Consider the following 106761-nt stretch of genomic DNA (forward strand, 5'->3'; position numbering starts at 1 on the left):
ACTTGGATTCGATGAGGTTCGCGCTGGTGGCAGGCACCGAGACTTCGCCGACGGCGACCATGGGCTTGCCTTTGGCATTGAGCCAGGAGAGCTCGTACAGGGTCCAGACGTCGCAGCCCTGGAACGGCAGCTCGCCGCCAAGACCGAGGTCGTCGCGGTTCAGACTGCGGGGCACTGGCTGCAGCAGGGCCGGGGTGTACTGGCTGATGTAGGCCGATTGCTGGCCGAGACTCAGCCCCTGCAGGGCGCTGGCGCCGGCGTATCTATCTTGTTTGCTCATCTGTGTGACTCGAACGTTGAATGGGCGATGGCAGAGGCATGGGCCCCGCTTGGGGTGGCAAGGCGGGGAGTGCCGGCTGGCGATCCGCGCTTCACCTTGTCTGCTCATGGCTTTGATGGTGCAATAGCGGACTTTGGCAGCAATTGTGGGGAATTTCGATGTCGGATCAAGTCTTGTCTGCCCTGGAACACTTTTTTTTGCGCTGGCAGCGCGACGGCGAGGCGAGGCGAGGGTTGCCCCTGTGCGAGTGGGAGGCGGACTGGCGCTCCCCTTGCGAGCTGGATGAACCCAAGGAAGGCCGGGTCGCCTGGCGCCCGCATCGGCGCACCGAGCCCGCCGATTTCACGGCGATGAACGAGGCGCTCGAGCTGACCCTGCACCCGGCCGCGCAGGCCCTGTTTGGTGGCTGGTTCAGTCGCCCTGTGCCCTGTCTCTACAAGGGATTGCGGCTCGAGTTTGTGCTGCCCTGGAACGAGGCGGATCTCGACCTGCTCAAGGAGAACCTCATCGGCCACCTGCTGATGCTGCGCAAGTTGAAGCGCAGCCCCTCCCTGTTCATCGCCACCACCCGCAACGAGATGACGCTGGTATCGCTCGACAACGAGAGTGGTCAGGTGTGGCTGGAGTGGCTCGACTCGGGCCGCCGATTGGTGCTGGCGCCTTCTCTACCCGCGTTCCTCGAGCGGCTGGAGACCCTGCCGCAATAAGCGGCGTCAGCCACAATGAAAAACGCCTTGCCGACCGGCAAGGCGTTTTTGTTTGGTTCACCGCCGGGCTCAGTTCTTGAAATCCCAGGAGAGGTTGGCGACCAGCCGGCAGGGATCGCACTTGAAGTCGAAGATCTCGTGCAAGGGCTCGGCCAGCGCCCACTCGCCGCCGCAGCCCGGACAGGGGCGAGCCTTCTCCTCGGCCGCACTGCGGCCACCCACCCGGTATAGGTAGTAGTAGGTGGGGATGCCGGTCAGGGCTTCCAGCCGCTTGCCGAGATCGCTGCCACGGCGATGGAGCCGGCTGCCCACCTCACCGATTTCGTGCAGCGCCGCATGTTCGGCGATGGAGCCGTTCATCTGCAGCTGATCGCACGCCTCCCAATCCTCCTGCCACTTGATGATCTGCTTGTGGTCGCCGTTGGCGACGGCCGGCAGCCGATAGAGCGGGATGGGGGCGAAGTGATCGCCGCAGCGCAGCGGCGAGCAGGTGTGCAGGAAGCTGGTATAGAGCAGCATCCAGCTGGGGCGCTCGCCATCATGGCCGCAAGGGTCGGTGCTGTCGGAGAGCAAGTCCGCCCCCTGCAGGTGGAGTTTGGGGGCGAGCAGCCCGGCCTGGTGCAGGCCCTGTTCCGCCAGCTTGACCTGCTCGCTCTGGTTGTCGGGGTGCAGGCTGTCCTGCTCCGGGCAGACCACCCGGCTGACGAAGTAGCCCTCGTGCATGCTGGTGGGAAACTCCCGGCCGAGGATCTGGCCCTGATAGCGCAGCATGTCGAGGTAGTTGACGATGGCCCGCTCGGCCTCGCCCAGCGAGGTGTCGCGATAGCACTCAAAGCAGAGTTCGAGGATGTACATGGTTCACGACTTCCCCTGCTGGAGCAGCAGCTCGGTCAACCGATCCACTTTGCGTTCGAGACGTTCGAGCCGTTCGGCAAGCTGCAACAGGGTGGGCTCGGCGGCGGGAGCGGGGGCCTCCTGCGCCGGGCTGGCGACTTCCGGGGCGGCTGCGGGTTGCTGCTTCCACTGGCTCAGCACTTTGAGCAGCTCGGCCATGGGAACGGGCTGGCCGAGGCGGGCCTTGACCATGGCGGTGGTGGGGGCGATGCCCTTGGCCGCCAGTTCATTGGCGATGCGGATGATCTCTTGGGCTGACATGAGTGCTCCTGCACGGCATGGGGATATAGGGGCTGGACGGGGCACAGAGCTTAACCAAAGCGCGGGAGACTGAAAAGCGGGAAGCGGGTCAATCGTGCCGGCGCAGCAGTACGTCCAGCTCGTCGATGGTTTCCGACCAGTCCGAATCGTTCCACAGGGCATCGCGCAGAAAATTGGCCTGGGCACTGGTCCAGAAGGGGGCTTCCGGCAGCAGGGTCTGGTTGTCGAGGCTGTGCTCGTGAATGAAGCGGTGCAGGCTCAGCTCGTCGTTGGCCAGCCCCAGCTGGGCAAACAGGGCGGCCAGATCGTGGGTCAGGAACTCCATTTCATCTCTCCGAAAAGACATTCCAGAACAGTATAGGCTCGCCCCGAGGCGGGAGATTTACAGGCTGGGTACCCGATGTGGCGGGAGGTCAACGCCGACCACCTGCAGCCCCTGCATGCGCAGCTGTCCCAGGTAGTGGCTCTCGCCATCGCTGGAAAATTCGAACTCGTAATAGGTGAGCAGGCGCAGCGGTCGGTGGGCCAGCGCCCGGTGGCTGCGCGCCAGCGACAGCAGTTGCAGGTCATGATGCTGGCAGTAGCGGCGCATGTATTGCCAGGCGAGTTCGGCCTGGCGACGCTGGTGCCAGAAGGCACCTGCAGCCAGGGTCAGCAGCAAGATGGCGAGCACTTCACCCATCGCGGGCTCCTTTTGCGGTGTGTCCGTGTCGGGCGGCGCCCCGCCAGGGTGGCGGGGCGCCGCTATCATCAGGCCGAGGCGAACAGGCGGCCGATGGCCTGGCCCAGGGCGTCGCTGCGCTCGGGGTCGCGCAGTCTGGCCAGCATATCATTGCGCAGGGCCGGCAGGGTCACCAGTTCGGCAAATACCTGATTGAAGAACTGGGTCGGCTGCAGGGCCAGCTGCTCCAGGAACAGGCTGAGCAGGGCGGCATCCTTCAGATCGGGCCAGAGCCGGCCGGCGATGGCCAGCAGCAGGGCCGGGCTCGGCTGGGTTTGCAGCAGGGTCAGCAGCTTGTTGGTACGCATGCTGCTGCCGTTGCAGGAGGCCAGCGCCCGACACAGGTAGGCCAGGGTTTCGGCGTTGGGCTCGGCGCACTCCTGTTCCTTGCCGATGCGCTCGAACAGGGCGCCCTGTACGGCCGGCGGCAGCGGTGCGTTCTCCAGGCTCTGGCAGAGGGCGTAGAGCGGCTCTTGCGGCAGCTTCGGCAGCGCCTTGCACACCAGCGCCAGGTTGCGCTCATCCTGCAGCCGCTCCGCCAGATCGGCAAAGCCCTGTACGCCGAGGGTCTGCCACCCCTCGGGAGAGGGAGCGGACAGGTAGTGGCAGAGCCCGTCGTAATAGGCGGACGGGGCCTGCTCCAGCTGGCGTGCCAGCTTGGCGTGCAGGCTGGCCATCTTGGCTTCGGCCGGGCGGAAGGTGTAGGGATTCTCGGCCAGCCGCTGGGCCTTCTCCTCATCGAGCTCGCCGGTCAGCTTGTAGCCCAGAGTCTCCACCACCTGATCCATGAAGTGCTTGGGGCCGCTCGAGATGAGCAGACCGCGCTCGTCGAGAGCAAACTTGAGGAACCAGAGGTAGTGGCGCGACTCGGCCGGCTGGAAGAAGTGGACGCCGAGCCAGGCGTGCTGCTGCAGGGGCCAGGGGTAGGGCTCCTGCTGCTGCTCGATGCGCACGAAGGTGTCGCTCGCCAGCGGCCGCACCTGGCGGCCCATGTCGAACAGCTGAAACTGGGTATCGGCCTGGGTCAGAAAGTCAGTCAGAGTATTGATGGTGGACATGAGGTGATCCGGCTAAGGGTGATGCGGGCCGATTATAAGGCGCTGGCACAAGATAGCCAGCGGGGAGGCGTGTTGCGACCCGTACGAATGGCCGCCGGGGGCATGGCAGAGAGCGGGGGGGAGGGTGTATAGTAGCGCCCTTTTTTGCAAAGCCCGATTCGCTGTTGACTGAACCGCGAACCGGGGACGTGGTGATGAGGAAGAGAGCGCAATGAATCAATATCTGCTGGTCGCCGGCCTGCTGGGCGAACTGACCGCCGAACTGCAACGTCTGGAACGTTGGCAAGCGACCCATCCGGGGGAAGAGGCCCTGGCCAGCGAGCTGCCGTTTTGCGTCGATACCCTGAGCTTCGATCAGTGGCTGCAGTTCGTGCTGATCCCGCGCATGGAGCAGTTGGTGCTGCTGCAGGCGCCGCTGCCCAGCAGCGTCTCTCTCTATCCTATGGCCAGCGAAGTCTACAAGGAAGATCTGGCCGAGGTTGAAGCCCTGCTGCGCCTGATCGCCCGCTTCGATCTGCTGCTCTCCGGCAAAGTGGTCGAACAATGATGAGCGAGCAGACCCGGGGTCATCAGAAGAAAACGCAGACGGGTGGCAGTTCAGATGCTTGCACCACTCAAGACGACGGCGAGATGAAGCTGACCCTGCTCTACCAGGATGACTGGCTGGTGGCGGTCAACAAGCCCTCCGGTCTGCTGGTGCACCGCAGCTGGCTCGACAAGGCCGAAACCCGTTTTGCCATGCAGATGACCCGAGATCTCATCGGCGGTCGTCACGTCTACCCGGTACATCGGCTGGACAGACCCACCTCGGGGGTGCTGCTGTTTGCCCTCGATCCTGCCGTGGCCCGTACCCTGACCGAGGCCTTTGCCGCCCGTCAGGTGCACAAGGAGTATCTGGCGCTGGTGCGAGGCTGGGCTCCGGAGCAGGGGGTTATCGACTACCCCCTCAAGGAGCAGCTGGACAAGATCGCCGATGCCATGAGCGATCCGGATCGTCCGGCCCAGGAGGCGGTGACCGCGTTTCGTCGCCTGCATCAGGTCGAGTTGCCCCATGCGGTTTCCAAGAAACACCCTACCAGTCGCTACAGCCTGGTTCGGCTGTTCCCCAAGACGGGTCGCAAGCATCAGCTGCGCCGTCACCTCGATCATCTGTTCCACCCTATCGTCGGTGACACCACCCACGGCGATGGCCGCCACAACCGCTTCTTTCGCGAGTACTATGGTTGCGATCGCCTGCTGCTGGTGGCCCGCACCCTCAGCTTCCAGCATCCGGTGCTGAAGGTGCCGATGCGCATCCAGGCGCCGCTGGGGTCGCACGTGCTGCAGCTGTTTGCCGCACTGGGCTGGCCTGCCAGCGAGAGCGACTACTGAGGCGTTCGGGGTGTTGCCTGACTCCGCGCTGTGGCATGCTGGGCATCCATGTTGGTCAAAGGGGGTCGTGATGGTGCAGATAGATATAGTGGTGGGAACCGTGTACGGCGCTGCCATGCTGGTGGCCGAGACGCTGGCCGTGCGGCTGGAACAGGCGGGACACGGCTGTCGGGTGTTCGAGGAGGCCGAGCTGGAAGATCTGGATGCGAGTCGATTCTTGCTGGTCATCACCGCCACCACCGGCCAGGGTGACATTCCGCCCAATCTGCAACCACTGGCTACTGCCCTGACTGATCGGGCCCCCTATATGAAAGGGTGGCGTTATGCCCTGATCGCCATGGGGGACAGCAGCTATGAGCACTTCTGCGGCGCCGGTCGCCACCTCGATGGACTGCTGCAGGAGCTTGGCGCCAGCCCTCTGCTGCCCCGGCTGGAAATAGATGCCACCGTCGACGATGAACCGGAAAAAGTGGCGCTGGCCTGGCTCAATGACTGGCTAAATAAACTCTAGCGACCACTCTTTTTCATCACTTATAGATCCCCGTTCAGTCCGTCTGGCGGGGATATTTATTTTGTGGGGCAGGACAGTCTCAACTGGCCATATTTGCCCGCTATTTCTCCGGTTATTTTTCAAGCCGTTCCTTGTTTGCTCAGTGATTTATTTCGGCGCCAGCTGACATGCCGCAAATTTAAAAGTTCCCCATTGAAAGCGATTTCAGTCATGTTTTTGTCATCAATTTGAATATTTAGCACTTAATCTTCGAAGCGAATTAATTGCTGGTAGCGGTTTCATGGTGGATCTTTTTGCATTTCAACCATAGTGAATAGTGAGTTATTGCATAAATTCACAGTTATCCATCCCATACAACCCTCTGCAGCCAATGCTGGGCGATTTGTCGCCATTTTGTGAATCAGCTCATGTTTGTCCCGAAATTGGCTACCTATAATCGGCCTCGGTTATCACCCAAACGTTTTTACGGTGATAAGAACTTGGATATTCAGGATCACACTCCTCACAGCGGGAATAAGGAAAATGAAAATGAAAGCAAAGTGGCTCCCGATCGCTGCAGCAGTAACCGCAGCCCTGGCTTCCCAAGCCGCCTTCGCCGTTGATTTCCACGGCTACTTCCGTTCAGGTGTCGGCGTTTCCAGTGATGGCGACATGCAGACTTTGAGCAAACAAAAGGTGGGTCGTCTGGGTAACGAAGATGATACCTACGGTGAAGTTCAGCTGGGGCAGGAAGTATTCAACAAGGATGGCAAGACTTTCTACGTTGACTCCATGTTCGCCATGACTTCCAACGGTTCCAATGACTGGGAAGGTACTGGTTCTGTATGTAACTTCGATGAAAAACAGTGCAGCGGTGACTCCGAGTTCGCGCTGCGCCAGTTCAACGTCCAGGCCAAGGGGCTACTGGGCTTTGCGCCGGAAGCCACCCTGTGGGCCGGTAAGCGTTACTACCAACGTCACGACATTCACATCTCCGACTTCTACTACTGGAACATCTCCGGTGCCGGTGCTGGTATCGAAGGTGTCCAGGCCGGTCCTGGTAAAATTTCCTTCGCCTGGGTTCGCAATGACCGTGGTTGGGACGGCAAAGATGGTTGGACCAAGTTTGAGGGGATGGATGTAAATACCCTTGACCTGCGCTATGCAGGTATTCCTTTGTGGCAAGATGCTTCTTTGGAAGTCGGAGTTGACTATGCAATAGCCAATCCAACAGATGCTCAAAAAGACTCTTCCAATGTTCAGTACAAAAACGCCAAAGATGGCGTAATGCTGACCGCTGAATTGACCCAAGGCATCTTTGGGGGATTCAACAAGACTGTGCTGCAGTACGGTACTGAAGGTTACTCCAAGACCATGGCTTTCTATGGTGACGGTTCCTGGTACGGTGCTGAAGCCAAGGATGGTGCTGACGGTTTCCGTATCATCAACCATGGTGTGATCCCGATGGGCAACTCCTGGGAGATGGGCCACCAGCTGGTCTATGGGGTAGGCAATGACATGTGGGATGGCAACGACAAGTGGGAAACCATGTCCGTTGTTGCACGCCCGATGTACAAGTGGGATGACTTCAACAAAACCATCTTTGAAGGCGGTTACTTCAAGGACAAGAACAAGTCTACCAACGGTTCTTCCCTTGAAGATTCTGGTTACAAGTTGACCTTGTCTCAGGCTTGGTCTGCTGGCTCAAGCTTCTGGGCTCGTCCTGAAATCCGAGTCTTTACTTCTTATGTAGCTCTGGATGACAACGACATGGCTGGTACTCCCTATAACAGTAAAACATCTAAAGATACCTGGAACTTTGGTGTTCAAGCAGAAGCTTGGTGGTAAGCCGCTGTTTAAGTTAAGTTAGTCACTGCCCCCGTATGGGGGCAGTTTTGTTTCGCCGGGTAACGGCAACCGGGTTATGGAGATAAGAAGAATGAAACTGGTAAAGATGTCTATCGCAGCCGTGGTTACTGCGCTGTTGGCCGGTTGTTCCGGTAGCATGTTGGTCCCCGTGCAGGATCATGCATCCATCCTGAGTAATGCCGAGCAGGCCAAGCAGGCGCTCTCGCAGGCGACCAGCTGCTGCGCCGCTTTCAGTGATTTCAATTATGTGGCGTTGCCGGAGGGCGACACTCTGCTGGCCCTCGACAGCAAGCAACCCAGTTTTCAGTTTGACGAGGGGATGAGCTATTTCGCTGCTTATCGCCTGCCGGCCAATACCGGCAATCTCGCCATCAGCATCGCATCCCAGGTGAGCAAGACGGTGCTGATCCCGCAGGTCATCATGCTGGATGCCCAGTTCAAGGTGACGCGCGTGCTGGGTGAATCGGTATTCACCTATCAGCCGGCCCATCTGCTCGATAACGACAGGATTGAGGGCAAGTTGTTCGTCGACCGTAGCATGCCGGGCAATCCGGCGGCCGAGACCTATATGATTGTCTATGCTCCGGCCGACAAGCTGGCAGGCAGCACCACCATACTGCACCCCTCCAAGGCGTTTGCCAGAGCCAATGGGACGGTCGAGCCGGATATCAAGGACCCCGTGATCCCACACTCCCCATGGGGTCTGGTACAGATCAAGGTTGCCGACATGGCAAAAGGGCAGGGACTGGAAGCAGTCTTCAAGCCTGAATATGCCGACAAGGTGGCAATGAGCAAGGCTGCACCGGCGGCGACGGCCGTTGCGGCAGGCACTGTGGCGACCGCTGCGGTAGCCGCGCCTGCCAAGTCTGCGCCCGCCATGCTGAGCGAAACCGAGGCCTTCTATCAATCCCAGATCGAGAAAGCGGTGAAAGCCGGTGACATCGACAAGGCGATGAGATTGGTCAGCGAAGCGGAACGGGCAGGTTCGACCAAGGCGAAATCGGTCTTTGTGGATGCGGTCAAGCGTTCCCAGAAAGGTTGAATATTGTCCGGTCTTTAAAAAATAATATTTATTTGAGGCCTCCCTTGTTGGAGGCCTTTTTAATCGGTAGACTAAAATAGAAAAAGCAGCAAATAGTTACATTAAGTTACATTGTGTTTCGTGGTGTATTGTTTTGATTGGCTAAAATACAATGCGAAACAGCACTTTTCATATTTCTGGTTTAGCATGAAGATGCCGAAATATAGCTGTAATTAGCCGAAGATTCCCGCCTAAATTATCTTGTGATCTCCCCTCCAAATTTTTTATTCGCTTACCCCTGATGGAAGATATTTGCGATCTGCTGGGTTATATTCAGCTGGTCAAAATAAACAAACCCGCGTCGAATTCATGCCGATGAGAGATGATGTTCTTGGTCGTCTATAAATTGGACTGAAGCGTCTACGGTAAGACATTCCATTCAGGAGCGCACACATGTTAAAAAATGCTTTCTCTAATCTGCAAAAGGTCGGTAAGGCGCTGATGCTGCCAGTATCGGTCTTGCCCGTTGCAGGTATTCTGCTGGGGGTGGGTGCTGCCCACTTCAGCTGGTTGCCGGAAATTGTCTCCCAGCTGATGGAGCAGGCCGGTGGTTCCGTATTCGGTCAGATGGCCCTGCTGTTCGCCGTGGGCGTGGCACTCGGCTTTACCAATAACGACGGCGTATCCGGCCTGTCTGCCATCGTTGGCTACGGCATCATGAGCGCCACCCTGAAGGTGATGGCTCCCGTGATGGGCGTCGAGACCATCGAGACCGGCGTACTGGGTGGTATCCTCGCCGGTGGCGTGGCCGCCTGGGCGTTCAACCGCTTCTACAAGATTCAGTTGCCCGAGTACCTGGGCTTCTTCGCCGGCAAGCGCGCCGTGCCCATCATCACCGGTTTCGTCTCCATCGGTCTGGGCGTGATCCTGTCCGTGATTTGGCCGCCGGTAGGTGCCGCCATCGGTGCCTTCTCCGACTGGGCTGCCAACCAGAACCCGGTACTGGCCTTCGGTATCTACGGCGTGGTTGAACGTTCACTGATCCCGTTCGGTCTGCACCACATCTGGAACGTGCCGTTCTTCTATCAGGCTGGTACCTGTGTCAACGCCGCTGGCGAAACCGTACACGGCATCATGACCTGCTTCCTGACTGCTGACGACGCCTCCCGCGCTGCCGGCAACGGCTTCGGTCAGCTGGCCGGTGGCTACCTGTTCAAGATGTTCGGTCTGCCTGCCGCCGCGTTTGCCATCGCGCACTCCGCCAAGCCGGAAAACCGCGCCAAGATCGTAGGTATCATGGCCTCTGCCGCCCTGACCTCTTTCCTGACCGGTATCACTGAGCCTATCGAGTTCTCCTTCCTGTTCATCGCCCCGGTACTGTACGCCATCCACGCCGTGCTGGCCGGTCTGGCCTACGTGCTGACCAACTCCCTGGGCGTGGTACACGGCCACACCTTCTCCAACGGCTTCATCGACTTCGTGGTGCAATCCCCGCGTGCCGATCACATGCTGCTGCTGGTGGGTCTGGGTCTGGTTTATGCCGTCATCTACTACGTGGTCTTCACCGTGGTCATCCGTGCCATGAACCTGAAGACCCCGGGCCGTGAAGACGAAACTGCTGAAGAGAGCGTTGGTCAGAGCAAGGACGAGATGTCTGCCGCACTGGTCACTGCCTTCGGTGGCAAGGAGAACATCGCTTCTCTGGACGCTTGCATCACCCGTCTGCGTGTCGGCGTGAAGGATGTGGCCAAGGTTGACCAGGCCGGTCTGAAGAAACTGGGCGCCGCCGGTGTGGTGGTTGCAGGTTCTGGCGTACAAGCCATCTTCGGTACCAAGTCCGACAACCTGAAAACCGACATGGACATCTGGATGAAGAGCAACTAATCCCTGCTTTCATTCCGAGTTCCGAAAAGGGAGGCGCAAGCCTCCCTTTTTGCTGGGCCGCGTTTGGGCGGCGGGGCATGTGCGGGGCTGGCCTGATGGCGCCTGTCTGTTGTGACCCAATGAAAAAGGCGCCCGTGGGCGCCTTTGCTGCATCAGACCGGTTTAGAGCTTTTCCAGATCCCGCTCGATTTCGCTGATCTTGTTCTGCACCACTTTTTCCAGGTGGCGCAGGTCGCGCAAGATCTTCTGCTTGATGTCCGGGTCGGCCTGCACGTGCACGCCCTGGGTCAGGTTGTCGAGCTCGTCCACCACGTATTTCAGATTGGCGTTGATCTCGGTGACATCCTTGTACTCATGGGTGCCCGAATCGACCAGCATGGTCTTGCGCTGGCGCGGGTATTTGAACTTGACGCTCTTGGCGAAAAACTCACCCTTCTGCTTCTTGAAGTAGATCTTGAGGATGTCGTGGTTGGCCTCCTGGCGCAGGGTATAGCTGTCGACGGAGGCGGGATCCTGGATCCCCAGGCTCTTCAGATTCTCGTACATCAGGCTTCCTCGGTTTGAAACGATCCTGTCACGTCTATCTTAACCGAGCCGGTGTGGCTTGCCTGTGACAGGGGCGCCAAAATCAAAAGGGCGCCATCAGGCGCCCTTTTAAATCACAGCAAAACCGCTTACTCGTCGATGGAACGCAGCAGGGCGTTGATGCCGACCTTGGCGCGGGTCTTGGCATCCACCTTCTTGACGATGACGGCTGCGTAGAGGCTGTACTTGCCGCACTTGGAGGGCAGGGAGCCGGAGACGACCACCGAGCCAGCCGGCACGCGGCCGTAGTGGATCTCGCCGGTTTCACGGTCATAGATGCGAGTGGACTGGCCGATGAAGACGCCCATGGAGATGACGGAGCCTTCCTCCACGATCACCCCTTCCACCACTTCGGAGCGGGCACCGATGAAGCAGTTGTCCTCGATGATGGTCGGGTTGGCCTGCAGCGGCTCCAGCACGCCGCCGATGCCGACGCCGCCGGAGAGGTGCACGTTCTTGCCGATCTGGGCGCAGGAGCCCACGGTGGCCCAGGTGTCGACCATGGTGCCTTCATCGACGAAGGCGCCGATGTTGACGTAGGAGGGCATCAGCACGGTATTGGGCGCGATGAAGGAGCCTTTGCGGGCGGTGGCAGGGGGTACCACGCGCACACCGGCGGCCTTGAACTGCTCGGCGCTGTAGTCGGAGAACTTGAGGGGAACCTTGTCGTAGTACTGGGCATCGTCGCCCTTGATGATGCCGTTGTCATTGATGCGGAAGTAGAGCAACACCGCCTTCTTCAACCACTGGTGCACCACCCACTCGCCGGCAATCTTCTCGGCGACGCGGGCCTTGCCGGAATCCAGCAGGTCGATGGCTTGCAGGATGGCGGCCTTGGTGGCGGCATCGACGGAGCCGGGAGTGATGGAATCACGGCGCTCGAAGGCCGCTTCGATGATCTGTTGCAACTCGGTCATGACAGGTTTCCTTTAAAAAATTCCGTTTGTTGTATCACACTTTTCCAACTGTTTTTAAGGGCCCGGGCCGATTTCTTCACAAGAACGGCGATTTATTGTACTCGAGTGGCCCAACCACTTGTTCTGACTGAAAAATCAGGCTGATAAACGGGGTCTTGTGAGGCCGGCCCGGAGTGCCATGGGTCTACCCTCCAGCGCTCTCCACAGGGTTGAGCTGATTGACCAGCCGCTCTTCCAGTGCTTGCTGCTCGGTCTGGGTCAGGGGTTCGCCAGCCAGGGTGGTGAGGCTGAAGAAGTCCTCCACTCGCTCGCCGATGGTGGTGATCTTGGCGGCGTGCAGCGACAGGCCGCACTGCTGGAACACGGCGCCGATGCGGGCCAGCAGGCCCGGGGTGTCGAGTGCGGTCAGCTCCAGCAGGGTGTGGCGGTTTTCCCCCTTGTGGGGCAGAAACACCACCCGGGTCGGTACGCTGAACTGGCGATGGCGGCGCGACAGGGGCTTGCTGCGCAGCACCAGCTTGCCCGGTTCCTGCAGCGCCTTCTCCAGCGCCTTCTTGATGGTGGCGGTGCGGTTGGGGCTGATGGGCTCGCCGTTGGGCTCGAGCACCACGAAGGTATCGAGCACGTAGTCGCTGCGCGAATTCATGATCTGGGCGTCGTGGATGTTGAGGTTCTTCTGATCCAGCGCCGAGGCCACGGTGGCGAACAGATTCGGGGTGTCGCGACAGTAGATGAACACCTCGCTGCCGCCGCGGGTCGGGTGCTTGCCGATGATCACCAGCGGCGCCGGGTTGTCGCCGTGCTCGATGATCTTGCGGCAGTGCCAGGCGATCTGCTCCGGGGTGTGGCGGAGGAAATAATCGGCCTTGAAATCGCTCCAGAGCTGGTTGATGGCCTCTTCCGGCACGTCGCGCTGGGCCAGGAACTGCTTGGCCTGGCGCTGGTTTTCACGGATCCGCAGCCGCATGTCAGGCGGGTTCTCCAGCCCCTGGCGCAGCGCCTTCTGGGTGGCGAAGTAGAGTTCGCGCAGCAGGGTGCCCTTCCAGTCGTTCCAGAGGGTGTCGTTGGTGGCGCAGATATCGGCCACGGTCAGGCAGTAGAGCAGGTCGAGGTGCTGCTCGTCGCGCACCTTCTGGGCAAAGTCGGTGACCACGTCCGGGTCGTAGATGTCGCGGCGCTGGGCGGTGACCGACATCAGCAGATGGTGGCGCACCAGCCAGGCGACCAGCCGGCTCTCGTAGCGATCCAGGCCGTGCAGCTGGCAGAACTCCAGCGCATCGACGGCGCCGAGCTCGGAGTGATCGCCGCGTCGCCCCTTAGCGATGTCGTGAAAGAGGGCGGCAATGCTGAGCAGCTCCGGCTTGCGCAGCCGGGTGAAGACCTCGTGGCAGAGCGGGTGAGTCTGGCGGCTGGCCGGGTTGGGAAACTGGTGGATGTTCTTGAGCAGCCGGTGGGTGTGTTCGTCCACCGTGTAGGCATGGAACATGTCGAACTGCATCTGGCCGACGATAAGGTTCCACTGCGGCAGGTAGGCGGCCAGGATGCCGTATTTGTGCATCAGGCTGAGTGGTTGGCCGATGCCGTTGGGGTGGCGCAGCAGCGCCATGAACAGGCGGCGGCACTCGGGCAGGTCCTGCAGCCAGCAGTTGAGCTTGCGGCGCGCCTCGCGCAGCTGGCGCAGGGTGGCGGAGTGGATGCCGGCAATCTCCGGGTGCTGGGCAATCTGGTAGAAGAGGCGCAGGATGGCGGCGGGATCGCGGCCGAACAGCTCGCTATCCACCGCATCGATGAGGCGCCCGCGCAACTGGAACTCGTCGGAGAGGCGGCGTACGTCCATGGCGGTGTTGCCGAGGATCGCCTCGTCAAACAGCTGCAGCAGCATCTCGTTGAGCTCGGAGACCCGTCGCACCGTCTGATAGAAGCGCTTCATCATCTGCTCGACCGGGGCGTTGCCTTCCCCCTCGAAACCCAGCATCTGGGCCACGGTGCGCTGGCGATCGAACAGCAGCCGGTTGTCGCCCTTGTTGATGGCCATGTGCAGGGCGAAGCGCACCTTCCAGAGGAAATTCTGGCAGTCGAGCAGCTCGCGATACTCGGCCCGGTTGAGAAAACCGTGGCTGGTCATCTCGAACAATGTGGTGGCGCCGAAGTGGCGGCGAGCCACCCAGGCCAGGGTCTGGATGTCGCGCAGTCCCCCCGGATTGCACTTGAGATCCGGTTCGAGCTTGTAGGCGGTGCCGAGAAACTGCTGGTGGCGCTGGGCCTGCTCTTCGCGCTTGGCCTTGAAGAACTGCTCGCTCGGCCAGAAGTGCTGGGGGCCGGTGGCCTCCTTTAGCTGCTGGAAGCCCGCCTCGCGGCCGGTGATGTAACGCGCCTCGATGAGGTTGGTGGCGACCGTGATGTCGCCGCGCCCCTGCTCGATGCACTCGCGCACGTTGCGCACCGCCTGGCCCACCTCCAGCTTGAGATCCCACAACAGGGTGATGAACTCGCCAATGCGCAGCCCCAGCACCTCGTCCAGCTCGTCCCCTTCGTAGAGGATCAGCAGATCGATGTCGGAGTGGGGGTGCAGCTCGCCGCGGCCATAGCCTCCTACCGCGATCAGGGTGAGTTCCGTCTTGTCAAAGCCGAATTTCTGCCACAGCCGGGTCAGCAGCTGGTCCATGTATTCGGAGCGGGTGGCCACCAGTTCGATGATGTTGTCACCGGCGTCGAAGCGGGCGTGCAGCCAGCCGAGAAAACGGCTCAGGTACTCCTTGCAGTTCTCGCGGGTGAGCTGATCGTCGGGCAGCAAATGGGGGGAAAGCAGGCTGGCGTCCATGGCGTCTCACACTCTTGTCGCAGGCCGAAGTGCGGGGCCTGCGGCTGATAAAAACAAAACCCCGGCGAGGGGCCGGGGTTTGATGTTAACCGTGTTTGATGAGACGGTCGATAGTGTCGTCCGGGCGCAGGGTCAGCACCTCGCAGCCATCCTCGGTCACCAGCAGGGTGTGCTCCCACTGGGCGGAGTCGCCGCCATCCTTGGTGGTCACGGTCCAGCCATCCTTCGGGTTGACCTTGCAGTGGTACTTCTTGCTGTTGACCATGGGCTCGATGGTGAAGCACATGCCAGGTTTGAGCTCCAGCTTGCCGCCGTTGCGGTAGTGCAGGATCTGCGGCTCTTCGTGGAACTCGGCCCCGATGCCGTGACCGCAGTAGTCACGTACCACGGAGAAACCGGCCTTCTCGACGATGGGCTGGATCACGGCGCCGATCTCGGTGATGCACATGCCGGGGCGCACCTGCTTGATGGCGGCGTAGAGGCTCTCCTGAGCCACCTTGCAGAGCTGGCGACGCAGCGGGGTGGTCTCGCCCACGATGAACATGGCGGAGGTATCGCCGTGGTAGCCATCCTTGATGACGGTGATGTCGAGGTTGATGATGTCACCCTCGCGCAGCTTCTTGTGGTTCGGAATGCCGTGGCAGATCACATCGTTCACCGAGGTGCAGATGGACTTGGGGAAGCCGTGATAGTTGAGCGGGGCAGGGATGGCCTGCTGCACGTCGACCATGTAGTTGTGGCAGATGGTGTTCAGTTCGTCGGTGGTGACGCCCGCCTTGACGTGGGGGGCGATCATGACCAGCACATCGGCGGCCAGCTGGCCGGCAACGCGCATCTTTTCAATCTCTTCCGGTGTCTTGATTTTAATGGACATGGGATCTCTCTTGGGACCTGACCGCGCACCCTGTGATGTCCGGCAATCAGGTAATGAAAAATAGATGCGTTTGCAATCAGGCCAAAATTTTATCCCCAACCCCCGTTTACTTCCAGTGTGATTGTCATCACAGCGTCAAATCGGTGCCGCAACCTGCTCGGCAGGGATCCATTTTTAGTGGTACGGCTGGTGGTGTCCTGACCAAAGTTATGGTATAAAGCGCGCCGGAATGGGGAACTTGTCTCCCCGTACCATCACCCTTACTTAAACAACACACACACATCGACACATATGCCGGGGTGCCTTAACGGGTCGGTTATATGGGATGTGTGGAGGCCTAACCCCAATACAGAGGTATAAAATGGCTAAAGTTTCTATGCGCGACATGCTGCAAGCCGGCGTTCACTTCGGTCACCAGACTCGTTACTGGAACCCGAAAATGAAATCCTACATCTTCGGTGCCCGCAGCAAGGTTCACATCATCAACCTGGAAAAAACCGTTCCGATGTTTGACGATGCCATGAACTTCATCAGCTCCGTAGCTGCCAAGAAGGGCAAGGTACTGTTCGTAGGTACCAAGCGTGCCGCGTCTGAAGCCGTAAAAGAAGCCGCTGAGCGTTGCGACCAGTTCTATGTTAACCACCGCTGGCTGGGCGGCATGCTGACCAACTGGAAAACCGTTCGTCAGTCCATCAAGCGCCTGAAAGATCTGGAAACCCAGAGCCAAGACGGTACCTTCGACAAGCTGACCAAGAAAGAGGCGCTGATGCGTACTCGCGAAATGGAAAAGCTGGAGAAGAGCCTGGGTGGTATCAAGAACATGGGCGGCCTGCCTGACGTTCTGTTCGTTGTCGATGCCGACCACGAGCACATCGCTATCAAAGAAGCCAACAACCTGGGTATCCCGGTAGTTTCCATCGTTGATACCAACTCCAACCCGGACGGCGTTGACTATGTCATCCCGGGTAACGACGACGCTATCCGTGCCGTTCAGCTGTACCTGAATGCTGCTGCTGACACCGTACTGGAAGCTCGCGCTCAGGACATCGTTGTTCAAGCCGAACAAGATGGCTTCGTTGAAGCTGAGTAATTGATAAGGACTGCAAAGCCCTTATTAACCAAGCTGATGTAATTGGTTAGCAGGGGCCCTTGTGGCCCCTGTTTCTTGTCAATTCAAGACCGAGGATACTGGACATGGCAAACATTTCTGCCGCCCTGGTAAAAGAACTGCGCGAGCGCACCGCCGCTGGCATGATGGATTGCAAAAAAGCACTGGAAGAAGCCAACGGTGATATCGAACTGGCTATCGAAAACATGCGCAAATCCGGTCAGGCCAAAGCCGCCAAGAAAGCTGGCCGTATCGCCGCTGAAGGTGTGATCTTCGCCCGTACCGAAGGCAACGTTGCCGTCATGATCGAGCTGAACTGCGAGACTGACTTCGTTTCCAAGGATGCCGGCTTCCTGGCCATGGGTCAGAAAATCGTTGAGATCGCCGCTACCCAGAAGATTGCTGACGTTGACGCGCTGAAAGCCGCCGACTTCGGCAACGGCGAGTCCGTCGAGCTGACCATCACCAACCTGATCGCCAAGATCGGTGAGAACATGAACCTGCGTCGCGTGATGCTGGTTGAAGGTGACAACCTGGGCACCTACGTTCACGGTTCCCGCATCGGTGTTATCACCAAGCTGGTCGGCGGTACCGACGAGCTGGCCAAAGATCTGGCCATGCACGTTGCTGCCAACAGCCCGCAATTCGTCAAGCCGGAAGATGTGTCTGCCGACGTCGTTGCCAAAGAGCGCGAAATCCAGATCGACATCGCCATCAACTCCGGCAAGCCGAAAGAGATCGCCGAGAAGATGGTTGAAGGCCGCATGAAGAAGTTCACCGGTGAGGTTTCCCTGACTGGTCAGCCGTTCGTGAAGGATCCTTCCATGACCGTTGCCGAGCTGCTGAAGAAAGAAGGCGCTGACGTTGTTTCCTTCACCCGTTTCGAAGTGGGCGAAGGCATCGAGAAGCAAGAGACCGATTTCGCTGCAGAAGTAGCAGCTCAAATCGCGGCCGCTCAAAAGGCCTAATCGAACCGGTTTTTCCGTTTCCCCAGACCGCGACTTATGTCGCGGTCTTTATATGACCAGGAATCAGTGACATGAGTACCAATCCCAAGCCTGCATACAGACGTGTTCTTCTGAAGTTGAGTGGTGAAGCCCTGCAAGGATCCGAGGGTTTTGGCATTGATCCGGCGGTGCTGGATCGGATGGCCCAAGAGATCAAAGAACTGGTTGAGCTGGGTGTTCAGGTTGGTCTGGTCATCGGTGGCGGCAACCTGTTCCGTGGTGCCGGTCTTGCCAAGGCGGGCATGAACCGCGTGGTGGGCGACCACATGGGTATGCTGGCAACCGTGATGAACGGTCTGGCCATGCGTGATGCCCTGCATCGTGCTTATGTGAATGCCCGTCTGATGTCTGCCATCTCCCTGCAAGGCATCTGTGACTCCTATGTCTGGGCTGAAGCCATCAGCCAGCTGCGCGCCGGCAAGGTGGTGATCTTCTCCGCCGGTACCGGAAACCCCTTCTTTACTACCGATTCTGCGGCCTGTCTGCGCGGGATCGAGATCGAAGCTGACGTCGTGCTCAAGGCCACCAAGGTGGATGGCGTGTTCACGGATGATCCGGTCAAGAACCCGGATGCCGTGCTGTACCATGAACTGAGTTATGATGAAGTTCTTGAAAAAGAACTCAAAGTGATGGATCTTGCTGCTTTTACTCTGGCCCGCGACCACGATCTGCCGATCCGCGTGTTCAACATGAACAAGCCGGGTGCGCTGCGTCGGGTGATCATGGGTGAGCCGGAAGGTACCCTGATCCACCATGTCAGCAAGTGAGACAAGCGTGAGCTCCGGCTCGTTTGTCCATGACGCCAGCAAATAAGATAGATACGGGCCGGTAGACGGCTCGTTCGCCAAAAGGAAAACCACTGTGATCAACGAGATTAAAAACGACGCCAAGGACCGCATGGGCAAGAGTGTCGAGTCGCTCAAGACCCAGATGTCCAAGATCCGCACCGGCCGTGCTCACCCGAGCCTGCTCGACGGCATCCAGGTGGAGTATTACGGTGCCGCCACTCCTCTGAAACAGTTGGCCAACGTGGTGGCAGAAGATGCCCGCACCCTCTCCATCTCCATCTTCGATCGCTCCATGATCCAGGCGGTGGAAAAGGCCATCCTGACCTCCGATCTGGGCCTGAACCCGTCCAGCAACGGCCAGACCCTGCGCGTGCCGTTGCCGCCGCTGACCGAAGAGCGCCGTCGTGATCTGACCAAGATCGTGCGTGCCGAAGCGGAAGGTGCCCGGGTTGCCGTTCGCAACATCCGTCGCGATGCCAACGCCGATCTGAAGGCCCTGCTCAAAGACAAAGAGATCTCCGAAGACGACGACCGTCGTGCCCAGGAAGAGATCCAGAAGTTGACCGATTCCTTCATCAAGCTGGTAGACGATGCGCTGGCCGTGAAGGAAAAGGAGCTAATGGAAATCTAAGCCTCTGACAGGTATATTACGAGCGCCGTGTAGTGCCCCTGCACGGCGCTTTTGTCTTTGTGGGAGAAATGAATGTCGCTTTTGGCAGCCGTAGGTGATTGTGCCAATTCGTCCCTGCCTCGTCACGTGGCCATCATCATGGATGGCAACGGACGCTGGGCCCAGAACCGTGGCAAGATGCGGGTCTATGGCCACAAGGCCGGCGTGAAGTCCGTTCGCGAGGCGGTGACCTTTGCTGCGCGTGCCAAGCTGGATGCGCTCACCCTGTTTGCGTTTTCCAGCGAGAACTGGCGCCGTCCGGAAGGGGAGGTCAGTGCCCTGATGGAGCTGTTCATGACGGTGCTGGGCCGCGAGGTGCAGAAGCTGCACAGCAACGGTATTCGGCTCAAGGTGATCGGCGATACCGCCCGCTTCAGCGAACGGCTGCAGGCCAAAATCGCCAAGGCGGAGGCGCTGACTGCCAACAACAGGGGGCTGACCCTCAACATCGCCGCCAATTACGGTGGCCAGTGGGACATCACCCAGGCGGCCCGCAAGCTGGCCACGGCTGTGGCGGCAGGTGAATTGTCGGCCGACCAGATTGATGAAACCCTGCTTGGTCGCGAGATGTGCATGGCCGACCTGCCGCCGGTGGATCTGCTGATCCGTACCGGTGGCGATCATCGCATCAGCAACTTCGTGCTGTGGCAGCTCGCCTATGCCGAGCTCTATTTTACCCCGGTGCTGTGGCCCGACTTCGGCGAAGCCGAGTTCAGCGAGGCCGTGGCCTCCTTCGTCTCCCGTGAGCGCCGTTTTGGCTGCACCGGTGAACAGATCCGGGAATTGATCGCCGAGCAACAGACCGGCTAACCCCCCTCCCAAGAGAGAGGCTTCTTTTGCTAAAACAACGAATTATTACCGCATTGCTACTGGTTCCCCTGGTGTTGGGAGCCCTCTTTTTTCTGCCGTTGAAATTCTTTGCCCTGTTGGCATCCCTGGTATTTCTGTTGGCCAGCCGCGAGTGGAGCGGCTTTGTCTCCGCCAAACCGCAACAGTGGCTGCCGCTGGTCTATTGCCTGCTGCTCGGTGCCAGCCTGTTCTGGCTGCCGGTGGAGCAGTTGTGGACTCCCCATCTGCATCCGCTGGTGATGGGCGTGCTCTGGACCGCCGTCAGCTGGTGGCTGCTGGGGCTGCTGCTGGTGCTGCGCTACCCCCAGAGCGCCAAGCTGTGGAAGGAGTCCATCTGGCTCAAATCCCTGTTCGGTCTGGTGACCCTGGTGCCCTTCTTCTGGTCTCTGGTGGCCATCCGTGGTTACAACTTCTATCACGACCCCATGATGGGAGCCTGGATCCTGCTGTTCGTGATGGGGCTGGTCTGGGCGGCAGATTCTGGCGCGTATTTTTTCGGCAAGGCGTTCGGCAAGCACAAGCTGGCGCCGGCCGTGAGCCCCGGCAAAACCATCGAAGGCATGTGTGGCGGCCTGTTTACCGCCAGCCTGCTGGCGGTCGGGGTAACCTGGTTCATGGGCTTCGTGCCCGCCAAGATGGCCATAGTGCTGTTCTGCTCCCTGCTGGCGGTGCTGGCCTCGGTACTGGGCGATCTCACCGAGAGCATGTTCAAGCGCGAAGCCGGCATCAAGGATTCAGGCACTCTGTTGCCTGGCCACGGTGGCATCCTCGATCGGATCGACAGCCTGACCGCCGCGCTGCCGGTGTTCCTGCTCAGCTATCTGCTGCTCAGCCAGGAGTTTTGATGCTCAGCCTGATGCGTCTGCCTGTAGCGGGCGCCATCCATTCGTCATACAGCGGGAGTTTTGATGCATAACCTGGTGATTCTGGGAGCCTCCGGCTCCATCGGTCAGAGTACGCTCAAGGTACTGCGGCACAATCCTGGGCGCTGGCAGGTGTTGGCGCTGACCGCAGCCCGCAGCGTGGATGCCATGCTGCGCGACTGCCTCGAATTCTCTCCCCGCTTCGCCGTCATGGTGGACGAGGCCGCCGCCAGGGAGCTGGCCGCTCAACTCAAGACCCACGGCAGCGCCACCCGGGTGCTGTCCGGTCCGGCCGCCCTGTGTGACGTGGCCGCTCACCCCGATGCCCACAGCGTGATGGCGGCTATCGTCGGTGCCGCCGGCCTCGCGCCCACCATGGCCGCCGTGCGGGCCGGCAAGCGCATCCTGCTGGCCAACAAGGAGGCGCTGGTGATGTCCGGCGCCTTCTTCATGGAGGCGGTACGCGAGCACGGCGCCGAGCTGCTGCCCATCGACAGCGAACACAACGCCATTTTCCAGTGCCTTCCCGAGGCCATCCAGCGCCAGCCGGGCTTTTGCGACCTGGCGGGGGCGGGGATCAGCAAGATCTTGCTGACCGGCTCCGGTGGCCCGTTCCGCTACACCGACATCGGCGAGCTGGCTCATGTCACCCCGGCCCAGGCCATCGCCCATCCCAACTGGTCCATGGGGGCCAAGATCTCGGTCGACTCCGCCACCATGATCAACAAGGGGCTGGAGTATATCGAGGCGCGCTGGCTGTTCAACGCGGCGCCCGAGCAGATCCAGGTGGTGATCCATCCCCAGTCGGTCATCCACTCCATGGTGCAGTACAAGGACGGCTCCGTGCTGGCTCAGCTCGGCAACCCGGACATGTGCACCCCCATCGCCCACGCCCTGGCCTATCCGGCTCGGGTCGAGTCCGGTGTGGAACCTTTGGACTTCTTCAGTGTCGGAGAGTTCAGCTTTATCCGTCCCGACTATGAGCGCTATCCCTGTCTGCAGCTTGCCATGCATGCCTGTCAGCAGGGTCAGGCCGCGACCACGGCCCTCAATGCCGCCAACGAGGAGGCCGTAGCGGCTTTCCTTGCAGAGCGGATCGGTTTTATGGATATTGCCAGAGTCAATGAGGCCACCATGCTCGCCCTGGGCGGCACGGATGTCGGCTCGCTGGACGATTTGATTGCGCTGGATGGGGCGGCCCGTGCCCGTGCTCACAATTTGATTGAGGAGCTTAGCTGATGAGAAGTATTTCGTGGCATTGTGCTGCCTTCACCCTGATTGTCGGAGACAGGACCATGCATGAATGCGAGGTGATGGGCTGATGGGCGGTGTGTTGTGGAACATTGGTGCCTTTATCGTCGCCCTCGGGCTGCTGGTTGCGGTACATGAATTCGGCCACTTCTGGGTGGCCCGCCGCTGCGGCGTCAAGGTCGAGCGCTTCTCCATCGGCTTTGGCAAGGCCATCTGGCGCCGGCTTGGCAAGGATGGCACCGAGTACGTGCTGGCCCTGATCCCCCTTGGCGGTTACGTCAAGATGCTGGATGGCCGGGTCGACGAACTCAAGCCCGGTGACGAGCAGTACGCCTTCAACCACAAGAGCGTCTGGGCGCGGATGGCCATCGTCGCAGCCGGCCCCATGGCCAACTTCGTGTTTGCCCTGTTCGCCCTCTGGCTGATGTTCATGATCGGCGTGCCCGCCGTCAAACCCGTGGTGGGCGAGGTGCGTCCCGCCTCTATCGTGGCGGCGGCCGGGGTAGAGCCCGGCATGGAGATCGTCGGCGTCGGCGGCGAGGAGACAGGTGACTGGGAGAGCGTGACCTATGCCCTCATCAGCCACCTTGGCGATGACTCGGTCCAGCTCAAGCTCAAGGCGGCCAACACCAGTTATGCGGTGGACAAGACTCTGCAACTGGCCGGCTGGAAGTTTGATCCCGACAAGGAGTCTCCCATCGGGAGCCTCGGGATAGTGCCGCTGGGCGGCAAGGTGCTGCCGGTGGTCGAGGCTGTGGTGGCCGCGAGCGCCAGCGAGAAGGCCGGCCTCCAGGCTGGTGACCGCATCAAGCGGGTAGGGGATGAGGCGATCACCGAGTGGGCCCAGTTTGTCCACCAGGTGCAGCAGTCGCCCAGGCAGCCGCTTGAGGTGACCGTCGAGCGGGCGGGCAGCGAGCTGACCCTGACCCTTACTCCGGATGCCAAGAAGGTGCGGGGCCAGCTGGTCGGTTTCGTCGGCCTGTCGCCGCAACTGGTTCCATTACCGGATGAGTATCGGATTCTGTTACAGTATGGGCCTTTGCAAGCCCTGTGGCAGGGCGCCCAGAAGACCTGGAGCCTGACCACCCTGACCTTCGACATGATCGGCAAGCTGATCGGTGGCATCGTTTCGCTGGACAACCTGAGCGGCCCCATCTCCATTGCCAAGGGGGCGGGCAGCAGTGCCGACTATGGACTGGTCTATTTCCTCGGCTTCTTGGCGCTGATCAGCGTCAACCTGGGGATCATCAACCTGTTCCCCCTGCCGGTGCTGGATGGTGGCCATCTGGTCTACTTCCTCATCGAGGCGGTTACCGGCAAGCCGGTATCGGAAAAAATTCAGGAAGTGGGTTTCCGGATTGGCGCCGCCATTCTGATGTTACTGATGGGTATTGCGCTGTTTAATGATTTCGCTCGCCTCTGAGGCCAGAGCATCAACAAGGACACATAAGAACAAAATGGCTGTTAAAAAAGCATTGGTGTTGAGTTGCCTGCTGGGTGCCAGTTTCCTGGCCCAGGCGGCCCCTGCCTCTTTTGTGGTGCAAGATATTCAGGTTGAAGGTTTGCAGCGGGTGACCCTGGGTGCCGCCCTGTTGAACCTGCCGATCCGGGTTGGCGATTCCGTCGACTCAGTCGCGCTGGCCAACGCCATCAAGAAGCTCTATGCCTCCGGCAACTTCGAGGACGTCAAGGTCTACCGCGACGGCCAGGTACTGCAGGTGATGGTCAAGGAGCGGCCGACCATCTCCAGCATCGAATTCTCCGGCAACAAGGACATCAAGGAGGAGCAACTGACCCAGAGCCTGGAGTCCTCCGGCATCCGGGTGGGTGATCCCCTCGATCGCACCGTGCTGAGCTCCCTCGAGAAGGGGCTGGAAGATTTCTACTACGGCGTGGGCAAGTACTCCGCCAAGGTCAAGGCCATCGTCACCCCGCTGCCGCGCAACCGGGTCGACCTCAAGTTCACCTTCGTGGAAGGGGAAGCGGCCAAGATCCAGCAGATCAACATCGTCGGCAACAACGTCTTCCCGGAAGAGAAGCTGCTGGCCCAGCTCTCCCTCAAGGATGACGTGCCCTGGTGGAACTTCACCGGCGACCAGCGCTACCAGAAACAGAAGCTGGCCGGCGACATCGAAACCCTGCGCTCCTACTACATGGACCGCGGCTACATCCGCTTCCAGCAGGAGTCCACCCAGGTCTCCATGACCCCGGACAAGAAGGGGGTCTACGTCACCCTCAACGTCAAGGAAGGAGATCAGTACAAGGTCTCCGGCATCCAGCTCAAGGGCGATCTGATCGACCGCGGCGGCGAGATGAAGGGGCTCATCCCCATCGAGACCGGCAGCATCTACTCCGCCAGCCAGGTGACCCATACCGAAGAGGTGCTCTCCAAGTTCCTCGGTCGCTACGGCTACGCCTACCCGAAAGTGGTCACCTTCCCGCAGGTCAACGACCAGACCAAGGAAGTGGAGCTCATCGTCAACATCGAGCCGGGCCCGCGCGTCTACGTGCGCAACATCAACTTCAGCGGCAACGTCACCACCAAGGACGAAGTGCTGCGCCGCGAGATGCGTCAGATGGAGGGCACCTGGCTCTCTTCCGACAGCGTCGAGCAGTCCAAGACCCGTCTCAACCGCCTCGGCTTCTTCGAGAGCGCCGAAGTGGACACCAAGCGGGTGCCGGGCAGCGATGACCAGGTCGATCTGGACTTCAAGGTCAAGGAGCAGCCGGCCGGTTCCATCAACGCCGGTGTCGGCTACGGTACCGAGTCGGGCCTGAGCCTGCAGGCGGGCCTGCAGCAGGACAACTTCATGGGGACCGGCAAGAAGATCGGCATCTCCGCCAGTACCAACAAGTACTCCAAGAGCGTCGATCTCAGCTACAACGATCCCTACTTCACCGTGGACGGGGTTAGCCTCGGCGGTCGTCTCTACTACAACCAGTTCAGTGCGGCCGACGCCAACATCGTGGACTACGAGAACACCACCATCGGCTTCCGCCTCTCCAGTGGTTTCCCGGTCAACGAGAACAACCGTCTCGACTTCAGCCTCGGGGTCGAAAACAACAAACTGTCCCAGCCCAACCCCTATCTGCAGGTGGATGAGTTCTGGAAGGTGTACAGCAAGAACAAGGATGGCGACAACCGCATGGTGTTCAACACCGTCGACGTCACCGCCGGCTGGACCCGTTCCACCCTCAACAAGGGCCAGTTCCCGACCGCCGGTGATCGTCAGCGGGTCAACGCCAAGGTCACCGTGCCGGGCATGGATCTGCAGTACTTCAAGCTCAATGCGGAAGACGCGCACTACTTCCCGTTCGATGCGGATCACAAGTGGGTGCTGATGGCCAAGGCGCGAGCCTCCTACGGCAACGGCTACGGCAGCAACGGCAACTATGATCACGTACTGCCGTTCTTCGAGAACTACTTCGCCGGTGGTTTCGACACCCTGCGCGGCTTCAAGAGCAACACCGTGGGTCCGAAGGCGCTCTACTACTACAACCTGAGCGGCAACGACGTCATCCAGGGCACCGACAGCTCGGTGGGCGGCAACGCCCTGGCGGTCGCCTCCCTCGAGATGATAGTGCCGACGCCGTTTGCGTCCGAGACCTATCAGCCGCAGCTGCGGACCAGCTTCTTCATCGATGCCGGCTCCGTGTGGGATACCACCTTCGACTATGACCAGTACCGCAACCGTTGCTTCAGCGGCTGCAACTATCTGGCCGACTATTCGGATCCGACCAACTACCGCGCCTCGGCCGGTCTGTCGCTGCAGTGGCTCTCCCCCATGGGCCCGCTGGTGTTCGCGATTGCCCGTCCGCTCAAGCAGTACGAGGGCGACCGGACCGAGTTCTTCTCATTCAACATCGGCCGTACCTTCTAAGGACGGACCTTGCCCCCACCCAATGGTGGGGGTATTCAATGATGGGACGCGCAGCCTGCGTGCCTCACCAGGTAACAAGTCGGTCCGGGTACCACTTGCATAATCAGGTAAATCAGGTAGCCCTCACATGAGGGAACAAGGAGTAAGTGTGAATAAAGCGTTGAAAGTAGCTGGTTTGAGTTTTGCACTGATGGCTGCCGGCATGGGCTCCGCCTTGGCCGAGACCAAGATCGCCGTGGTCGACATGGGCGAAGTCTTCCAGAAGCTGCCCCAGCGTGAAGCCGTTTCCAAGAAGCTGAAAGGCGAATTCGAGCCGCGCATGCGCGAGCTGCAGAAGCTGGAAGCCGATGGTCAGAAACTGGTCGAGAAGTTCAAGAAGGATGAAGCCTTCATGAGCGCCGACCAGAAAAAACAAAGCCAGGAGAAGCTGGCCAAGCTGCAGATGGAGTTCAACCAGAAGCGTCAGGCGTTTGAACAGGACAACGGTCGCCGTCAGTCCGAAGAGCGCAACAAGATCCTGACCAAGGTGCAGGCTGCCATCGACTCCATCGCCAAGAGCAATGGTTACGATCTGGTGCTGGAGCGCAATGCTGCCCCGTACGCCGCCAGCAAGCTGGACATCTCTGCCCAGGTTATTTCTCAGGTAAGCAAGAGCAACTAATTGATGGCATTCACTCTCGCACAGCTGGCCCAGCAACTGGGGGCCCAGGTCCATGGCGACGGAACCCTGGAAATCCGCAAGGTAGCGACACTGGAAAAGGCCGGGGAGGGGGACATCACCTTCCTGTCCAATAAAAAGTACCGGCATTATCTGGAGCAGAGCAAGGCGACCGCCGTGCTCATCACAGAAGCGGATCTGCCATTTTGTCCCACCAATGCCCTGGTGCTCAAAGACCCCTACGTGGGCTTTGCAAGGGTTGCCCAACTGCTGGACACCACGCCGCAGCCGGCCACGGATATCCATCCGAGCGCGGTGATCGCGGCGGACGTGCAACTGGGCGAGAGAGTGGCCATCGGGGCCAATGCGGTGATCGAATCCGGCGTGGTGCTGGGGGATGATGTGCGCATCGGTCCGGGCTGTTTCGTTGGCAAGAATACCCGACTGGGAGCGCGCTCCCGGTTGTGGGCCAACGTCACCCTCTATCACGACGTCACCATGGGCACCGACTGTCTGGTTCAATCCGGCACAGTGATCGGCGCCGATGGTTTCGGTTATGCCAACGAGCGCGGCGAGTGGATCAAGATCCCCCAGCTCGGCGGCGTGACCATCGGCAACCGGGTCGAGATCGGTGCCTGCACCACCATCGACCGCGGCGCGCTGGAAGATACCCGCATCGCTGACAACGTCATCATCGACAACCAGTGCCAGATCGCCCACAACGTCGAGATCGGCTACGGCACCGCCGTGGCAGGCTCCACCGTGATGGCAGGTAGTCTCAAGGTCGGCAAATACTGTATCATTGGCGGCGCCTCCGTCTTTAACGGGCATATGGAGATCTGCGACCAGGCCACCGTTACCGGCATGGCCATGGTGATGCGACCCATTACCGAGCCCGGTGTCTACTCTTCCGGCATCCCCCTGCAAACCAATAAAGAGTGGCGCAAGACCGCCGCCCGGGTGATGCGTATCGAAGAGATGCACAAGCGGTTGAGCAAGCTTGAGAAGAAGCTGGACCAAGAATAATCACGATTGGTATAGGGTACTGTTTTGACTACTGAAAAGAAGAGCCTGGGTATCCAGGAAATAATGGATCTGCTGCCCCACCGTTATCCGTTCCTGATGGTGGACAAGGTGGAAAACTACGAGATCAGCGATGAGCGCAAGACCCTGCGCGCCATCAAGAACGTCTCCTTCAACGAGCCGATCTTCCAGGGGCACTTCCCGGCCAAGCCGGTGTTCCCCGGTGTGCTGATCCTGGAAGCCATGGCACAGGCCACCGGTATCCTGGCGTTTACCATGGTGGGCAAGCCGTCCCCCAACGAACTCTATTACTTTGCCTCAATCGACAACGCTCGTTTCAAGCGTCCGGTTGGCCCCGGCGATCAGCTGGTGCTCGACGTGGAGTTCCTGAAAGAGCGTCGCGGTATCGCCAAGTTCACCGGTGTGGCCACGGTCAACGGTGAAGTGGTCTGTACCGCCGAGCTGATGTGCGCCAAACGCGAGGTTTAACACACGTGATCGACCAGACTGCCATCATTCACGATACTGCCGTCGTCCATGAGTCTGCCGTCATCGGTAAAGGGGTTGAAATCGGCCCCTTTTCTGTCATCGGTGCCGAGGTGGAAATCGGCGACAACACCTGGGTCAGCTCCCATGTGGTGATCAAGGGCCCGACCAAGATTGGTCGTGGCAACAAGATCTTCCAGCACACCTCCATCGGTGAGGATTGCCAGGACAAGAAGTACGCCGGCGAGCGCACCTTCCTCGAGATCGGCGACAACAACGTCTTTCGCGAGAACTGCACCGTGCACCGCGGCACCATCCAGGATCAGTCCCTGACCCGGATCGGCAGCGGCAACCTGTTCATGGTCAACGTCCACGTTGCCCACGACTGCATCATCGGTGACAACTGCATCTTCGCCAACAACGCGACCCTGGCGGGCCACGTGGTGATCGGCGATTTCGTGATCTTCGGCGGTCTCTCCGCGATCCACCAGTTCGGCCGCGTCGGCTCCCACGCCTTCGTCGGTGGCTGCGCCGCCCTCAACAAGGACGTGCCCCCCTACGTGATGGCCGCCGGCAACTACGCCAAACCGTTCGGGGTCAACTCCGAAGGGCTGCGTCGCCGCGGTTACACGCCTGAGGCCATCTCCGCCGTCAAGCGCGCCTACAAGGAGATCTTCCGCTCCGGCAAGACCGTCGAAGAGGTGCTGCCTGTGCTGATCGAGATGGCGCAAGCCGAGCCGGCCGTCCAGCTCTATGTGGATTTCCTCAAAGACAACGAGCGCGGGATCATCCGTGCCTGATCCGGTTCGCATCGGTATCGTCGCCGGAGAGGTCTCCGGCGACATTCTGGCTGCTGGCCTGGTACGCGAGCTGCAGGCCCGCTACCCGGACGCACAGTTCGAAGGGATCGCCGGGCCGCGCATGCAGGCCCTCGGCGTGAAGGCCCTGTTCGAGATGGAAGAGCTCTCCGTCATGGGGATCACCGAGGTGCTGGGCCGTCTGCCGCGCATCCTCAAGGTCCGCCGCGAACTGCTGCGCCACTTCATCGCCAATCCGCCCGATATCTTCATCGGGGTGGATGCACCGGATTTCAATATCGGGGTGGAGCTGAAACTGCGCCGCGCCGGTATCAAGACGGTTCACTATGTCAGCCCCTCGGTGTGGGCCTGGCGCCAGAACCGCATTCACAAGATCAAGGCCGCCACCGACATGGTGCTCGCCTTCCTGCCGTTCGAGAAAGCCTTCTACGACCGCTTTGACGCCCCTTGCCGCTTCGTCGGCCACACCATGGCGGACGACATTCCGCTGGTGCCGGATCAGGCCGCGGTGCGCAGAACCCTCGGCATCGACGCCAATCGCCGCTGGCTGGCGGTGCTGCCGGGCAGCCGCACGGCGGAAGTGGGCTTCATGTCGCCGCTGTTTCTCGAGGCGTGCAAGCACCTGACGGTGCGCTACCCGGATCTCGGCTTCATCGTGCCGCTGGTCAATCAGAAGCGACGCGAGCAGTTCATGGCCATCAAGGCCGACGTGGCGCCGGATCTCGACATGGTGCTGCTGGAAGGGCAGGGCCGCGAGGCGATGATCGCTGCCGACGTGGTGATGCTGGCCTCCGGCACCGCGGCGCTTGAAGCCATGCTGGTGAAAAAGCCCATGGTGGTGGGCTACAAGCTCAAGCCTTTCAGCTACTGGCTGGCCCAGCGGCTGGTGAAGACCGAATTCGTCTCCCTGCCCAACCTGTTGGCCGGCCGCATGCTGGTGCCCGAACTCATCCAGCACGAGTGCACCCCGGAGAACCTGGTGGTCGAGGTGAGCAAGTATTTCGAGCACGACAATAGCGCGCTGGTGAACACCTTCACCGAGCTCCATCAGCTCATTCGCTGCAATGCCGACCACCAGGCCGCCGAGGCGGTGGCCGAGCTGCTGGGCCGGTAGAGAGCGGGCGGCCAGTGTGGCTGCGCCAACGCGACGCCAGGCCCTGCGGGGCCTGTTTTGATTCAAGGCTACAAGATGATGATCGATATTCCTGACGACAAGCTGGTTGCCGGTGTGGACGAGGTGGGCCGCGGCCCTCTGGTGGGAGACGTGGTGACCGCTGCCGTCATCCTCGACCCGGCCAACCCGATCGAGGGGCTCAACGACTCCAAGAAGCTCTCCGAGAAGAAGCGGTTGGCCCTGTTTGACGAGATCAAAGAGAAGGCGCTGGCCTTCGCCATCGGTCGCGCCAGCCCGGCGGAGATCGACGAGCTCAACATCCTGCACGCCACCATGCTGGCGATGCAGCGCGCCGTGGCGGGGCTCAAGGTCACGCCCGAGCTGGTCTTCATCGATGGCAACCGCTGCCCGGCTCTGCCGATGGAAGCGCGTGCCGTGGTCAAGGGCGACAGCCTGGTGGCCGCCATCAGCGCCGCCTCGATCCTCGCCAAGGTGACCCGGGATGCGGAGATGACCGAGCTGGACAGCCGCCATCCCGAGTACGGCTTTGCCCGCCACAAGGGCTATCCGACTGCGGAGCACCTCGCCATCCTGGCCGAGCGCGGCCCGTTGCCGGAATATCGTCAAAGTTTCAAACCGGTGCGCCGCGCACTGGGAGTGGAATAACCCATGCTGATTTGTCTAAGCGATGGCTGCTTGCGTAATGAGAGGGCATGACGATGGCTGACCCCCGTTTCATTCACCTGCGGGTGCATACCGACTTCTCCATGGTGGATGGTCTGCAGAAGATCAACCCCATCGTCGGGGCCGCAGCGGCCGACAACATGCCGGCGCTGGCCCTGACCGACCAGATGAACATGTGCGGCCTGGTGCGCTTCTATGGCGCCGCCCACGGCAAGGGGATCAAACCCCTGGTCGGTGCCGACTTCTGGGTGCAGAGCAGTGAACTCGGCGACGAGCAGTTTCGTCTCACCCTGCTCGCCATGGACAACGACGGCTACCAGAACATCACCCTGCTCATCTCCCGTGGCTATCAGCGCGGTCATGTGCAGGGACGGCCGGTCATCGACAAGGAGTGGCTGGTCGAGCACGCCAAGGGGGTGATCGTGCTCTCCGGCGGTCGCGAGGGGGACGTGGGCAAGTTCCTGCTCAAGGGCAACCGCCAGATGACCGAGCAGTGCGTCGCCTTCTACCAGACCCACTTCCCTGACGCCTACTACCTGGAGCTGCTGCGTACCGGTCGCCCCGACGAGGAAGTCTACCTGCACATGGCGGTGAACCTCGCGAGCGAGTTCGCGCTGCCGGTGGTGGCCACCAACGAGGTGGTGTTCCTCACCGCCGATGACTTCGACGCCCACGAGATCCGGGTCGCCATCCACGACGGCTACACCCTGATGGACAAGCGTCGCCCGCGCCGCTACAGCCCGCAGCAGTACCTGCGCAGCCAGGATGAGATGTGCGAGCTGTTCGCCGACATCCCGGAGGCGCTGGAGAACACGGTGGAGATCGCCAAGCGCTGCAACGTGACGGTGCGTCTGGGTGAATACTTCCTGCCCAACTTCCCCACCGGCGACATGACCACCGAAGACTTCCTGGTGGCCAAGTCGAAAGAGGGGCTGGAGGAGCGGCTCGAGTTCCTGTTCCCGGATCCGGCGGTGCGCGCCGAGCGTCGTCCCGAGTACGACGAGCGCCTCGACATCGAGCTCAAGGTGATCAACCAGATGGGCTTCCCGGGTTACTTCCTCATCGTGATGGAGTTTATCCAGTGGTCCAAGGACAACGGCATCCCGGTCGGCCCGGGCCGGGGGTCCGGTGCGGGTTCGCTGGTGGCCTACGCCCTCAAGATCACCGACCTCGACCCGCTCGAATTTGACCTGCTGTTCGAACGTTTCCTGAACCCCGAGCGGGTCTCCATGCCCGACTTCGACGTCGACTTCTGCATGGACCGACGGGACGAGGTGATCGAGCACGTCTCCGAGATGTACGGCCGGGATGCTGTGTCCCAGATCATCACCTTCGGCAGCATGGCGGCCAAGGCGGTGGTACGGGACGTGGGCCGGGTGCTGGGCCACGCCTACGGCTTCGTCGATCGCATCTCGAAACTCATTCCGCCGGATCCCGGCATGACCCTGGCCAAGGCGTTCGAGGCCGAGCCCAAGCTGCCCGAGCTCTACGAGCAGGACGAGGAGGTCAAAGACCTCATCGACATGGCGCGCCGGCTCGAAGGGGTGGTGCGCAACGCCGGCAAACACGCCGGTGGCGTGGTGATCGCACCCACCAAGATCACCGACTTTGCGCCGCTCTACTGCGATGACGAGGGCCATCACCCGGTCACCCAGTTCGACAAGAACGACGTGGAGTACGCCGGTCTGGTGAAGTTCGACTTCCTGGGTCTGCGCACGCTCACCATCATCGACTGGGCCCTCGGCATGATAAACCCGCGTCTTGCCAAAGAGGGCAAGCCGCCGGTCGACATCGCCGCCATCCCCATCGACGACAAGCGTTCGTTCGACCTGCTGCAGCGCTACGAGACCACCGCGGTATTCCAGCTCGAATCCCGCGGCATGAAGGATCTCATCAAGCGGCTGCAGCCGGACTGCTTCGAAGACATGATCGCTCTGGTGGCCCTGTTCCGGCCGGGCCCGCTCCAGTCAGGCATGGTGGACAACTTCATCGACCGCAAACACGGCAATGAAGCCATCTCCTATCCGGACGAGAAGTGGCAGCACGAGAGTCTGCAGCCGATCCTGGAGCCCACCTACGGCATCATCCTCTACCAGGAACAGGTGATGCAGATCGCCCAGACTCTGGCGGGCTACACGCTCGGTGGCGCTGACATGCTGCGCCGGGCGATGGGCAAGAAAAAACCCGAGGAGATGGCCAAGCAGCGGGCTGGTTTTGAAGAGGGCGCCATCAAGAACGGCGTCGACGGCGAGCTGGCGATGAAGATCTTCGACCTGGTGGAGAAGTTCGCGGGCTACGGCTTCAACAAGTCGCACTCCGCCGCCTATGCGCTGGTCTCCTACCAGACCCTCTGGCTCAAGACCCACTTCCCGGCCGAGTTCATGGCGGCGGTGATGACCGCCGATATGGACAACACCGACAAGATAGTGACCCTGGTGGACGAGTGTCAGCGGATGGGGCTGACGGTGATCCCGCCGGACGTCAACACTGGTCGCTACCGCTTCAGCGTCAACGAGGACGGCCACATCGTCTACGGCATCGGCGCGGTGAAGGGGGTGGGGGAAGGTCCCATCGATGCGATCCTGGAAGCACGGGATCGGGATGGCCCGTTCCGCGACCTGTTCGACTTCTGCAACCGGGTCGACATCAAGAAGCTCAACAAGCGGGTGATGGAGAAGCTTATCCTCTCCGGCGCTATGGATCGGCTCGGCCCTCACCGCGCCGCCCTGATGGCGACCCTGGAGGAGGCGATGCGCGCCGCCGAGCAGCACGCCAAGGCCCAGGCGGTGGGGCAGGTCGACATGTTCGGCGTGCTCACCGAAGAGATAGACGACGTCAAGAAGGCGTTCGCCAACGTGCCGCACTGGCCCGACAAGGTCTGGCTGGAAGGGGAGCGCGAGACCCTCGGGCTCTACCTCACCGGTCACCCCATCAACCAGTACAGCGGCGAGCTGCGTCGTTACACCTCGGGCCGCCTGTGCGATCTGCATCCCACCTCCCGCGATACCGTGACCACTGCGGCGGGGCTGGTGATCGCGGCGCGCAGCATGGTGACCAAGCGTGGCAACAAGATGGGGATCTTCACCCTGGACGACCGTTCCGGTCGCCTGGATGTGACCCTGTTCAGTGAAGCGCTGGAAAAATATGAAGAGTTGATGCAAAAAGACCGTATTTTGGTGGTTTCTGGACAGGTCAGCTTTGATGACTTCTCCGGTGGCCTTAAAATGTCGGCCCGTGAATTACTGGATATCAACGATGCGAGAGAGCGTTTTGCCAGGGCAATCCGCATCTCTCTCGATGAACAGCGAATCGATGATCGCTTTTTCCCGCGTTTGTGCGAGATTTTGGAGCCCGCCCGTGCCGGAGTCTGTCCGGTTCAGGTAAACTATCGTCGCCCCGGCTCCCGGGTGCGATTGACGCTCGGCACCGAGTGGCGGGTGACGCCCACCGATCAACTGATAGATGACTTGCGCGTCCTGCTGGGACGAGAGCGGGTTGAATTGGTTTTTGATTAGAGGATCTATAGTCCCTATGAGTCTTTTTCTGGATTTTGAACAGCCGATCGCCGAGTTGCAGGCACAGATCGATGAACTGCGCCATGTGAGCGAGCACAACAGTGCCGTGGATCTGAGCGAAGATATTCGTCGGCTGGAGAAGAAAAACGAAGAGCTGACCAAGAAGATCTTCGGCGATCTGGGCGCCTGGCAGGTGTCCCAGATGGCGCGTCATCCACAGCGCCCCTATACCCTCGACTACATCGAGCACATCTTCACCGATTTCGACGAGCTGGCCGGCGATCGCGCCTATGCCGATGACAAGGCCATCGTCGGTGGCATCGCCCGTCTCGACGGCGAGCCTGTGATGGTCATCGGCCACCAGAAGGGGCGCGAGACCAAGGAGAAGATCAAGCGCAACTTCGGCATGCCGCGCCCGGAAGGGTACCGCAAGGCCCTGCGCCTGATGGAGATGGCCGAGCGCTTCAAGATGCCGATCATCACCTTCATCGACACCCCGGGCGCCTACCCGGGCGTGGGTGCCGAGGAGCGTGGCCAGTCCGAAGCGATTGCCCGCAACCTGAAAGTGATGGCCGGTCTGACCGTGCCGGTGGTCTGCACCGTGATCGGTGAAGGCGGCTCCGGCGGAGCCCTGGCCATCGGTGTCGGCGATCGCGTCAACATGCTGCAGTACTCCACCTACTCCGTCATCTCGCCGGAAGGGTGCGCCTCCATCCTGTGGAAGAGCGCCGACAAGGCACCGGTGGCTGCCGATGCCATGGGCATCACTGCCCAGCGTCTGAAAGAGCTCAAGCTCATCGACAACATCGTCGAGGAGCCGCTCGGCGGCGCCCACCGCAATGTGGAGAAGATGGCCAAGCACCTGAAAGACCGAATCCAGCAGGATCTCAACGCCCTGCGTCCGCTCGACAACGAGCAGCTGCTGGAGCAGCGCTACCAGCGTCTGCTGGGCTACGGCTACTGCTGAGCCCGGTCGGGAACAAATGGATGATGAAAGGCCCTCGCACTGCGGGGGCCTTCTTTTTTTACGGCGGCAGGGGCCCTGTCGGCAGGGAAACATCCTGTCCATATGGATACCTGTTGGCACGATGTTTGCCAAAACCCCCATGTTGGATCAATTCAGCGGCGATTTGTGGCCAAAAAAAGTGGGATCCCACTCCCGTTTTGCTTAAAGTGACCCTTTCCGATCGACCCGATCGGCATGCCCGCAAGGACGCTCTGCGGACGTAAACAGGCCAGCCCGGCCTGACTCACAGGAATGTTCACCCTGCCGGCGGCACTGCCTTTTGCAGCGCCCTGCTGCCCGTTCAGCCGCCCGGTGTTACGTCACTCTCATCTTGCATCGTCTCCATCTGCAGCGAGTGAATCATGAGCGAATCGGTTTTTGAGATCCACGACTGGACCCTGAGCGTCGACGACAACATGCTCTGTCGCCCCGACCGCGAGGTCTACCTCGAACCCCGGCTGGTCAATCTGTTGCGCTTCCTGGCGAGCAACGCCGGCACAGTGTTCGGGCGCGACTGCCTGATCAACGAGGTCTGGGATGGCGCAGAGGTGACCGACCAGGTGGTCACCCAATCCATCTTCGAGCTGCGCAAGATCCTCAAGGATGGCCGCAACGACGCCGCCGACTACATAGTCACGGTGCCCAAGCGCGGCTACAAGCTGGTGGCGCCGGTGCGACCGCAGCAGGTGGTCTCGGTGGTGATGGCAGGCGAGCAGGAGAGCGTGAGTGCCCCCCGGCCGCCGTTCGCGATGCCAGACCTCGATGAAGAGGAGGAGCAGGCCAACGTCACCCCCTTCCCGGCCGGCCCGCTGACCCGCGCCGTCACCACCCATGCCAGGGAGGGGGGCAGTCGCTGGAAGCTGGTGGGCTTCGATATCTTCGTGGTGGCGATCCTGGTCGCCCTGGTCAGCCTGCTCAGCTATCAGCACACCAGTCCCCAGGTGCACTCCATGCTGGATCCCGAGCTGCTGGTGTTTCGCTTTCACTCCGGCATGGATGGCAGCAACGAGAACGTGCGCCTCGCCGACGGCATCACCCGCGCCCTGATGGGGGAGGTGGCCGCTGCCACGCCGCTGCGGGTGCAATACGGCGCCAATACCCTGATGGGGGGCATCCTGCCCGGCAAGGAGCTGAGCGTGCGGGTCTCCCGCCAGCCGGGGGGCACCTATCTCGATCTGGAGTACCGCAACATCAACACCAACCGGGTGCTGTTCAGCCACCAGTACCAGCTCAGCCGCCACAACGTGCACGGGGTGCTGCAGGCGAGCAGCCGGGATCTGCTGAGCGCCCTCAATCAGCCTGACGCGCAGCCTGGCATGGGCTGGCCCACCGATGACGGCGCATTGATGGCCATGATGGAGGCGCACTACTACATCAACAGCCAGGATCCGGTGGCCCTCAAGCGTGGCGTCGAGCTGCTCGACAAGTCGCTGACCAGCCAGCCGGATCAGCCGCTGCTGCTGGCGGAGCGCTATCTGGCCGGGGAGGCGCTGGCAACCCTGACGGGCACCCCCCAGAGCGACCGGTTGCAGCAGATCGGTGCTCACCTGGCCCGGGTGGTTCAGAGCCAGCCGCTGCAGCCGGCCCGGGTGTGGGAGGCGCTGACCCTGCAGGCCATTCTGGGCGGCCAGCAGCAGGAGGCCAACCGTCTGCTGGGTGAGGCTGGCAGCCGGGGCCGCTCTGTGCTCTATCACATATTGCGCGGCAAGCTGGCGGAGCTGGATGGCCACCCGGAAGCGGCGGGGGATGCCTACAGCCAGGCCTTCCTGATGGAGGCGACCGAGCAGACCTACCTGCTCTGCCAGCAGCTCGGCTTCTACAGCAACATGGAAACCCTCACCCCGGCGCTGTTCAACGCCCTGGGCCAGAGCAAGGTCAAGCTGTTCTGAGCGGCGCCGGCCGCGCTCTGCCCCACCGATCGCAGGCCGCCCACGGGCGGTCTGCGTGTTTCTTGCCCTGCCATGGGCACTCGGGCTTGCTCTTCTATCCCTATCCCTTGCCCGCAGCAACGACTGGCCATGGCAGGCCTGTGGTGGCGCCATCCCCCTGTTCCATCCTCTGCTGATAAAGCCCCGGCCGCCATTTGCAGTTGCAGCCTGTCGATGCCAACAGCCGTGACCGTCGCCCCAGCGACCTGGCCGCCTTAGTCGATATCGCACCGGGTCATCACTGCGTCCGTTTGGTGTGTGGGAGGCTGTTATGCCGGCCTGGGTGATCTCGGGTCGTGCAAAGCGAGCGGTGCAATGAAGGGCGGTGAGGGGAAAAGGGGGTCGCTTTGGCATATGCAGTTCGGGGGAGAGGGGGTTGTTGGCCCAGCTGTACCGCAGCGGGTCATCAGAAAAATATCAAGGTGGTTCGGGTGGCACCGGGTGGTCTCATCAAGGGGGGCGACGGATATCAAGATTTTATCAAGATGCTTGCGGCACCTTCAGTCAACATGCTGTTTTAACTCTGTTTTTATCGGCTTTGACGGGCGGGCTGAAAAAGTTTGCTCATGTTTTTATCCCTTAGCGGGACTTTATGTTTTCCGGGGCGCAGAGGCCTAGTCTGTGGCCATTGATTGGCGGAAGGCTCCGCCAAGCGTGTGTTTGATGCCTTAATATCGACCCGGAGATTTTATGTCCCTAGATACGAGCAAGAAGATCGGCCTTGTCGCCTGTACAGGTGTGGTGGCCGGCAACATGATGGGGAGCGGTATCGCGCTGCTGCCCTCGGCCCTGGCCACCATAGGTTCCATCTCTGTGTTCAGCTGGGCAATCTGCCTGGTCGGCGCCATGGGGCTGGCCTTCGTGTTCGCCCGCCTCGCCACCAAGAACCCGCAGGAGGGCGGCCCCATCGCCTACGCCGGCGAGATCTCCCCGGTGTTCGGCTTCCAGACCGGTGTGCTCTACTACCACGCCAACTGGATCGGCAACCTGGCCATCGCCATCACCGGCGTCTCCTACCTCTCGGTCTTCTTCCCGATCCTCAACAGCCCGATCCCGGCCGCCGCGGCCACCATCGCCGCCGTCTGGATCTTCACCCTGGTCAACCTGCTGGGCGGCAGCTGGGTGAGCCGGCTCTGTACCCTGGGTCTGGTGCTGATCCTGCTGCCGGTGGTGGGCACCGCGCTGGTGGGCTGGGGTCACTTCGACAGCGCCGTCTACAGCCAGAACTGGAACACCACCAGCGGCAGCGACCTGCATGCGGTCATCAGCGCCGTGCTGATCTGCCTCTGGTCCTTCGTGGGGGTGGAGTCTGCCGCCGTCTCCTCCGGCATGGTGAAGAATCCCAAGCGCACCGTACCGCTCGCCACCATGCTGGGCACCGGTATCGCGGGGGTCATCTACATCCTCTCCACCCAGGTGATCAGCGGCATGTTCCCGGCCGGTGAAGTGGCGGCCTCCGGCGCGCCGTTTGCCATGGCCTCTTCCGCCATCTTCGGCAGCTGGTCTGCACCGTTCGTTTCCGCCTTCACCGCGCTGGCCTGCTTCACCTCGCTCGGTTCCTGGATGATGCTGGTGGGCGAGGCGGGCAAGCGTGCCGCCCACGACGGCAACTTCCCGAAAATCTATGGCGAAGTGGACAAGAATGGCGTCGCCAAGAAGGGTCTGATCCTGGGCTCCCTCAAGATGACTGCGCTGATGGTCGGCCTGACCGCCTTCACCTCCCAGTCCGCCCACGCTGCCGATCTCTTCAACGTGCTGACCACAGATGCGGTGCTGCTGACCATGCTGCCCTACTTCTACTCCAGCATTAACCTCATTCGCTTCGAGGGCATGACCTCCCGCAGCATCGGCGCCATGATCTTCTCCGGTGTGGCCTGCGTCTTCTGCCTGATTGCCCTGATGGGGGCCAAGGGTTCCAACCTCACAGCAACCTTCGTGGTGTCGCTCATCATCCTGATGTTCTACGCCAAAAAACTGGGCCTGCGTCAGCACGATGCCCTGCTGAGCGAACAGCCCAGCAACTGATTTCCCCTTTTATCTTCCGAGCGCTCTTCACTCACCATCCCTGATGGAGAGCGCCCTCTTACGTGTGGAGCATCAAGATGAACATCATTGCCATCCTCAACCACCTCGGCGTTTTCTTTAAAGAAGAACCCATTCGCCAGCTGCAAGCCTCCCTCGAGCGCAAGGGTTTCGAGGTCGTCTATCCGGTCGATGTGGCCGACTTGCTCAAACTCATCGAGAAGAACCCCCGCGTCTGCGGCGCCATCTTCGACTGGGACAAATACTCCCTGGGTCTGTGCAAGGAGATCCACGATCGCAACGAGAAGCTGCCGATCTTCGCCTTCGCCAACGACCAGTCCACCCTGGACATTCACCTGACCGACCTGCGTCTGAACGTGCACTTCTTCGAGTACCGTCTCGGCATGGCCGACGACATCGCCCTCAAGATGGGTCAGGCCACTCAGGAGTATCAGGACGCCATCCTGCCGCCGTTCACCAAGGCGCTGTTCAAGTACGTGGAAGAGGGCAAGTACACCTTCTGTACTCCGGGTCACATGGGCGGTACCGCCTTCCAGATGAGCCCGGCCGGCAGCATCTTCTATGACTTCTACGGCCCGAACGCGTTCAAGGCCGACGTCTCCATCTCCATGCCGGAGCTGGGCTCCCTGCTGGATCACTCCGGTCCGCACAAGGAAGCCGAGGAGTACATCGCCCGTACCTTCAACGCCGATCGCTCCTACATCGTCACCAACGGCACCTCCACCGCCAACAAGATTGTCGGCATGTACTCGGCGCCGGCCGGCAGTACCGTGCTGGTGGATCGCAACTGCCACAAGTCGCTCACTCACCTGATGATGATGAACGACGTGACCCCGATCTACTTCCGTCCGACCCGCAACGCCTACGGCATTCTGGGTGGCATCCCGCAGAGCGAATTCAGCCGCGACACCATAGCCGCCAAGGTGGCCGCGACACCGGGTGCCCAGGCGCCGCGCTACGCCGTGATCACCAACTCCACCTATGACGGCCTGCTCTACAACACCGGCTTCATCAAGGAGGCGCTGGACACCCCCTACATCCACTTCGACAGTGCCTGGGTGCCCTACACCAACTTCAGCCCGATCTACGAAGGCAAGTGCGGCATGAGCGGCGAAGCCATGCCGGGCAAGGTGTTCTACGAAACCCAGTCCACCCACAAGCTGCTGGCGGCCTTCTCCCAGGCGTCGATGATCCACATCAAGGGTGACGTGGAGGAAGAGACCTTCAACGAAGCCTTCATGATGCACACCTCCACCTCGCCGCAGTACGGCATAGTGGCATCGACCGAGATTTCCGCCGCCATGATGCGTGGCAACACCGGCAAGCGGCTGATCAAGGACTCCATCGATCGCGCCATCTCCTTCCGCAAAGAGATCAAGCGCCTGCGCGAGCAGAGCGAAGGCTGGTTCTTCGATGTATGGCAGCCGGACGACATCGACACCGTCGAGTGCTGGAAGCTGGATCCGAAGGATGACTGGCACGGCTTCAAGGACATTGACGACGACCACATGTACCTGGATCCCATCAAGGTCACTCTGCTGACCCCGGGCATGGGCCGTGATGGCCAGCTGCTGGAGCGCGGCCTCCCGGCGTCCCTGGTCTCCAAGTTCCTGGACGAGCGCGGCATCGTGGTGGAGAAGACCGGCCCCTACAACCTGTTGTTCCTCTTCTCCATCGGTATCGATCAGTCCAAGGCGATGCAGCTGCTGCGTGCCCTGACCGAGTTCAAGCGTGGCTACGACCTGAACCTGACCATCAAGAGCATACTGCCGAGCCTCTATCGTGAAGACCCGAGCTTCTACGAAGGGATGCGCATCCAGGAGCTGGCCCAGCGCATTCACGAGCTGACCAGCAAGTACCGTCTGCCGGAGCTGATGTTCAAGGCGTTCGACGTGCTGCCGGAGATGAAGATGACCCCGCATGCCGCCTGGCAGCAGGAGCTGGCCGGCAACGTGGTGGAAGTGCCGCTGCGCGACATGGTGGACCGCATCAGCGCCAACATGATCCTGCCCTACCCGCCGGGAGTGCCGCTGGTGCTGCCGGGCGAGATGGTGACCCAGGATTCCCTGCCGGTGCTCGAGTTCCTCGAGATGCTGTGCGAGATCGGTGCCCACTACCCGGGCTTCGAGACCGACATCCACGGCCTCTATCGTCAGGCCGATGGCAGCTACACCGTCAAGGTGCTGCGTTAAGCGAGAGTGACAACAACGGGCCGCAAGGCCCGTTTTTCCCATTTTGGTTCATCCATTTTTTTGCGAGTCAGCATGAAGCGAGTTCTCTCCATCCAGTCCCACGTGGTGTTCGGCTGCGCCGGCAACAGCGCCGCCGTGTTTCCCATGCGCCGCATGGGGCTGGAGGTGTGGCCCGTCAACACGGTGCAATTTTCCAACCATACCCAGTACAGCGCAGGCTGGCAGGGGATGGTGATGCCAAACGGCCATATCCGCCAGCTGATGGCGGGGCTGGCCGACATCGGCGTACTGGGGCAGTGCGATGCGATCTTGAGCGGTTATCTCGGCTCGGCCGAGCAGGGGGAGGAGATCTTGGCGGCGGTGGCCCACCTCAAGGCGCTCAATCCGCATGCCCGCTATTTTTGCGACCCCGTGATGGGGCATCCCGACAAGGGGTGTATCGTCGCGCCCGGCGTCGCCGATTTTCTGAAAAACCGTGCGCTGGCCTGCGCCGACCTGCTGGCCCCCAATCTGCTGGAGCTGGAGCAGCTCACCGGCCGCGAGATCTGCAATCTGAGCGAGGCGCTGGCGGCTTGCCTGCAGCTGCGTGAGGGGGGCGTCGAGCTGGTGATGGTCAAGCATCTGGGCCGCGCCGGCTTGAGCCTGGACCGGTTCGAGATGCTGCTGGTGTGCGAAGAGGGGGCGTTTCATATCTCGCGCCCCCTCTATGAGTTTCAGCGTCAGCCCATCGGAGTGGGGGATCTGCTGAGTGCCACCATGCTGGCCAACCTGCTGGCGGGCTTCACGCCGGTGGCGGCGTTCGAGCGCACCAATGCCAGCGTGGACATGGTGCTGGCCCAGACCTGGCTGGCGGGCGCCTACGAGCTGCAGCTGGTGGCCGCCCAGCAGGCGCTGGTCGAGCCCGAGATCCGCACCTGCGCCAGCCGGCTGGGTTAGCCGCGCATCAGCCCGCGCGCCGTGCCAGCGTGACCTGCTGACGGGCAAGCGCCTTGGGCGAGCGCCTGGTGTGCGGGGCGCAGGCCAGCTTGAGCTGGTGCCACTCGCGCCACAGCAACCAGCACAGTGGCAGGGTCAGCAGCAGCACAGTCGTGGGCTGGGCCAGCAGCACGCCGTCGCGGCCCCACCAGAGCGGCAGCATGAAGATCAGCGGCAGCAGCAGCAGGGTCTTGGCGATGGAGATGAATAGCGCCTGACGGGTGCGCGCCATGGATTGCAGCAGCACGATGCCGAACATGATGATCCCCTCCAGCGGAATGGCGCCGAGGTTGAGGGTCAGGCTGCTGATGGCGGCCGCGAGCAGCTCGCCATCCTGATCGCCGGTGTAGAGCATGGCCACCTGGCGCGGCAGCAGCTGGATCAGCAGCCAGACCGCCAGACCGTAGATGAGCGTGATCTTGAGCCCCATCTCCATCAGGAACTTCAGATCGCGATGGCGTTTGGCGCCGGCCGCCTGGCTGACCAGCGGCTGGATGCCAAAGGCCAGCCCCTGCAGGATCACGATGAACACCGCCTCTGTGTAGCCGGCGACTGTGAAGCCAGCCAGATCCTTGACCGAGCCGTGCACCATCAGCTGGCTGTTGTGCAGCATCAGCAGCAGGCCAAGGTTGAACTGGGCGATGAGGCTCGGCAGACCGGTGAACAGCAGGTTGGGCATAGCCGGCAAGCTGGGCAGCAGCTGGCGCCATTCCAGTCGCAATCTGGCGTGACGGGTAAAGAAGTAACCCAGGCCCAGCAGGCTGACCACCCCTTCCGAGATGAGGGTGGCCTGAGCCGTACCGATGAGCCCCAGCCCCAGCCGGCCCACCATGATGTAGTTGAGGATGATGTTGAGGATGGCGCCGCCGCTGACCAGCAGCATGGCGAGCCGCGGCCGGCCGTCATTGCGCAGCAGATAGGGCACCGCCAGGTTGCAGGCCAGCAGCAGGGTACCGCCGCCGATCCAGTAGAGATAGTCGCTGGCCTGTTGCCAGGTGTCGGTGCCCTGCTCGATGCCCAGTGCCAGCAGGATGTCGATGTGCCAGTAGTGCAGCAGCAGCGGCGCCACCGTGCCCAGCCCCGCCAGCAACCAGAGCGCATTGACCAGCGCCTGGCGGGCCAGCCCGGTGTTCCTGGCGCCCTGCTGGAAGGAGATGGCGGTGGCCGCCCCCATGCTGATCATGGCGGCAAGGCCGATCAGCACCATGATGACCGGGTAGACCAGGTTGATACCGGCAAGGCCGGCGGCCCCCACGTAGTGGCCGACGAAGATGCCATCGACCAGGTAGTAGGCGCCGGATACCAGCATGGCCATGACGGAGGGGAGGGCATAGCCCCAGAAACGGCGGGTCATCGCCCGCTGGCGCAGAGTGAAATAGGCAGACATATCTGTTCTCTTGGGGAGTTCGATTATCGAGCAGATAGTCTAGATTAATATTGTTTTTGCGATAATCCGGGTTCTACTTGAAGGATTGATGAGCAATATTCAGTAATTGGTCGGTTGATAGTGGGCTTTCAGCATGTCGATGAGCGCTCGCAAGCCGCTGCCCAGCTGATGCCGGCTGGGATAGAAGAGATAAAAACCGGCAAAGGTGGGGCACCAGGGTTCCAGCACGGTGAGCAGTTTCCCCTGGGCCACTTTTTGGCTCACTTCCTCTTCCAGACAGTAGGCCAGCCCCAGCCCCGCCTCGGCCGCCCCCAGATAGAGGGCCGGCGTGCTGGTGGTGAGCGGACCCGTCACCTCTATCTCCAGCAGGGAACCCTCCTCCCCGGCGAAGGCCCAGCGGTAGTGATGGGAGGGGGTGAGCCGGTAGCCGATGCAGGCGTGGCGCGACAGCTCGCGAGGGTGTTGCGGGGTGCCGCGTTCGGCCAGATAGGCGGGCGCCGCCACCACCAGATAGCGCTGGGGCGGCCCGAGCGGTACCCCGATCATCTCCTTGGGCAGCAGATCGCCGTAGAAGATAGCGGCGTCATAGCCATCCTCGATGAGGCGCGGCATCAGCTCCTGTTCCACCACCTCCACCTGCATGCGCGGGTAGCGTACCAGGTAATCGATCAACACCGGGGCCAGCAGGTCGTCGATGGCCCCGCGCGGTGCACAGATCTTCAGCCGTCCCACCGGCTCGTCGCTGTGACGGGTCAACTCGCCCAGTGCGCTCTCCAGATGGTTCAGGGTCGGCAGCAACTGGGTCAGCAGCCGCTGGCCCGCCTCGGTGGGCACCACGGCGCGGGTGCTGCGGTTGAGCAGCCGCACCCCCAGCCGGGTCTCCAACCCTTTCAGGCTGTGGCTCAGGGCGGATGCCGAGACCCCGAGTTCGAGGGCGGCCTTGCTGAAGCTCTGGTGACGGGCGACGGCGGCAAACACCGCCAGTTCGGCGAGGTCGGTACGGGTGATGGCCATATTAATTCAGCGGAAAAATGTTGAACAACAGGGTACGCCAGGGCGGGGCAAGGCACAACGTGGCCAACAAACAGACACATGTAGCGAAATTGTTGTACCCATAAGGATATAGATACGGGTGAAACTACCTCCATTTGTTAACGGCTGTTCACAAAATTGGGCTCGAAACGTGATCTCTGACGCCAGAAAGGCGATTCCAATCAAACTTTGGTTGATTAATTCAAAAAAACACTGTGATCGCTAAGGGGATTTAATTAGAGTCAGCTCATCGAAACAAAGGCGTGTTAGTGAGTTGTAAAAACTGACGCGTTTGCGGCCCTCGGGCCCACTTCCCACCGGTCTGTTTGTTGCAATTTGGTTGTTACATGGAGTGATGACCAGTTTGCCGGAGCGATGGGAATGAGAATAAAACAGGGATGAACTGCAGGCGTTCCAGGGAAATGGGACAGGGCATTGAGCCCGGTTGACTAGATATTTTCTATTTTCCTTGATGACAGGAACACCCCTATGTCTGACATGAACATTGCAGTAGAAGGCAACTTAGCCAGTAATGCATCTTCCCGTGGCATCAACAAGGCCGATGTGGTCTGGATGCTGGGTCTGTACGGTACCGCCATCGGTGCCGGTGTGCTCTTCCTGCCGATCAACGCCGGTGTAGGTGGTCTGTGGCCGCTGGTTGCCATGCTGATCCTGGCCCTGCCGCTGACCTTCTTCGCTCACCGTGGCCTGACCCGCTTCGTGCTGTCCGGCTCCACCCGTGACGGCGACATCACCGAAGTAGTAGAAGAGCACTTCGGCAAGACCGCAGGCAAGTTCATCACCCTGCTCTACTTCTTTGCCATCTACCCGATCGTGCTGATGTACTCGGTCGCCATCACCAACACAGTCGAGAGCCTGATTGTTCACCAGCTGGGCATGACTGCACCTCCCCGTGCCGTGCTGTCACTGGCGCTGATCCTGGGTCTGATGGCGGTTGTTCGTCTGGGCGGCCAGGTCATCGTCAAAGCGATGAGCGTGCTGGTATTCCCGTTCGTGATCACCCTGATGGGTCTGGCGCTCTACCTGATCCCGCACTGGAATGGTGCCATCATCACCGAAGCCCCGGCGCTGGGTGATGCCTTCAACGGCGATTTCATCAAGACCCTGTGGCTGGCCATCCCGGTCATGGTGTTCTCCTTCAACCACTCCCCGATCATCTCCTCCTTCGCGGTGGACAACAAGGGTCGTTACGGTGAAGGTGCCGAGAAGAAGTGCAGCAACATCCTGCTGGGCGCCCACGTCATGATGGTGATGACCGTTATGTTCTTCGTATTCAGCTGCGTACTGAGCCTCTCTCCGGCTGACCTGGCTGCCGCCAAGGAACAGAACATCTCCATCCTGTCCTACCTGGCCAACCACTTCGACAACCCGGTCATCGCCACCGTGGCACCGCTGATCGCCATGGTTGCCATCAGCAAATCCTTCCTGGGTCACTACCTGGGTGCGCAAGAGGGCATGAACGGCCTGATGGCCAAGGCGCTGCGCGAGAAGGGCAAGAACGTTGACACCAAGCAACTGAACAAAGTGACTGCCGTGTTCATGATCCTGACCACCTGGGCCATCGCCACCATCAACCCGAGCATCCTCGGCATGATTGAAGACCTGGGCGGCCCCATCATCGCCATGCTGCTGTTCCTGATGCCGATGTACGCCATCACCAAGGTGCCGGCCATGCGCAAATACGCTGGCAACATCAGCAACGGCTTCGTGACCATCATCGGCCTGATCGCCATGTCCGGTATCATCTACAAGCTGATTGCCTGATAACTCCGGTTACCCGCTTGAATGAAGAAGCCGCCTCGCAAGAGGCGGCTTTTTTTATGGCCGCTGTCCAGGGCTACGGCCTTGCATAAAACCGGGCATATTCTCGCCGCCGCCCTTAACAAAGAGGCGGGGCAGGCCTAACATGGCGGGATGTTTTTCTAGACAGGACAAAAGTATATGTCTGGGTTGAAAAAGGATCTCGGGCTTTGGCAAGGGATGGGGCTGCTCGCCACCTCGTTGCTCGGCACCGGGATCTTCGTGGTGCCGGCTACCGCCGCCTCGCTGGCAGGTGGGGCTTCGCTCTGGGCCTGGTTGTTGCTGATTGCGCTGGTGCTGCCGATTGCCTTTACCTTCGCTCGCCTCGGCCGCCGCTACCCCCACGCCGGCGGGGCGCCACACCTGATTGGCCTCGCCTTTGGCAACGGCGCCGAACGCTTCTCCGCCTTCCTGTTTCTGGCGGTGCTGCCGGTGGGCCTGCCCGCCGCCCTGATGATCGCCGCCGGCTTCTGGCATGCCCTGTTCGATCTGGGGGAGTGGACCCTGTGGGGTATCCAGCTGCTCACCCTGCTCGGGGTCTTTCTGCTGGGGCTGCGCGGTGCGCGCTCCTCCGGCAACCTGCAGCTGCTGATCGCGCTCGCCATTTTGGGGCTCACCCTGCTCATCTGGTTCAAGGGGGATATCAGCTGGCGCGACGCCGCCCGGCCGCTGCCGACGACGGACGAGTGGCCCGCCATGGCCACCGCGCTGGCGGTGATGTTCTGGTGTTTCGTGGGGCTCGAGGCCTTCGCCCACATGGGGGAGGAGTTCAAGCGACCGGAGCGGGACTATCCGCTGGCCCTGCTCGGCGGGGTACTGTTGGCGGGGCTCATCTACTGGGTACACTCGCTGGTGGTGCTCAAATATGGCCTCTACGGCGATGAGGCGACCAACGCCACCGCCATTCCGGCCCTGCTCTCCCTGCTGTTCGGCCCCACCGCCAAGTGGCTGGTGGCAGTGCTCGGCTACCTCTCCTGTTTTGCCAGCATCAACATCTACATTCAGGGCTTTGCAAGGCTTATCTGGAGCATGGCGCGCGAAGGCAAGCTGCCCCCCTCGCTGGCAGTCCTTACCGCTCGGGGCGCACCGCTGCGGGCGCTCGGTCTGGTACTGCTCATCTGCCTGCTCTGCATCACCCTCATCATCTGGTTGCGACTGCCCCTCGATGAGCTGATCCGCTACGCCAACGGCAACTTCGTGCTGGTCTACCTGCTCTGCATGGCGGCGGGCTGGCGTCTGCTCGGCGGGGTGGGCAAGGGGCTGGCGGGGATAAGCGTGCTGCTCTGCGCCCTGGTGCTGGTGGCGCTCGCCTCCCAAGTGCTCTATGCCGTCGTGCTGAGTCTGGGGTATGGCTGCTTCTCGTGGTGGCGGCGCAGAGGTCGCCGCTCGGCACCAGATGATCGTGTCTGCGCCATCAAGTAACCCGAAAAAAGCCCCGCAGTGCGGGGCTTTTTGCTGCCTGTCAGCGGCTGGCGGACAGGTCGCTGCGCAAGATGGCGTAGTGGCGCAGGGAGATGAAGCCATCCCCCTTGCGTTCGCACTCCCGCGCCGTGCCCTCGTAGTGAAAGCCGGCCCGCTCCAGCAGACGGGCGGAGGGGCGGTTGGGCTCCTCCACCACCGCCAGCAGCCGGTGCAGTGCTGTGGTGCGATAAGTGAGCGGCAGCCACAGTTGCAGCGCCGCGCTCATCACCCCCTTGCCCCAGTGCTCGGGATAGAGCCAGTAGCCCAGCTCGGCCCGCCGGTGCTCAGGATCGGCATCGTTGTAGCCGATGGCGCCGAGCGGTTCGCTCGTGTGCCGGTCACGAATGAGGTGCCAGGCGCCGCGGCCGGTGCGGGTCAGCTCGGCATACCAATCCATCTGGGCCTGGCACGCCGTCAGGCTGTTGTAGCTGACGCCGTAGTAGGCGACGACCCGCGGATCGGAGAGGCCGCGGAAGATGTGGGGCAGATCGGCGTCGCTGACCGGATCCAGCCTGATGTGGGGTTGTTGCGTTGATGTCATGGTGGCTCCTTGCGGCCAACCTGAGTTGGCCGCGTGAGTTGAGTGATAAAGGATGGATGATGCTGGCTGGCGTCAGGCAAAGCCGAGCAGGTCAGCAAGGCGTGCCAGTTCTCCCCGCCACTGCTGCTGCAGGCGCGGGGTCTGGTGCCTGGGCTTGCGGGCCAGATCGGCGGCGAGCAGGGCATCTAGCTCATACCAGCGTGCCAGCAGTGCCTCTTCGTCATCCGCCGGGCCGGCCGGGGTCTGCCCCATGGCGGGGGCGGCCAGGCTTGCCTTGTCTGCTGCCGGCAAGGGAGCATCGCCGAGCAGCTCGGCATAGGCCCGCTCGGCACTGTGGGCCTCCTGGATGCGCCCATCCTTTATCAGCCAGAAGCGGTTGCAGCTGCGCTCGATCAGTTCCCGGTCGTGGGAGACCAGCAGCACGCCCCCCGGGAAGGTGGCAATGGCCTCGGCCAGCTCCTCCTTGCCCGCCAGATCCAGGTGGTTGGTGGGCTCGTCGAGCCAGAGCATGTGGTGGCTGCCGAGCGACAGGGCGAGAAACAGCAGCCGTGCCCGCTCCCCCCCACTCAAGGTACGCACCTGTTGGCCGTGGCGGGCATAGGGGAAGCCCGCCCGGATCAGCGCCTGCCGCCGTGCCCCCTCAGGCAGAGGGGCCAGCGGGTAGAGGGCGTCGCTCAGGGTAGCGTAGTCCGCCAGCTGCTGCAGGGACTGATCGTAATAGGCGATGCTGGCGCCGGGGTGACAGTACCAGCCTGCCTGCGGGCTCTGCGCGGCCAGTTCGCGCCAGCACTGGCGCAGCAGGGAGGACTTGCCGGTGCCGTTGGCACCGAGCAGGGCGACCCTGTCCCCCGCCCGCAACCAGAGCCCCTCGGCCCGCAGCAGCGGCGGCAGGTCCGGTGCTGGTGACACATCGAGGGCCTCCAGTCGCAGCAGGGTGTCGGCAGGCAGGCTCAGTCCGCGCAGCTCGAGCCGCCAGGGGGCCAGCGCCGCGACCTGACTCTGCTCCTCCTGCAGGCGGGCGATGCGTTTTTCCATGGATTTGGCCTGGCGCACCAGCTTCTCGTTGTCATGCTCTCGCCCCCAGATGGCGAGGCGTTTGCTGCTGGCGCTCAGGCGGTCTATCTCCTTTTGCTCGTCGGCCCGGCGCAGGCGGGCCTGCTCATCCTCGGCGGCCAGCGCCGCCCGGGCCTGGCTGCAGGGCAGGGCGAAGCGGTGCAACTGGCCGTCTCGCAGGATCAGGGTCTGCTCGGTGACTCTGTCCAGCAGGCGAGCGTCGTGGGAAACCAGCACGAAGGCGCCGCGCCAGCCCAGCAGAAACTGCTCGAGCCAGAGCAGGGCGGGCAAGTCCAGGTGGTTGCTGGGTTCATCGAGCAGCAGCAGGTTGGGTTGACGCAGCAGGGCGCGCCCTATCTGCAGCCGGCTGTGTTGGCCGCCGCTCAGCGCACTGACCGGCAGCGTGGCCTGGGCCTCCAGCTGCAGCTCGGCCAGCAGCTTGTCCACCTGCCATTCGGCGGCGGGGTCGTTGCCCAGCGCATCCAGCAGCACGGCGCGGGTGCTGAGGGTTGAAAGTCTGGCCGGCAGTTGCTGGGCCACGAACTCGCAGCGGCAGGCGGCAGCCTGCACGACCTGGCCGGCCTGGGGCGTGCGCTCGCCCGCCAGCAGCGCCAGCAATGTGCTCTTGCCGCAGCCGTTGGTGCCAATCAGGCCGAGCCGGTCGCCCGCGCGGATGCCAAGTTCGAGGTGGTCAAATAACGGAAGGTGCCCCGCACTCATCTGCAGGGAATGGGTACTCATCAGGGTTGTCATGCTCTTGCTCTCTTAAATCGCGGGATCAAAGATCCCTGTCATCAGGAGCGCTGGCGACAACGGCAGAGTCGAGAAAGGTCTCGGTATGGAAGGGAGTCGGCTTTGCTCGAACCCGCTATCGCAGCGCGATGGTATGCAGGCAAGAGCAGGCGAATGTGCCGAACAGGCGAGCCGAGAACATCGGACACGCTTGGATAACCATTTTTTACCTCCTTGTGTTTCGTTATGGCACGGTGCGGCGATTATAAGCGCAGAAAAAATAACCGTCTATCCGCGATGATGACGCTCCATGAGCGGGACGGGGGCATCGTCAGGTGCAGAGCAAAAAGACTATGTCCTAGTAGGTGTTGTATGGAGTACCCATGAGATATCCAAGCACATCTGATGTTTGCTTCCTTCCCGTAAGGTCCTGCCCAGATATGAATAGTTGCAACACGGCCTTCACCACAGGTGTCGTTGAGGGGGATGACGCTGATGCAAGCTCAGTAACAATGGGAAAAGAGAGAGTAGATGTAGAAAGGCTATCACACATGACGAAGAAGGTTTTCGCGGTGATAACTAGCGTTGAGGTTCACCTTACAACACGTACTTGAGGCTGGGTCTTATTGATACTTGTAGACGCGATGTTTGGTTCTCATGTTCTGTCATGATGAGGTTCGCTTTTTCCATACCCTGTGCGGGTCGTTTTCGGCGCTCGTTTGCGGTAAAATTGCGCCGCTTTTTCTGCCACGCTGCCAATGGATGACGCTGATGAAAGACTTTCTGATTGCCCCCTCGATCCTCTCCGCCGACTTTGCCCGTCTGGGGGACGATGTCGCCAAGGTGCTGGCCGCCGGTGCCGACGTGGTCCATTTCGACGTGATGGACAACCATTATGTGCCCAACCTGACCATAGGCCCCATGGTCTGTCAGGCCCTGCGCGACTACGGCATCGAGGCGCCCATCGACGTGCACCTGATGGTCAAGCCGGTGGATCGCATCATTCCCGATTTTGCCAAGGCCGGTGCCTCCCTCATCACCTTCCACCCGGAAGCGTCCGACCACGTCGACCGCTCCCTGGGCCTCATTAAGGAGCAGGGCTGCCAGGCCGGTCTGGTGCTGAACCCGGCCACCCCGCTCACCTGCCTGGAGTACGTGATGGACAAGCTGGACGTGATCCTGCTGATGTCGGTCAACCCGGGCTTCGGTGGCCAGAGCTTCATTCCTGGCACCCTCGACAAGCTGCGCCAGGTGCGCCGCCTGATCGACGAGAGCGGCCGTGACATCCGTCTCGAGATCGACGGCGGGGTCAAGGTGGAGAACATCCGTGAAATTGCCCAGGCTGGCGCCGACATGTTCGTGGCCGGCTCTGCCATCTTCAGCCGCCCGGACTACAAGGCGGTGATCGACGAGATGCGGGCGGAGCTCTCTCATGTCAAACGCTGAACGTGATTTTGACCTGGTGCTGTTCGATCTGGACGGCACCCTGATCGACAGCGCCCCGCAACTGGCGCTGGCGGTCAACCGTACGCTGACCGAGCTCGGGCTGGCCGAGGCTGACGAGGCCGTGGTGCGGACCTGGGTCGGCAACGGTGCCGACAAGCTGATCCAGCGGGCGCTGGACTATCGCGCGGCGCCCGAGCTGTTTGCCAGCGCCCGTCCGCTGTTTGACCGTCACTATCAGGCCTGCCTGCTGGAAGGGCTGGCCATGTATGACGGGGTTGAGCAGAGCCTGCGCCGCCTGCAGGCGCTGGGCTACCGGCAGGGGATCGTGACCAACAAGCCGAGCCACTTCGTGCAGCCGATCCTCGATGCCCTCGGCATCGCCGATTGCTTCGCGCTCTGGCTGGGGGGCAACTGCGTGCCGGTCAAGAAACCGAGTCCGGAACCGCTGCTGCTGGCCTGCCACGAGCTGGGCGTCAGCCCGTCGCGCACCCTGATGGTGGGCGACTCCGAAAATGACGTGCTGGCCGCCCAGGCTGCCGGCATGAAGGTGGTGGGGCTGACCTACGGCTACAACTACGGCCGTCCCATCGCAGATTCCCGCCCGGACTGGGTATGCGAACAGTTTGCCCAGCTCGACGCGCTGCTGGCCGAATAAGCTGGCCAGGCAGGCCGAATAACAAGGATCAACACTCTGATGACTAAACCTATCGTATTGAGCGGGGCCCAACCGTCGGGCCAGCTGACCATCGGCAACTACATGGGGGCCCTGCGTCAGTGGGTCAACATGCAGGATGACTTCGACTGCCTCTACTGCATCGTCGATCTGCACGCCATCACCACCCGCCAGGATCCGGCCGCCCTGCGCAAGGCCTGCCTGGACGCCGCCGCCCTCTATCTGGCGGTCGGCATCGATCCGGCCAAGAGCACCGTCTTCATCCAGTCCCACGTGCCGCAGCATGCCGAGCTTGGCTGGATCCTGAACTGCTACACCCAGATGGGCGAGCTGTCGCGCATGACCCAGTTCAAGGACAAGTCCGCCCGTTTCGAGAACAACGTCAACGTCGGCCTGTTCGGTTATCCGGTGCTGATGGCGGCCGACATTCTGCTCTATCAGGCCAATCAGGTGCCGGTGGGCAACGACCAGAAGCAGCACCTGGAGCTGACCCGCGACATCTGCACCCGCTTCAACAACCTCTACGGCGAGGTGTTCACCCTGCCGGAGCCCTTCATTCCGACCGAAGGCGCCCGGGTGATGAGCCTGCAGGATCCGACCAAGAAGATGTCCAAGTCGGATGACAACGAGGCCAACTTCATCGGCCTGCTGGAAGATCCCAAACAGATCGTCAAGAAGATCAAGCGCGCGGTGACCGACTCCGACGAGCCGGCGGTGGTGCGTTTCGATCCGGAGAACAAGCCGGGGGTTTCCAACCTGCTGACCTTGATGTCCGGGGTGACCGGTCGCTCCATCCCCGAGCTGGAGCAGCATTTCGAAGGCAAGATGTACGGTCACCTCAAGACCGAAACCGCCGAGGCCGTGGTTGCCTTGCTGGAGCCGATCCAGGCGCGCTTCCACGAGCTGCGTCAGGATGAGGCTCATCTGCAGGCCATTTTGGCGGCAGGTGCACAAAAGGCGCGGGAAAGGGCTGAAAAAACCCTGGCCAGCGTATATGATGTAGTCGGCTTCGTTCCTCGAGCCTGACATACTGGGAAGGTGTAGTAGAAGAGAGCTGGGTATTTGCCTGGCTTTCTTTGTTTTACCCGACCTGCTGTTCGTTGTTTTCATCTTCCAATTTCAAACGCGGGCGTCTGCCCCAAGAGTTAGCATGTCTGTCGAATCAAATACCACGATTGAAGAGTTGGGTGACAAGGGTCACTGGCTGCGCAAGTTCCGCAAGGCCAAGAACCTGCATACCCTGCAACTGATGGTCTCCAACGCCATCGACAAGCACCATAAAATCCCCGCCATCGCCGCCGCCATCTACCTGGCCGAGTGCCAGCGCGAGCGCGAGATGGAGCAGGGCCGCTATCTGGATCGTTAATTCTCTGCCCTGGTTGACCCATGCTGTTGTTGATCGATAACTACGACTCCTTTACCTGGAATCTGGTGCAATATTTTGGCGCCCTGGGACAGGAGGTGGTGGTGAAGCGCAATGACGAGCTGACGCTGGACGCCATCGCCCGGCTCTCTCCCCGCTATCTGGTGATCTCTCCCGGCCCCTGCACGCCAAACGAGGCGGGCATCTCTCTGGCGACCATCTCCCGTTTTGCCGGCCAGCTTCCCATCCTCGGCGTCTGTCTCGGCCACCAATCCCTGGCGCAGGCGTTCGGCGCTCAGGTTGTACGTGCGCGCCAGATGATGCACGGCAAGACCTCGCTCATTCGCCATCGGGGGGAGGGAGTCTTCAAGGGGCTCAACGACCCGCTGCGGGTCACTCGTTACCATTCGCTCATCGTGGAGCGCGACACCTTGCCCGATTGTCTCGAGATCACCGCCTGGAGCGAACATGCCGATGGCAGCCCGGACGAGATCATGGGCCTGCGCCATAAGCAGTTGAATATAGAGGGGGTTCAGTTCCATCCGGAGAGCATTTTGAGCGAACAGGGCCATCAATTGCTGGCCAATTTTCTGGCAAATTCCTGACAAGTCGTGATCGGCCTCTCAAAATCGTGATGAGGCCAAAAATATTTTCCCTGACACTTTATTCACCTGCCTCCCTGTCCAAATTATCTCTTGCCAACACCCCCTGAGCCGTTATGCAATGCGGTTGCCTAAAATCTCACGGGCAATCGAACATTGTTCCCTGTAACGCGCTTTGTTGCAGACTTTTAGCTTTTTTTCTGTGACAATGCCGATGTGTTTACATGGATTTAACTTTTGGGCGGTGGATTATTCTGTCGCCAGATCGAAGGAGAGCAATATGTCAGAGTTGTTGGCAGTGACACGTGAAGTGTTTGATGAAGTGATGGTTCCCAACTATGCGCCCGCCAAGATCATCCCGGTGCGTGGTGAAGGGTCACGTGTCTGGGATCAGGAAGGCCGTGAGTATGTGGACTTCGCCGGCGGGATCGCCGTCAATGGCCTGGGCCATTGCCATCCCAAGCTGGTAGAGGCCCTGAAAACCCAGGGCGAGAAGCTGTGGCACCTCTCCAACGTGATGACCAACGAGCCGGCTCTGCGCCTGGCCAAGAAGCTGGTCGCCGCTACCTTCGCCGACAAGGTCTATTTCTGCAACTCCGGTGCCGAAGCCAACGAAGCCGCCCTCAAGCTGGCCCGTCGCTACGCCATCGAGAAGTTCGGCGCCCACAAGACCCAGATCATCGCCTTCCATCAGGGTTTCCACGGTCGTACCTTCTTTACCGTCAGCGTCGGCGGCCAGGCTGCCTACTCCGATGGTTTCGGTCCCAAGCCCGCTGACATCACCCACGTGGCTTACAACGATCTGGCCGCACTGGCCGAGGTCATCTCCGACAATACCTGCGCCGTGGTGATGGAGCCGCTGCAGGGCGAGGGTGGCATCATTCGTCCCACCGATGAGTTTGCCAAAGGGGTGCGCGAGCTGTGCGACAAACACAACGCCCTGCTGATCTATGACGAAGTGCAATCTGGCGTCGGCCGTACCGGCGATCTGTTTGCCTACATGGGTCTGGGCGTCACGCCGGACATCCTCACCAGCGCCAAGGCGCTGGGCGGCGGCTTCCCCATCGGCGCCATGCTGACCACCACCGAGATCGCCTCCCACCTGAAAGTGGGCACTCACGGCTCTACCTACGGCGGCAACCCGCTGGCCTGTGCGGTGGCCGAGGCGGTGATCGACGTGATCAACACCCCGGAAGTGCTCAGCGGCATCAAGCAGCGCGAGCAACTGTTCCGCGAAGGGCTGGAAGCCATCAACGCCAAGTACCACTGTTTCAGCGAAGTGCGCGGCAAGGGTCTGTTGCTGGGCGCCGTGCTGAACGACGACTACAAGGGTCGTTCCCGCGACTTCCTGCTGGCCTCCATCGATCAGGGTCTGATGGCGCTGGTTGCCGGCACCAACGTGGTGCGCTTCGCGCCGTCCCTGGTGATTCCGGAAGCGGACATCAAGGAAGGGCTGACCCGGTTCGAGAAAGCGGTTGCCCAGGTGGTTAACGCCTGATCCAAATTGAGGTGGGGAACCCGCCCGGCAGGAGCCGGGCCCCCACCTGTCGTCAATGAAAGGGAGTTGTCATTTATGTTGGTTATCCGTCCCATCGAGCAAAAAGATTTTGCCGGTCTCAAGACCTGTGCCATCGAATCCGGCACCGGCATGACCTCGTTGCCCGTCAACGATGAACTGCTGCAGCGCAAGATAGACGCCTCCACCCAGACCTTCTCGGACAAGCCCGCGGGAAAGGGTGACTGCCTCTATTTCTTCGTCGCCGAGGATCTGGAGACCGGCGAAATGGTCGGTACCTGCGCCATCGATGCGGCCGTGGGCCTGTCCCAGCCGTTCTACAACTATCACATCGGCAAGGTGGTGCACTCTTCCCCCAAGCTCGGCATCTACAACGTGGTGGAGACGCTCACCCTCTCCAACGACTACACCGGCAATTCCGAGCTCTGCACCCTGTTTCTGCGCGAATGCGCCCGCGAGGGGCTCAACGGCCGTCTGCTCTCCAAGCACCGCTTTCTGTTCATGGCCGAACACCCCGAGCTGTTTGACGAAACCGTCTTCGCCGAGATGCGCGGCGTCTCCGATGGCGATGGTCACAGCCCCTTCTACGAGTGGCTGCAAAAGCATTTCTTCTCGATGGATTTTCCCACCGTCGACTATCTCACCGGCATCGGCAAGAAGCGCTTCATCGCCGAGCTGATGCCCAAGTACCCCATCTACGTCAATCTGCTGAGCAACGAGGCGCGCGCCGTCATCGGTCAGACCCACGAGAAGACCCGCCCGGCCATCAAGATGCTGCAGGACGAAGGGTTCGTGAATCGCGGCTATGTCGACATCTTCGATGCCGGCCCCACCGTCGAGTGCGACGTGAAGAACATTCGCAGCGTGCGCCGCAGCCAGAAGCTGCGGGTACTGGTGGGTGAGCCCATCGGCGGCAAGACCCACCTGATCTGCAACACCCGCTACGAGCACTACCGCGCCTGCTACGGCAACATCCGGGTCGATCTCGACAAGCACGAGGCCATCATTCCGCCCAAGATGGCGGCGGCGCTCAAGGTGCAGGATGGCGACATGGTGCGTGCCGTCGATCTCGACTGATCCGGCTGGCGACGAAACCGAATATGAAACAGGCAGCCTCGGCTGCCTGCATACCACAGGGAGTGATTGGATGACTCATTTAGTGCAGTTTATCGACGGTCAGTGGCTGGCCGGTGAAGGCAAGCCGTTCGAATCAAGGGATCCGGCCAAGAATCAGGTGATCTGGCAAGGGGAGGCCGCCAGCGCCGCCCAGGTGGATGCCGCCGTCAAGGCCGCCCGCCATGCCTTCTATCATTGGTCCGATCTGGCCCTCGACGAGCGTCTGGCCATCGTGCGCCGCTACGCCGACCTGCTTGGCGAGCACAAGGAGGCACTGGCCCTGACCATCGCCCGCGAGACCGGCAAGCCGCTGTGGGAGACCCGTACCGAGGTCGCCGCCATGCAGGGCAAGATAGCGATCTCGATCCGTGCCCATGACGAGCGCACCGGCACGGTGGAGAACCCCATGCCGGGCGCCAAGGCATTCGTGCGTCACAAGCCCCACGGTGTGGTGGCGGTGTTCGGCCCCTACAACTTCCCGGGCCACCTGCCCAACGGCCATATCGTGCCGGCGCTGATCGCCGGCAATACCGTGGTGTTCAAGCCCTCCGAGCTGACCCCCATGGTGGCAGAGGCCATGCTGAAGGTGTGGCAGGAGGCGGGACTGCCCAAGGGCGTGCTCAACCTGGTGCAGGGCGAGGTGGACACCGGCAAGGCGCTGGCCGGCAACCCGGACATCGACGGCCTCTTCTTCACCGGCTCGTCTCGCACCGGCCACTTCCTGCACCAGCAGTTTGCCGGCCAGCCGGGCAAGATCCTGGCCCTGGAGATGGGCGGCAACAACCCACTGATCGTGAAAGACGTGAGCGACATCGACGGCGCCGTCCATGCCATCGTGCAGTCCGCCTTCATCACCTCGGGCCAGCGCTGCACCTGCTCGCGCCGCCTGTTTGTCGAGCGCGGCGAGCGGGGCGATGCTCTGGTCAAGCGCCTGGTGGAGGTGGTCGGCCAGATCAAGGTCGGTCACTACGATGACGAGGCTCAGCCCTTTATGGGTGCCATGATCAGCGAGAAGGCAGCACTGGGCATGGTCGAGGCGCAAGCCAACCTGCAGCGCCTCGGTGGCGAGAGCCTGCTCACTCTCAAGCACCTGGAAGCGGGCACCGGCTTCGTCTCCCCGGGCATCATAGACGTGACCGCGGTCAGCGCGCTGCCGGATGAAGAGTACTTCGGCCCGCTGCTGCAGCTCATTCGCTACGACGACTTCGATGCCGCTATCGACCAGGGCAACGCCACCAGCTTCGGCCTCTCGGCCGGCCTGCTCGGCGACAGCGAGGCGGACTGGCACCACTTCTTCAAGCGCATTCGCGCCGGCATCGTCAACTGGAACAAGCCCATCACCGGTGCCTCCAGTGCCGCCCCGTTCGGCGGCATCGGCGCCTCCGGCAACCACAGAGCGAGCGCCTACTACGCCGCCGACTACTGTGCGTATCCGGTCGCTTCCGTCGAAGACAGCAAGGCTGCCATGCCGGATCAGCTGTCTCCCGGCCTGAGCTTCTGACAACAACGAAAAGGGGGCACCTCAGGGTGCCCCTGTCTGTACCCGCAATCAAAGGAAAGAGAGATGCAAAAGGATATCGACACCCTGTTCAGTCATCTGTGGGACAACTACATCAAGGTGACCCCGAGTGCCCACAAGGTGCACACCCTGCTGGGGGGCGGTGAACCCATCGTCAACGATCACGTGGCGTTTCGCACCTACAACCTGCCCAAGCTGGGGCTGGAGAAGCTGGCGGCCCACTTCCTGGCGCTCGGCTACGAGCAGAAGGGCGAGTACGTGTTCAAGGCCAAGAAGCTCTACGCCAAGCACTTCGAGCACAAGGATCCGGACGCTCCCAAGGTGTTCATCAGCGAGCTGAAGGTAGAGGAGCTCTCAGAAGGCGCTCAGGCCATCATCCACAAGCTGGTGGATCAGGTGCCCGATCATCTGACCGATACCGCCGCCTTCCTCTATGCCGGTGCCCCCTGGCAGGTCTCCTATGCCGACTACCAGACCCTGCTGGCGGAGAGCGAGTATGCGGCCTGGATGGCGGCCTGGGGTTATCGCGCCAACCACTTCACCGTCAACATCAACCGCCTGCGGGATTTCGACACCATAGAGCAGGTGAACGCTGCTCTGAAAGCGGCCGGCTTCGTGCTCAACAGCGTGGGCGGCGAGGTGAAAGGGGACCCGCAGGTGATGCTGGAGCAATCCTCCACCATGGCCGACAAGGCGGACGTGGCCTTCAGCGACGGTGTACGCACCATCCCGAGCTGCTTCTACGAATTCGCCCTGCGCTACCCACAGGCCGACGGCGTGCTCTACCCGGGCTTCGTCGAGGCGTCGGCCGACAAGATCTTCGAATCCACCAACGCCATGTAAGGCGGGGCCGGCTCACTCCGGCACGACTGCATGCAAAACGCCTCCCTTGTGGAGGCGTTTTTGTCCTGGCTGACGCAGAGTGGGAGCTAGCGCTGGTAGAGCTCCCCCTCCAGCACCAGTACCGTCTCCATTCCGGCGGCGCGGCCCGCCTGCAGGCCGATCTGGGTGTCTTCGAACACCAGGCAGTTGGCGGGGTTGGCCCCCAGCTGCTCGGCCACTTGCAGGAAGGTGTCGGGATGGGGCTTGTGGTTGACCACATCGTCGGCGCTCACCACCACCTGGATGTAGGCATCGAGCCCGGTGCTTTTGAGGATCGACTCCGCCTGATTGCGCGGCGAGCCAGTGCCGATACCCATGGGGACCTTGCCGTGGCAGCGCCTGACCAGCTCCCACATGGCAGGAAAGACGCTCACTTGCTGGATATGCTCCATGTAGAGGGCCACCTTGCGGCGGGTGAAGGCCTCCACGTCTATGGTCAGGCCGTGCTGTTCGGCCAGGATGGCGACGATCTTGCGGGTGGGAATGCCGCCGTACTCGTTGAGCTGGGCGCGATCGAAGGGCAGGCCAAACTCGGCGCTGGTGGCTTCCCAGGCATCCAGGTGGCGCGGCATGGAGTCCACCAGGGTGCCATCCATATCGAAAATCAGGGCGTCGTACTGCTCAAACCGGAACTGCTCGGACATGGGGCTGCTTCCTCTCGGGGTAAAAGGGCAGCCTACCAGAGCGGGGGGCACAATGCCGCGACCGGGGTCATGCTTGCCGGCACGGATGCCCCGGTTTTGGTCATCCGCCAGTGATGTATGAGACAATAACAAGTTCTGCGCCGCAGACGCTGGAGCAACAAAGGAGCGAGCCCGTCTTATGTCCCCCAAAACCATCTTCTCGAGCGTGGCCCTGGTGATCGCGCTGGGTTCACTGGAAAAGAGCATAGTCACCACCCCGCTGCCCATCATAGGGGCCGAGCTCAATGCCGGCGCCGCCCTCACCTGGGTAGTCACCGCCTACCTGCTGGCGGCCACCGCCGCCCTGCCCATCTACGGCAAACTGAGCGACATGTTCGGTCGCGTGCGCATGCTCAACATCGGCATTGGCCTGTTTCTGGCCGGCTCGGTGGCCTGCGGCCTGGCCCAGGATCTGCCGACCCTGCTGGCCGCCCGGGTGCTGCAGGGGCTGGGAGGCGGCGGCTTGATCGCGCTCGCCTTCACCGTCATCGCCGACAGCATACCGCCGCGGGAGGTGGGCAAGTATCAGGGCTACATCTCGGCGGTCTATGCGGTTTCCAGCATCGCCGGTCCCTTGCTCGGCGGCTATTTCACCGAGCAGCTCAGCTGGCGCTGGATCTTCTGGATCAACCTGCCGCTCGGCGCCATCGCCCTCTGGCTGGTGAACCGCAACCTGGGCCACCTCAATGTGCGTCGTCACAGCCGCTTCGACTGGAAGGGGGCGGCGCTGCTCATCACTGTCACCACTCTCACCCTGTTGCTGCTCTCGCCGGAGGCGGCGCTGCCCGCCATCTGGCTCGCGGCCGCGCTGGCGGTGGCCCTGTTGTTGCTGGTGCTGATCGAGCGGCGGGCCCACGACCCCATCCTGCCGGCCCACCTGGCGCGTCAGCCCGGTTATCTGGTGAGCGTGCTGCTGGCGCTGGCCTCGCAACTGCTGATGTTCGCCGTGCTGGTCTACCTGCCGCTGCAGATGCAGTGGCAGAAGGGGATGAGCGCCAGCGACAGCGGCGAGATCATGGTGATCTTCATGGTCTGCATCACGGCGGGGGCCTTCGTCGGCGGCAAGCTGATCGGCCACACCGGCTACTACAAGCGTTTCGTGGTGGTGGGGTTCGCCCTGGCGGCGCTGGCCCTGTGGCAGATCCACTTCGACGTCTGGATCAGGCTGGGACTGGCGTTTGCCGGCATCGGCCTTGGCCTGGTGCTGCCCGCGCTCTCGGTGGTGGTGCAAAACGCCCTGCCGCGGGAAGATCGCGGCATCGGCATGTCGCTGTTCAACTTCGGCCGCGAGCTGGGGGGCGCGGTCGGGGTGGCCATCTGCGCCGTGCTGTTCCACTCTGCCCTGCCGGCGGGCAGCAGCCACAACCTGGCCAGCCTGAGCCCGGTCGAGCTGGCGCCCGGCTTCAGCGCCACCTACATCGGCATGGCGCTGATCGCCAGCGCCGCCCTGCTGGTCACCCTGCTGGCGTTGAAGCGCCACGAGCTGGCCGACATGCCCGCCTGATGGCCGCCAGCCGATAAAAAGAGGGCTCCCCGCGGGGAGCCCTCTTTATTGGTGGCAACTTGCGCGCTTACTCCTGCGCCGGCGCCTCCTTGCCGGCCAGCTGGCTCAGCCAGGCGAAGCGGCGGTGGGCATCCTCCTGCGCCTCCTCATAGAGCCGGCTGGCCACCTCCGGCAGCTGGCGGGTGAGGCGCTCGAAGCGGGGCTCCTGCTGCAGGGTGTCGGCCAGCGAGGCGCTGGGGGCGCGAGAGTCCAGTGCCAGCGGCGCTTTGCCCTCTTCCTTGCGGCGCGGATCGTAGCGATAGAGTGGCCAGAAGCCGGCGGCGGTCAGCTGCTTCATCTGCTCGTGGCTCTGGGCCAGATCGTAGCCGTGCTCCTCGCAGGGGCTGTAGGCGATGATGAGCGACGGACCTGGGTAGGCCTCCGCCTCCTGGATCGCCTTCACCGTCTGGTTCATCTGGGCGCCGAGGGAGATCTGCGCCACGTAGACGTGACCGTACATCATCACGTTGGCACCGAGATCCTTGCGCCCCTTGCGCTTGCCCTGCTCGCCAAACTTGGTGATGGCGCCGAGCGGGGTGGCCTTGGACTGCTGGCCGCCGGTGTTGGAGTAGCACTGGGTGTCGAGCACCAACACATTGATGTTCTCCCCCAGGCTCAGCACGTGATCCAGCCCGCCGTAACCGATGTCGTAGGCCCAGCCGTCGCCGCCGATGAGCCAGACCGATTTCTCCACCAGGTAGTCCGCATCACGGGCCAGTTCCCGGGCCGCGGCGTCGGTGCGCCCCTCCAGCAGCGCACGTAGCTGCGCGATATGGGCCCGCTGCTCGGAGACCGGCAGGCTGGCGTCCTGCAGCCCCTGTTGAAGTTCGGCCGGGACGGCGTCCCCCAGGCTCGCCAACAGGCGGCGCACCCGCTCGCGATGCTGATCTACGGTGAGCCGAAAGCCCAAGCCAAACTCGGCGTTGTCCTCGAACAGGGAGTTGGCCCAGGCCGGCCCGCGCCCATCGGCGTTGGTGGTGTAAGGGGTGCTGGGCAGGTTGCCGCCATAAATCGACGAGCAGCCGGTGGCGTTGGCGATGAGCAACCTGTCCCCGTAGAGCTGGGTCAGCAGCTTGATATAGGGGGTCTCGCCGCAGCCGGAACAGGCACCCGAGTATTCAAACAGCGGCGAGATGAGCTGGGAGGTGCGGATGTCGATGCGCTCCAGCTGCTCGGCGCTGCGCTCGGGCAAGTCCAGGAAGAAGTCGTAGTTGGCCTTCTGGGCCTCGAGGTGATCCAGCCGCGATTCCATGTTGATCGCCTTGCGGCTCGGCTCGGCGCGATCCTTGGCCGGGCACACCTCGACGCAGAGGTTGCAGCCGGTGCAATCCTCAGGCGCCACCTGCAGCACGTACTGCTGGCCGCGCATGTCGCGGGCCTTCACATCCAGCGCATCCAGGGTGGCCGGCGCATCGGCCATGACTGCCTTGTCCACCACCTTGGCGCGGATGGCGGAGTGGGGGCAGGCGGCGACGCAGTAGTTGCACTGGGTGCAGAGGTCTGCCTGCCAGATGGGCACCTCCTTGGCGATGTTGCGTTTCTCCCAACGGGTGGTGCCCACCGGCCAGGTGCCGTCTGGCGGGAAGGCGGAGACCGGCAGGCTGTCGCCAAGCCCCGCCAGCATGGCGGCGGTGACGGTCTGCACGAAGTCCGGCGCCTTGGGGGAGACCACTGGCGGGCGGGGCCGACTGCCGGCCTCCATCTCGCCGAGGGGCACCTGAGTCAGCGCCTCACAGGTGGCGGCGAGGGCCTGCCAGTTGCGCTCGACCAGCGCCTGCCCCTTGCTGCCGTAGCTGTTGGCGATGGCCTGTTTTAGCAGCCGGATGGCCTCATCCAGTGGCAGGATGGCGGTGAGCTGGAAGAAGGCCATCTGCATGACGGTGTTTATGCGCTGGCCGAGTTGGCAGTCGCGGGCAATCTTGGCGGCGTTGATGGTGTAGAGACGGGCCCCCTTCTCGCGCAGGGCATGTTGCACCTCGAGGGGGAGGCGGCCCCAGAGCTTGGCCGCGCCATAGGGGCTGTTCAGGAGGAAGATGCCCCCCGTCTTGAGCCGCTCCGCCATCTGGTAAAGGTCGATGAACTGCCACTGGTGGCAGCCGACGAAGTCTGCCTCCTCCACCAGGTAGGCCGACCGCAGCGGCCGCGTTCCCACCCGCAGGTGGGAGACGGTGAGGCCACCCGCCTTCTTGGAGTCGTAGACGAAGTAGCCCTGGGGGTAGAGCTCAGTGTGGTTGCCGAGGATCTTGATACTGTTCTTGGCCGCCGACACGGTGCCATCGCTGCCAAGGCCGTAGAACAGTGCCTCCAGCTTGAGGTGGCTGGCCGGGGGCACTGAGGTCGGCAGCGGCAGGGAGAGGCCGGTGATGTCGTCAAAGATGCCGACGGTAAAGCGCGGGCGCGGGTTAGCCAGCGCCAGCTCGTCAAACACCGCCTGCACGCAGGCCGGGCCGAACTCCTTGGAAGAGAGGCCATAGCGTCCGCCGATGACCCGCGGCAGGCTGGCCCGCGCACCCCGGCTGACCGCCTCGGCCAGTGCCGCCATCACGTCCAGATAGAGTGGCTCGGCCTGGGCGCCCGGCTCCTTGGTGCGATCCAGCACCGCTATCTTGCTGGCGCTCGCGGGAATGACCGCCAGCAGGTGCGCGGCCGAGAAGGGGCGGTAGAGGCGCACCTTCACCAGCCCCACCTTCTCCCCTTGGGCCAGCAGGTGTTCGATCACTTCCTCACAGGTGCCGATGGCGGAACCCATCAGCACCAGCACCCGCTCGGCTTCTGGGTGACCCAGGTATTCGAACGGCCGGTAGCTGCGGCCGGTCTGCGCGCCGAAGGCGTCCATCGCCTCGCTCACGTGGCGATAGCCCTCGTCATACCAGGGGTTGCTCGCCTCCCTACACTGGAAATAGGTGTCCGGGTTGGCGGCGGTGCCGCGAATGACCGGCTTGTCGGGGGTCAGCGCCCGCTCCCGATGGGCCCGGATGGCGGCCTCGGGCAGCAGGGCGCGCAGGGTGTCGTCAGCGAGCGGCACTATCTTGGCTATCTCGTGGGAGGTGCGAAAACCGTCGAAGAAGTGGATGAAGGGGAGCCGGCTGTTGAGGCTGGCGATTTGGGAGATGAGGGCGAAGTCCTGCGCCTCCTGCACATTGCTGGCACAGAGCAGGGCGCAGCCGGTCTGGCGTACCGCCATCACGTCCGAGTGGTCACCGAAGATCGACAGGGCGTGGGTCGCCACGGTACGCGCCGCCACGTGCAGCACGAAGGGGATGAGTTGACCCGCCAGCTTGTAGAGGTTGGGGATCATCAGCAGCAGCCCCTGAGAGGAGGTAAACGAGGTCGCCAGCGCTCCGGTCTGCAGGGCGCCGTGGACGGTGGCGATGGCGCCCCCCTCCGACTGCATCTCCACCACTCGCGGCACATCCCCCCACAGGTTGGCACTGCCCTGGCTCGCCCAGGCCGACGACTGCTCGGCCATGGCGGAGCTGGGGGTGATGGGATAGATGGCGATCACTTCGCTGGTGCGATAAACCACGGAGGCAACGGCGCTGTTGGCGTCCGTCGTTAGCATGTCGTGTTTCATTCTCAAACCTTGGTTGCACAGTCGGCGTGGGTACGCAAACGACAAAAGAGACCGGGCCTTGCCCCGGGGGGAGCGAAAGCATGCTGTGCCCTTCCTTGTGGCAATCTGTGTCACTGGCCTGTGACGGTGAATTCGCTGTTCTTGCGCTGGGGTGAATCAACGTTGCGGCAAGAAAAATATGTGATGGAACGTTAATATGAGTAATGTTTTGCCGTTGTGATTGTCAATCTTCAAATTTATCCGCTCGATGAATTAAGGCTTCATATTTATTAAGCAAGAGTCGGCATCGCCAAAATAAATATCTGGTGAATCAGACCATCCTGTTAATGGGGGAATAGATGCCAATGCGTCCCTGCACTGGCATGAAATAATGGTCATCAGAAGATCATCACTCTCTTGTCATTAAAATTTGTCGGACCAGCCCAGCTGCTGAAAAATCTGCTTTGATTTTTCCCCTTTCAAATATTCGGCGAAACGTACCGCATCCTGGCTCGGACTCTTGTTAAGGACTATGTTCACATCCCGATAAACCACCAGCTGCTCTTCAATTGCCACCACGTCGCCCACGTCCGGGTTGCTCCTGGCCCAGTCAATCCAGGTGATCCAGGCATCGACGCGGGGATCTTCCTGGAACGCCTTGCGGGCGCTGCCGCTGTTGGGGGTGTATTGCACTATGTTGTTTCGAAAATCGGCGACCAGCTTGATGTCACCGGTGCGACCTATCATGTCTTCCCACACCCCGGTTCCCGAGGTGTTGCTGACCCCGGCCCCCTCCGGCACGACTATGCCGATGCCCGGTTTGGCCAGATCGGCCAGCCCCTTGATATTCTTGGGGTTGCCCTTCTTGACCAGAATGATGGCCGGGCGCAGGTAGAGCGGGGTAATCTTGTTGATGTCGAACTGCTGCTGATGGTCGGTGGCTATCGCCAGGGCCGATTGCTCGGAGGCGCCGAACAGCATGTCGGCGTTTTTGCCGGCATCGTCATTCCAGGTCGCCTGCGGCCCGAAATGGACGTTCACCTTGATCCCCGTCTCCGCTTCAAAGACGCTGCCTACCTTGATCAAGGCGGTGTGCGGCCCGCCGGGGCCATATAAGTTGACGTCCGCCAATGTGGCATAGCTGGTCAGCATGGTCACCAATGCGGAAGCCGTCATAAATATATGCTTGTTCATTATCTACACTCCTTTGGGACTGATGGTTCAAGCGAAAAGGACCGGTCATTTATCGAATTTATTTCAACGAAATATGAACGGTGAAATATTTCATGGTCAGGCATCAATATTATTTAAAGCCGCACAAGCCATGATTTAACATCTCTTCTCTCTTATATTCTGACGCCCACCATACCGGCAATGATGGCCAGCGCGAGGGCTGCCGAGCCGGCCAGTCCGGTGTACCACAGCAGCCTGATGCGGCTCGTTGCCACGCCGTGGGCCGCGAGCACCACCCGCAACCCGGCCAGCAGATGCGCCAGTACGAAGAAGACGCCGAGGGTGTAGTGGGGCACCAGGCGAATATTCCAGGGATCCATCAGCAGGCCCGCCTCGCCACCGGTGGCAAAACTCCAGTCGGTCGGTATGCCGAGGAAGCTGCGGGCATAGATGAACACCGAGTTCATGTGCCCCAGCACGAACACCGACAGATAGACGCCAGAGGCGATCTGGAAGGTGGTCAGCCAGTTATGTCGGGTACTGCTCCAGCGCCAGGCAAGGTAGAGACCTGAGCCGACCTGGAAGAGAAACGCCGCCACCAGCAGGGGTTCGACAACGCCGGCCCGGTAGACGGTGCGACCCGCCTCCATGACCCGGGCGTGAAGCTCGGGGCCGACCAACCCGGTCAGGTGATTGGCCAGATGAAAGAGTACATAGCAACAGAGCACCAGCGCGCTGATGCCATGGGCGACGCGCCAGCGTCCCAGCCCGCTCACTGGAAGGGCCTGCCCTGCCTCTGTCTGGTGTGACTCCCACCCCAGCAGCATGGCGCCAACCCAGAACAGAGACCACACCAGCACATCGGGCAGCGGGCTGCCGACCAGCGTCTGCACCACTCCGAGCAGGACATAGAGGCTGGGGGCCGCCACGCTCAGATAGGCCAGTCGACGCATGCCTGTGGTGATGCCGGGCCGATTGGCGACGATCAGCCCCGCCAGGGGAACGGCCAAGGCCAGCAGCAGCGAGAGCAGGGCGCCGAGCAGACTGGCAGCGCCGTTCTGGCCGACCAATGTGTTGAAGATCACTAACAGAAACGGATAGCCGAGCGCGGCCAGCGGGGGGAGCAGACAGAGTGAGTGAGGGCGCTGCACCATCATGTGCTCGCGGCTCTCGTCCGCGATCCTGGAAGGTAAGGGCATACTGATATTCCTGCTTGATAGGGCGGAAAACCACCTTGATTCGGGTCTATTCAGATAACCGCGGCGCGATATCCTGCGCGGGGCAACCCGTCATGCCGCCATGAGCGAGGGGCCGCAGTGACCGAGTGTCGGCTCCCAGCAATCGGGGCCGGCGAGAGGTGGGCCAATCTATTCCAGGGAATATCTCAGCAAGGAGGTCAGGTAATGCATATGTTTTATTTCCCCTTTAACTGAGCGCCAGGTTGATAATGTGAGGATAAAAAAAGCGGCCAAGGGGTAACAGGGACAAGAATGGTCATATGGAGTAGTCCATACAGATAACAGGGAGTAATTGGATTTCCTTTGACTCCCTTTTATTGATTGCCGACAACCGGCAGGCTGGCAGAGATAATTCGGCCACAGCGTGATATAAAGACGGGCGGGAGGCGACGGATTTTAATCTTGACGTATAACGCAGGCTTGTATAAAAAATACGCCAACTGATAGCGCTATACCAAGGAGAGTGTGTCGTGTTCGAGTTCACTGTTAATAAGGCGGCGCTGCTGTCTCTTTCACTATTATTTACCTCCTCGGCCATGGCCATGGAAATATCTGCAGATAAAACCAGAACGGTTCAGGAGTTTACCGGCAATGTCATATTGAAGGTAAATGATAATGAGTCTGTGACTGTCTCTGCCGATTCGGTCAGAAAAAGCCAGGATGGCATGGAATATTCTGGCAAGGTCACCTTGTCTGCCGAAAAATTCAATGCTGAAGCTGATGAAATAAAGTCGGCGACAGATGGCCACGGTACGACCACCTTTACCACTGACAAGCTGACGCTGATCAGCAAATAGCGGTCAGCCAATGCACGCCCGTGATGGCGCCATATACCATGTTTTCATGGTACAGGGTGTTATCAGCCAATATTGTCATGCTGCTCTTCTATCGTGATGCCAACAGGAGTGGATAATGGATAAACAACGGAAGTGATAGAATACAGAGCCATATTTCATGGACCCCTCTCATGGACATTCAGGATCTGAACCTCAGCCGGGAGCAGGCAACCCCGCTCTATCTGCAGATATACCAGCGCTATTGCCATGCCATCGCGAGCGGAGCCTTGAACGCCGGTGACCGTGTGCCCTCGGTGCGCAGTCTGGCAAGCGAACTGAACCTTGCGCGCGGCACGGTTGAAATGGCCTATCAGATGCTGATCGGTGAAGGGTATCTGATATCCCGTGGTGCCGCGGGCACTGTGGTTGCCGCCGGGCTGAACAGGCTCGTCGAGGCGCCACCCTCTCCCCGACCCGCCGCCACACCAGCGCCGACCCAGGGGATCCCTCACAGCGAGATCCTGCCGTTCCAGCTGGGTGTGCCCGCGCTGGATCTGTTCCCGCGCAAGAGCTGGGCCCGGCTTGCCACCCGGCATCTGCGCAATATGGAGATGGTGACGCCGGATCCGGCCGGGCACCCGGCCCTGCGCCGCGCCATCGCCACCTATCTGGGCATTTCGCGGGGGATCCGCTGCAGCCACGAACAGGTATTCATCACGGTTGGTTATCGGGGGGCGCTGGATCTGGTGTGCCGCGCCCTGCTGCGAGCGGGAGATCTGGGCTGGTTTGAAGAGCCTGGCTATTTTCATGCGCGCCAGTTTTTGCAGCAGGCGGGTCTGCGGTTGCACCCGGTGCCCGTCGACATGCACGGCATGGATGTCAGCCAGGGTGAGCAAACCGCAGACGAGGCCCGGTTTGCGGTGGTCACCCCCACCCACCAGAGCCCGATGGGGGTGGCCCTCAGCCTGCCGCGTCGACTGGCGCTGCTGGAGTGGGCGGAGCGGCGCAACGCCTGGATCATCGAAGATGACTACGACAGCGAGTTTCGCTACCACGGTCGGCCCTTGCCCCCCCTCAAGAGCCTGGATCATCAGGGGCGCGTGCTCTACACGGGGACCTTCAGCAAGGTGCTCTACCCCGGTTTGCGGCTGGCCTATCTGGTGGTGCCCGAGGCGCAGGTCGTCCGTTTTCGCGAGCTGGTGGCGCAGCTGCCCGGCGCGGGTAATCCGGTGCTGCAGGCCACCCTGGCAGACTTCATGGATCAGGGGCATTTCACCCGCCACCTGAGCAAGATGCGCAGATTCTATGCCGAGCGGCATGGTTATCTGGTCGATGCCTTGGCCACCCGCCTGGGCGACCGGTTGCGGGTACAGCCGCAGGCTGGCGGGATCCATCTACTGGCGCAGGTTGCCGGGGGCGTGACGGATCAGCAGCTGGTCGAGATCGCCCAAGCCAATGGGCTGGCGTTGCATGCCCTGAGTAGCTGGTACATGAACCCGGCGCAGCAAAGGGGGGTGATGATGGGGTTTGCCAACTTTGCCAGCGCAGAGCAGGCCGATCGGGCCGTGCAGCAGCTGTTGTCCCTGTGGCCGGCAGAGTGAGCGCCATCCTTGGGTGATGCACATCCCTCGGATTGCGAAGAGGAGGGGCTGGTTACCAGGCGCCGTCTGCCACATGGCAGAGGTCATGAAGAGGGCTCCCGCGGGAGCCCTCTTGTCATTGTGCCTGTTGTACTCAGCCCGGCAGCCGCACCGGGCGCAGGGCGAGGATGGCCCCGCCAAACAGCAACAGGGCCAGCAGGGCCATGGCCATGGGGCCGGCGCTGTAGGCAAAGCCGGCGACGGCGGACCAGAGCGCCACCCCGAGGTGCATCAGGGTCATGGCCAGCGACATCAGCATGCCGCGCTGGGCCGGGGCGAGCTGGGCGATGTAACCCTGCAGCGCCGGCGAGCCGATACCGCCGGCCAGCGCCCACAGGCCCAGTGGCAGGGAGAGGCTGGCTAGGTTGCCAGCCGGATAGAGGTAGAAGAAGGCGCTGACCAGGGCGCACACCACCAGGGCGCCGCGCATCAGGGGTCGGCCGCTCTCCACATACCTGGCCAGGCGCGGCATCAGCACGTTGCCGACCACGCTGATAACGCCAAGGGCGCCGTAGAGCAGCCCCACCGACCAGACGGGCAGCCCCTGACTGTCGTGCAGGTGCTGGCCGACCAGGTTGAACAGGCCGATGCCGCCCCCCAGTCCCAACCCCATGGCGAGCAGGGCGCCGAGCGCCCCCGGAATGGCCAGCACCGAGCCCTGCGGCGCGGGGTGCGTGCCGCTGGCATGAACCTGCGGCGTGCGCGCCGTGAGCCAGGCCAAGGCTCCTGCCACGGCCCAGGCGCAGAGGCCGAGCACGATGAAGGGGGTGCGCCAGCTGCTGAGCTGGGCCAGCAGGGCGCCCACCGCCGGGCTCGAGATCATGCCGAGGGTGAGCCCCGACTGCACCCAGGCGATGCGCTTCATGGCATCGGCCGGCGCGCCGTCTGCCGCCATGGCGAAGGCGATGGGGAGCATGCCGGCGCTGGCCAGCCCGGTGATCACCCGGGTCGCCAGCCCAACCTCGAAGTTCGCCACCAGGCCGGTGGCCACCGAGGCGGCGCCAAACAGCAGGGAGGCCGGCAGCATCACCCGCAGCCGGCCGCGGCGATCCGACAGGCCGCCGAGCAGGGGGGCGATGAGGGCCAGCGCCACGCTGTAGGCGGTGATGAACAGGGTCACCCGTTCCGGGGCGACCCCCAGCTCGGCGCCGATGGGGGCGAGCAGGGGGCCCAGCATCAGCTCATCGGCCCCGACCAGAAACGCAATCAAAAACAGCAGTACTTTCAGTAACATAATTTTTATTCCTTAAGCTTGGGTCGACACGGCGGCGAACTGCTGGATGTCCACCACCCGATCCGGCCAGTCGGCCACAAAGGCCGGCTCGTGGCAGACGGCGAGCACGCTGCCCGGGTAGTCGCACAGGGCCTGGCGCAGGGCGGCCTTGGTGCCGGCATCCAGGTGGGTGGTCGGCTCATCCAATATCAGCAGATGAGTGGGCTGCAGCGCCAGTCGGCACAGCTTGACCCGGGTCTGCTCACCGCCGCTCAGGGCACTGATGGGCTGGATGGCCAGCTTGCCGCCGATGCCAAGGCGCGCCAGCTGCTGGCGGGCCCCCTTGTCATCCAGCCCGGGGGCGGCCGCCTTGACCAGAGCCAGCGGGGTGACCGCGGGATCGGGCCAGTGCAGCGCCTGCTCGAAGTAACCCGACTTGAGGCCGGGGGCCAGGGCCAGTTCACCGGCGAGCGGGGTGAGGCGGCCGGTCAGGGTGTTGAGCAGGGTCGACTTGCCGATGCCGTTGAAGCCGGCGATCACCACCTTCTCGCCGCGGCGCAGCTGCAGGCTGAGCGGCGCCAGCAGGGGCTGGTGGTAGCCGATCTCCAGCTCGCTTGCGGCCAGCAGTTGTGGGTGGCCCCCCTGGGCGGCGCGAAAGCTGAGGGTGACCGGTTTGGCCTGCTCGGGGGCGGCCAGGCGCTCGATGCGCGCCAGCTGCTTCTTGCGGCCGTTGGCGATGCTGGCGTTGACCCCGGCCCCGTTTTTGGCGATGAACTGCTCGAGCCTGTCGATCTGCCGCTGCTGGGCCTGGTATTGACGGGCGTGCAGCGCCTCGGCGGCGCCCTTCTGGGCCAGCGCCTGATCGAGGTTGCCGCGATAGGTGTGGATCTGCTGGCGGTCGATGTCGGCGATGGTGGTGGCGATGCGATTGACGAAGGCGCGGTCGTGGGAGACCACCAGGAAGGCGCCGGGGAAGCGCTCCAAATAGCCCGCCAGCCAGTCGACGTGGGCCGTGTCCAGGTAGTTGGTCGGCTCGTCGAGCAGCAGCACCTCCGGCGTGCGCAGCAGCAGGCCGGCCAGCATCACCTTGTGGCGCTGGCCGCCGCTTAAACTGGCAAGCAGGGTCTGCATGCCGAGCTGGGTCAGACCGAGGCCGGCCGCCACCTCGTCGATACGCGGATCTAACTGGTAAAAACCCTGGCTCTCCAGGTGCGCCTGCAGATCGGCCGCCCGGGCCAGCTGCCGCGGCCCCAGTTCGGGGTCGGCGTAGAGGGCCAGCATCTCGGCTTCCGCCTCATAGAGGTCGGCGAACACCGACTGCAGGTAGCCCCGCAGGGTGAGGTGGCCATCCCGCGCGGCGTGCTGGTCGAGATAGCCCGCCTTGATGCCGGGCTGCCAGAGGATGTCGCCGCCGTCTGGCAGACGCTCCCCCTGGATCAGCTGGAGCAGGGTGCTCTTGCCGGCGCCGTTGTGGCCGGTGAGGCAGACATGCTCGCCGGCGTGGAGACGAAAGCTCGCCTGCTGGTACAGGGTCTTGTCGCCGATGTGATAGGTCAGGTTGTGGATAGTGAGCACACTCATGGTTGTAACATCCATAAAAAACGGGGGGCAGGTACGCGACGTACCGGCCCCCCGTCTCAGCAAGGTGAAACGCTGCCAAATGGCAGAGACAAAAAGGCCGGCGATGAAGCATCTCGCCGGCCTGTGTCTCCTGTTTTCATCAGATGCGGGGCAACCTCCCAAAGAGAGGGCATTCGCGCAGCTGATGAAGATTCAGTCGATGGGCTCCGGGCAACACTTCATCGTGTTAGTGCACGGAGCACAGTCTCCTGACCGAGCATTTGAACAGGATGTACAACATTGAAAAGCGGTCCAACAAAAATTCTGGTCGCAAAATACCCAGAATTTACCGGTGAGTCAAATCTGCGACCCTCGCGCTACTCGTGGTGCAGGGTGATGCAGTCCAGTCCGCCGCTGCCGCGCAGCAAGGCCTCCGCCTGGTTCAAGCCGTCCCGTCGGTTGCTGGCAGCCTGACCCACGAAATAGGGGGTGAGTCCGGCCACCTCGCGCTGCAACCAGGCGGCGAACGCCTCATTGAGGGGGGTTATGCTGGCGGCATTGGTGATGTAGAAGGGCTGCTGACGGGTGCCCATGATGCCGTTCATCCAGTTCACCGGCCGTTTGCCCACGCTGAAGGCGCCCGGGGTGGCGATGGGGGTCAGGCCGGCATCGCTCAGTTGCTGATGGATGAGGGCATGGATCTTGTGCCAGCGCTCGCCCTGTTGGCGCAGGTCGGTCACGCTCTTGGCCAGTTCCTGCCGCTCGCTGTCGCTCAGGGTGGCATCTCTGGCCAGCACCTGCTCGATCAGCGCCGCGCTGGCGGCGTGATCGTTGAAGAGAATGCGGCCGTCGGCCAGCGGACGCATGGCCATGTCGAGGTGGAAACCGGGCTGGGCCAAGATCACCAGATCCCGCTCGGCCACCTTGAGCTCCTGCGCCATCAGGCGCTGGCTGATGGCCATCATGGCGAGGAAGCGGCCGGTCTGGTGCGCTTGCTCGGCCTCGGTCAGCCCAGTTCGCTGATAGCCGCCGGCCTGCAGCATGCGGCCAAGCCGGGTCAGGGTGGCGGCATTGGCCGTCAGCGTCTGCAGCGCATCGGTTATCTGCTCATCGCCGAAGTCGGCGTGCAGTTCGGCGGTTACCACCAGCCCTGCGTACTCCCGTTTGAGCTGGGCCAGCAGGTCGAAGGAGGCCGGCAGCGGTTGGCCATGGATGGCGCGATAGCGCTCGGCGATGCGCTCCCCTTGCTGCGTGCTCAGAAACATGCGCTGCTCCGCCGCCTGGCGGGTCGCCCAGTTCACCTCGTACTGAGCCAGCTCGGCCTTGGCGCGCGCGGTTCTGGCAAAGGCGTGGCGCTGCGGCTCATCGAGCCCCTGTGGCAGCAGGTTGGCCGCCTCCAGCAGGATGAGGTCCACCTCGGTGTCATGACCCTTCTGGAAGGTATGGGGGCTGCCCAGCCACTCCTCTTCGTTCAGTTTCAGCCGAAACTCGCCGTCGCGCTCCATCTTCTCCTGCAAGGCGGCGATGCGTTCACTGTCCAGCCGGCTGTGGTGCAAGGTGGTCTGCAGCAGGGCGTCGCGGCCGATCAGGGCATAGGGCGTACCGTCGGCTCGCTGGCCGGTCAGCATGTTGCCGCCATCGATGATGGAGAAGGTGGGGATGAGCTCGCGCCCCTGCGCCTCGGCGAAGCTGTTGGCCTGGGAGAGCATGCTCTCGTTGAGCCCCTGGGAGGCCTGACTGCCGAAGCTGTGGTGGCCCTCCTGCTCGGCCTCCGGGCTCTGTTCGGTCAGGGCGGTGACGAAGGTGTGGTAGCTATCCTTGTCGGCCAGCGGTGCTCGGGGACGGAAGATGAGAGCGCCATCGCGCGACAGCCACATGTTGTCCTCGGTCCAGGTGTACATGTCAGCGTGGGTGCTGACCGAAAAGCCCTGCTCCCTGCCGATCAGCTCCAGCTCCGCCACCAGTTCCGGCTCGGTCTGGAGGGGCAGGTGGAGCTGGTGGATCCGGTTGCCCAGATCGTCCTGGGCCAGCTGGAAACTGCGCTCGAGGGCGGGGGAGTGCTGGCCGTTGCTGAGGGCGGGATCGTCCGGGAAGATCAGAGGGGCCGCCATGGCCGAGTGGAGCCAGAAGAGGGTGGAGATGGCGAGTGCCACGCCGGTTTTGCGCATGATGATTTCCTGTTGTTATGGCGGGAGAGTGCCCGCGAGCCTGAACCTCGGCGTGCGGCGCCGTGCCGTACGCTTCGGATGGAAACCATAAGGAGCCGGCGAAGAACCACAAGGGCGCAAATCTGAATTGACTTTTAACCCTGACTAAACAGCGTTTAATATCGCCGATTGATGATAAAGACGTCGTTTTTGATGGGGTTTATTGCCAATAAAAACAGGGTGTTGAACTATTTCAATTGTCGATAGCAAGCGGTGGTTGGATATTGCCTGGCAAGGCGGTGCGGGCCTGAAAATGCGAAGTTTTTAAGTGAGTAAATCACCGGGGCGTATCAACAGCCCAGGGGAGGGGAATCATCAGGGGGCAGGGGCCGCCTCCCGTAGCGGAGGATGGCGCGAGGGATAGAGCGAGGGATAGCGCTGCCCGTCACTCCCTTGCTCGCAGCAGCCAGGCGGCCGCCTGATAGGGGGCAAAGGTGGCGGTGGGCTGCCCCGGGTAGTTGTTCATCAGCAGGGTGGCACCGGCCTCCACCAGGTCAAGGTGTGGCATGACCAGGGGGCGCGCTGTGAGGTTGGCGAGCAGCAGCAGGGTATGCCGCTCCGCGCTGGCCGGATCCTGCCAGCGGCGGCGATAGCCGATGCGATCTGGGTCGTCCCCATCCAGCAGCTCGAAGTCGCCGTGGCGAATGACAGGGTGGGCCTTGCGCAGGGCGATGAGCTGGCGATAGCAGTGAAACGGCGAGTCGGGGCGGGCCAGCTGCTCGGCGGCGTTGATCTCGAGGTGATTGGTGTTGAGGGCAATCCAGGGGGTGGCTGTGCTGAAGCCCGCGCGGGGGCTGGCATCCCACTGCATCGGAGTGCGGGCGTTGTCGCGACCGATGGCATCGAGGCGGCGGGCGAGCTCGGCAGGGTCCAGCCCCGCCTGGCTGGCGCGGTAGTTGATCGCCTCCAGGTCGCGCAGCTCGTCCGGCTGCCAGTGACGGTTGGTCATGGCGAGCTCCTCCCCCTGATAGATGAAGGGTGTGCCCTGCATCAGGTGCAGCACCATGGCCCACAGTTTGGCGCTGGTTTCCCGCCATTTCGGGCTGTCGTCGCCAAAGCGGGAGACGGCGCGGGGCAGATCGTGGTTGCCGAGAAACAGGCTGTTCCAACCCCGCCCGTGCAGCTCCTGCTGGTAGCGGGCCATGGCCCGCTTGAAGGCGAGGGGGTCGAAGCGGGATGACCACTTGTCCTGCCCCAACCCCAGGTGCTCGAAGTTGAACACCATGCTGAACTCGCTGCCGTCGGGGTTCGAATAGTTCTGCATATGGGCGAGGTCGGCCGACCAGGTCTCCCCCACCGTGATGATCCCCTTGCCGCCGAAGCTCTCGGCTTTGAGCTCGCGGATATAGTCGTGCAGGCGCGGGCCATTGCTCATGGCAAGCCGGTCCCAATCCTTGCTCACCATGTCGATCACATCGAAGCGAAACCCTTTTACTCCTTTGCCCAGCCAGAAGTGGATCACCGCCGCCATTTCGGCGCGCACCGCCGGGTTGTCCCAGTCCAGATCAGCCTGACTTGCGTCGAAGTTGTGCAGGTAGTAGCGATCCAGCGCCGGCACGTATTGCCAGCCGCTGCCGCCAAAGATCGAGGTGACGGGATGGGCGTCGATGAAGGCCTGATCGCGAAACACGTAGTAGGCCTGATAGCGGGGGTCGCCTGCCAGCGCCTGCACAAACCACGCGTGCTCGGTGGAGGTGTGGTTGGCGACGATATCCATCATGATGCCGATACCGTGGGCGGCCGCCTCGACTATCAGCTGCTCCATCTCGGCCAGGGTGCCGAAGGCGGGGTCGATGGCGCGGTAATCCGCCACGTCGTAGCCGTTGTCCCGCTTGGGGGAGCGATAGAGGGGGGTGAGCCACAGCATGTCGACCCCCAGGGTGGCCAGATAACCGAGCCGCTGACGAATGCCGTTGATGTCGCCCATGCCGTCGCCATCGCTGTCCTGAAAGCTCATGGGGTAGATTTGGTAGATGACGCAACTATCGAGGTCGATATCGGGTGTGTGGAGAGGTCGCGGGTTCATCAGCTGGGCCGGTTGGGGGAAGCGATGGTTTATCTTACGCAGATGAGCGGGAAGTCAACAGGGCAGTGAAAACCTTGAAAAGGGTTCCATTGGTGGCTGATTGTCAGAAGTGAGGGGCGGGTCACAACTGGGCCATCCCGAGCCATGGTTGTGGTCGGGATGGCAGGCACTTATTGCTGATGCAGTGCAAGGAAACGGGCTACTTGGCCGCCTTGGCCTGCTCGCTGCGCTGTTCCTGCTGGCGTTCTGCCTTGTCTTGCTGGCGTTCCGCTTGGGCTTCCAGCTCCTTGCCGAGGAAGTAGTTCAGGAAGGTGCGGATCACCGCGATGATGGCGAGGCGAATGAGCTCCTCCTTGCTTGGCGCCACCGTGGTGGCCAGGATGTCGGCGGCGAGCTGGAACTCCAGCGCCAGAATGAGCCAGCTGCCGAAACAGAGCCGGATACGCGGAAAGCCCGGTTCATGATCCCGCACCCGCGCCGCCAGCCAGAGGGTCTTGCCCAGCCCTATCACCACACAGGCGATGGAGATGATCTCCAGCAGCAGCTGGAACAGCTCGACCCCGTGCATCATGCCCTCTCGCAGGCTCGCTATCTCAAACACTCGGGTCACCTCCCTGATTCAAAAGAGGACACTATTAACACATCGCTCGGCAAAGGCCAAATCCGGCTCAGGCAAGCAGTTTGAATTCAATGACATAGAGCGGCGGCAACTCGGGATAGATGGCGCGGATCACCGCTTTCAGTTCGGGGAGCGTCATGTTCTCCTGGCGGGCGTGCTCGTCGTTCAGATCCTCGAAGGCGACTGCCTTGACCGACAGCACCTCCATGGTGCCAAAGGGCTGGTGCTCCGGGTTGGTGAACAGCGCCAGGCGCTGGCCGGGCTGCCAGTTTGCCTCGCTCTCGTCGCGGATGGTGATGGTCTTGCGGCCGGCCTGGATGTCGGCGACAAAGCGGCTGAAGAAGGTGAACTCGGGATGGGTCGACATGGCACTCTCCTGACATGGTGAATCGAAATGGGGTGAATGGAAATCAAAGGTCGAGATAGGCGCGCAGCCTGGCCAGATCGGCGATGACGGGGCCGTCGGGGCCGTCGGCGACGATGCCCTGTTCGATAAGCTCCTTGAGGGCGCGCCGGTAGACCCGCTCCGTGGTGCCAAAGCGTGCCGCCTCGTGGGACCGCTTGCGTGAGCCCAGCATGGGGGTGCGCTGGCGTTCGCGCCACAGCTCGAAGGCGATGTTGTAGGCGATGGGGTGCAGCAACCGGCTGGTGGTGATGTCCAGGGTATCCAGGTAGTCGCTGGCGAGCGCCGCGGCGAAGAAGAGGGTCAACTCGGGCTCGGCCAGCAGCCGTTTGGCCAGCTTGCCTGCGCAGATGACGATGGCGTCCAGCTCGGTCTCGGCCACCACGCTCCACTGCACCGGGGTAGCGCTGAAAAACTCCATCTCGCCGAAGATCTGGCGCTGGCACTCGATTTCGCCGAGCTGAAACAGCCGCCCGGAGTGCACAGCACTGTTGAGGGAGACCCGGCCCTGCTCCACCAGATAGAGGTGCTCACACTGCTCCCCCTGGCGCATGATGGGCTCGCCCGGCAGGTAGCGGCGCGAATAGAGGGTGCAGGCCGCCAGCGCCGTGGCGAAGCGCGGCTCGAGGGCGGCAAGCTCGGCGTGAAAGCGGCCGAGGGGATAGGGTTGTTGCTGCATGGAGAAGGCCCTGCTTGACGAGGGCCATGAGGCTAGCAAGGGCGGGGGCGGGATGCCAGCGCTGGCGCCCTCGAATGTGCCGGGCTTAACGTTTTGCCGGAGCCGCAACGGGCCCCGGCAGACCCGCTCTATTGCGTCAGGGCGTGGAGGGCGGCGGCGATGGCCAGCCGCTCGCCGGTCATCATGGCGGCCTCGCTGGCGGCGTAGTCGCTCACCCCCTCCTGCACATCCTGCTCGAAGGCCACCACGTTGCAGAGCACGGCGGCCACCCGCACCTTGCGCAGGCGCCCTACGGCGAGCAGGGAGGCGCTCTCCATGTCCGCCCCGAGCACCCCGCGGGCGTGCCAGTAGCGACACACCTCCTGCTCGTCATCCCGGTAGAAGCTGTCGTGGGAGCGCACCAGACCGTGCCAGTGAGGCTGGCCGCTGGCGTCGAGATGGGCGAGCAGGGCGGCCTGCAGGCGGATGTCGGCGCAGGCGGGGTACTCGGGCGGCAGGTAGGCCTGCGAGGCGCCTTCGCTGCGCACCGCTCCCTCCACCACGATGAGATCCCCCAGCGCGATCTCATGTTGCAGGGCGCCGGCGGAGCCGACCCGGATGAGGGCGCGGGCGCCCGCCTGCACCAGCTCCTCCAGCGCGATGACGGCGGAGGCGCCGCCGATACCGGTGCTGCACACCGTAATGGGTAGCCCCTGATAGCGGCCGTTGATCAGGCGAAATTCCCGGTGCTGGCCCAGCACGTCACACTCATCGAGCTGGCTGGCGATGCGGTCGACCCGGGCCGGGTCGCCGCACAGCACCACCCGTTCGGCGATCTGATCCGGGCGGCATTGCAGATGGGGTAGCAGGCTCATGCGATCACTTCCTGTTGCGGACGTTTGGCGCTGACCATCCACAGGCGAGTGCCGTTGGCGGCGATGAACAGCAGGATCAGGTACTCAAGGGACATGGCATAGACCCCCTGGGCAGCGTAGACGCCGATGCTGATGATGTTGATGACCACCCAGAGGATCCAGTTCTCCACGTACTTGCGGGTCATCAGGATCTGGGCCACCACGGAGAGCACCGTCATGCTGGCATCCCAGAAGGGGAAGGCATCGGGGGAGGGCTCGGGCGTGGCGAGGTTGGCGCCAAACAGGTTGAGCAGGGCGACCGAGGTGCGTGCCAGGGCGGCGAAGACCGGGTCGATATAGAGGGTCAGCAGGGCGATGGCCAGCACGCTCACGGCGGCGGTGGCGACGAGCTTGGACTTGCTGAGCCAGCGGATCTGCAGGGTGTCCCCCTGGGCATTGGCCGGCCGGGTCCAGGCGTACCAGCCATAGAGGTTGGCGCAGAAGAAGAACAGCTGCAGCAGCAACAGACCGTAGAGCTGGATCTGGAAGAAGATGATGGCGAACAGGCTGACGTTGATGAGCCCGAACAGGTAGTTGATGGTCTTCTCCTGGCTGGCGCACCAGATGCAGGCCAGTCCGAACAGGGTGCCGACGGCTTCGATCCACGACATGGCGTAGCCACCGCCCAGCGGTATGGTCACCAGGGTGTGATTGATGCTGAACCACTCGAATATGCTCATTTTCATTTCCTTGGAAAATAGGGGGGCGTGAACCGGGCCTATTCTAGGGGCGGCATGGGGGTCTTTGCAGGACTTTTGTCCGTGCAGGGCCGAGCCACCTCAAAGAATGGACAAACCGCAAGCAACTTTAGGCCCCCGATGACACCCTGATATGCGATGATGCCCTGCCCTTTATTGACATGTCACAAAATGGGGATGAATGGGCTGTGGTCTGATGGAATCCCCCCGCTGCGGTCGGGGTGGTGTTGAACGAAAGGAGCGAGCGTGAATTCCGAGCTGGTCTGGGTCCTCTGCATGCTGGTGGGCGCCATTTATCTGTTTGTGAGCAACAGGGTCCGCATGGACGTGGTTGCCTTGCTGATCATCATACTGTTCGTGCTGAGCGGCACCCTGACCCTGCCACAGGCGCTGGCGGGGTTCAGCGATCCCAACGTCATCCTGATCGCCGCCCTGTTCGTGGTGGGGGAGGGGCTGGTGCGCACCGGCATCGCCTATCAGGTGGGGGACGCACTGGTGAAGGTAGCCGGCAGCAGCGAGACCCGATTGCTGGTGCTGCTGATGGTGGCGGTCGCCCTGCTGGGGGCCGTGATGAGCAGCACAGGGGTGGTGGCCATCTTCATCCCTGTGGTGCTGAGCGTGGCGAACCGGATGGGGATCCCGGCCGGCCGGCTGATGATGCCGCTAGGCTTTGCCGGCCTCATCAGCGGCATGATGACCTTGGTGGCGACGCCGCCCAACATGGTGGTCAACAGCGAGTTGATGCGCCACGACATCCACGGCTTCGGCTTCTTCGGTTTCACCCCCATGGGGGTCATCATCCTGGGAATGGGGATCCTCTACATGCTGCTGATGCGCACCTCTCTGGTACGTAGCGAGGAGGAGGGCAAGCACAAGCAGAGCGGACGCAGCACCATGCGCGATCTCATTCGCGACTATCGGCTGGCCGGGCGGGCGCGCCGGCTGGCATTGCGGCCTGACTCTCCCCTGATCGGCCAGACCCTGGACGAGCTGCAACTGCGGGCCCGCTACGGGGCCAACGTCATCGGGGTGGAGCGCTGGCGCAAGTTTCGGCGGGTGATGGTCACCGTCTCCGGCGTCACCGAGTTCCAGGCCAAGGACGTGCTGCTCATCGACATGTCCGACCCCGATGCGGACGTGCGGGAGTTCTGCAGCGAGGCGCGGCTCGAACCCATGATCCTGCGCGGGGAGTATTTTTCCGATCAGGCGCGGGAGGTGGGCATGGCGGAGGTGTCGCTCATCCCCGAATCCCGTCTGCTCGGCAAGAGCATCCGCGAGGTGGCGTTTCGCTCCCACTACGGCCTCAACGTGGTGGGGATCCGCCGCGCCGGCGAGGCGCTTGGCGGCAAGCTGGTGGACGAGGCGCTGCAGATGGGGGATACCCTGCTGGTGGTGGGCAACTGGAGCCTGATCCGCCTGCTGCAGACCCACAGCCGTGACTTCCTCTTGCTGGGGCTGCCGGCCGAAGTGGACGAGATGGCGCCGGCCCGCAGTCAGGCCATTCACGCCCTGATCGCGCTCGGGGTCATGATAGTGCTGATGGTGACCGATCCCGTGCCCAACGTCATCGCGGCGCTGATCGCCTGCCTGCTGATGGGCAAGTTTCGCTGCATCGACATGGAGAGCGCCTACAAGTCCATCCACTGGCCGACCCTGATCCTCATCGTCGGCATGCTGCCCTTTGCGCTCGCGCTGCAAAAGACCGGCGGGGTGGATCTCATCGTCGGCGCGCTGATCTCGGCGGTGGGGGAGATGGGGCCGCGGGTGATGCTGGCCAGTCTGTTCGCCCTGTGCGCCATCATCGGGCTGTTCATCTCCAACACCGCGACGGCGGTACTGATGGCCCCGATCGCGCTCGGCACGGCCCAGCAGATGGGGGTCTCGCCCTATCCGTTTGCCATGACCATCGCCATCGCCGCCTCGGCGGCCTTCATGACGCCGGTCTCCTCGCCGGTCAACACCCTGGTGCTGGGCCCTGGCAACTACAAGTTCGTGGATTTCGTGCGCATCGGCGTGCCCTTCACGGCGCTGGTGATGGTGGTGAGCGTCATCGCCATCCCCTGGTTCTTCCCGTTCTGACGGCACATATGACATGGCGGCCTGCGGGCCGCCTTTTTATTGCCCGCAGTAATCTGACATGCAAAGGACGGCATAAAGCGAAAGCCGGGCATGAGCGCCGTCGCAGAGGAGAGCACAAGGCCCAGCCGTTGATACATGGGAGGGGTTGCAGACGTGCGATGGCATGGAGAGGGGAAGAGAAAAGTGGCAAACGCCGGATACAAAAAAACCAGCCTGGGCTGGTCTGTTTGGTACTGCTTTCGATGGTGCGGAAGGAGAGACTCGAACTCTCACGCCTAGGGCGCCAGAACCTAAATCTGGTGCGTCTACCAATTTCGCCACTTCCGCAAGAGTAATGGTGGCTATGACGGGATTCGAACCTGTGACCCCCGCATTATGAGTGCGATGCTCTAACCAACTGAGCTACATAGCCGTCTTGTGCACGACTTTCGTCGAATACAAGTAAAAATGGCTGGGGTACTAGGATTCGAACCTAGGGATGGCGAGATCAAAACCCGCTGCCTTACCGCTTGGCGATACCCCAACAGTGTTCTTTGCAATCAGATGATTGAAGGAACGTTTTTCAAAATGGTGGCTATGACGGGATTCGAACCTGTGACCCCCGCATTATGAGTGCGATGCTCTAACCAACTGAGCTACATAGCCGTCTTGTGTACGACTCGCGTCGCATACAAGTAAAAATGGCTGGGGTACTAGGATTCGAACCTAGGGATGGCGAGATCAAAACCCGCTGCCTTACCGCTTGGCGATACCCCAACAGCAATGTCTGACAGAGACTATCAAACATCTTTTTAAGAATGGCTGGGGTACTAGGATTCGAACCTAGGGATGGCGAGATCAAAACCCGCTGCCTTACCGCTTGGCGATACCCCAACAGCAATGTCTGACAGAGTCTATCAAACATCTTTTAACAATGGCCGGGATACCAGGATTTAAACCTGGGCACATTGACGAGCTCAACACTCATCACTGCTTCCCTTGACCTGTCACCGACACCTTAGTGCCGACAACTGAAATAATGGCTGGGGTACTAGGATTCGAACCTAGGGATGGCGAGATCAAAACCCGCTGCCTTACCGCTTGGCGATACCCCAACTAGAGATGGTGGCTATGACGGGATTCGAACCTGTGACCCCCGCATTATGAGTGCGATGCTCTAACCAACTGAGCTACATAGCCAACCTTGCTTCCAGCGCCTCGTTGCCTCGTCACTGTGCGGGCCGAATTATGCGTATCTGGCTCTGGGGCGTCAACCCTTTTTTTGTCTGAAAAAACGAATTTGAGTGCGTTTGGCGAGTTATTGGTCGCTGTCGCGCAAAAGCCCAACAATCTGGTTTTTTTTACGACATATCCAGCAGATAGGTGCTTGGGCCAGATAAAAAAAGAGGCCAGCAAATGCTGGCCTCTCATGGGATTAGACGTTGAACAGGAAGTTCATGATATCGCCATCCTTGACGATGTAATCCTTCCCTTCGGCGCGCATCTTGCCCGCTTCCTTGGCGCCTTGCTCACCCTTGTAGGCGATAAAGTCTTCGAAGGCGATGGTTTGGGCACGAATAAAGCCTTTTTCGAAGTCGGTGTGGATCTTGCCCGCGGCCTGCGGGGCGGTGGCGCCGACCGGAATGGTCCAGGCCCGCACTTCCTTCACGCCGGCAGTGAAGTAGGTCTGCAGCTTGAGCAGCTCGTAACCGGAGCGGATCACCCGGTTCAGGCCCGGCTCTTCGATGCCGAGATCCGCCATGAACTCGGCGCGATCTTCGTCATCCAGCTCGGCGATGTCCGCTTCGATGGCGCAGCAGACCACCACCACGACGGCATTCTCGGCGGCGGCGATTTCACGCACCTGATCCAGGTAGGGGTTGTTCTCGAAGCCATCTTCCGCCACGTTGGCGATGTACATGGTGGGCTTGAGGGTCAGGAAGTTCAGGTGGCTGACGGCGGCCAGCTCGTCCTTGTCCAGCTTCATGCCGCGGATCATCTGGCCGTCTTCCAGTGCCACCTTGATCTTCTCCAGCACTTCCACTTCCAGCTTGGCATCCTTGTCGCCGCCCTTGGCGCGCTTGGACTGGCGGTTGATGGCGCGCTCGCAGGCATCCAGATCGGAGAGAGCCAGCTCGGTGTTGATCACCTCGATGTCGTCAGCCGGGGAGACCTTGCCCGCCACGTGAACGATGTTCTCGTCCTCGAAGCAGCGCACCACGTGACCGATGGCCTCGGTTTCACGGATGTTGGCCAGGAACTGGTTGCCGAGGCCCTCGCCCTTGGAGGCACCGGCCACCAGGCCGGCGATGTCCACGAATTCCATGGTGGTCGGCACAACGCGCTGCGGATTGATGATGGCCGCCAGCTGGTCGAGGCGGGGATCCGGCATCGGTACCACGCCGGTGTTCGGCTCGATGGTGCAGAACGGGAAGTTGGCGGCTTCGATGCCGGCCTTGGTCAGCGCGTTGAACAGGGTGGATTTGCCTACATTGGGCAGGCCCACGATACCGCATTTAAAACCCATGGATTGTTACCTTACGTGATGGATGCTGTGTGAGGGCCGCAGAACCTGTCCATGCTCTTGCTGCGAGGCCGTGATCAAGGCTCATGTGCTGCTCGCTTATGTGAAACCAAGAGCGCTCACGTATGACTATACGCTCCGGTTCCTGCGCTGCGCTGCGCTTTACCTTGCTGACAACCTCTCGTTACAGAGCGTGAACAGGTTCTTGGGCGACCCCGTCATATTGTTCGACCCTGACGCGTGTCAGGCATCTCTATTCAGACTTTCTCGGCCTTGAAGCTGTGCAGGCGGTTCATGGCCTTGGTCATGTCCTGCTTGAACAGAATGTCGGTGGCGCGCAGGGATTCGTCCAGTGCGGCGTCGATCAGGCTCTGCTCGCTGCTGGGCGCCTTGGTCAGCACGAAACCGGCGACCAGCTCCTTGGCGCCCGGGTGACCTATCCCCAGCCGCAGCCGGAAGAAATTGTTGTTGTTGCCCATCTTGGCAATGATGTCCTTGAGGCCGTTATGGCCGCCGTGCCCACCGCCCTGCTTGAATTTGGCGATGCCGGGGGGCAGGTCCAGCTCATCGTGGGCCACCAGCATGGCTTCCGGCTCGATCTGGTAGAAGCGGGCCAGCGCAGCCACCGCTTTGCCGGAGAGGTTCATGTAGGTGTTCGGGATGAGCAGGCGCACATCCTGGCCATCTACCTGGATGCGGGCGGTGTGGCCGAAGAACTTGGGCTCTTCGCGCAGGCTGACATTGTGCCAGCGTGCCAGTTGCTCCACATACCAGGCGCCCGCATTGTGGCGAGTCTTGGCATATTCCGGGCCGGGATTGCCCAGCCCCACGATCAGTTTGATTTGGCTTGTCACGCTTGATTTCTTCACTCGCTGCTTGCAATGGGCCGACTGCCCAGGGCAATGGGACGCAATATTCTAGCCGCCGACTGGCGATCACTCAACCAAAGCTCGGCCAGTGCCGGGGAAAAGCGGGGAACCGGTGGCCAACGTCAGCAAAACGGGCCCCAGTGCGGGGCCCGTTTTGTAGCTTGCCGGCGGGGGCCGGGTTACTGCGCGGCACGCACCAGGGTGACCGTCTCTTCGTTCAGGGCGGTCAGGGTGGGACGCGCATCGCGCACGTAGGCAACGAAGGAGGCGGCGTCGGTGCCGCAATCCACGCCGCTCGCCTTGCAGTCAAGCTGATGGCCGGTGGCATAGCGGGCGGTGAGCTGATCGCCGCGCTGCTCCACCCGCTCGACCGGGAAGCCGGTCAGCTTGCCATCCTGCCAGGCGAGATCCAGCCGCTCGGCTTGCTGCGCCTGGGCGCGGGCCAGCGCCTGCCAGCCATCGTTGCCGTTGGCGCTGTAGGCATTCATCACCACCCGATAGCGCTGGCTGTCCACCAGATCCTGCCACTGGCCGTCGGCATTCTGCCACTGCAACTGGGTCAGGGCGCCGCCCTTGCCCGGGGGGGGCTCGGTGAAGGTGTAGCGCAGGTGGCCGCCGTAGGGGAACTTGCCGGCGTGGGCGCTGGCGGGCAGGGTGGCGGTGATGGTCTCGGTCAAGAGGGAACGCACGTCGGCGCCGCTCAGGGTCAGCACCGAGAGCTGGTTCTTGAACGGCAGCAGGGTGAGCGCCGCATCCCCTTCGCGCAGCTCGCCGGCCGGCAGATCGGCGCGCACGCCGCCTACCGCCAGCAGGGCGAAGTGGACTGGACCGCCGGTCAGCGCCTGCACCGCCGGGGTATTGGCCCAGTAGTACTGCCCTTCGGCCACCAGCGGGGCGACGTCGGAGCCGTGGCTGTCGCTGCCGTTGTCGCCGGGGCGGCGGGCATTTTGCAGGGCGGCCGGGATGGTAGCGATGACGGGGCCGAACGCCTGCTCCAGAGCAGGCTTGTAGTGGCTGTCGATGATGCCGCGCAGGCGCGGGTCTTCATCCACGGTTACCAGGTTGGGCTGAGCGTCGATGAACTTGCCGGCCTGCTTGCGGCGGGTCTCATCCAGTGCCTGCTTGCGGGCGGGGTCGGCGAAGAAATCGCGGCTGGCCAGCAGCTGGTTCTGACCCTGACAAGAGATGACCCGGCCCTGGGCGTCGAAACTGACCCGGGCCAGCCCGATGGCCTGGGCATAGGAGCCGGCCTGTACTACGCAGGTCATGCCGACCCCGTCCGGGTTGGTGACCAGTTGGGCGTACTCGCCGGTGTTGCCCCAGCCGATGTTGCGAAAATCGCCGAGCAGGCTGTGGGAGTGGCCACCGACGATGGCGTCGATGCCGTTCACCTTGGCCGCCAGCGCCAGATCCCGCTGGTTGCCGATGTGGGTGAGTGCCACTATGTGGTCGATGCCGTGCTGGCGTAGCAGATCCACCGTGGCCTGGGCCGAGGTGACTTCATTGCCGAACCGCAGCTTGCCGACGTTGGGGGAGATGTTGGCCATGTCCTCCAGCACCAGTCCCATCACGGCGACCAGTTGCTTGCCCTGGGGCAGGTTGTTGATGTCGGTGACCGGGCTCTTCTGGTTGCCGTCGAAGGCGTAGATGACGAACGGCTTGAGGTTGGCGGCGTGGCGCAGATTCGGATCGTCGCGGGTATCCAGGTTGGCGGCCAGTACCGGGAAGTTGACCCCCTTGATGAAGCGGGCCAGCTTCTGGTTGTCGAGATCGAATTCGTGGTTGCCCAGCGCCATGGCGTCGAGGCCGAACTGGCTCAGCAGCTCGGCGTTGGCCATCCCCTCGTTGAGCTTGAAGTAGCCGCTGCCCTGCCAGGCATCACCGCCGTGCAGCAGCAGGAGCGGCTGGTTCTTGGCCAGCGCGTCGGCCTGGAAGGATTTCGCCATGGTGAGCAGGCGCGGATAGCCGCCGAAGCGGGTGTAGAGGGTGTTGGTTTCCCCCTGCTTGCCAAAGAGAGGCCCCTTCAGCTCGGCGTTGACCGGGTCAAACTGGGAGTGGGTGTCGTTCATGTGAGCCAGGGTCAGCACGAAAGGCTGGTTTTCATTGTTGGGCTGACAGGCGAACAGGAAGCTGCAGAAGGCGAGGAGCAGCAGCGGGCGCAAGCGATTCATGGAACAATCCTTAACCTGCGACGGGGCAGGGCAGTACCGGGTGTAACTGGGACTAGAAAGACAAAAACCGCCAGCTGGCGGTTTTTGTCACAACAGGGTCTATCAATGCTCAAACATGGCAGAGATGGACTCTTCGTTGCTGATGCGGCGAATGGCTTCGGCCAGCACGGAAGAGAGCGTCAGCTGCTTGACCTTGTCGACCGCCTTCATCTCCGCGGTGAGCGGGATGGAGTCGGTGATGATCAGTTCGTCGATCACGGAGTTCTTGATGTTCTCCACGGCGGAACCGGAGAAGACCGGGTGAGTGGCGTAGGCGAAAACACGCTTGGCGCCGCGCTCTTTCAGGGCTTCTGCGGCTTTGCACAGGGTGCCGCCGGTGTCGATCATGTCGTCGACGATGATGCAGTCGCGGCCGGCCACGTCACCGATCAGGTGCATGACCTGGGAGACGTTCGGGCGGGGACGACGCTTGTCGATGATGGCGATGTCGGTATCGTCCAGCAGCTTGGCGATGGCACGGGCACGTACCACGCCGCCGATGTCCGGCGACACGACCACGGGGGATTCGAGGTTCTTGGACTTCATGTCTTCCAGCAGCACCGGGCTGCCGAACACGTTGTCGACCGGGACGTCGAAGAAGCCCTGGATTTGCTCGGCATGCAGGTCAACGGTCAGCACGCGATCCACACCGACGCTGGAGAGGAAGTCGGCGACGACCTTGGCGGTGATGGGAACACGGGCGGAGCGGACGCGGCGGTCCTGACGGGCATAGCCAAAGTAGGGAATTACGGCAGTGATACGGCCAGCTGAAGCACGACGCAGAGCATCCACCATCACGATCAATTCCATCAAATTGTCGTTGGTCGGGGCACAGGTGGATTGAATGATGAAGATATCGCCACCACGTACATTCTCGTTGATCTGTACGCTGATCTCGCCGTCGCTAAAGCGACCTACGGCAGCATTGCCGAGTTTGATAAACAGGCGATCTGCGATCTTCTGGGCTAGTTCCGGCGTTGCGTTACCAGCAAACAGCTTCATGTCAGGCACGGTTTGAAACCTCGGGGTTGCATCCAGTATGTGGAGAGTCTGATTAGACCCTTATCGTTTGGGGGCAAACGATTTATCAAGTTGACGGGTCAGACCACTATAGGCTGCTTTCAGGTCAGGTGCCCACGTTACATGCGGCAAGCCGGTTGAGCGTCGTGCTGGTCGACGCCCGTCATCCATGATGACCAGTGACCTTCCCGAAGACGACAGGGTAACGATGGGTGCTGCAACCGGCGAGGGGGAGTGTGCACTCCCGGCAAGACTGCTGCGGCAGGTGAATCGATATACCCTGTTCGATGTTCAGGAGATGGCTGGGGTACTAGGATTCGAACCTAGGAATGGCGAGATCAAAACCCGCTGCCTTACCGCTTGGCGATACCCCAATCACTGACTTGTTGCAATGTAGCGAAGAGTGGTGATATGTTCTCGCCCTTGGCGACAAATCCATCCCACTCTCTCGGCACTTTTGCCAACACTTCCCGAGCAGCCACTTCGTCTTCAAACTGAGCAAAGACGCAGGCTCCTGTGCCCGTCATTCTTGACGGCGCGTATTCTAGCAACCAGCCGAGCGCATTGGCAACCTCGGGGTGGCGCTTTTTCACCAGCAATTCGCAATCGTTTTTCCACTCCCCTTCCAGCAGATTGTGCAATGCCATTTTCGGGGTATCTCTGGGCAGGTCCGGATCCTGGAACACGGCGGCGGTCGCTACATGGCAATCGGGCTTGAGCACCAGATACCAGGCGCTCGGCAACTCGACCGGCTGCAGCCGCTCACCGACCCCCTCGGCAAAGGCGGCCTTGCCGCGCACGAACACCGGCACGTCGGCGCCCAGCTGCACGCCAAGCTCCGCCAGCGCGTCTTCGCTCAAACCGGCCTGCCAGAGGTAGTTGAGGGCGACCAGGGTGGTGGCGGCGTCCGACGAACCACCGCCGATGCCACCGCCCATGGGCAGCACCTTCTCCAGCCTGATATGGGCCCCCTGCGGGCTCGGCAGCCTGGCCTGCAGCAGACGGGCGGCGCGGATGATGAGGTTCTGTTCATCGGGCACGCCGGGAATGGCGGGGCTCAGGGTGAGCAAGTCGGTATCGGTGAGCGGCTCGAACTCGAGCCAGTCGCCGTGGTTGAGGAAGATAAACAGGGTCTGCAGCTCGTGGTAGCCGTCCGGGCGACGGCCGTTGACGTGCAAAAAGAGATTGAGTTTGGCCGGAGCCGGCCAGCGCATGGCGCTCATGGGGGAGTCCTTGTCGATGGCCGCCATCAGCGGGTGATGGTCCACTGGTTGATTTGCAGCTTGAGGCGGCTGCCCTGGCCGGTCATGGTGAGCAGGTGCGGCAGGCGATAGCCGTCCTGATCCCGGTAGTCGCCATAGACGATCTGCCACTGGCCGTCACGCACACTGGCCAGACTGCGGTCGGGATTGAGCTCGAACTCGGCCTCGCCCGGCAAGCCCTTGATCCACGCCGGCAGCCCGGCCACCGGAATGTTCCAGCCGGTGAGCTGATAGACGAGTGCCTCGGCATCCTGGCTCTGGTGCGGGTTGCCCTCGTTGTCGATCAGGGTGATCTCGCCCTTGCTGCGGGATAGCTCCAGGATGTGGGTGCCGATCAGGCTGGTGAGGTTGAGGCGATAGTCGTCGCCATCCTGCTGCCAGTTGACCCGGGCGCTGCCCTTCTGCTGGGCGGTGATGATGGCCATCTTGCCAGACAGCTGCCAATGGGTCAGTTGCTCGAGCCGGGTACGCTCCTGCTGCCAGTTGACCTGATCGCGCTGGGGTTGGGTGGTGGCACAACCGGCCAGCAACAGCAGGCAGCCAAGGGTGAAAAGACGCAACAACAAGGTCATGCTCCGGAAAAGGTGATTTGGCACAGTATACGGGGGGGTCGTATTGCTTTTAAAGACTTACCCTTTCTCGTACAATTGGCAGCCTTTACTCCCTGCGCACAGATACGATCCACGCCCACTCATGAGTTTGCTTGCCCTCGGAATCAACCACAACACCGCCAGTGTCGCCTTGCGGGAGCGGGTCGCCTTCGGCCCGGACTGCATCGATCGCGCCTTGCGTGAGCTGGTCGCCCAACCCGGTGTAAGCGAGGCGGTGATCGTCTCGACCTGCAACCGCACCGAGCTTTACTGCAGCCTGGAGCAGGGGCAGGGCGAGCAGGTGTTGCAGTGGCTGCAGCGGTTTCACGACCTGGATGCGGCCGAGGTGGTCTCCGCCATCTATCGGCATCAGGACGAGGAGGCGGTTCGCCACCTGATGCGGGTGGCCTGCGGACTCGACTCCCTGGTGCTGGGAGAGCCGCAGATCCTGGGGCAGATCAAGCAATCCTACGCCCATGCCCAGCAATCCGAGGCGGTGAAGGGGGCGCTGGAGCGTTTGTTCCAGAAATCCTTCTCGGTGGCCAAGCGGGTGCGTACCGATACCGAGATCGGCGCCAGCGCCGTGTCGGTGGCCTTTGCCGCGGTGAGCCTGGGACGGCGGATCTTCTCCGATCTCTCCCAGACCAAGGTGCTGCTGGTCGGTGCCGGCGAGACCATCGAACTGGTGGCCCGCCACCTGCGCGAACAGAACGTCACCCAGATGATGGTGGCCAACCGCACCCTGCAGCGGGCCCAGCTGCTGGCCGAGGAGTTCGGCGCCCAGGTGATGACGCTCGAAGAGATCCCGGACTACCTGCACGAGGCGGACATCGTCATCAGCTCCACCGCGAGCCCCTTGCCCATCATCGGCAAAGGCATGGTGGAGCGCGCGCTCAAGGCCCGCCGCTTCAAGCCCATGTTCCTGGTGGACATCGCCGTGCCCCGCGACATCGAGGCCGAGGTGGACGAGCTCTCGGACGCCTATCTCTACACGGTGGACGACCTGCAGGGCATCATCGAGCAGAATCTCGAGACCCGCAAACGGGCCGCCGCCGAGGCCGAGCTCATCGTGCAGGAAGAGCGCGATGACTTCATGGGCTGGTATCGCAGCCTCCACTCGGTGGATCTCATCCGCGATTACCGTCACCAGTCCCAACAGGTGGCCGATGAGGAGCTGCAGCGCGCCCTGCTGGCCCTGCAACAGGGCGAGCCTGCCGAGCAGGCGCTCAAGGCGCTGGCCCACCGCCTCACCAACAAGTTGATCCACGCACCGACCCAGGCCCTGCGCCAGGCCGCCGCCCAGGGGGATCACCACCAGCTGGCCCAGTTGCGCCAGGTGCTGGGGTTGTCACAAGAGTCATAGTTTGGGGGCGATCACCCGGTCGTCCCGTCCTCCATCGAGAACACAAGATTTATGAACCCGTCACTGATCAGAAAGCTGGAAGGCCTCATCGAGCGCCACGAAGAAGTACAGGCCATGCTCGGCGAGCCGGACGTGGCCGCGGATCAGGATCGCTACCGCGCCCTGACCCGGGAATATGCCCAGCTGGAAGATATCGTTCACGCTTTCCAGCAATTCCGCCAGGCCGAAGAGAACCTGGACGCCACCCGCCAGATGCTGGAAGAGGAGGATGCCGACCTGCGCGAGATGGCGCAGGAGGAGCTGCCGCTGGCCAAGGCGACCTTCGAGGAGCAGGAGCAGGCGCTGCAGGTGATGCTGCTGCCGCGCGACCCCAAGGATGACAACAACTGCTACCTGGAGATCCGCGCCGGCGCCGGTGGTGACGAGGCGGCGATCTTTGCGGGCGATCTGTTTCGCATGTATTCGCGCTATGCCGAGCGCCAGGGCTGGCGCGTCTCCATCGTCAGCTGCAACGACGGCGAGCATGGCGGCTACAAGGAGGTGATCGCCAAGGTAGAGGGCGAGCACGTCTACGGCCGCCTCAAGTTTGAATCCGGTGGTCACCGGGTACAGCGGGTGCCGGAAACCGAATCCCAGGGCCGGGTGCACACCTCCGCCTGTACCGTCGCCGTGCTGCCGGAAGTACCGGAAGCCGAGCAGATCGAGATCAACCCCTCGGATCTGAAGATCGACACCTTCCGCGCTTCCGGGGCCGGTGGCCAGCATGTCAACAAGACCGACTCCGCCATCCGCATCACCCACCTGCCCACCGGTCTGGTGGTGGAGTGCCAGGATGAGCGTTCCCAGCACAAGAACCGCGCCAAGGCGATGTCGGTACTCTCCGCCCGTCTGCAGGCGGCCGAGGATGAGCGCCACCGCGCCGCCGAGCAAAGCACCCGTCGCAACCTGGTGGGATCTGGGGATCGCTCCGAGCGCATTCGCACCTACAACTACCCGCAGGGGCGCCTCTCCGAGCACCGCATCAACCTCACCCTCTACCGCCTCGGCGAGATCATGGAAGGGGACCTGGACTGCGTCATCAACCCGATGATCCAGGAGTACCAGGCCGATCAGCTCGCCTCCCTGGCCGAGAGCAACTGATGCAGATCCAGCAGGCTCGCGCCCACATCATGGCGACCCTGGCAGGGGGGGAATCCCCCCGCGCCGATGCCGATGCGCTGCTCTGCCATCTGCTGGAGTGCCGGCGCAGCTACCTGATGACCTGGCCGGAGCGCGAGCTCGATGCCGCCCAGCAGGCCATCCTGCAGGGCTGGCTCGAACGCCGTCTCAATGGCGAACCCATCGCCCACCTCATCGGCGAGCGGGAGTTCTGGTCGCTGCCGCTCAAGGTGAGCCCGGCTACCCTGATCCCGCGCCCCGACACCGAGGTGCTGGTCGAGCAGGCGCTGGCGCGGCTGCCAGCAGGCCCCTGCGCCCTGCTGGATCTGGGCACCGGCACCGGCGCCATCGCACTGGCGCTCAAGTCGGAGCGACCGGATGCCGATGTATGGGCGGTAGACAGAATGCCGGCAGCGGCAGCCCTGGCCCGTGCCAACAGCGCCGCGCTGGGTCTGCCCATCGAGGTGCGCGACGGCAGTTGGTTTGAGCCTTTGGTCTCTCCCTCGTCAAGTCAGGCGCCGCGCTTTGCCATGATCGTCTCCAACCCGCCCTACATCGACGGGGCGGATCCGCACCTCGATGAGGGGGACGTGCGCTTCGAGCCCCGCTCCGCCCTGGTGGCGGACGAGCAGGGGCTGGCGGATATCCGCCTCATCGTGACCGGGGCGCCGGCCCATTTGCTGCCGGGTGGCTGGCTGTTGCTGGAGCATGGCTGGCAGCAGGGGGAGGCGGTGCGTCAACTCCTGCTGCAACAGGGCTACGTGCAGGTGGAAACCGTGCGCGATTACGGCGATAACGAGCGGGTGACCCTGGGGCGGCTGGCTCAGTGATATGACGGGCGGGCCGGGCCTGCCTCTGTTCAAGGACACGTTATGTATTTTGCTATCAAACATCTGCACTTGCTGCTGATTGGCCTGGCCGTGCTGATGTTCATGTTGCGCTTCTATTGGCTGCAGACCGGCTCGAGCCGCGCCGCCAGCGCCCGTACCCTCAGGTTGAGCGGCTGGCTCAACGGCCTGGTGGTGCTCTCCGGCGTGCTGCTGTGCATGGTGCTGGATCTCAATCCGCTCAACAACGCCACCCCCTGGCTCAGCGAGAAGCTGACCGCCATCCTGGTGGTGGCTTTTTTGGCCATGATGGCACTGCGCCTGGCCCGCAGTAACGGCATCCGCTGGTTTGCGTTTCTGGGAGCCCTCGGCTGGCTCTTCTTCATCGCCAAGCTGGCCGTCTACAAGCAGGCCAGCCTGTTCGGTTAAGGATGATGACGATGATACGCGTAGACGAATGGACCGATTTCGAAGCCCATGACATCGCCGAGCTGGCGCTGTCGGTGAGCGACGAGATCCATGGCATCAGCGGCCGCGGGACGGCGGAGCTGGCCCGGCTCGACGCCTGGCTGGACGAGGCCATCGAGGAAGGGGATTGCGACCAGGTGCGCCGCCAGCTGCTGCAGGGCTTCTACCAGACCTTAGGGTTTCACGGCGACTGGCAGGACTACTTCTCGGTGGCTAACTGCGATCTGGCTCAGGTTCTGGCCCGCAAGCAGGGCATTCCGGTCAGCCTTGGCATCCTCATCATTCAGCTGGGGCGCAAGCTCGGGCTGGATGTGGAGGGAATCTGCTTCCCCGGCCACTTCCTGGTGAGCTTCGCCGGCAGCGAGGGAGAGGTCTATGTGGACCCCTTCACCGGCGACGAGTTGAGCCTGCACCACATCGAGCTGCTGCTGCGCGGGGCCCTCGGCAACCTGGCCACCCTCACCTCGGATCATCTGCAACCTGCCGGCCAGTGGGAGATCATCGAGCGGCTGCTCAACGTGAGCAAGGGCGCCCTGCTGCGGGAAGACCGGATGACCGAGGCGCTGCGTTGCAGTGAACTGCTGCTGCGGATGAAGCCCGGTGACCCGCTGGAGACGCGGGATCGCGGTTTCATCTACGAGCAGCTCGACTGCCCGCGCTTCGCCGCCGACGATTTTGAGTACTTTATTGAACAGTGCCCGGACGATCCGGTGGCCGATGTGCTGAAAGCCCAGCTGGCCGCGCTGGATCTGAGCCCCAAGCCCCTCCACTGAGGAGTTAACGGCTTCGCAAGCATGGCGAGGCCCTGGCCGAATTGAGAGTCCCATGCCGCTGCATGCAAGGCCTGGGAGATGCAACAGAAGAGTATCGAGGCCATGCTGCCCTGGGCAGCGCGGCCGGATGTGGATTCAAGCCCTGCAAGCCCTTTTACCTAAGGAAGCCTGAGATGGAACAGAAGAATATCAAGGTCAATAGCATCGACGTCGCCAACGACAAACCGTTCGTGTTGTTCGGTGGCATGAACGTGCTGGAATCGCGCGACATGGCGATGGCCGTGTGCGAGAAGTACGTGGAAGTGACCTCCAAGCTGGGTATCCCGTTCGTGTTCAAGGCGAGCTGGGACAAGGCCAACCGCTCCTCCATCCACTCCTACCGCGGTCCGGGTCTGGAGGAGGGGATGAAGATCTTCCAGGAGCTGAAAGCGACCTTCGGCATGCCGGTGATCTCCGATCTGCACGAGCCCCATCAGGCCAAACCGGTGGCCGAGGTGGTCGACGTCATCCAGCTGCCCGCCTTCCTGGCGCGCCAGACCGATCTGGTGGAGGCCATGGCCCGCACCGGCAACGTCATCAACATCAAGAAGCCGCAGTTCTTGAGCCCAAGCCAGATGAAGAACATCACCGACAAGTTCGAGGAGTGCGGCAACGACCGTCTGATCCTGTGCGAGCGCGGCGTCAACTTCGGTTATGACAACCTGGTGGTGGACATGCTGGGGCTGGGGGTGATGAAGAAGAGCACCGGCGGCTACCCGGTCATCTTCGACGTGACCCACTCCCTGCAGTGCCGCGATCCCATGGGCGCCGCCTCCGGCGGTCGTCGCGAGCAGGTGGCCGAGCTGGCCCGTGCCGGCATGGCGGTCGGTCTGGCCGGTCTGTTCATCGAATCCCACCCGGACCCCAAGGTGGCCCGTTGCGACGGCCCGAGCGCGTTGCCGCTGGAGAAGCTGGAAGGCTTCCTCAAGCAGATGAAGGCCATCGACGATCTGGTCAAGGGCTTCGAGCCGCTCGATACTTCCATCTGAACCTGGCCCACGCTGGCCCCATAAAAATGCCCCGCACTGCGGGGCATTTTTGTTTTCGCGCTGTTTTTATTTCCTGGGCCAGCATAAATCAATCGCGGAATAAATACATCCTGGTTGCCATGGTGTTAATGTTGTTAAATCTGTTGTGTGATTGATGTCTATTAATTGCTTCTTTCAACATGTGAAAGTAGCCCCTGTTGTGATGAGGGAACGGCACGAACCGGGCGAGATAATTCATATTTCGTCACGGCTTGCTGCATGCGTATTTCTGCCATGACACATCTCATTAAACTGACAGGACGTTAAGAATGCAGAAAAAAATAGTCAGCAGCCTGTATTTTCAGGTGTTGTTAGCGATCACCCTCGGAGTCATCCTGGGGCATATATATCCCGACCTTGGTGCGGACATGAAACCGCTCGGAGATGGCTTCGTCAAATTAATCAAAATGATCATCGCCCCGGTTATATTCTGCACCGTGGTGACCGGCATTGCCGGCATGGAGAGCATGAAAGCGGTGGGTAAAACCGGCGCCATCGCGCTGCTCTATTTTGAAGTGGTCAGCACCATCGCCCTCATCATCGGGCTGTGCGTGGTCAACCTGCTGCAACCGGGGGTGGGCATGAACGTCGACCCCGCCACGCTGGACGCCAGCGCCATCTCTGCCTACGCCGAACAGGCCAAGGCACAGGGCATCATCCCCTTCCTGCTGGACGTGATCCCGGGTAGCGTGATCGGTGCCTTCGCCAGCGGCAATATTCTGCAGGTACTGTTATTTGCGGTGCTGTTCGGCTTCTCCCTGCACCATATCGGCGAGAAGGGAAAGGTGATATTCAATGTCATCGACAGCTTCTCCCAGGTTATTTTCGGGATCATCAACATGATCATGCGGCTGGCGCCGGTGGGTGCATTTGGTGCCATGGCATTTACCATCGGGAAATATGGTATCGGCTCGCTGGTTCAGCTCGGACAATTAATCGCCTGCTTCTACATGACCTGCCTGCTGTTTATTTTCCTGGTACTGGGCAGTATTGCCAGAGCGAATGGTTTCAGCATTCTGCGTTTTATTTCCTATATCCGGGAAGAGCTGCTGATCGTGCTTGGTACATCCTCTTCTGAATCTGTATTGCCGCGCATGCTGGTCAAGATGGAGGCGCTCGGTTGCAAGAAGTCGGTGGTGGGGCTGGTGATCCCGACCGGTTATTCCTTCAACCTGGACGGTACCTCCATCTATCTGACCATGGCAGCCATCTTCATCGCCCAGGCCACCAACACCCCGCTCGATCTGTTCCAGCAGATCACCCTGCTGGTGGTGCTGCTCATCTCCTCGAAGGGGGCGGCCGGGGTGACCGGCAGCGGCTTCATCGTGCTGGCAGCTACCATCTCGGCGGTGGGCCACCTGCCGCTGGCCGGGCTGGCGTTGATCCTCGGCATCGATCGCTTCATGTCGGAGGCCCGCGCCCTGACCAACCTCATCGGCAACGGGGTGGCAACTCTGGTGGTGGCCCGTTACTGCGATCAGCTCGACGAGCAGCAGATGCACGAGGCGCTGAGCAACCCGCCGCAAGCCGTCAAGGTGGATCAGTATTGAGCCACCGATACCTGCGCCGTGCGCTGCCAGCCTGTCGAGCAAGGGCAGCCAACGGGGGGGGAATTCAAGCCATAAAAAAACGGCCCGTTTGGGCCGTTTTCCATGATACCGGTTGCTGCAGAGCGACTTACAGGCTCTGGGTGAAGGTGCGGGTCACCACGTCACGCTGCTGTTCCGGGGTCAGTGCGTTGAAGCGCACGGCGTAGCCGGAGACGCGGATGGTCAGCTGCGGGTACTTCTCCGGGTTGGCGATGGCGTCTTCCAGGGTCTCGCGACGCAGGACGTTGACGTTCAGGTGCTGGCCACCTTCGACGGCCGGCTCGGCTTGTACCGGCAGTTCACGGTACTCGAACTGGCCCAGGTCGGAGAGGCTGACTTCCTGATCGGCGGCAAAGGCATCGCCCTTGGCGCAGATGCAGCGAGCCTGTTGCTTCTCTTCGTCCAGCAGCCAGAACGAGTTCAGCAGAGCGGCGTTGGCAGACTGGGTGATTTGGATGCCCTTGATCATGGTATGACTCCTCATAGGAAAGCGGATTCAACTGTAAGGACATTACCCTGATGTATTTAAACCACCGGGATGATTTAAAGGGCCCTTGCCTTACACCTTTACTTTGTTGGGTCATATATACCACGACGGTAATATTACGAAAATTGATCTAAATCAAAAAATACGCGATCTGTGCGGATGTGGAGGGATTAAATTATTGAGGTTAATCAAAAATAGGTCATTTTTCTGATTATGAAAGATATCCAAATTATGCATCTTTCATTAATTAAATCTAGTAATTTAACTACATCTTTTCATGTTCCAGCCCGCTCGAAGCTGGATTCGCCATACAGTAGGTGAAGGGGATAAGCCAATGATGGGGATACGCCAAAAAGGTGAAGGAGAGGCTTAACCAAGGCAAGAGAGGGCGATGGGGGTCGGCAGGCAAGCGGGAGAGTAGCCCTGCCATCGCCAGACGAGGCCATGGAGAGTCGCGTGGGAGTTCAGTGCCGACCTCTTGCTCACCCGAAGATGGCCGACGGCGACCGAAAGGTGAGCGCGGTGGCCACGGCTTGGCCGGGAGGAGGAACCCGCAGGGGCATCCTGGTTGCGTCTTGGGGGCTGGCCCCCTATCCTGAGCCCCTTGCTGCATTAATGGGGGCAGGGGGCGCGTGCTGGCCGATTGGCCTGCGTAAAAAGCAAGGTGACCCCGGGCCTGCCGTATTCATCGAGGATGGTGGCGTGCTGTGCTGTGCCCGTGTGGGTGAGCAGGGCGCAGGCCATCCATCCGGCCCTGTAGATCGAGGAGAGAGGCGCACCGACCTGCACGCACGAGCGGCCGGGTCGAAATAAGCGCCTCCCCCGACAGATTCAATGAGGAGATTGGGGTGCTGACCTGGACTGATGTGATTGGCTCCGAGAAGGAGCAGGACTATTTCAAGGCAACCCTGGCGACCGTCAGGAGCGAGCGGGAGGCGGGCAAGGTGATCTACCCGCCGGCCACCGACGTGTTCAACGCCTTCAAGCTGACCGAGCTGGATCAGGTCAAGGTGGTGATCCTGGGTCAGGATCCCTATCACGGTCCGAACCAGGCCCATGGCCTCTGCTTCTCCGTGCTGCCCGGCGTGCGTACGCCTCCCTCGCTGGTGAACATCTACAAGGAGATGCAGCGGGATCTGCCGGGTTTTGTCACACCCAATCACGGTTTTCTGGAGTCCTGGGCCACCCAGGGGGTATTGCTGCTCAATACGGTGCTGACGGTGCAGGCGGGCCAGGCTCACTCCCATGCCCATCTGGGCTGGGAAACCTTCACCGACCGTGTCATCGAGCAGATCAACGCCAGCTGTCAGGGGGTGGTCTTCCTGCTGTGGGGCGCCCACGCCCAGAAGAAGGGACGTTTCATCGACCGGAGCCGCCACCACGTGCTGAGTGCCCCCCATCCCAGCCCGCTCTCGGCCCATCGCGGCTTCATCGGCTGTGGCCACTTCTCCGAGACCAACCGCTTGCTGAGCCAGCAGGGGATGAGCCCCATCAACTGGCACTCGGTCTGCGAATAACGCGGGGGCAGATAGCCGTGATTTGCTCCGTCGGGAGGGTGGGGCAGCATGCGCCACTGGCCGTTTTCTCTGCAGCTGACTTGATTGAGTGCAAAGTTGGCGCGATAAATGGCCGTATACTCGGATCAGAATCGTTTCATTTCAGCGCAAGGAGTGCCCATGTTAGCGAGTCTGCACAAGGATCATCTCAACATCGCCCGGTTGCTGGGTCTGCTCAAGCAGAAGCTGGCGGCCATTCGCAGCGAAGAAAGGGTCAGCTATTTCCTGATCCGCGATGTGGTGGATTACCTGCGGGAGGTATCGGACAAGTATCACCATCCGAAGGAAGACATCATTTATGACTATTACCTCAAGTACCGGGTAGTGGAAGGGGATGTGGCCAACCGGCTGCAACAGGAGCATGCCAAGCTGGTGGAGGCCGGTGCCGAGCTCAGGGAGATGGTGGAGATGATCCTGATGGATGCGGTCATTCCGCTCGATCAGTTCACCGCCAAGCTGGAGCAGTTCGTGGCGCTGCAGGAGGCGCACATGAACTACGAAGAGGGGGTCATCTTCCCCCATCTGCGCGACTCGCTGACCGAGGATGACTGGCGTCACCTCGAGCAGGTCTGGCAGAACCGCGCCATCGGGGATCCCCTGTTCGGGCCCGAGATCAGCCAGCACTTTCAGGATCTGGCCAGGCGCCTGTCGCTGCCGATCTCTTCCTGAGGGTCGACACTCCCTTGAAAAACAAGGCCCCGGTTAACCGGGGCCTTGTTTTTACAGTTCGATCTCGTCTGAGAGACCTTCGTAGGCGATGTCGATGGATTGCAGCTCCTTCTGCAGGCGATGCTTGTCTTTCAACGCCTCTATCTCACGCCATTTACGTTTTTTTCCCGTTGTCCCGCGGCTACGTGAACCGAGCTCAACTACATCTTCATAATCGAAGTTGAACATTTCCATGGCTCCCTCCTTGGTTATTCTCGTTTTCACCATCCGTATAACATACCGGCATTGAAAATAAAACGTTTTCGTGACGAACCCATGACAGCGGATCCTGCGCCCATAAAAAAACCGGGTGCCCTTGCGGGAACCCGGTTTTTGTCGGCAGATGGCGCAGCGATCAGAGGCGGCTGGCCAGCATGGTTTCCAGCTTGCCCTGGTCGATGGCAAACATGCGGATGCCTTCGCCCAGCTTCTCGTGAGCCATGGCGTCCTGGTTCAGTTCCCAGCGGAATTCGGCCTCGGTCATCGGGGTCGGTTTGGCCTTGCGCTCGCCGGTGTAGTCCAGCTTGCGAACCACGGCACCTTCCGCCTTGCTCAGCTCTTCCAGCAGGGCCGGGCCAATGGTCAGACGGTCGCAGCCGGCCAGTTCCAGGATCTCGCCGGTATTGCGGAAGCTGGCACCCATGACCACGGTCGGGTAGTCGTGCTGTTTGTAGTAGTTGTAGATGGAGGTGACGGAGACCACGCCCGGATCTTCGCTGGCGGTGTAGTCACGGCCGTTCTTGGCCTTGTACCAGTCGAGGATGCGGCCCACGAACGGGGAGATCAGGAAGGCGCCGGCTTCGGCACAGGCACGAGCCTGGGCGAAGGAGAACAGCAGGGTCAGGTTGCACTGGATACCCTCTTTCTCCAGTACCTCGGCGGCACGGATCCCCTCCCAGGTGGAGGCCAGCTTGATCAGGATGCGATCGTTGCTGATACCGGCGTCGTTGTAGAGACGGATCAGTTTGCGGGCCTTGGCGATGCTGGCCTCGGTGTCGAAGGAGAGACGGGCGTCCACTTCGGTGGAGATGCGGCCCGGGACGATCTTCAGCACTTCCAGACCGATGTTGACCGCCAGCTTGTCGCCCGCGTCGATGATTTGCTGTGCCTTGTCCTGGCTCTGGGCCTTGGCCCAGGTGACGGCGTCTTCGATCAGCGCCGCGTACTCGGGGATCTCGGATGCCTTCAACACCAGAGAGGGGTTGGTGGTGGCATCGATGGGCTGGTAGCGCTTGATGGCTTCGATATCGCCGGTGTCGGCGACAACTGTGGTCAGGGCTTTCAGCTGGGTTAATTTATCGGCCATGGCAAATATCATCTCTTTATGAGGGCGCACTCTCTTGGTGAGGACGCAGGCTCGGGGGTGGCGGGCGTGAGACGACAGTTCTGAAATAAAATTACAAAATCCCGGCGACTCAGGCTCAGAAAAGCGCGATGGGCGGGCCCCATCGTCATTGCCTGCCTAATTAATACGGATGTGGCTCATCCTGCAATAGGGGGGGCTGTATGCTTATCAGCCACTCCCTGGCGCAGGCGGGAAGGAGTGGATAAAAGTGTTTGATAAAAAACAACTTTTATCTGTTTTTAGTCGCTGAAATTATCCTTCGTCAAAAACAACTTTTTTGGTTGATTATCTGTTTTGTGCCCTCGATCACATAAATTGTGTGGTTAGCCACTTGAAATTTTATTACGTGTAAAACGTTTGGCGAAACCGGGCCGTTTTGGCATTCCCGACGGGTAAACGCTTGCGTAATGGTTTGCCTCCGTTTTCCCGCTTCTACCTCTATGTAGATAATTGCCAAAAGGTTTTCTTATGGGTCTAATTTGTTGGCCGATTGATTGGATTCTCAGTTTTGTTGAAATTTTGCGAGTTAAATGAAGCTTTATTGCGCTAAAACGCTCGTTTTTTGTTTCCGTAGTGATCCCGATCACTATTCTGAACTCCTTCGCTATGCTAGATTCCGCCCCTTTAGTGAACCGCAAATTCAGAAATCGACAGCAAGGGGTCAGCGCAGACTGACCATGGATGTGATAACAACGAGAGAAATATGGACACCTTGATCGCAATGATTAACGACCTGATGTGGGGAGCCGTGCTCATCTACCTGCTCATCGGCGTCGGCATCTTCTTCACCTTCCGCCTGGGTTTTATCCAGATCCGCCACTTCGGCCACATGTTCTCCGTCTTGCGCAACAGCCGCAAATCAGACAAGGCCGGCATCTCCTCCTTCCAGGCCCTCTGTACCAGCCTTGCCGCCCGCGTCGGCACCGGCAATCTGGCCGGGGTGGCGGTAGCCATCTATCTGGGTGGCCCGGGCGCCATCTTCTGGATGTGGCTGATCGCCTTCATCGGCATGGCGACCGCCTTCGTTGAAAGCACCCTGGCCCAGCTCTACAAGGTCAAGGATGAGGATGGCAACTACCGTGGTGGCCCCGCCTACTACATGGAGAAGGGGCTCGGCATGCGCTGGATGGGGGTGCTGTTCTCGCTCTGCCTGATCCTGGCGTTTGGTCTGGTGTTCAACGCGGTGCAAGCCAACTCCATCAGCCTGGCGATGAACGTGGCGTTCGGCATTCCCGACTGGGTTAGCGGTCTGGCACTGGTGGTGCTCTCCGGCCTCATCATCTTCGGTGGCATCCGCGGCATCGCCCGCTTCGCCGAGCTGGTGGTGCCCTTCATGGCACTGGCCTACATCCTGATGGCGCTGTTCGTGGTGCTGGTCAACATTCACGAGTTGCCGGGCGTGTTCAGCCTCATCATCAAGTCCGCTCTCGGTCTTGAGCAGGCAGGCTCGGGTGCGCTGGGTTACGCCATCTCCCAGGCGATGATCAATGGCATCAAGCGCGGCCTCTTCTCCAACGAAGCGGGCATGGGCTCCGCCCCCAACGCCGCCGCAACTGCGACCCCCTATCCGCCGCACCCGGCCTCCCAGGGTTACGTGCAGATGCTGGGGGTGTTCCTCGACACCATCGTCATCTGTACCTGTACTGCCGCCATCATCCTGATGTCCGGCCAGTTTGAGCCTGGCTCAGGCATCACAGGTGTTGAGCTGACCCAGCGGGCGCTCTCCTCCCAGATCGGTGGCGGTGGCAACATCTTCATCGCGGCGGCCATCTTCTTCTTCGCCTTCACCTCCATCGTGGCGAACTACTCCTACGCCGAGACCAACCTGGTGTTCCTCGAGCACAACCACAAGGGCGGCCTGATGCTGTTCCGCTTGTTCGTGCTGGGCATGGTGATGTTCGGTTCGGTGGGCGAGCTGCCGACCGTGTGGGCCATGGCGGATGTCTCCATGGGGCTGATGGCCATCGTCAACCTGGTGGCCATCCTGCTGCTATCGGGCGTGGCCATCAAGCTGGCCAAGGATTACAACGACCAGCTCAAGCTGGGCAAGCTGCCCACCTTCGATGCCAACAAGTACCCCGAGATCCGCAGCCAGCTGGAAGAGGGTATCTGGGACAATCCGGCGCAAAACAGCAAGCAGGCATAAGCCTCGCAGTCGCCGTTGTCTGATAACAAGGGGAGCCATGGGCTCCCCTTTTGTTTGGGCGCCATTTCATCGCAGTCAGCTTTGGGCATCCCAGCGCCGGTAGAGCTGGCGCAGTCGTCGCCGTATCTTGTGCAAGGTGTGTTGACGCTACACTGGCGTCAGCTGTGGGCATCCCCGCGCCGGCAGATCTGACGCAGTCGTCGCCGTACCTTGTGCAAGGTGTGTTGACGCTACACTGCCGTCAGCTGCGGGCATCCCAGCGCCGACAGATCTGACGCAGTCGTCGCCGTACCTTGTGCAAGGTGTGTTGACGCTACACTGCCGTCAGCTGTGGGCATCCCAGCGTCTGCAGATCTGACGTAGCCGACGCCGCAACTGGCGCAGGGTGCGTTGGCGCTGCGTGGGCGACAGCGGGGCATAACGCCAGCGCCGGTAGAGCCAGGCCCCCTGTCGCAGCGGCCGCGCCAGCAAGGGTCTGAGGTCGGCGAGGCGCTCGCACCAGCTGGCCAGGCTTTCCCCGTCCAAGGGCTGCCAGCCGTGGCGGGCGGCGCGCCGGCGCAGGGGCTGCCATAGCCGCAGTCTCGCCGGGGTCGGGCCACGCCAGAGCAGCAACCCGCCCACCAGAGTCGCCACCCCCGACAGGGCGGCCAGAATAAGCCAGTGGGTATGGCCTGAGAGCGCCGGCCAGCGTTGCCCCAGCTGTTGCCACAGGTTGGCCGCATCATAGTTGAGTACCCAGCGGGTCCATTGATAATCGAGGTTGGCCCCCCACCAGCGCAGCTGGTTGAGCAGGGCCCAGTTGCGATAGCGCTGCAAAGAGAGCGGGTCAGCGGCGGCGAACTCGCCAGCCAGGGCTGCCGGCACGCCCCCCTCAATGCGCTGGGGTGCCACCGCGGCGGTGGGATCGAGCCGCTGCCAGCGGTTCTGCTCATCCAGATACTCCACCCAGGCGTGGGCATCGAACTGGTGTACCTCCAGATAGTTGCCCCTCGGATTCCACTCGCCGCCAAGGTAGCCGGTCACCAGCCGGGCCGGGATGCCGGCCGCCCGCAGCACGAAGGCGGTGGCCATGGCGTAGTGGCCGCAAAAGCCGCGCCGGCTCTCGAACAGAAAATCATCCACCCCGTCCTGCCCCAGCCGTGGTGGCTGCAGGGTGTAGTAGAAGTCGCCCTGACGAAACTCACCCAGCAGGGCGGCGGCGAGCGCCTCTGGCGCCGGATGGCGAGCTTTGAGCATCAGGGCGTGGGCCCGTGCCTTGGGGTTGCCGGCGGCGGGCAGCTGCAGGTTGAGCTGGCGGGTCGCCTGGCTGGCTGGTGGCGCCGTGGCGGCCGTGCTGACCCGGTAGCTGATGCGGCCATCCCCCCGATCACGACGATAGAGAGTGGCGAGGGGGCTCAAGGTGACCGGGCCGCTCAACACCTCGGGGTTGGCCAGGGCCAGGGTCCAGCGGTGGCGCTGGGGCTCGGCGATCACCTGATAGCCGCCGGCAGGCAGCGGCGTGGTCGGGTTGGCCGCCAGCTGCGTCTGCACGGATTGGGACTGTTGCCAGCGACGCACCTCATCGCTTAACAACCAGCGGCGGCCATCGAACAGCTCCTGGCGCATCAGCGGGAAGTAGCGCTCCTGCGGCAGGAGCGGCGCTGAGGCGAAGCTGATGCGAAAAGCCAGCTCGGAGGAGTTGACCAGTTCGCTGATGTCGCCGGGGGCCACCTCCTCCGAGAGGCCGGAGAGGGCGCGGTTGCTGCTTGGCATCTGCCAGAGCGGCGGTAGCCTTGGCAGCAGCAGGAACAGGGTGAGCAGCAGGGGCGCGGCCAGCAGCAGGGTGACGCCGGCGCGCAGCCACAGCCGTCGGCCGAGGGGCTGCACCGCCGCCAGCAGGGTGGTGACTGCCAGCCAGAGCGCCCCCGCCATCGCCAGGGCCCACCCCATGCTTTGCCGTTGCACCAGTGCCAGCGCGACCAGAAAGAAGGCGAGCAGCAGCACCTGCTCCACATCCCGCTCCCGCCGTACCTCGATGAGCTTGAGGCCGTAGCCGAGCCAGAGCAGGTTGATGAGGGCCGGCAGGGTGCCGAGCTGGCGCC

90 protein-coding genes and 9 tRNA genes (1 of these 99 cut by a window edge) are annotated in these 106761 nt (G+C 61.9%); 53 read left to right on the forward strand and 46 right to left on the reverse strand.

What is annotated here, in order from left to right:
- Window positions 1–280, reverse strand: partial view of an NADPH-dependent 7-cyano-7-deazaguanine reductase QueF gene (gene queF / locus BN1143_RS05625; RefSeq protein WP_026139024.1) — the 5' end (the start) only. Its footprint begins 569 nt before the window's first position; the window shows 280 of its 849 coding nt (coding positions 1–280); the start codon lies at window positions 278–280; the stop codon falls past the left edge of the window.
- 158 nt (window positions 281–438) lie between these two features.
- On the opposite strand from queF, the gene syd reads away from it, so the two are divergent.
- Window positions 439–987 (forward strand): SecY-interacting protein, encoded by a 549-nt coding sequence (gene syd, locus BN1143_RS05630; RefSeq protein ID WP_010634792.1) that lies wholly within the window; start codon window positions 439–441, stop codon window positions 985–987.
- A 69-nt stretch (window positions 988–1056) separates the two neighbouring features.
- Here the strand turns inward: syd and BN1143_RS05635 are convergent, their stop codons facing one another.
- From BN1143_RS05635 to BN1143_RS05655, 5 genes are all read right to left on the reverse strand, one after another.
- Complete coding sequence (locus BN1143_RS05635; RefSeq protein WP_042049932.1) at window positions 1057–1842, reverse strand: Zn-ribbon-containing protein; 786 nt, start codon at window positions 1840–1842, stop codon at window positions 1057–1059.
- A 3-nt stretch (window positions 1843–1845) separates the two neighbouring features.
- Complete coding sequence (locus BN1143_RS05640) at window positions 1846–2142, reverse strand: DNA-binding protein (protein WP_005303492.1); 297 nt, start codon at window positions 2140–2142, stop codon at window positions 1846–1848.
- An 88-nt stretch (window positions 2143–2230) separates the two neighbouring features.
- A complete protein-coding gene (locus BN1143_RS05645; RefSeq protein ID WP_042049935.1) occupies window positions 2231–2467 on the reverse strand; it encodes a DUF2789 domain-containing protein in 237 nt (78 codons plus the stop codon).
- A 57-nt stretch (window positions 2468–2524) separates the two neighbouring features.
- A complete protein-coding gene (locus BN1143_RS05650) occupies window positions 2525–2824 on the reverse strand; it encodes a DUF3301 domain-containing protein (RefSeq protein WP_017784026.1) in 300 nt (99 codons plus the stop codon).
- A 68-nt stretch (window positions 2825–2892) separates the two neighbouring features.
- On the reverse strand, window positions 2893–3921 hold the full coding sequence (locus tag BN1143_RS05655) for a DUF3549 family protein (RefSeq protein ID WP_017784025.1): 1029 nt from the start codon (window positions 3919–3921) through the stop codon (window positions 2893–2895).
- 211 nt (window positions 3922–4132) lie between these two features.
- Here BN1143_RS05655 and BN1143_RS05660 point away from each other — a divergent pair, with 211 nt between their 5' ends.
- The 6 genes from BN1143_RS05660 to ptsG all read left to right on the forward strand — a co-directional run bounded on the left by BN1143_RS05660 (window position 4133) and on the right by ptsG (window position 10556).
- Window positions 4133–4468 (forward strand): YqcC family protein, encoded by a 336-nt coding sequence (locus BN1143_RS05660; protein ID WP_042049937.1) that lies wholly within the window; start codon window positions 4133–4135, stop codon window positions 4466–4468.
- Window positions 4465–5292: a tRNA pseudouridine(65) synthase TruC gene (truC, locus tag BN1143_RS05665; RefSeq protein WP_197069847.1), complete on the forward strand. Its 828-nt coding sequence runs from the start codon at window positions 4465–4467 to the stop codon at window positions 5290–5292. Before BN1143_RS05660 ends, truC begins: the two co-directional genes overlap by 4 nt.
- 70 nt (window positions 5293–5362) lie before the next feature.
- Entirely contained in the window at window positions 5363–5803 is a 441-nt protein-coding gene (locus tag BN1143_RS05670) for a flavodoxin (RefSeq protein ID WP_042049938.1), read from the forward strand.
- Window positions 5804–6331: 528 nt separating this feature from the next.
- Window positions 6332–7630: a maltoporin gene (locus BN1143_RS05675; RefSeq protein ID WP_026141995.1), complete on the forward strand. Its 1299-nt coding sequence runs from the start codon at window positions 6332–6334 to the stop codon at window positions 7628–7630.
- Between the two features lie 91 nt (window positions 7631–7721).
- On the forward strand, window positions 7722–8693 hold the full coding sequence (locus tag BN1143_RS05680; RefSeq protein WP_042049940.1) for a MalM family protein: 972 nt from the start codon (window positions 7722–7724) through the stop codon (window positions 8691–8693).
- A gap of 432 nt (window positions 8694–9125) precedes the next feature.
- A complete protein-coding gene (gene ptsG / locus BN1143_RS05685) occupies window positions 9126–10556 on the forward strand; it encodes a PTS glucose transporter subunit IIBC (protein ID WP_005303477.1) in 1431 nt (476 codons plus the stop codon).
- A 162-nt stretch (window positions 10557–10718) separates the two neighbouring features.
- Here the strand turns inward: ptsG and BN1143_RS05690 are convergent, their stop codons facing one another.
- The 4 genes from BN1143_RS05690 to map form a co-directional block, all read right to left on the reverse strand.
- On the reverse strand, window positions 10719–11102 hold the full coding sequence (locus BN1143_RS05690; protein WP_005303475.1) for a DUF3461 family protein: 384 nt from the start codon (window positions 11100–11102) through the stop codon (window positions 10719–10721).
- Window positions 11103–11230: 128 nt separating this feature from the next.
- The gene (dapD, locus tag BN1143_RS05695) at window positions 11231–12058 is read right to left on the reverse strand and encodes a 2,3,4,5-tetrahydropyridine-2,6-dicarboxylate N-succinyltransferase (RefSeq protein WP_005303473.1); all 828 of its coding nucleotides are present in this window, start codon (window positions 12056–12058) and stop codon (window positions 11231–11233) included.
- A 184-nt stretch (window positions 12059–12242) separates the two neighbouring features.
- Window positions 12243–14879, reverse strand: a complete 2637-nt coding sequence (glnD, locus tag BN1143_RS05700; RefSeq protein ID WP_017781881.1) for a bifunctional uridylyltransferase/uridylyl-removing protein GlnD — start codon at window positions 14877–14879, stop codon at window positions 12243–12245.
- Window positions 14880–14964: 85 nt separating this feature from the next.
- Complete coding sequence (gene map, locus BN1143_RS05705; protein ID WP_005303471.1) at window positions 14965–15753, reverse strand: type I methionyl aminopeptidase; 789 nt, start codon at window positions 15751–15753, stop codon at window positions 14965–14967.
- Window positions 15754–16114: 361 nt separating this feature from the next.
- Between map and rpsB the strand changes: the two genes are divergently transcribed.
- The 21 genes from rpsB (at window position 16115) to pdxY (ending at window position 42573) form a co-directional block, all read left to right on the forward strand.
- The gene (gene rpsB / locus BN1143_RS05710) at window positions 16115–16843 is read left to right on the forward strand and encodes a 30S ribosomal protein S2 (RefSeq protein ID WP_005303470.1); all 729 of its coding nucleotides are present in this window, start codon (window positions 16115–16117) and stop codon (window positions 16841–16843) included.
- A 104-nt stretch (window positions 16844–16947) separates the two neighbouring features.
- Window positions 16948–17829 carry a translation elongation factor Ts gene (gene tsf / locus BN1143_RS05715; RefSeq protein WP_005303460.1) on the forward strand — a complete coding sequence of 294 codons (882 nt, stop codon included), beginning with the start codon at window positions 16948–16950 and terminating at the stop codon, window positions 17827–17829.
- Window positions 17830–17900: 71 nt separating this feature from the next.
- Window positions 17901–18635 carry a UMP kinase gene (pyrH, locus tag BN1143_RS05720; RefSeq protein ID WP_005303458.1) on the forward strand — a complete coding sequence of 245 codons (735 nt, stop codon included), beginning with the start codon at window positions 17901–17903 and terminating at the stop codon, window positions 18633–18635.
- A 94-nt stretch (window positions 18636–18729) separates the two neighbouring features.
- Window positions 18730–19287 carry a ribosome recycling factor gene (frr, locus tag BN1143_RS05725; RefSeq protein WP_005303456.1) on the forward strand — a complete coding sequence of 186 codons (558 nt, stop codon included), beginning with the start codon at window positions 18730–18732 and terminating at the stop codon, window positions 19285–19287.
- A 72-nt stretch (window positions 19288–19359) separates the two neighbouring features.
- Complete coding sequence (uppS, locus tag BN1143_RS05730; RefSeq protein WP_017779849.1) at window positions 19360–20136, forward strand: polyprenyl diphosphate synthase; 777 nt, start codon at window positions 19360–19362, stop codon at window positions 20134–20136.
- Window positions 20137–20162: 26 nt separating this feature from the next.
- Window positions 20163–21020, forward strand: a complete 858-nt coding sequence (locus BN1143_RS05735; protein WP_005303453.1) for a phosphatidate cytidylyltransferase — start codon at window positions 20163–20165, stop codon at window positions 21018–21020.
- A gap of 63 nt (window positions 21021–21083) precedes the next feature.
- Window positions 21084–22277, forward strand: coding sequence for a 1-deoxy-D-xylulose-5-phosphate reductoisomerase (ispC, locus tag BN1143_RS05740; RefSeq protein WP_042049941.1), 1194 nt, complete (start codon window positions 21084–21086; stop codon window positions 22275–22277).
- A gap of 82 nt (window positions 22278–22359) precedes the next feature.
- Window positions 22360–23712: a sigma E protease regulator RseP gene (gene rseP, locus BN1143_RS05745; RefSeq protein WP_042049983.1), complete on the forward strand. Its 1353-nt coding sequence runs from the start codon at window positions 22360–22362 to the stop codon at window positions 23710–23712.
- 34 nt (window positions 23713–23746) lie between these two features.
- On the forward strand, window positions 23747–26170 hold the full coding sequence (gene bamA / locus BN1143_RS05750) for an outer membrane protein assembly factor BamA (protein WP_005303446.1): 2424 nt from the start codon (window positions 23747–23749) through the stop codon (window positions 26168–26170).
- A gap of 148 nt (window positions 26171–26318) precedes the next feature.
- Window positions 26319–26831 (forward strand): OmpH/Skp family outer membrane protein, encoded by a 513-nt coding sequence (locus BN1143_RS05755; protein WP_017764121.1) that lies wholly within the window; start codon window positions 26319–26321, stop codon window positions 26829–26831.
- A 3-nt stretch (window positions 26832–26834) separates the two neighbouring features.
- On the forward strand, window positions 26835–27854 hold the full coding sequence (gene lpxD / locus BN1143_RS05760) for a UDP-3-O-(3-hydroxymyristoyl)glucosamine N-acyltransferase (RefSeq protein WP_005303442.1): 1020 nt from the start codon (window positions 26835–26837) through the stop codon (window positions 27852–27854).
- 24 nt (window positions 27855–27878) lie between these two features.
- Window positions 27879–28340 (forward strand): 3-hydroxyacyl-ACP dehydratase FabZ, encoded by a 462-nt coding sequence (gene fabZ / locus BN1143_RS05765; RefSeq protein WP_010634777.1) that lies wholly within the window; start codon window positions 27879–27881, stop codon window positions 28338–28340.
- Window positions 28341–28345: 5 nt separating this feature from the next.
- Window positions 28346–29137 (forward strand): acyl-ACP--UDP-N-acetylglucosamine O-acyltransferase, encoded by a 792-nt coding sequence (gene lpxA / locus BN1143_RS05770; RefSeq protein WP_005303438.1) that lies wholly within the window; start codon window positions 28346–28348, stop codon window positions 29135–29137.
- On the forward strand, window positions 29130–30269 hold the full coding sequence (lpxB, locus tag BN1143_RS05775; RefSeq protein WP_005303436.1) for a lipid-A-disaccharide synthase: 1140 nt from the start codon (window positions 29130–29132) through the stop codon (window positions 30267–30269). Before lpxA ends, lpxB begins: the two co-directional genes overlap by 8 nt.
- Window positions 30270–30344: 75 nt before the next feature.
- Window positions 30345–30935, forward strand: a complete 591-nt coding sequence (gene rnhB, locus BN1143_RS05780; RefSeq protein ID WP_019839053.1) for a ribonuclease HII — start codon at window positions 30345–30347, stop codon at window positions 30933–30935.
- Between the two features lie 53 nt (window positions 30936–30988).
- A complete protein-coding gene (gene dnaE, locus BN1143_RS05785) occupies window positions 30989–34468 on the forward strand; it encodes a DNA polymerase III subunit alpha (RefSeq protein ID WP_005303432.1) in 3480 nt (1159 codons plus the stop codon).
- A 16-nt stretch (window positions 34469–34484) separates the two neighbouring features.
- Window positions 34485–35435 (forward strand): acetyl-CoA carboxylase carboxyl transferase subunit alpha, encoded by a 951-nt coding sequence (accA, locus tag BN1143_RS05790; protein WP_005303428.1) that lies wholly within the window; start codon window positions 34485–34487, stop codon window positions 35433–35435.
- Window positions 35436–35836: 401 nt separating this feature from the next.
- Window positions 35837–37363, forward strand: a complete 1527-nt coding sequence (gene cadC / locus BN1143_RS05795) for a lysine decarboxylation/transport transcriptional activator CadC (protein WP_042049942.1) — start codon at window positions 35837–35839, stop codon at window positions 37361–37363.
- Between the two features lie 729 nt (window positions 37364–38092).
- A complete protein-coding gene (cadB, locus tag BN1143_RS05800; RefSeq protein ID WP_042049943.1) occupies window positions 38093–39427 on the forward strand; it encodes a cadaverine/lysine antiporter in 1335 nt (444 codons plus the stop codon).
- Window positions 39428–39504: 77 nt separating this feature from the next.
- Window positions 39505–41637, forward strand: a complete 2133-nt coding sequence (locus BN1143_RS05805) for a lysine decarboxylase CadA (RefSeq protein WP_017784018.1) — start codon at window positions 39505–39507, stop codon at window positions 41635–41637.
- Window positions 41638–41709: 72 nt separating this feature from the next.
- Complete coding sequence (gene pdxY, locus BN1143_RS05810) at window positions 41710–42573, forward strand: pyridoxal kinase PdxY (protein ID WP_017787802.1); 864 nt, start codon at window positions 41710–41712, stop codon at window positions 42571–42573.
- Window positions 42574–42580: 7 nt separating this feature from the next.
- On the opposite strand, the gene BN1143_RS05815 is transcribed toward pdxY, so the two are convergent.
- Window positions 42581–43999: an MATE family efflux transporter gene (locus BN1143_RS05815; RefSeq protein ID WP_042049944.1), complete on the reverse strand. Its 1419-nt coding sequence runs from the start codon at window positions 43997–43999 to the stop codon at window positions 42581–42583.
- A gap of 99 nt (window positions 44000–44098) precedes the next feature.
- Entirely contained in the window at window positions 44099–45013 is a 915-nt protein-coding gene (locus BN1143_RS05820) for a LysR substrate-binding domain-containing protein (RefSeq protein ID WP_042049945.1), read from the reverse strand.
- A gap of 507 nt (window positions 45014–45520) precedes the next feature.
- Between BN1143_RS05820 and BN1143_RS05825 the strand changes: the two genes are divergently transcribed.
- On the forward strand, window positions 45521–46816 hold the full coding sequence (locus BN1143_RS05825; protein ID WP_005303413.1) for an HAAAP family serine/threonine permease: 1296 nt from the start codon (window positions 45521–45523) through the stop codon (window positions 46814–46816).
- A gap of 177 nt (window positions 46817–46993) precedes the next feature.
- Window positions 46994–48274: an L-methionine/branched-chain amino acid transporter gene (gene yjeH, locus BN1143_RS05830; RefSeq protein WP_042049946.1), complete on the forward strand. Its 1281-nt coding sequence runs from the start codon at window positions 46994–46996 to the stop codon at window positions 48272–48274.
- A gap of 40 nt (window positions 48275–48314) precedes the next feature.
- On the opposite strand, the gene BN1143_RS05835 is transcribed toward yjeH, so the two are convergent.
- Window positions 48315–48854 carry a GNAT family N-acetyltransferase gene (locus BN1143_RS05835; protein ID WP_042049947.1) on the reverse strand — a complete coding sequence of 180 codons (540 nt, stop codon included), beginning with the start codon at window positions 48852–48854 and terminating at the stop codon, window positions 48315–48317.
- A 72-nt stretch (window positions 48855–48926) separates the two neighbouring features.
- Complete coding sequence (locus BN1143_RS05840; protein WP_042049948.1) at window positions 48927–50660, reverse strand: ABC-F family ATP-binding cassette domain-containing protein; 1734 nt, start codon at window positions 50658–50660, stop codon at window positions 48927–48929.
- A gap of 750 nt (window positions 50661–51410) precedes the next feature.
- Here BN1143_RS05840 and rpe point away from each other — a divergent pair.
- The 9 genes from rpe (at window position 51411) to BN1143_RS05885 (ending at window position 59717) form a co-directional block, all read left to right on the forward strand.
- Window positions 51411–52085, forward strand: a complete 675-nt coding sequence (rpe, locus tag BN1143_RS05845; protein WP_010633199.1) for a ribulose-phosphate 3-epimerase — start codon at window positions 51411–51413, stop codon at window positions 52083–52085.
- Window positions 52072–52740 carry a phosphoglycolate phosphatase gene (locus tag BN1143_RS05850; protein WP_005298398.1) on the forward strand — a complete coding sequence of 223 codons (669 nt, stop codon included), beginning with the start codon at window positions 52072–52074 and terminating at the stop codon, window positions 52738–52740. The genes rpe and BN1143_RS05850 overlap by 14 nt, the downstream gene beginning before the upstream one ends.
- Window positions 52741–52779: 39 nt before the next feature.
- Window positions 52780–53784, forward strand: a complete 1005-nt coding sequence (gene trpS, locus BN1143_RS05855) for a tryptophan--tRNA ligase (RefSeq protein ID WP_005298400.1) — start codon at window positions 52780–52782, stop codon at window positions 53782–53784.
- Window positions 53785–53908: 124 nt separating this feature from the next.
- Entirely contained in the window at window positions 53909–54124 is a 216-nt protein-coding gene (locus BN1143_RS05860) for a hypothetical protein (RefSeq protein ID WP_005298403.1), read from the forward strand.
- Window positions 54125–54144: 20 nt separating this feature from the next.
- Window positions 54145–54726, forward strand: a complete 582-nt coding sequence (locus BN1143_RS05865) for an aminodeoxychorismate synthase component II (protein ID WP_042049949.1) — start codon at window positions 54145–54147, stop codon at window positions 54724–54726.
- Between the two features lie 277 nt (window positions 54727–55003).
- Entirely contained in the window at window positions 55004–56221 is a 1218-nt protein-coding gene (locus BN1143_RS05870) for an aspartate aminotransferase family protein (protein WP_042049950.1), read from the forward strand.
- A gap of 75 nt (window positions 56222–56296) precedes the next feature.
- A complete protein-coding gene (gene astA / locus BN1143_RS05875; protein ID WP_005298408.1) occupies window positions 56297–57316 on the forward strand; it encodes an arginine N-succinyltransferase in 1020 nt (339 codons plus the stop codon).
- 70 nt (window positions 57317–57386) lie between these two features.
- A complete protein-coding gene (astD, locus tag BN1143_RS05880; protein ID WP_042049951.1) occupies window positions 57387–58856 on the forward strand; it encodes a succinylglutamate-semialdehyde dehydrogenase in 1470 nt (489 codons plus the stop codon).
- A gap of 63 nt (window positions 58857–58919) precedes the next feature.
- Window positions 58920–59717, forward strand: coding sequence for a DUF1338 domain-containing protein (locus BN1143_RS05885; protein WP_005298414.1), 798 nt, complete (start codon window positions 58920–58922; stop codon window positions 59715–59717).
- A gap of 86 nt (window positions 59718–59803) precedes the next feature.
- Here BN1143_RS05885 and BN1143_RS05890 read toward each other — a convergent pair whose 3' ends face one another.
- Window positions 59804–60400, reverse strand: coding sequence for an HAD family hydrolase (locus BN1143_RS05890; RefSeq protein ID WP_010633205.1), 597 nt, complete (start codon window positions 60398–60400; stop codon window positions 59804–59806).
- Between the two features lie 178 nt (window positions 60401–60578).
- Between BN1143_RS05890 and BN1143_RS05895 the strand changes: the two genes are divergently transcribed.
- Window positions 60579–61943, forward strand: a complete 1365-nt coding sequence (locus tag BN1143_RS05895) for an MDR family MFS transporter (RefSeq protein WP_019839674.1) — start codon at window positions 60579–60581, stop codon at window positions 61941–61943.
- A 67-nt stretch (window positions 61944–62010) separates the two neighbouring features.
- Here the strand turns inward: BN1143_RS05895 and nifJ are convergent, their stop codons facing one another.
- The 3 genes from nifJ to BN1143_RS05910 form a co-directional block, all read right to left on the reverse strand.
- On the reverse strand, window positions 62011–65544 hold the full coding sequence (gene nifJ, locus BN1143_RS05900; RefSeq protein ID WP_042049985.1) for a pyruvate:ferredoxin (flavodoxin) oxidoreductase: 3534 nt from the start codon (window positions 65542–65544) through the stop codon (window positions 62011–62013).
- Between the two features lie 414 nt (window positions 65545–65958).
- Window positions 65959–66729 (reverse strand): substrate-binding domain-containing protein, encoded by a 771-nt coding sequence (locus BN1143_RS05905; RefSeq protein ID WP_042049952.1) that lies wholly within the window; start codon window positions 66727–66729, stop codon window positions 65959–65961.
- Window positions 66730–66881: 152 nt separating this feature from the next.
- Complete coding sequence (locus BN1143_RS05910; protein ID WP_042049953.1) at window positions 66882–67907, reverse strand: hypothetical protein; 1026 nt, start codon at window positions 67905–67907, stop codon at window positions 66882–66884.
- 509 nt (window positions 67908–68416) lie between these two features.
- On the opposite strand from BN1143_RS05910, the gene BN1143_RS05915 reads away from it, so the two are divergent.
- Together BN1143_RS05915 and pdxR are read left to right on the forward strand one after the other, a co-directional pair.
- Window positions 68417–68743, forward strand: a complete 327-nt coding sequence (locus tag BN1143_RS05915) for a hypothetical protein (RefSeq protein WP_042049954.1) — start codon at window positions 68417–68419, stop codon at window positions 68741–68743.
- A 170-nt stretch (window positions 68744–68913) separates the two neighbouring features.
- Entirely contained in the window at window positions 68914–70323 is a 1410-nt protein-coding gene (gene pdxR / locus BN1143_RS05920) for a MocR-like pyridoxine biosynthesis transcription factor PdxR (RefSeq protein ID WP_042049956.1), read from the forward strand.
- Between the two features lie 133 nt (window positions 70324–70456).
- Here pdxR and BN1143_RS05925 read toward each other — a convergent pair whose 3' ends face one another.
- From BN1143_RS05925 to pnuC, 9 genes are all read right to left on the reverse strand, one after another.
- Window positions 70457–71596 carry an MFS transporter gene (locus tag BN1143_RS05925; protein WP_042049958.1) on the reverse strand — a complete coding sequence of 380 codons (1140 nt, stop codon included), beginning with the start codon at window positions 71594–71596 and terminating at the stop codon, window positions 70457–70459.
- 12 nt (window positions 71597–71608) lie between these two features.
- Window positions 71609–73156 (reverse strand): ABC-F family ATP-binding cassette domain-containing protein, encoded by a 1548-nt coding sequence (locus BN1143_RS05930; protein ID WP_042049960.1) that lies wholly within the window; start codon window positions 73154–73156, stop codon window positions 71609–71611.
- Between the two features lie 356 nt (window positions 73157–73512).
- Entirely contained in the window at window positions 73513–75303 is a 1791-nt protein-coding gene (locus BN1143_RS05940; protein ID WP_042049961.1) for a hypothetical protein, read from the reverse strand.
- A gap of 424 nt (window positions 75304–75727) precedes the next feature.
- On the reverse strand, window positions 75728–77368 hold the full coding sequence (locus tag BN1143_RS05945) for an alpha-glucosidase (protein WP_042049962.1): 1641 nt from the start codon (window positions 77366–77368) through the stop codon (window positions 75728–75730).
- A 199-nt stretch (window positions 77369–77567) separates the two neighbouring features.
- A complete protein-coding gene (locus BN1143_RS05950; protein ID WP_042049963.1) occupies window positions 77568–77969 on the reverse strand; it encodes a DUF1622 domain-containing protein in 402 nt (133 codons plus the stop codon).
- A 67-nt stretch (window positions 77970–78036) separates the two neighbouring features.
- Complete coding sequence (gene yqfB / locus BN1143_RS05955; RefSeq protein WP_042049965.1) at window positions 78037–78354, reverse strand: N(4)-acetylcytidine aminohydrolase; 318 nt, start codon at window positions 78352–78354, stop codon at window positions 78037–78039.
- A gap of 43 nt (window positions 78355–78397) precedes the next feature.
- Complete coding sequence (locus BN1143_RS05960) at window positions 78398–79069, reverse strand: Crp/Fnr family transcriptional regulator (protein WP_042049966.1); 672 nt, start codon at window positions 79067–79069, stop codon at window positions 78398–78400.
- A gap of 128 nt (window positions 79070–79197) precedes the next feature.
- A complete protein-coding gene (locus BN1143_RS05965) occupies window positions 79198–79923 on the reverse strand; it encodes a nucleoside phosphorylase (RefSeq protein ID WP_042049967.1) in 726 nt (241 codons plus the stop codon).
- On the reverse strand, window positions 79920–80642 hold the full coding sequence (pnuC, locus tag BN1143_RS05970) for a nicotinamide riboside transporter PnuC (protein WP_010633219.1): 723 nt from the start codon (window positions 80640–80642) through the stop codon (window positions 79920–79922). Before pnuC ends, BN1143_RS05965 begins: the two co-directional genes overlap by 4 nt.
- A gap of 264 nt (window positions 80643–80906) precedes the next feature.
- Here pnuC and BN1143_RS05975 point away from each other — a divergent pair, with 264 nt between their 5' ends.
- Window positions 80907–82739: an SLC13 family permease gene (locus BN1143_RS05975; RefSeq protein ID WP_042007000.1), complete on the forward strand. Its 1833-nt coding sequence runs from the start codon at window positions 80907–80909 to the stop codon at window positions 82737–82739.
- A 243-nt stretch (window positions 82740–82982) separates the two neighbouring features.
- Here the strand turns inward: BN1143_RS05975 and BN1143_RS05980 are convergent.
- The 15 genes from BN1143_RS05980 to lolB form a co-directional block, all read right to left on the reverse strand.
- Window positions 82983–83066: transfer RNA gene (locus tag BN1143_RS05980), tRNA-Leu, on the reverse strand.
- Window positions 83067–83074: 8 nt separating this feature from the next.
- Window positions 83075–83151 (reverse strand) — tRNA-Met (locus BN1143_RS05985).
- 36 nt (window positions 83152–83187) lie between these two features.
- A tRNA-Gln gene (locus BN1143_RS05990) sits at window positions 83188–83262 on the reverse strand.
- Between the two features lie 45 nt (window positions 83263–83307).
- Window positions 83308–83384, reverse strand: a tRNA-Met gene (locus BN1143_RS05995).
- Between the two features lie 36 nt (window positions 83385–83420).
- Window positions 83421–83495 (reverse strand) — tRNA-Gln (locus tag BN1143_RS06000).
- Window positions 83496–83537: 42 nt separating this feature from the next.
- A tRNA-Gln gene (locus BN1143_RS06005) sits at window positions 83538–83612 on the reverse strand.
- A gap of 146 nt (window positions 83613–83758) precedes the next feature.
- Window positions 83759–83833 (reverse strand) — tRNA-Gln (locus tag BN1143_RS06010).
- 8 nt (window positions 83834–83841) lie between these two features.
- A tRNA-Met gene (locus tag BN1143_RS06015) sits at window positions 83842–83918 on the reverse strand.
- Window positions 83919–84153: 235 nt separating this feature from the next.
- Window positions 84154–85245, reverse strand: a complete 1092-nt coding sequence (gene ychF / locus BN1143_RS06020; RefSeq protein WP_005298458.1) for a redox-regulated ATPase YchF — start codon at window positions 85243–85245, stop codon at window positions 84154–84156.
- Window positions 85246–85499: 254 nt separating this feature from the next.
- Window positions 85500–86096: an aminoacyl-tRNA hydrolase gene (gene pth, locus BN1143_RS06025; RefSeq protein ID WP_017765021.1), complete on the reverse strand. Its 597-nt coding sequence runs from the start codon at window positions 86094–86096 to the stop codon at window positions 85500–85502.
- Between the two features lie 194 nt (window positions 86097–86290).
- A complete protein-coding gene (locus tag BN1143_RS06030) occupies window positions 86291–88282 on the reverse strand; it encodes a bifunctional metallophosphatase/5'-nucleotidase (RefSeq protein WP_042049968.1) in 1992 nt (663 codons plus the stop codon).
- A 102-nt stretch (window positions 88283–88384) separates the two neighbouring features.
- The gene (locus BN1143_RS06035) at window positions 88385–89332 is read right to left on the reverse strand and encodes a ribose-phosphate pyrophosphokinase (RefSeq protein WP_005298464.1); all 948 of its coding nucleotides are present in this window, start codon (window positions 89330–89332) and stop codon (window positions 88385–88387) included.
- A 308-nt stretch (window positions 89333–89640) separates the two neighbouring features.
- Window positions 89641–89715 (reverse strand) — tRNA-Gln (locus BN1143_RS06040).
- Window positions 89695–90564, reverse strand: a complete 870-nt coding sequence (ispE, locus tag BN1143_RS21795) for a 4-(cytidine 5'-diphospho)-2-C-methyl-D-erythritol kinase (protein ID WP_082038453.1) — start codon at window positions 90562–90564, stop codon at window positions 89695–89697. Before ispE ends, BN1143_RS06040 begins: the two co-directional genes overlap by 21 nt.
- A gap of 26 nt (window positions 90565–90590) precedes the next feature.
- The gene (lolB, locus tag BN1143_RS06050; protein ID WP_010633224.1) at window positions 90591–91175 is read right to left on the reverse strand and encodes a lipoprotein insertase outer membrane protein LolB; all 585 of its coding nucleotides are present in this window, start codon (window positions 91173–91175) and stop codon (window positions 90591–90593) included.
- Between the two features lie 121 nt (window positions 91176–91296).
- Between lolB and hemA the strand changes: the two genes are divergently transcribed.
- The 7 genes from hemA (at window position 91297) to BN1143_RS06085 (ending at window position 98399) form a co-directional block, all read left to right on the forward strand.
- Entirely contained in the window at window positions 91297–92556 is a 1260-nt protein-coding gene (gene hemA / locus BN1143_RS06055; RefSeq protein ID WP_017765025.1) for a glutamyl-tRNA reductase, read from the forward strand.
- Between the two features lie 51 nt (window positions 92557–92607).
- Complete coding sequence (prfA, locus tag BN1143_RS06060) at window positions 92608–93696, forward strand: peptide chain release factor 1 (protein ID WP_017785090.1); 1089 nt, start codon at window positions 92608–92610, stop codon at window positions 93694–93696.
- Window positions 93696–94544, forward strand: a complete 849-nt coding sequence (prmC, locus tag BN1143_RS06065; protein WP_042049970.1) for a peptide chain release factor N(5)-glutamine methyltransferase — start codon at window positions 93696–93698, stop codon at window positions 94542–94544. Before prfA ends, prmC begins: the two co-directional genes overlap by 1 nt.
- Before the next feature lie 42 nt (window positions 94545–94586).
- Window positions 94587–94970: a SirB2 family protein gene (locus BN1143_RS06070; protein ID WP_010633227.1), complete on the forward strand. Its 384-nt coding sequence runs from the start codon at window positions 94587–94589 to the stop codon at window positions 94968–94970.
- A gap of 11 nt (window positions 94971–94981) precedes the next feature.
- The gene (locus BN1143_RS06075; protein ID WP_005298477.1) at window positions 94982–95782 is read left to right on the forward strand and encodes a SirB1 family protein; all 801 of its coding nucleotides are present in this window, start codon (window positions 94982–94984) and stop codon (window positions 95780–95782) included.
- 173 nt (window positions 95783–95955) lie between these two features.
- Complete coding sequence (kdsA, locus tag BN1143_RS06080) at window positions 95956–96810, forward strand: 3-deoxy-8-phosphooctulonate synthase (RefSeq protein ID WP_010633229.1); 855 nt, start codon at window positions 95956–95958, stop codon at window positions 96808–96810.
- A gap of 308 nt (window positions 96811–97118) precedes the next feature.
- Entirely contained in the window at window positions 97119–98399 is a 1281-nt protein-coding gene (locus BN1143_RS06085) for a dicarboxylate/amino acid:cation symporter (protein ID WP_042049973.1), read from the forward strand.
- Window positions 98400–98526: 127 nt separating this feature from the next.
- Here BN1143_RS06085 and grcA read toward each other — a convergent pair whose 3' ends face one another.
- Window positions 98527–98907, reverse strand: coding sequence for an autonomous glycyl radical cofactor GrcA (grcA, locus tag BN1143_RS06090; RefSeq protein WP_005298483.1), 381 nt, complete (start codon window positions 98905–98907; stop codon window positions 98527–98529).
- Between the two features lie 866 nt (window positions 98908–99773).
- On the opposite strand from grcA, the gene ung reads away from it, so the two are divergent.
- Together ung and BN1143_RS06100 are read left to right on the forward strand one after the other, a co-directional pair.
- The gene (gene ung / locus BN1143_RS06095) at window positions 99774–100442 is read left to right on the forward strand and encodes a uracil-DNA glycosylase (RefSeq protein ID WP_017765029.1); all 669 of its coding nucleotides are present in this window, start codon (window positions 99774–99776) and stop codon (window positions 100440–100442) included.
- 159 nt (window positions 100443–100601) lie between these two features.
- Window positions 100602–101150 (forward strand): hemerythrin domain-containing protein, encoded by a 549-nt coding sequence (locus tag BN1143_RS06100; RefSeq protein WP_042049975.1) that lies wholly within the window; start codon window positions 100602–100604, stop codon window positions 101148–101150.
- Window positions 101151–101201: 51 nt separating this feature from the next.
- Here the strand turns inward: BN1143_RS06100 and BN1143_RS06105 are convergent, their stop codons facing one another.
- Both BN1143_RS06105 and tal read right to left on the reverse strand, forming a co-directional pair.
- Window positions 101202–101384 carry a DUF3545 family protein gene (locus BN1143_RS06105; protein WP_005298488.1) on the reverse strand — a complete coding sequence of 61 codons (183 nt, stop codon included), beginning with the start codon at window positions 101382–101384 and terminating at the stop codon, window positions 101202–101204.
- Between the two features lie 160 nt (window positions 101385–101544).
- Window positions 101545–102495, reverse strand: a complete 951-nt coding sequence (gene tal / locus BN1143_RS06110; RefSeq protein ID WP_010633233.1) for a transaldolase — start codon at window positions 102493–102495, stop codon at window positions 101545–101547.
- Between the two features lie 742 nt (window positions 102496–103237).
- Between tal and BN1143_RS06115 the strand changes: the two genes are divergently transcribed.
- The gene (locus BN1143_RS06115; protein ID WP_042049976.1) at window positions 103238–104680 is read left to right on the forward strand and encodes an alanine/glycine:cation symporter family protein; all 1443 of its coding nucleotides are present in this window, start codon (window positions 103238–103240) and stop codon (window positions 104678–104680) included.
- 324 nt (window positions 104681–105004) lie between these two features.
- Here the strand turns inward: BN1143_RS06115 and BN1143_RS06120 are convergent.
- Window positions 105005–106761, reverse strand: a 1757-nt coding sequence (locus BN1143_RS06120) for a transglutaminase TgpA family protein (protein ID WP_042049977.1), incomplete at its 5' end; no start/stop codon positions are given.

The sequence above is a fragment of the Aeromonas dhakensis genome (genome assembly GCF_000820305.1).
Classification (GTDB): Bacteria; Pseudomonadota; Gammaproteobacteria; order Enterobacterales; family Aeromonadaceae; genus Aeromonas; species Aeromonas dhakensis.

Excerpts from the sequence above, each read along its gene's own strand:
- hemA (WP_017765025.1), top strand. The coding sequence starts at position 91,297 with ATGAGTTTGCTTGCCCTCGGAATCAACCACAACACCGCCAGTGTCGCC.
- lolB (WP_010633224.1), bottom strand. The coding sequence starts at position 91,175 with ATGACCTTGTTGTTGCGTCTTTTCACCCTTGGCTGCCTGCTGTTGCTG.
- rseP (WP_042049983.1), top strand. The coding sequence starts at position 22,360 with ATGGGCGGTGTGTTGTGGAACATTGGTGCCTTTATCGTCGCCCTCGGG.
- BN1143_RS05930 (WP_042049960.1), bottom strand. The coding sequence starts at position 73,156 with ATGAGTGTGCTCACTATCCACAACCTGACCTATCACATCGGCGACAAG.
- ptsG (WP_005303477.1), top strand. The coding sequence starts at position 9,126 with ATGTTAAAAAATGCTTTCTCTAATCTGCAAAAGGTCGGTAAGGCGCTG.
- BN1143_RS05905 (WP_042049952.1), bottom strand. The coding sequence starts at position 66,729 with ATGAACAAGCATATATTTATGACGGCTTCCGCATTGGTGACCATGCTG.
- prmC (WP_042049970.1), top strand. The coding sequence starts at position 93,696 with ATGCAGATCCAGCAGGCTCGCGCCCACATCATGGCGACCCTGGCAGGG.
- BN1143_RS05925 (WP_042049958.1), bottom strand. The coding sequence starts at position 71,596 with ATGTTACTGAAAGTACTGCTGTTTTTGATTGCGTTTCTGGTCGGGGCC.
- BN1143_RS05670 (WP_042049938.1), top strand. The coding sequence starts at position 5,363 with ATGGTGCAGATAGATATAGTGGTGGGAACCGTGTACGGCGCTGCCATG.
- astD (WP_042049951.1), top strand. The coding sequence starts at position 57,387 with ATGACTCATTTAGTGCAGTTTATCGACGGTCAGTGGCTGGCCGGTGAA.
- syd (WP_010634792.1), top strand. The coding sequence starts at position 439 with ATGTCGGATCAAGTCTTGTCTGCCCTGGAACACTTTTTTTTGCGCTGG.
- BN1143_RS05650 (WP_017784026.1), bottom strand. The coding sequence starts at position 2,824 with ATGGGTGAAGTGCTCGCCATCTTGCTGCTGACCCTGGCTGCAGGTGCC.
- rpsB (WP_005303470.1), top strand. The coding sequence starts at position 16,115 with ATGGCTAAAGTTTCTATGCGCGACATGCTGCAAGCCGGCGTTCACTTC.
- BN1143_RS05805 (WP_017784018.1), top strand. The coding sequence starts at position 39,505 with ATGAACATCATTGCCATCCTCAACCACCTCGGCGTTTTCTTTAAAGAA.
- map (WP_005303471.1), bottom strand. The coding sequence starts at position 15,753 with ATGTCCATTAAAATCAAGACACCGGAAGAGATTGAAAAGATGCGCGTT.
- rnhB (WP_019839053.1), top strand. The coding sequence starts at position 30,345 with ATGATGATCGATATTCCTGACGACAAGCTGGTTGCCGGTGTGGACGAG.
- BN1143_RS05820 (WP_042049945.1), bottom strand. The coding sequence starts at position 45,013 with ATGGCCATCACCCGTACCGACCTCGCCGAACTGGCGGTGTTTGCCGCC.
- tsf (WP_005303460.1), top strand. The coding sequence starts at position 16,948 with ATGGCAAACATTTCTGCCGCCCTGGTAAAAGAACTGCGCGAGCGCACC.
- dnaE (WP_005303432.1), top strand. The coding sequence starts at position 30,989 with ATGGCTGACCCCCGTTTCATTCACCTGCGGGTGCATACCGACTTCTCC.
- uppS (WP_017779849.1), top strand. The coding sequence starts at position 19,360 with ATGTCGCTTTTGGCAGCCGTAGGTGATTGTGCCAATTCGTCCCTGCCT.
- BN1143_RS05870 (WP_042049950.1), top strand. The coding sequence starts at position 55,004 with ATGTCAGAGTTGTTGGCAGTGACACGTGAAGTGTTTGATGAAGTGATG.
- BN1143_RS05890 (WP_010633205.1), bottom strand. The coding sequence starts at position 60,400 with ATGTCCGAGCAGTTCCGGTTTGAGCAGTACGACGCCCTGATTTTCGAT.
- BN1143_RS05645 (WP_042049935.1), bottom strand. The coding sequence starts at position 2,467 with ATGGAGTTCCTGACCCACGATCTGGCCGCCCTGTTTGCCCAGCTGGGG.
- BN1143_RS06105 (WP_005298488.1), bottom strand. The coding sequence starts at position 101,384 with ATGGAAATGTTCAACTTCGATTATGAAGATGTAGTTGAGCTCGGTTCA.
- BN1143_RS06115 (WP_042049976.1), top strand. The coding sequence starts at position 103,238 with ATGGACACCTTGATCGCAATGATTAACGACCTGATGTGGGGAGCCGTG.
- BN1143_RS05825 (WP_005303413.1), top strand. The coding sequence starts at position 45,521 with ATGTCTGACATGAACATTGCAGTAGAAGGCAACTTAGCCAGTAATGCA.
- BN1143_RS06100 (WP_042049975.1), top strand. The coding sequence starts at position 100,602 with ATGTTAGCGAGTCTGCACAAGGATCATCTCAACATCGCCCGGTTGCTG.
- pdxY (WP_017787802.1), top strand. The coding sequence starts at position 41,710 with ATGAAGCGAGTTCTCTCCATCCAGTCCCACGTGGTGTTCGGCTGCGCC.
- truC (WP_197069847.1), top strand. The coding sequence starts at position 4,465 with ATGATGAGCGAGCAGACCCGGGGTCATCAGAAGAAAACGCAGACGGGT.
- kdsA (WP_010633229.1), top strand. The coding sequence starts at position 95,956 with ATGGAACAGAAGAATATCAAGGTCAATAGCATCGACGTCGCCAACGAC.
- glnD (WP_017781881.1), bottom strand. The coding sequence starts at position 14,879 with ATGGACGCCAGCCTGCTTTCCCCCCATTTGCTGCCCGACGATCAGCTC.
- BN1143_RS05895 (WP_019839674.1), top strand. The coding sequence starts at position 60,579 with ATGTCCCCCAAAACCATCTTCTCGAGCGTGGCCCTGGTGATCGCGCTG.
- BN1143_RS05635 (WP_042049932.1), bottom strand. The coding sequence starts at position 1,842 with ATGTACATCCTCGAACTCTGCTTTGAGTGCTATCGCGACACCTCGCTG.
- prfA (WP_017785090.1), top strand. The coding sequence starts at position 92,608 with ATGAACCCGTCACTGATCAGAAAGCTGGAAGGCCTCATCGAGCGCCAC.
- BN1143_RS06085 (WP_042049973.1), top strand. The coding sequence starts at position 97,119 with ATGCAGAAAAAAATAGTCAGCAGCCTGTATTTTCAGGTGTTGTTAGCG.
- BN1143_RS05680 (WP_042049940.1), top strand. The coding sequence starts at position 7,722 with ATGAAACTGGTAAAGATGTCTATCGCAGCCGTGGTTACTGCGCTGTTG.
- BN1143_RS05655 (WP_017784025.1), bottom strand. The coding sequence starts at position 3,921 with ATGTCCACCATCAATACTCTGACTGACTTTCTGACCCAGGCCGATACC.
- BN1143_RS06075 (WP_005298477.1), top strand. The coding sequence starts at position 94,982 with ATGATACGCGTAGACGAATGGACCGATTTCGAAGCCCATGACATCGCC.
- BN1143_RS05860 (WP_005298403.1), top strand. The coding sequence starts at position 53,909 with ATGTCTGTCGAATCAAATACCACGATTGAAGAGTTGGGTGACAAGGGT.
- BN1143_RS06070 (WP_010633227.1), top strand. The coding sequence starts at position 94,587 with ATGTATTTTGCTATCAAACATCTGCACTTGCTGCTGATTGGCCTGGCC.
- pnuC (WP_010633219.1), bottom strand. The coding sequence starts at position 80,642 with ATGAGCATATTCGAGTGGTTCAGCATCAATCACACCCTGGTGACCATA.
- yjeH (WP_042049946.1), top strand. The coding sequence starts at position 46,994 with ATGTCTGGGTTGAAAAAGGATCTCGGGCTTTGGCAAGGGATGGGGCTG.
- BN1143_RS05865 (WP_042049949.1), top strand. The coding sequence starts at position 54,145 with ATGCTGTTGTTGATCGATAACTACGACTCCTTTACCTGGAATCTGGTG.
- trpS (WP_005298400.1), top strand. The coding sequence starts at position 52,780 with ATGACTAAACCTATCGTATTGAGCGGGGCCCAACCGTCGGGCCAGCTG.
- BN1143_RS05910 (WP_042049953.1), bottom strand. The coding sequence starts at position 67,907 with ATGCCCTTACCTTCCAGGATCGCGGACGAGAGCCGCGAGCACATGATG.
- ispC (WP_042049941.1), top strand. The coding sequence starts at position 21,084 with ATGCATAACCTGGTGATTCTGGGAGCCTCCGGCTCCATCGGTCAGAGT.
- BN1143_RS05945 (WP_042049962.1), bottom strand. The coding sequence starts at position 77,368 with ATGAACCCGCGACCTCTCCACACACCCGATATCGACCTCGATAGTTGC.
- BN1143_RS05965 (WP_042049967.1), bottom strand. The coding sequence starts at position 79,923 with ATGAGCCTGCTACCCCATCTGCAATGCCGCCCGGATCAGATCGCCGAA.
- BN1143_RS05660 (WP_042049937.1), top strand. The coding sequence starts at position 4,133 with ATGAATCAATATCTGCTGGTCGCCGGCCTGCTGGGCGAACTGACCGCC.
- BN1143_RS05885 (WP_005298414.1), top strand. The coding sequence starts at position 58,920 with ATGCAAAAGGATATCGACACCCTGTTCAGTCATCTGTGGGACAACTAC.
- cadB (WP_042049943.1), top strand. The coding sequence starts at position 38,093 with ATGTCCCTAGATACGAGCAAGAAGATCGGCCTTGTCGCCTGTACAGGT.
- nifJ (WP_042049985.1), bottom strand. The coding sequence starts at position 65,544 with ATGCTAACGACGGACGCCAACAGCGCCGTTGCCTCCGTGGTTTATCGC.
- ispE (WP_082038453.1), bottom strand. The coding sequence starts at position 90,564 with ATGAGCGCCATGCGCTGGCCGGCTCCGGCCAAACTCAATCTCTTTTTG.
- BN1143_RS05640 (WP_005303492.1), bottom strand. The coding sequence starts at position 2,142 with ATGTCAGCCCAAGAGATCATCCGCATCGCCAATGAACTGGCGGCCAAG.
- ychF (WP_005298458.1), bottom strand. The coding sequence starts at position 85,245 with ATGGGTTTTAAATGCGGTATCGTGGGCCTGCCCAATGTAGGCAAATCC.
- BN1143_RS05675 (WP_026141995.1), top strand. The coding sequence starts at position 6,332 with ATGAAAGCAAAGTGGCTCCCGATCGCTGCAGCAGTAACCGCAGCCCTG.
- lpxD (WP_005303442.1), top strand. The coding sequence starts at position 26,835 with ATGGCATTCACTCTCGCACAGCTGGCCCAGCAACTGGGGGCCCAGGTC.
- tal (WP_010633233.1), bottom strand. The coding sequence starts at position 102,495 with ATGGCCGATAAATTAACCCAGCTGAAAGCCCTGACCACAGTTGTCGCC.
- astA (WP_005298408.1), top strand. The coding sequence starts at position 56,297 with ATGTTGGTTATCCGTCCCATCGAGCAAAAAGATTTTGCCGGTCTCAAG.
- rpe (WP_010633199.1), top strand. The coding sequence starts at position 51,411 with ATGAAAGACTTTCTGATTGCCCCCTCGATCCTCTCCGCCGACTTTGCC.
- BN1143_RS05850 (WP_005298398.1), top strand. The coding sequence starts at position 52,072 with ATGTCAAACGCTGAACGTGATTTTGACCTGGTGCTGTTCGATCTGGAC.
- BN1143_RS05940 (WP_042049961.1), bottom strand. The coding sequence starts at position 75,303 with ATGCGCAAAACCGGCGTGGCACTCGCCATCTCCACCCTCTTCTGGCTC.
- yqfB (WP_042049965.1), bottom strand. The coding sequence starts at position 78,354 with ATGTCGACCCATCCCGAGTTCACCTTCTTCAGCCGCTTTGTCGCCGAC.
- BN1143_RS05840 (WP_042049948.1), bottom strand. The coding sequence starts at position 50,660 with ATGACAACCCTGATGAGTACCCATTCCCTGCAGATGAGTGCGGGGCAC.
- pdxR (WP_042049956.1), top strand. The coding sequence starts at position 68,914 with ATGGACATTCAGGATCTGAACCTCAGCCGGGAGCAGGCAACCCCGCTC.
- bamA (WP_005303446.1), top strand. The coding sequence starts at position 23,747 with ATGGCTGTTAAAAAAGCATTGGTGTTGAGTTGCCTGCTGGGTGCCAGT.
- BN1143_RS05690 (WP_005303475.1), bottom strand. The coding sequence starts at position 11,102 with ATGTACGAGAATCTGAAGAGCCTGGGGATCCAGGATCCCGCCTCCGTC.
- BN1143_RS06030 (WP_042049968.1), bottom strand. The coding sequence starts at position 88,282 with ATGAATCGCTTGCGCCCGCTGCTGCTCCTCGCCTTCTGCAGCTTCCTG.
- accA (WP_005303428.1), top strand. The coding sequence starts at position 34,485 with ATGAGTCTTTTTCTGGATTTTGAACAGCCGATCGCCGAGTTGCAGGCA.
- BN1143_RS05835 (WP_042049947.1), bottom strand. The coding sequence starts at position 48,854 with ATGACATCAACGCAACAACCCCACATCAGGCTGGATCCGGTCAGCGAC.
- BN1143_RS05960 (WP_042049966.1), bottom strand. The coding sequence starts at position 79,069 with ATGCAGCAACAACCCTATCCCCTCGGCCGCTTTCACGCCGAGCTTGCC.
- pyrH (WP_005303458.1), top strand. The coding sequence starts at position 17,901 with ATGAGTACCAATCCCAAGCCTGCATACAGACGTGTTCTTCTGAAGTTG.
- BN1143_RS05815 (WP_042049944.1), bottom strand. The coding sequence starts at position 43,999 with ATGTCTGCCTATTTCACTCTGCGCCAGCGGGCGATGACCCGCCGTTTC.
- dapD (WP_005303473.1), bottom strand. The coding sequence starts at position 12,058 with ATGACCGAGTTGCAACAGATCATCGAAGCGGCCTTCGAGCGCCGTGAT.
- cadC (WP_042049942.1), top strand. The coding sequence starts at position 35,837 with ATGAGCGAATCGGTTTTTGAGATCCACGACTGGACCCTGAGCGTCGAC.
- grcA (WP_005298483.1), bottom strand. The coding sequence starts at position 98,907 with ATGATCAAGGGCATCCAAATCACCCAGTCTGCCAACGCCGCTCTGCTG.